The sequence below is a fragment of the Bacillus sp. NMCC4 genome, assembly GCF_002998555.1.
Lineage (GTDB): Bacteria > Bacillota > Bacilli > Bacillales > Bacillaceae > Bacillus.
In genome coordinates, this window is record NZ_PVRA01000005.1 from 173,015 (window position 1) to 288,357 (window position 115,343).

Sequence of the window (115,343 nt, forward strand, 5' to 3'; positions counted from 1 at the left end):
TAGCAGCTGGCCTTCATAGCTCATATGCTGAATTTGACAGCCTCCGCACTGCTTGTAGATAGGACATGGCGCATCTTGCCTGTGCTGACTTTCCTTTGTCAGCTCCATGAGTCGTCCAAAAGCAAATCCTTTTTTGACACGTGTGACTTTGATTTTCCCTTGTTCGTCAGGAAGGGCATTCGGTACAAAGACAGGGAACCCTTCAATTTTCGCTACACCTGCACCTTCGTGCGTTAAGTCTTCGAAGGTTACATTGTAGTATTCATTCTTTTCAACAGGCGGTTTCATTTTCACCAATTTTATCACCTCATTTGCAAAGAAAAACTTGGCGCCATAAGGAACCAAGTTCAATCTCTACCCTATTTTTTCAGCTGTTGCTTTTGGCACTATAAATTCTATATGACGATACAGGTTTTCAAATTCACCTGGCAGCATGCCGCCGAATTCGCCATCTAAATTTAATTGCATTTTATCTTTTACATCTACCTTCACGCGATTCGCTTTTGCGTAGATGACATTGTTATCATGAATATGCTCGCCTCGCAGTGCAAGGCTGACTACTCGAATGGCTTCTGCTAAATTGACCTTCTTTAAAATAATCAGGTCAAACATTCCATCATCTAAAATGGAATCTGGCGCTAGCTTTTCAAAGCCGCCTACTGAATTTGTGAGTGAAACAAGAAACAGCATGATTTCTCCATGAAACAATTTGCCGTCATATTCAATTTCGACTTCTGTCGGGCGGATAGAAGGAAGCATCTCCATGCCTTTTAAATAATAAGCAAGCTGTCCAAGCATTGTCTTCAGCTTACTAGGCACTTCATAAGTGAGCTCTGTTAACCGGCCGCCGCCTGCAATATTAATAAAATAATGGCCGTTGACTTTACCGATATCAAGCGGCTTCGCTACACCATCAATAATGGCATCTGTCGCTTTTAAAACACCTTCTCGTGGAATGCCAAGTGCTCTTGCGAAGTCATTTGTTGTTCCAACTGGAATGATTCCTAGTTTTGGTCTTTTTTCAAGCGGTGCTAGTCCGTTGACGACTTCATTGATCGTGCCGTCTCCACCTGCTGCTACAATTAAATCAAAGTCTCTCTGTGCAGCTTTTTCAGCTGCTTGTGTCGCATCTCCTGCACATGTGGTTGCATGACAAGATGTTTCATAGCCAGCTTGTTCAAATTTTTGCAAAACCTGCGGCAAATTCTTCTTGAAGAGTTCACGCCCAGATGTCGGATTGTATATAATTCGAGCACGTTTCATTCATCATCATCCTATATTCATTATGCAATCTATTTTCACCACTAACAACCTTTAATTATACTATGAGATTTGAAAATGGCAACAGAACAACCAGCTAATATGAGAAATCTCCTGTCACATTTCACTCAACAAGAAAGCATTCTGATAAGATAAAAGAAAACGCTCTAAAGGATGGTATGCGATGAAAAAGCCTGTCTATTTTAATCATGATGGCGGTGTTGATGACCTCGTCTCGTTATTTCTTCTCCTTCAAATGGAACATCTGAAAGTGATCGGGACGTCTGTGATTCCTGCTGATTGTTATTTAGAGCCTGCTCTCAGTGCGTCTCAAAAAATCATTGATCGATTTAGCCCCTATGAAATTGAAATCGCTGCTTCAAATTCTAGAGGCGTCAATCCTTTTCCGAAAGAGTGGCGCATGCATGCTTTTTATGTAGATGCCTTACCTATTCTAAACGAGAAAGGCATTGTAGATACAAAAGTGTCCAAGCTTCCAGCACACCTTCATTTAATCGAAACCGTTAAAAAGGCAGCAGAACCTGTCACGCTGCTCTTTACAGGTCCGCTCACAGACCTTGCTCGCGCCTTAGAAGAAGATCCTTCAATCTCTAATAAAATTGAAAAATTGGTGTGGATGGGCGGTACGTTTCTTGAAAAAGGCAATGTTGAGGAACCCGAGCATGATGGGACAGCAGAATGGAATGCATTTTGGGATCCTTATGCTGTCAGCACTGTCTTCAAGGAACGCTTTCCTATTGAAATGGTCGCACTTGAAAGCACGAATCAAGTTCCGCTTACACTTGATGTGCGTCAGCGCTGGGCTTCCCTTCGTTCTCACATTGGAATTGATTTTATTGGTCAGTGCTACGCCTTTTGTCCACCGCTCATTCATCATGAAACGAATTCGACCTATTACCTATGGGACGTGCTGACAACGATGACACTTGCTTCTTCATCATTTACCCGTTCAAAGGAAGTGGGCGCGATCGTTTATACCGAGACGCCAAAGCAAGGACGTACAGAAGAACATCCAGATGGAAAGTCAATACAAGTGATTGACCATGTCGATCGTGATGCCTTTTTCCAAGCATTTGAAGAGCTCATGAGAAAAGCTGTTTGTCAGATTTCAACATAAAAAATCCCCGCCAATGAGCGGGGATTCCAGATTATTGACAAAGGGCTAAAATGATCTTTATTCTAGTCCTTTGTCTTTTTTCAGCGTGATAGAAAACCTTTGAAGTCTAGGAAGGACGAGCACCGGAGCACAGGACTGACAAGGAATGAGGGTTTGTCTACACGCTGAAAGCCCCGCCAATGAGCGGGGCTCCCTCTTATTCTTCTTCAGCGTACTTTTTCTTACGTCTGAACTTGCTTAAAATTTCATACACGATTGGGACGATGACCAATGTGAGAAGTGTAGAACTTGTTAAACCGCCGATCACGGTCACGCCAAGTCCTTTTGATACGATCTGGCTTCCGCCTTCAAATCCTAATGCGAGTGGCAGCAGTGCACCGATCGTCGCAAGTGCAGTCATTAAGATTGGACGTAATCTTATTGTACCTGCTTCAAGTAAAGCTTCTCTTGTTGAAAGACCTTCTTTTTCTTTATGAATGACGCGGTCAATCAGCACAATGGCATTTGTCACAACGATCCCGATCAGCATGAGCAATCCAATCATGGCGTTTAAGCTGATGGTTTCTTTTGCTAAAAACAATCCAACGAGTGCGCCAATAATCGTAAATGGAAGGGAGAACAGAATCGCAAATGGTGCAAGACCTCCGCCAAATGTGATGACGAGAACGAGGTACACAATGGCAATCGCTGCAAGCATTGCAAGTCCAAGCTGTGTAAAGGATTCCTCAATATCCGCACTTACGCCGCCTGTGTCAATCGTTACGCCAGACTTCACATCAAGCTTGTCGACTTTCTTCTGAACATCCTGTGTCACACTTGAGACGTTGTCTGTTGTCATGTCACCAGACACTTCTGCGTAGATTTTTCCATCACGTTTTGTCACCGTATTTGCTGTCGTACCATCTTTTACTTTTACGACATCACCAATCCGGACTTCTTGTCCTGTTGGTGTTGTGATCTTTTTATTTTCCAAATCTTTTTTGCTCTTATATTCGTCTTTTTCGGTTTGAAGCTTCACATCAAGTTCTTTGCCGTCCTCTGTGACTTTCGTCAGTGTTGTTTCACTATTTTGAGGAGCAATCGCTTGAGCGATTTGTGAAGCAGTTAGACCCAGCTTCGCCAGTTTTTCTTGATCTGCATTAAACGTATATTCATCGTATTTCTCAGATAAGCTTGTGCTGACATTTTTTAAGTTTTTCTCATCTTTTAAGATGTTCTCGACATCTTTTACTGTGCCTTCAATATCGCTTACTTTGTCACCGTAGACATAGTACGTTACTGTATTGCTTGCGCCAGCAGATGAGAAGTCTTGTGATTTCCATTCCCCTTTAGACGTTTTGTCTTGCAGGGCTTTGACCACTTTATCTTTTTCTTTATCAAAGTTTGGCGTGTCTTCATCATATTGTACGAAGAATAACGCACCGTTCGAGTTGCCGCCTACACTTGCTGTAAGCGCATTTGAAGAACCTAGTGAATATTGAACAGTATTGACATGGTCACGTTTGATCAAGTATTCTTCTGCTTTTTTCGTTTCATCGATTGCTTGTTCTCTCGTTTGTCCAGGTTCAGGTGTATATGTTACCATCGCCGTCTTATCTGCTTGCTGTGGTAAGAAGCTGACACCGACAAGTGGTGCTAAGAATAAGCTTCCGACGAGCATAAGAATGGCAATTCCTGATGTGATCCATTTATGGTTCAGTGTCCAATTGAGTACACGTCTATAACCGCCAGCAAGCTTGCTTGGTTTATGCTCTTTTACTTTTTTCGCTGTGCCGTACAGGTCCTTTTTAAATAGACTGTGTGCCATCATTGGAACAATCGTAATGGCGACAAGCAGTGAAGCAAGTAAAGCAAACACAATCGTTAGGGCAAATGGGATGAATAGTTCACCAATCATTCCACCTACTAATGCTAACGGTAAGAATACCGCAATGGTCACAATTGTCGAAGACATGATCGGGATAAACATTTCTTTTGTGGCTTCTCTGACGAGTGCTTTGCCTTTTAACGGTTCATCCTTTAACGCCATTCGTCGATAGATATTTTCTATGACCACAATCGAGTCATCGACCACACGTCCAATGGCGACGGTCATGGCACCAAGTGTCATGATATTTAATGTAATATCAAGCTGATTTAATAATAAAACAGCAATCAACAGAGATAACGGAATGGAGATGACCGAAATTAATGTTGATTTGATATCTCGAAGGAACAACATAATGATAATGATCGCAAAGATTGCTCCGATGATTGCCTTGTTTAGCATTGTGCTGACAGACTCTTTAATCGGCTCTGCTTGATCATATGTCGTGCTTACTTTGATTCCTTTGTTGTCTTTTTTGAATTTCTCAAGCTCTTTTGTCACTTCTTCTGCCACACTCACGGTATTGGCATCAGAGCCTTTGACAATTTGCAGACCGATGCTGTCTTTTCCATTCGTTCTAGAGATCGATTCTGCATCTTTTACTACTTTAATATCCGCAATTTTAGAAAGCTTGATTGTCGGCAGCTCTACAGATTGACCGCTTGCTGCTCCTCCACCAGTTTGCTGCTGAGCTGCTGCTTGCTGCTGACTAGCATTTCCAGCCTGCTGCTCTGCACCTTGCGCACCTGGGTTTTCAGAGCCGCTGGAAGGTGCCCCAGCTCCAGCGCTTCCCGCACCGCCGCTTGCACTTGGTGTGACAGGGATTCGCATGTTTTTCAAATCTTTGACGCTTAAAATATTGCCGTCCACGACAACTGATTTTTGTTTGTTGCCAAATGTGTATAGACCTAATGGTACGTTGACATCAGAGCCTTTGATCATGTTTTGGACGGTTTCTTCATCTAAACCGTATTCTTTCAATTTCTTTTGTTTAAAAGAAAATTCTACTTCTTTGATTTGCTGTCCTGAAGCTTCGACAGAAGAGACACCGTTTAATCCTTCAAGAGAAGGAACAAGGTCGTTTTCTACTTTCTGTGTAAGGTCTTCTAGTGATTCTTTATCACCAGAGACGCTGAGTGCTAAGATTGGAATCGCGTTGATGCTAAAGCGTGCAATTTTTGGTTTTTCTGCATTTTCCGGAAAATTGATATTGCTAATCGCATCTTCAATTTCCTTCTTTGCTTCATCCATGTCTTTGTTATAGTCGTACTCGACTTGAATAGATGAGGCATTTTCAAATGAATTGGATGTGACCACATTGACTCCGTTGAGGTTTTGAATAGACTTCTCAATTGGGTCGGTCACCTTATCTGATACTTCGTCCGGCGTTGCGCCAGGATACGTTGTAGAAACCGTAATGACTGGAGTGTTGATATTCGGGATTGATTCTTGTTTCATATTCAATCCGGCATATAGACCAGCAACTGTTACGATAATCGTCATGAGCCATACAGCGAACTTATTCTTTAATACAAAATTGATGATCGAATTCATTATGTCCTCCATTTTCCTTTATGTATTGACTGACTGGTCATTCTATATCATAATAAACGGTGATATACAATGCCGTCAACCATTTCACTTGCGTTTGACGTAACATTCTAAAGCTGAAGGGGCCTTATTTCATGAACGAAAAAAAAGAAAAAATCATTAAAGCAAGCATCCAGTTGTTTGCGAAAAAGGGTTTTTCTTCTACGACCATTCAGGAAATTGCAGATGAGTGCGGAATATCAAAAGGCGCATTTTATTTACATTTCAAATCAAAAGAACAGCTTTTCAATCGAGCCTTTGAATATTATATCGACACTTCTATGCAAAGTATTGAAACGATTCGAAAAGAGAATCAGCATCTCGCGCCGAGAAAGATCTTCCAGAAACAAATCGCTGAACAGTTTCAGCATTTTGCTGAGAACAAGGATTTTATCATTTTGATCCTCAGCGAGAACATTATTCCAGAAAACCAGCAAATTAAAAAGTATTCAAAAACAGTGAAAAAGCAAATGAATGATGAAATTCAAATTTCCATCTTGACCACTTATGGACAGGAGATCGAACCATATATAACTGACCTGTCAGTCATGATTCAAGGAATCATTCAATCGTATGTGCAGGTCCTGCTTTTACAAGATCAGATGCAATTATCATTTGATGAGCTTTCTTCCTTTATACTCGAACGATTCGATGATTTGGTCCAAGGCTTGCTTCGTTCTCAGACGAAACCGATCCTGAAGCAGACCATTTGGGACGATGAAGCGCCGAGTGCTGCTTCCCTTCAAGAGGAGCTTCGTTTGTTAAAGCTTGAGCATCTGCTTTCTGATGATACCCTTGTATCCATTGAAGTCATTGAAGAAGAACTGGTGAAAGCTGAGCCTCGTAAGCCAGTCATTCAAGGGATGCTGACGAATTTAGAAAAGTGTGAGGACCCTGCTGTCTTAAAAGTAGTGGAACAATTGAAGCTGTTTCTTCAATAATATTACGTGCTGTTTTTCCGGTTAATTCACCTTTATCCCCCTTCGAATGTGCACTTTCGCTTATACTTCATTATAAGAAAAGAATCTCCGAATTGATATACGGCGGTGGTCTGAATCTATGATAAGACCCTGTCCTTTCAAGCAAAAAAACCGCCTCTTCTCATGAGGCGGTCAGGCTGTCGAGAAAATCTCGACAGCTTTATTTTTCCCTTAAACTTTCCATCTCCTCATTTTATAATAGAGAAAAACCCACTTAAGGAAGGTGTTTTTCTCATGTTCCACACTAGAAATTCTTCTCAGCACGAAGCCGAATTTGTATTGCTAGATCAACTGGTCGAAGAGGATCACCTGCTTCGTAAAATTGATCAGTACATTGATTTTTCATTTATCATAGACAAAGTAAAACCATATTATAGTGAGAATAAAGGTCGTCCTTCTCTCGATCCACTCATTTTGTTCAAAATGATGTTTATCGGATACCTATATGGTATCCGGTCTGAAAGACAACTTGAAAAAGAAATTTACTATAACATGGCGTATCGATGGTTTTTAGGTTTGAACATCAATGACCCCGTTCCCCATCACTCGACCATTAGTTGGAATCGTCGTACTCGATTTAAAGATACAACGATTTTTCAAGATATTTTTGATGAGATTGTGCTTCAAGCCATCAATCACGATATGGTTGGAGGGCGCGTCCTTTTTACTGATTCAACCCATCTTAAAGCGAATGCAAATAAACATAAATATACGAGAAAAACGATCGAACAAGATACTCAGAACTATATGAAAGAATTAGATGAAGCCGTCCAAGAAGATCGAGAGGTACACGGAAAAAAGCCTTTAAAGGAAAAAGAGGAGGTGAAAACGGAAAAAAACATTCGTCAAAGTACGACTGATCCTGAAAGTGGCTATCTTTATCGTGAAAACAAGCCTGAAGGTTTTTTCTACCTAGACCACCGTACAACAGATATGAAGTACAATATCATCACTGATGCTCATGTCACTCCTGGAAATGTCCATGATTCTGTTCCATATCTTGATCGATTGGATCACCAAATCGTACGATTTGGTTTTCAAGTAGAAGCTGTTGCCCTTGATTCTGGTTATTTAACAACGCCAATCTGTAAAGGTTTATCTGATCGACAAATTTTTGGTGTCATTGCCCATAGACGCTTTCATCCAACAAGAGGATTATTTGAGAAGTGGAAATTTCAGTATGATTCTGAACCTGATCATTACATATGCCCAAATGGTGAGAAGCTATTATATACAACAACTGATCGAAAAGGTTATAGGTTCTACAAATCAGAGCCTAAAAAATGCGTATCGTGTCCTTTCCTTGAGAGCTGTACAAGATCGAAAAATCATCAAAAAGTGATCTCAAGACATGTATGGGAGGAACACAAAGAAAAGATCAGACAACATCGTCTGTCTGCCTCTGGAAAAGAGCTATATAAAAAAAGAAAAGAAAAAATAGAGCGAAGCTTTGCAGATTCAAAACAACTGCATGGGCTTCGCTACTGCCGGTTGAGGGGAAAACAAAATGTGAGTGAGCAAGTTCTCCTCACAGCTGCGTGCCAGAACATGAAGAAGATTGCCACACACCTAGCGAAGCTAGGCTAGGTGTGTGGGAGGCCTTTTTCATTAAATTTCATTCATCATACAGACGCTGAAAATAAAAAAGATTATAGAAAAACATGAGTTTCTCTACAATCTGACCGCCTCTTCTCATGAGGCGGTTTTTGCTATTTAGCGTTTTTTGATTTCTTCTAGGAGAATCTTGTTGACCATCGGCGGGTTTGCTTGTCCCTTCGATGCTTTCATGATTTGTCCGACTAAGAAGCCAATCGCGCGGTCTTTTCCATTTTTAAAGTCTTCGATGGATTGCGGGTTGTTATCAAGTGCTTCTGTGACAAGTTTGAGCAGTGCACCTTCGTCAGAAATTTGGACAAGTCCTTTTTCTTTGACGATTGTTTCTGCGTCTCCTCCATTTTCAATGAGCTCTTTGAATACCTTTTTGGCAATCTTAGAGGAAATCGTTCCTTTTTCAATGAGTTGGATCATTCCAGCCAGCCCTTGCGGCGTTAGCTTTGTATCTTCCAGCTCTTTTTGAGCAGAGTTTAAGTAGGCAGATACTTCACCCATCAGCCAGTTTGAAGCTTGCTTCGCTTCTGCACCTTCTGAAATGGTTGCTTCAAAGAAATCAGACATTTCTTTTGTCAGCGTCAGCACCATGGCATCATATGCAGGAAGTCCAAGCTCATCGATGTAGCGTTTGCGGCGCTCGTCTGGAAGCTCTGGAATGGATGCTCTTACGCGTTCTTTCCACTCGTCATCAATGTACAGCTCCACCAAATCTGGTTCTGGGAAGTAGCGGTAATCATCTGAGCCCTCTTTGACACGCATAAGGATCGTCTTTTTAGACGCTTCGTCATAGCGGCGAGTTTCCTGTTCGATCAAGCCGCCAGATAGCAATACTTGCTCTTGGCGTTTCTCTTCGAATTCAAGACCTTTTTGTACGAAAGCAAACGAGTTCAAGTTCTTGAGCTCTGTTTTCGTTCCAAACTCTTCACGGCCGATCGGACGAAGTGAAATATTGGCATCACAGCGAAGTGAGCCTTCTTCCATCTTACAGTCAGAAACGCCTGTATATTGAATAATGGATTTTAGTTTTTCTAAGTACGCATACGCTTCTTCTGGTGTCCGAATGTCTGGCTCAGATACGATTTCAACAAGCGGTGTGCCTTGTCGGTTGAAATCGACTAGTGAATATCCGTCGCCTGTGTGCGTCAGTTTACCTGCATCCTCTTCCAAATGGAGACGCGTAATACCGATTCGTTTTGTTTTGCCTTCTACTTCAATTTCAATCCAGCCGTTTTCACCGATTGGTTTATCAAATTGAGAAATTTGATACGCCTTTGGGTTATCAGGATAGAAGTAGTTTTTACGGTCAAATTTTGTATCTGTTGCGATCTCACAGTTCAGCGCCATGGCCGCTTTCATCGCAAAGTTTACCGCTTCTTTGTTCAATACAGGCAGTACGCCAGGATATCCAAGGTCGATGACACTTGTTTGCGTGTTGGCAGCTGCACCAAAAGGTGTCGGCGAGCTGGAGAAAATTTTCGATTGTGTTTTTAGCTCAACGTGGACTTCAAGTCCAATTACCGTTTCAAAGTTCATTCTGATTCACCCCTTACAGTTCAGGTTTTGCTTTATGATGATCTGTTGCTTGCTCGAAAGCGTGAGCCACGCGGTAAACCGTTCCTTCATCAAAGTGCTTGCCAATGATTTGCAGTCCTAACGGAAGACCATTTGCAAATCCACAAGGCACACTGATTCCTGGAACGCCTGCAAGGTTCACAGGGATCGTTAAAATATCGTTCGCGTACATAGTCAGTGGATCGCTTGTCTTTTCTCCAATGTTAAATGCAGGAGTTGGCGTTGTTGGCCCTACAATGACATCATACTTTTCAAAAACATCTTCGAAGTCTTTTTTGATCAATGTACGGACTTTTTGCGCCTTCTTATAGTATGCATCATAATATCCTGAGCTAAGAGCGAATGTCCCAAGCATGATGCGGCGTTTCACTTCGTTACCAAAGCCTTCAGAACGTGTATTTTTATATAAATCAATCAGGTTGTCTGCATTATCTGTACGGTAGCCATAGCGGATGCCGTCAAAGCGCGCAAGGTTCGCGGATGCTTCTGAAGAAGACAGTAAGTAGTAAGTCGCAAGCGCATATTTAGAATGCGGCAGAGACACTTCTTCCCATGTTGCACCAAGTCCTTCTAATACTTTTAACGCTTTGAGAACAGACTCTTTTGCTTCCTCGCCAACACCTTCTCCAAGGTATTCTTTTGGCACTGCAATTTTCATGCCTTTGATGTCTCCAGTTAATGAAGAAAGAAAATCTGGGACGTCGACATTTGCGCTCGTTGCGTCCATTTGATCGACGCCAGCAATCGCTTGAAGTACGTATGCGTTGTCCTCTACGTTACGCGTAATCGGCCCAATTTGATCTAATGAAGAAGCAAATGCAATTAAACCGTATCTAGATACACGGCCATATGTCGGCTTCAGTCCCACAACTCCGCAGAATGATGCCGGCTGGCGAATCGAACCGCCTGTATCTGATCCAAGTGAGAATGGTACTTCACCTGCTGCAACAGAAGCTGCTGAGCCACCACTTGATCCACCTGGAACAGTGTTTAAATTCCACGGGTTTTTCGTTGCTTTGTAGCCTGAGTTCTCTGTAGAAGATCCCATCGCAAATTCGTCCATATTTAATTTACCGATTGTGACTGCTTCCGCATCTCTCAGACGATTGACAACCGTTGCATCATAAATAGGGTCAAAGTTTTGCAGTATTTTACTAGATGCTGTTGTACGTAAATCCTTTGTGACGATGTTATCTTTCACACCGATTGGCATACCGAACAATAGACCAAGCTCGTCCTTTTCACCAACTGCCTCGTCCAATTCCTTTGCATACGCACGAGCTTTCTCTTCGTCCAGTGCAAGGAATGCTTGTACTTTCCCGTCTACTTCATTGATTCGTTTATAAGACTCGTCCACTAAATCAGAAACAGACAATTCCTTTTTATGTAAAAGCTCTTTTAATTCAGAAATTTTGTGATCAAACAATGACATGTCTCAGGCCTCCTTTAGTCCAAAATTGATGGCACACGAATATAGCCGTCTTTATGATCAGGCGCGTTTTTGATGACTGCCTCAATGGAAAGACCTTTATTCGGAACATCTTCTCTCATGACGTTTTTCATTTTTAATACGTGTGTTGTTGGTTCAACGTTTTCCGTATCTACCTCGTTTAACTGCTCTGCAAATGAAATGATGCTATCAAGCTGTTCAGTAAACATTTCAGCTTCTTCTTCTGTGATTGCAAGCCGTGCCAAATGCGCCACGTGCTTTACTTCTTCTATTGAAATTCTAGACATGCAGGTTCACCTCCAAAAATGATACGTGTTCGTGGTCATGATCATAAGTCATATACACTTTATCATATCAAATTTTACTGTTCTAAAGCAACTTTACGCAGGCGCGGCAAGAGGCCTTTTCTCTCGAAGCATCATTGTCATCCAACTGATAAAGAAAATATTCATACAGATCACCTTTTATTTTCAGAAAATTTTTACTTTTACTCACCTTTGTAAGCGCATACAAACTGATTCTCATCATCGATCTGTCTATTTTTTCTTCAAAATGTGGAGGTTTAAGAAGGTTGATCACTTGGGAATACTCTGTTAGGTTAAGTAACCATAGCAGTGAGCAGGGCATTCAATCAAAAAACCAGCCCTGACACTTCTGTATATTTTGATTGAGGTGATGTCAAATTAATACGAAAAAGGTGAGAACACAAAATGAGTATTGAAGTTACAATTTCCTTATCTATTTATTTTATCGGGATGCTTGCCATCGGTTGGTATGCATTCAGGAAAACACATGATTTAAATGATTATATGCTTGGTGGACGCGGACTTGGTCCATTTGTTACAGCTCTTTCAGCAGGTGCTGCGGATATGAGCGGCTGGATGCTGATGGGTGTACCAGGTGAAATGTATAAAACAGGTTTATCGACAACCTGGCTTGCGATTGGTCTCATCGTCGGTGCTTACTTGAACTATCTCATTCTTGCACCTCGTTTACGTTCTTATACAGAGATTGCTGATGATGCCATTACGATTCCTGATTTCTTTGATAAACGATTCAAAGGATCATCTTCTTTATTAAAAGCTGTATCAGCCGTCATCATTTTAATTTTCTTTACACTGTATACATCGTCTGGGATGGTATCAGGCGGACGTTTATTTGAGTCAGCATTCGGTGCACACTACATGTTTGGACTGATTTTGACGTCAAGTATTGTTATTTTGTATACATTGTTTGGTGGATTCCTGGCAGTGAGCTTAACGGACTTTGTCCAAGGAGCTATCATGTTTTTAGCATTAGTGCTCGTGCCGATCGTTGCCTTTACACAATTAGGTGGACCTGTTGCCACATTCCAAGATATTCAACAGATTGACCCTAAATTGCTTGATATTTTTAGAGGAACGAGCGTCATTGGCATTATATCCTTCCTCGCTTGGGGACTAGGTTACTTTGGACAACCGCATATTATCGTGCGCTTTATGGCGATTACGTCCGTCAAAGACTTAAAACCAGCACGCCGCATCGGAATGAGCTGGATGATTATTTCAGTAATTGGTTCACTATCTGTCGGTTTAGTTGGTGTTGCCTATGTTCATGAAACGGGTATGAACCTTGCTGACCCAGAAACCATCTTTATCGTCTTTTCTAAAGTGTTGTTCCATCCATATATCACTGGATTTTTACTTTCTGCCATTTTAGCGGCGATTATGAGTTCAATTTCGTCTCAGCTGCTTGTCACAGCAAGTGCGATGACAGAGGATTTATACAGAACGTTCTTTAGAAAAAAAGCATCTGATAAAGAGCTCGTGATGATTGGCCGTATGTCTGTACTAGTTGTCGCTGTGATTGCCCTTTGTCTTTCACTTAACCCAAGTGATACCATTCTTGATCTTGTCGGTTATGCGTGGGCTGGATTTGGTTCTTCATTCGGTCCAGTCATCTTACTTTGCCTATACTGGAAGCGAATGAATCATCATGGTGCCCTAGTTGGGATGATTGTTGGTGCGGTTGTGGTTCTCACATGGATCACGACAGGCCTTAACCATGCAACCGGTATTTATGAAATGATTCCTGGCTTTACGTTAAGTGGTTTAGCTGCCATTATTGTGAGCTTAATGACCAGTAAGCCGACAAAAGCATCAAAACAGCTGTTTACTAAAATGGAAAATCATCTTGAAGAAGAAACAAAATAAAGAACATGAAGGGTCATCTGCCTTATGCGGATGACTCTCTTTTTAAAAATAAAAAGCTTTTCTTTCTTCCGATTCTGAATAAAATAAGAGTTGTGCAGCCATATGGGCTGTGAGAAGATCATATACATGATGTGAAACGTACATGAAGTGAAGGAGCGATACGCATGTTTTGGACAATTGAATGGGATACGGTCTTAAAATTAGCCGTGGCCACCTTAATCGGTTTGATTATCGGGCTTGAACGAGAGCTGAAGAAAAAGCCCCTCGGCTTAAAAACGTGTATTGTCATTGCTGTCAGCTCCTGCGTATTAACCATCATCAGCATTGATGCAGCCTACAATTTCCCTCGAGTCTCTAAGCTTCAAATGGACCCACTCAGGTTACCGGCGCAAATTATATCTGGTGTTGGTTTTATTGGAGCAGGTGTGATTCTGCGAAAAAGCAATGATGTCATCTCAGGTCTCACGACTTCTGCGATGATCTGGGGAGCAGCAGGACTTGGGGTTGCAACAGGTGCAGGATTTTATAAAGAAGCCTTCCTCAGTCTTTTCTTTATTCTGATCAGTGTCGAATTTCTACCATGGCTCTTCCAGCGGATCGGGCCGATTCGCTTACAGGAAAAAGAAATCCGCATCAGAATGTCTCTTTCTGATCGAAACCGCATGACGGATATTTTAAAAGAAATGAAAGCCCTCAATATTCGCATTCATTCTGTTCGAATTGATGATTTAACAGAAAAGAACTACCCGATTATGGAAGTACGCGTACGCGTGCATAAAGATCGCTATACAACCGATGTGTACTTTGATATTAAAGATCTAGAAGGCGTCGTTGGCGTGAAGTGTGATAAGGTATAAAAGGTGGTGAGATAAAAGTCTCATCGCCTTTTTTTATGGGAAAAGGGTTGAACCATCGCCTTCATTCAAATAAAATACAAATTATGAAATAAATGATAAAAGGAGATTTTTCATGGGTTCTATGGATCGTAAAAATCGTATTTTTCTTATGAGTGGGATTCTAGCGGTACTCGTATTAGCTGTTCTATTAACCTCACATGATGTCACTCCCGTATCAACAAATGCGGCAGACAAGAAACAAACGAAAACACCAAAAAATATTATTTTTATCGTTGGCGATGGAATGGGGATGCCCGTGATCAAAGCCTACCGCACATTCAAGCAGGAAAAGCTTGGTTCTACAAAAGCACAAACCGTCTGGGACCCGTATTTAGTCGGGATGCAGACCACACATCCAGATGATCCTCGAGATAATATTACCGACTCAGCAGCCGCAGCCACGGCCATGGCGACTGGGAAAAAGACATACAATGATGCCATCGCCGTCAACCAAGAAAAAGAACCTCTTAGAAGTGTCGTTGAAGCAGCAAAGGAAGCACAAATGAAAACAGCCTTTGTTGTCTCATCTGACATCACCGATGCAACACCTGCCGCTTTTGGCACACATAACGTCTCCCGAAAAAACAAAGAACAAATTGCAGACCACTTTTTTGATGAGAAAATAGGCGGAGAGCACAAAGTTGATATCCTTCTAGGTGGCGGAATGCAATATTTTGATCGAAAAGACCGTAATCTTGTGCAAGAATTTAAGAAGAGCGGGTATTCCATTCTACGATCAAAAGATGATTTAACCTCTCAATCATCTTCGAAAATGCTCGGCTTATTCCAGGAGGACGAGCTGGATCGAGCCATTGATCGCCCAAAGCATGTGCCTACTTTAAAAGACATGACGCAGGCAGCATTAACCCAATTAAATCAAGACAACCTGCATGGATTTTTCATGCTGCTTGAAGGCAGTACCATTGATTCTGCTGGACATGAAAATGATGTGGTCGGCGCAATGAGTGAGATGGAGGATTTTGAGAAAGCAGTTCATGCGGCTCTTCAATTCGCTAAAAAGGATCAAGAAACCCTCGTCGTCATCACAGCAGATCATGCGACTGGAGGATTTTCCTTTGGCGCAGATGGTATGACAAGTGAGACCGGCTATAAATGGGACCCAGCACCCATTCTAGCTGCTAAGAAAACGCCTGTGTATATGGCAAAGAAAATCGCAGGAGGTCAATCTGTACGTGATGTCCTTCACACCAATATTGATTTCGCGCTCACAAAAGAGGAAATCTCACAGGTAGAGAAAGCGGCACAATCAGGGAAGGCCAGTACGATCCAACTCAGCATTCAACATATCTTTGATCAGCGTTCTTTCTCAGGCTGGACAACCTTTGCCCATACAGGTGAGGATGTCCCTGTCTATGCATATGGACCTGGTAAAGCAGCATTTCAAGGCTGGATCGATAATACAAAGCAAGGAAAGAACCTGTTTCATATCATTGAATCACCGTCCACCTATCGCCCATAAAAAACAATCCCCGCCTCATCACATAGGCGGGGATTTTCATTTTTAAGATTGACTTAGCTTTGTAAAGTCAAACGTCGTAATCGGTGCTGCTTGCTCAATGTCGGAGCGGAAGCCAGCGAGCATGGCCTTCTCTTCATCTCCGATGGTAGCCAAATCAAATGCTTGATGTAGCAAGCCATAGATCAGCACGTGACGTAAGCGAAGGAAGTCAGGAATGTAGGCAAGCCACTCATCCCCAAGCTCATTCTCTTCACGATAGCCTTTAAGGAATTGCTTCATAAAGTTTCCTGCAAAAGCAGCTTTGTCTTCGTATGGAATCACTGGGTACCACAACACATTGTATAGCAAAATGCTAATGTCATTCATAAACCAGTTGTACCCAATATCATCGAAATCAAAGGTCGTAATTTTCCCTTGATCCCAGTGGAAGTTTCCGTGATGAAGATCCGCATGAACCAATCCGTACGTATCCTGATTTTTCGGAAGCTTTGCCAGCTTTTCCATCAACCGATCCGCTTGTTCAAACACAAGAGTCTGATCGGCTGGGACATACTTACGCAGTTTAAGCTGCTCCTCTTCATCCCACTCTTGTCTTTTATAACGTGGGTCTGACAGCTGATAGCTTTTTGTCAGTTTATGCATGCGCCCTGTGTACTGTCCAAGGGCATAAAATAATTCATCGTTCCAGTCTGCCTCTTCCACTTTATGGCCTGATGCTTTTTCATAGACTCGAAGCAAAAATGAACCGCCTTGCCCATCGTCTACTTGCTCGATATCACGGCCATTTAATGAAGCAATTGGTTTCGCAACCGAAAGTCCGCCCTTCGCTAAGTGATGGAGCCATTCCATTTCACCTAAAATATAATCAGGTGATCTGCGGATGGTATGGGTAATTTTTAAAATGAAAGACTCTCCGTCTTTTTTAAGTTCATACACATAGTTTTCTGCATCTGCGATAAAGTGGATGTCACTTCGCTGGACCCCGTATAAATGAGTGGCCTCATCTAAAATTTTTGATTCTTCATATATGGCTTTTACATCTTTATGCATGCTGATTCTCCCTCTTCATATATTTTGCTAATTCTCGAATGGTGTGTTTTTCAGCAAAATTCAAATCATCAACATACCAACCCTTCTTTTCAATCTCTACTTCCATTTTGACAGCAAGTAAAGAATTTCCTCCTAAATCGAAAAAGTCGTTGTCAATTCCTACTTTTTCCACATGAAGAATGTCACACCAAATATCAAAAAGCAATGCCTCACGTTCATTGGTTGGCTGTGCGTAAAGTCCATGATCTTGTGTCAGTTCCGTCTTTAATAATGCACGAAGACCTTCTTGATCATGTACCTTAAGGGCTTTTACATAACCGCTGTGCAGCGTTTGATCTGGTTGAACCGTTTCCCATGTATAACCTTTAGAAGCTGAATGACTTGCTGCCTCCACCCTTCGATCCTCTATTTCTTCAGTCGAGTGCTGACGAGGTGACAGGTGGTCGACGATCTGAATGTGATTGCTCAGTGAATCAATTTCTTCCACTTGTATACGATATGTTTGCTGCTCCTCAACCTCCTGCATCTGGTGCTCTTTCATAAATGACTTGAACAGCTCATTACGTCCAGTCGATGCAAACGTAAATTCAATGGAAGAAAGCTGGTGCAGACGGCTGTATTCAGCAAGCCATGTCAGACATTTTTGCTCAATCCCTTTCCCTAGAGCACGGCAGCTTAGCATCCATGCATCAATTTTCAAGGTGCCGTCTGCATGATGAGCCAAGATAGCCCCTACAATCCCTTCATGACTGAAGCGATCCGCTGCTTCAATGACCCAGCCCTGGACATGCTCATTTTCCATCCGCTCTCTCAGCTGCTGTTCATCAAAGCGCTGCTCATTTAAGCGGAATTGGTTAATACGGCTGCTCATTTGCGCCACGCGGGCAAGGTGCTCTTCTCCCCACTCTGTTACACTCATGTTCAAATTCAAATCTTGTAAAAATTGCTTCATTGACGGCGATTCTGCTTTCTCTTTTTGACGAGCCTTTTCAGCCTTGTAGCTCGTTGTTCGCCCTCTATCTTCATCTGTGACATCATAGCGGTCGAATGCCCAAGCATGCTGGGCGAATAATGGAATCGCTTTTTCATTGGCAGGTAACAGCAGCGTCATCACTTCAGGCAGCTCTTCATTCATACGCAAGCACTGAGCTGGATCATCGTCTAAGAAAATAAACTGAGATAATGAAAGGTTCAGAGAATCTGCCATCTCTTTTAGATGTGCCGGTTTACTTTCCCAATTGATCCGCCAGTCGACGATATCGTCTTTTTGCAAGATCATATCTGGGTGGTTTTCAAACACGCGCCACACATCTTCTTCATTGTTCCTGCTGCTCAAGACAAGCAGGAGCCCCTCTTGCTGCTTTTGTTTTAAAAAGCGCTGAAGCATTTGATGTTCTGGCGTAATGTCGATGCCTTCCACACCGTCTTCTGAAACGACACCTCTCCAAAGCGTATGATCACAGTCAATGGCCGCTACCTTAAATGGTGCACCTTGCCATGCAATGATCTCTCGCGCGACTTTTGTACCGATGGCTCCACAAAAGACTTCAGTGAATGGGAGGTGTGCTGCTTGCTCTCCTTTTTCATCAAAGATGTCATCCATCTGATATTGCTGTGCAAGCTGACGACAGTCGATCAACTGAACACCGCCTATCTCAGATAACTGAGCAATCCACTCTTGTTCCACGTCTTGCAGGGTGTCTTTAAGAGCAGCACTTATCGGCAGAATCCCAACAAAATATAGGTTATGTTTCGTTTTTGATTTCAGAACGTTTGCAAGTTCTTCAGCATGCTCTGAAGCCAGTTTTTTCTTTTCTTCCAGTGAGAGATGAGCGGGACCAGTGATATCCTCTAAACGAATGAGCAGAAGATTCGCACCGTTTTTCTTCTGTGAAATAAGGCTGCGCTCATTTAGTAATTCCTGATATACCTGCCCATACGGTGCAAATTGAACATCAAGCTGCACATCAAACTGCTTGGTCCAGTACTGAATATAAGGTGCGACTGGATCTGCTGTAAATGTCGAGCTGACTGTCAGTACGAGCGGTGCTTTTTCCTCTGCGCGCTCCCTTTTCTCTTTTGCTGCTTGTTCTTCTTCCTGTGAAAGAACAGCGAAATCCTTGAGCAGTTGATCAGGTGTTTGAACAGCCTGTTCGACCAAGTGCTGGAAGTGGTTGACGAAAGCTTGCATCGTCTCATGTTTAAACAGAGCCAGATTGTATTGAAGCACGCACTTTAACTCGCCCGTTACCTCTCTGACAACATCCATTTTCATATCGAGTTTGGAAATTCCCTTTGCAAACTCATGTGTTTCAAATGTCAGTCCATCGGCTTCAATTTTAATATTCGGATCGTACTCATTATGATAAATGAGCATCGTATCAAAGAATGGATTGCGATGCGGTCTTGTTTTTGGATTCAGATGCTCAACCATTTGGTCAAATGGGTACTCTTGATGGTCATACGCATCAAGCAGCACTTGCTTTGTCTGAGCCAATTGCTCTGTAAAGGTTGCTTCTTGTACCATGTCTAGTTTAATTGGCAGGAAGTTCGTAAACATGCCAATTGTATGCTCGATATCTGCATGACGTCGTCCAGCCACAAGTGAACCGACAATCAATTCCTCCTGATCCGCATAACGTGAGAGCAGCAGCCCATAGAGTTGGAACAAGATGACGTTATTTGTCAGTTGATACCGTTCAGCGAGCTGTTCAATTTTCTCAACGATGTGCGGTTCAATATTAAATTTAATCGCTCTTCCTAAGAAGGATTGTTCCTTCCGTTCAAAATCATATGGCATTGTCAAAGTTGGCACATTTGAGCCAATTTGCTGCTTCCAATAATCCTGCTGCTTTTGAAACATCTCGCTACGGAAATATTTGTCTTGCCATTCTGCATAATCTTTATATTGAACGGTCAGTTCCGGCAAGGTTTCCCCTCGATAGAGCTCAGTAAATTCTTTAATAAAGATGTTCATGCTCGCTCCATCCGCCACAATATTATGCATATCGACTAATAAGAGATGATCATGTGCTGCGATTTTCACAAAACGCACACGGATCAATGGTGCAGCCTTTAAGTCAAATGGACGAATGAATTCATCGATTTGTGCTTCTAATCCTTCTTCATCAGCCTCTGTCATTTCAACAGCAAAGTGGAAATCATCATGGACCCGCTGAACCGGTTCTCCATCTTTTAATTCAAAGGTCGTTCGCAATGTTTCATGACGATCAATTAATTGCTTGAAGGTCTGCTCAAAGCGCTCGACGTCAATTTCACCTTTACATCTTAGTGCCATCGGCATGTTATATGAGGTCACTTGACCAATACGCTGATGAATGAGGAATGTCCGTCTTTGAGCAGCAGATAATGGATACGTGTCTTTCTTTTCCACTGGTTCAATCTTGAAATATTGATGCTTCTCTGCCTTTTCGATGAATGCTTGGAGCTTTTCAATCGTCGGATTGTTGAACATGTCTGTGAGCGTAAGTTCTACACCAAACTCTTTGTGAATTTGAGAAATCAGACCGGTCGCATTTAACGAATGTCCGCCAAGCTCAAAGAAGTGGTCGTCTCTTTCCACCTTTTCAATTCCTAAAATGTCTTTCCACATCCGCTGTAACGTTGCCTCAATATCATTCGCTGCGGCGGAATGGACTTGATTGTTTTTTTCTATTCCCTGTGCCTTGTTTTCCTTCGGCACCACCATTTGCACACCTGAGGATGAAGATAATGCGGATGTATCTACCTTTTCAATCCAATATCTTTGTCGTTCAAAAGGATAGGTCGGCAAGGATACTTTTTGATTTGATGTCTGATTTCGCCATTTTGTCCAGTCAACCGGCACCCCTTGAAGCCAGATGTCACCAAGCCTGCCCAGCAGGTAGCGGTCGTCTGCTGCCTCTTCTTTCGGGTGACGCATCAATGGAATCGGCTGCTGATGGTGTTCCTTTGAGGCTTGGCGAATAAAGGCACTTAACGTATTCCCCGGCCCGACTTCAACGAAAATAGGATCAAGCTCCGTTAATAATGTCTCCGCTCCATCACGGAAACGGACCGCTTGCCGCAAGTGATCAGCCCAATATGCCGGGTCTTGCACTGTTTCATGGTCAATCCACGTACCTGTGACGTTAGAAATATACGGGATAGACGGTGCATTCAATTGATACTCAGCTACCTTTTCTTTGAATGATGGCAGGATGTCATCCATCATTTTAGAATGGAAGGCATGAGAGGTGTGAAGCTTTCTACACCCATGTCCAGCAGCCTCCAGCTTCTCAGCAAGTGCATCAATGGCTGCGGTCTCCCCTGACACTACACATAACTCAGGACCATTTACTGCTGCAAGTGAAAGATCATCTGTTAAATATGGCAGCACGTTCTGTACACTCAAAGGAACGCTCAGCATAGAGCCTTTTGAAAGCTTGCTAATGAGCTGTCCGCGATAAGACACAAGATCTACGGCATCTTCAACAGATAGTAAACCAGATACGGCAGCAGCTGTGTATTCTCCAATACTGTGGCCGATCAGTGCCTGCGGTTTGACGCCAAAATGAATCAGCAATTTAGCCAAAGCGTATTCCACACTAAACAGAAGCGGCTGCGTATATTCTGTTTGGTTGATCAGCTGAGGATCATCACTTGCTTCTGTTGAGAATAAAATGCTGAATGGGTCAACTGAGATATGCTGTTTGAATTGATTCAAGCATTGATCCAGCGCTTCCTTAAAGACTGGATATTTGTCATAAAGCTGACGCCCCATGTCTACATACTGAGATCCTTGACCTGGGAAAAGAAAGACGACTGGCCGGCTCGATGTTTGGGAGCTTGCCGTCTTGACCACCTCTTTTGACCTTTGATTCAGCGCCTGTAACATGTCAGCCGTGTTACTTCCAAGAATGACACGTTTATGCGGGAAATGATGGCGCCCTGTTTGCAGCGTATAGGCAACGTCACTTAGACGAACATGCTGCTGATGCTGAAGTAAATAGTCCGCAAGGCGATCGGTCATTTTCTCAAGAGCTGCTGGTGTTTTGGCAGATAATAAAAGGAGTTCACTATCCTCAGGGCTATCTGCGGCGACACGTGTAGCAGGTGCTTCTTCTAAAATGACATGAGCATTTGTTCCACCAATCCCAAATGAGCTTACACCTGCACGGCGAGGAGATTCATGCTTGCTCCATGGCGTCAAGTCTGTGTTTACAACGAAAGGCGAATTGGCAAATTCAATTTTTTCATTCGGCGTTTCAAAATGAATCGTCGGCGGAATCACTTGATGCTTTAAGCTTAAAACGGTTTTAATAAAGCCGGCGACACCTGACGCATCATTCAAATGACCAACATTTGATTTGACAGAACCAATGCGGCAAAAGCCTTTTTTATCTGTATCAAACGCTTGCTTGAGCGCTTCAATTTCGATCGGATCTCCGAGGGTTGTTCCGGTTCCATGTGCTTCAATGTACGAAATGGTTTCAGGTTCCACCTCAGCCATTCGAAGTGCTGTTTTAATCGCTGATACTTGACCTTTCGTACTCGGCGCTGTATATCCTACTTTTCTATTTCCGTCATTATTAATAGATGATCCTTTAATGACAGCATAAATGTGATCGCCGTCTTCAATGGCATCCTCTAAATTTTTTAAAATAACGGCTCCTGCACCATCACCAAAAACGGTTCCATCGGCCTTGTTATCAAAGACGCGGCAATGTCCGTCAGATGAATGGATCATGCCTTCTTGATAAAGATAGCCCGATTTTTGCGGCAGGCGAATGGACACGCCGCCTGCAACAGCCATATGACAGTCGCCGCTTAATAAAGCCTGAACGGCTAAATGAATCGACACCATTGAGGTCGAGCAGGCGGTTTGCACCACCATACTCGGTCCCTTCAGATTTAATTTATATGAAATCATCGTCGCTAAATAATCACGCATATTCAGAACGGCAGCTTCCAGTGTTTTCGAATCCTCACCTTGAGCCGCCCCTTGAAGTGCTCTCATGACCCATTCTGTATTGATTCCTGCACCTGTATAAAGACCAATTTGCCCTTTATATTCAAACGGATCGTACCCAGCGTCTTCAAGCGCCGTCCACACACATTCATGAAACAGTCTGAACTGCGGATCCATCATAGCCGCTTCCTTTGGTGTATAGTCAAAGAAATCCGCATCAAATAAATCAACATCATCTAGCATCCCTTTTGCTTTAACAAAACGGGGGTTTTTCAATAAGGCTTCATCTGTACCTTCACGCCGTAATTCTTCCTCTGTAAAAAAAGAGATGGTTTCTTTTCCCTTTTTCAGATTCTCCCAGTACTCTTCTACATTTTTGGCCCCTGGAAAACGACCTGCAAGACCGATAACAGCAATTTCTGCGCCATGATAGTGATTCGTTGTATCATTCATTCTCGATTCCGCCTCTCAATCTTTTATTCCGTTGCTGTTTAAAACGAGCTCTTCGATCACCTGAAGTGACGACGGCTAGTTCTTCTTCCATCGCTTCTTCCTGCGAGTCCTCAGAAGGCTGGATATATTTCGCAAGCTCAGCAACAGATGGGTACGTAAACAAGGTCACAACCGCTTCATTTGTTTGAAGTGCTTGATTTAACCGATTGGTGACTTGAACAATATCCAGCGAGCTTGCGCCGAGATCAAAGAAATTGTCGTGAATGCCCACTTGTTCCATGCCCATAAAATCCTGCCAAACTTGACAGATCGCTTTTTCAGTTTCATTTCGAGGAGCCACATATGGATTGCCCAGCTCTGGTCTTTCGTGCTTAGACACCTCATATGAATCCTCATTCGCTGCTGCCTTCGGCTCTAGTGACAGCCATTGATCCATTCGTTCTTCAAGATTTCCTGTGGACACGAGCATGTGTCGATTCTGCCGGTTAGACAGAACATACTGGAACAGCTCAGCACCCTCTTCTGGTAATATCGCAAGCTCATTTATCGATTCACCAATTGTGGATTCTAGCTCACCCCAGAAATTCCACGCATCCCAGTTCACACACATCCACGGGGTTTGACTATGTTGATTAAGTCTAGCTGCAAATGCATCCATATATAAGTTAGCCGCTGAGTAAGCGGAGAATCCTAAGCCCCCAAGCAATGCACTAATGGAAGAAAAGAGAAGACAAAAATCTGCTTGTTCTTGTTCCAGCAGCTGCTCTAGCACATCGAGCCCTTTCACCTTTGATTGGAATTGATCCTCTCCCTGCGCCAGTGTAGAAGGGATATCTTTGATTGCACGGAAGGATGTACTTCCTGGTAATCCTGCCGCATGGAATACACCATGAACGCCGCCATGCTTTTTGCGAATGGCATCAAATACACGTTTCATCTGATCCAGATCTCCTGCATTCGCCTGCACCGCTTCTACTGTTGCACCTAATCGTTCGAGCTCAAGCACCTTCTCAATTCTCGTACGCTGCGCTTCATCGGCATTTACTTGGTGAACGTATGACGCCCATTCATCTCTCGGCGGCAATGCCGTTCTTCCAGTTAAATAAAGATGTACATTTCCTTCCTTCGCCAGCATCTTTGATAGAACAAATCCGATGCCGCCTAAACCTCCTGTGATCAGATACACACCATTTGGCCTGATCATCTTCGGAAGTCCATCTTCTTTTTGCAGCGGCAAACGTTTGTAGCTCTGCACCCAGCGTTGACGATTGCGATACGCCACAAGCTGGTCCTTTCCAGGCTGCATGATTTCCTGCACAATAAGATCGACAAGTACTTGTTCCTTCCAAGACATGACTTCTGGCACATCTTCCACATCGATATTCCAGCATTTGATATGATGGTATTCCTGTGAAATCACTTTACACGGTCCAAGCATTGCACTTTTCTCTGCACATATCGTCTCATTGCCTGTGACTGGCTGAATTCCGCTAGTGATCGTAAACAGACGGCATTCTCGAATATTTTTTTGGGCAGCAATCGCTTGAGATAAGAAAATTAAGCTGTAATAGCCTTTTTCAATGTGCGCCTGAAAAGCGGATTGACGATTCGAGTTGTCATCTTCTTTCGCAGCTTCCCATAAATGCAGAATCCGATGGATATTGACACCTCTATTAGACAATGAATCTAGCATGTTACGGTAGTGCTGGCCTTCTGCCGGATTGATCGTAAACGACTGATCTTGCTCTTGATAAGCTTCACCCTTTGTGACAGAAATGACCTTGATACCTTGTTGCTTAAATGAATGGGTAAACAGTTCATGAAAAGCATCCTGTTCCCTGAAAATGAGCCACGTTTGTTCTTCTGTTTCTTTTTCGAAAACAGGTTTTAGCGGCTGCTGCTCCCATGAAGGCAGGTAGAACCATTCTTCCATCTCTTTCTTCTTCGTTTCCTTAGGAGCGGATAGCTGCGGAGAAACCGGCTTTCCTGCTTCAATCCAATATCGTTTCCGTTCGAATGGATAGGTCGGCAGCGATACGAGCTGACGTTCCTCTTGAGTTGGATGTTGCTGCGCTTTGACCTCGAAGCCGCCTGCCCATAGCTCTCCTATTCTTTTTAAGAAATATGCATGGTCATCAGCTTGTTCTCTTGCATGCCTCACCATATTCAGAACATCATGATGAGACTCTTTGTTATCATGACGTTTCGCTAATGCCGTCAAGCTGTTTCCAGGTCCAACTTCAATGAGCGCTCGTACTTCATCGGTTAACAGCTGAGATAGACCTTCATGAAAACGAACGGTTCCACGCAGGTGGTTCGTCCAATAAGATGCTGTCATCACCTCTTCACTTGTCGCCCAAGTGCCTGTCACATTCGATATAAACGGAATCGTCGGCTCATGCAATTCTACTTTCTCTACGAATTGTTGAAACGCCTCAAGCATCGGCTCCATCATATAGGAATGAAAGGCATGAGAAGTATGGAGCTGTCTTGTGACAATTCCTTTGTCTTGCAGTTTCTTTTCAAATGCGGCGATATGCTCTTCTCTTCCAGAAACGACACAAAGGTCTTTTGCATTGACAGCAGCAACAGAAAGCGATTCATCAATCATCGAAGTCAGCTCTGCCTCGGGTAATTGCACACTAAGCATGGCGCCTTTTTCCATGTCTTGCATCAATCTTCCTCTTGCCATCACGAGTGTTAATGCAGACTCCAGAGAAAAGACCCCTGACAAGCAAGCGGCAACGTATTCGCCGATACTGTGTCCAATCATTGATTCTGGCTCAACACCGCTATGCTGAAGCAATTTGGCTAATGCATACTCAAATATAAAGAGAAGCGGCTGAGCATTTGACGTTTTTGTGATGTCTTCGTTCGTTTCATTCTTGGAAAAAACAATGCCCTTTAAATCAACTTGCTCCGTTTCCATTACATATTTAAAGCATCTATCTACTTCCCATTTGAACACTGGCTCTGCATCGTATAATCCGCGCATCATACCAGTATACTGAGCGCCTTGACCCGAAAACATAAAGGTCGCTTTACGCCATTTTTTGCTTCGGAACACACTCGTTTCAAGCTGTTTCTGCTGCATCCATTCATCAGCAGACGCGAGCACGATGGCTTTTCGGTATGGAAATTGCTTTCTGCCATACCGCAATGTATAAGCAATATCTTCAAGCGGAACTTGAGGGTGCTGGATCACATACTCCTTTAATTGCTCTGTCATTTTCGCTAAAGCAGTATCCGTTTTTGCTGATAAGACGAGCAGCTGCTTTTGGTTAGAAGCTGGTTTTTGCTTCGCCTGTATGCCCTCTTCTATGATCATATGGGCGTTCGTTCCACCGATACCGAAAGAGCTAACCCCCGCTCTTCTCGGGCCATCTGCTTCCTTCCAATACAACGCCTTTTGATTCACATAAAACGGTGTATCTTTGAAAGGGATCTCCTGATTGGGTGATTCATAATGAATGGTTGGCGGGATCGTTTTATGCTGGAGGGCCAAAATGGCTTTAAACAGACCTGCAATCCCTGCCGCACTATTTAAGTGGCCGACATTACTTTTCACAGAACCGATCGGAATCGTCAGCGGATCTGTCCCTTTGAACACTTGACTAAGGGCAGATACCTCAATTGGATCTCCCATTTTTGTCCCCGTACCATGTGCTTCTACATAACCAATGGATGCGGGATCGATACCTGATTTTTCATACGTTTCTTTTAAAACCTCTGCCTGTCCTTCCACACTCGGAGCGGTAAAACCAGCTTTTCGGCTGCCATCATTGTTCACACCAACCCCTTTGATGACCGCATGAATCGGGTTGCCGTCTCTCATCGCATCTTCATAACGTTTTAGCAGAACAATCCCCGCTCCATCTCCGAAAATGGTTCCGCTCGCCTCTTGGTCAAACGGACGGCAATGTCCATCTTTTGATTGAATCATCCCATCTTGATAGATGTAGCCGATATTTTCTGGAGAACTGACCGTCACACCGCCAGCCAGTGCTGCATCACATTCTTGATTTAATAATGCTTGACAGGCCATGCCAATGTTGACAAGTGAGGTCGAACAAGCTGTCTGCATGGTCACGCTAGGCCCGTGTAAATTCAATTTATAAGAAAGCTGCGTACTAAAGAATTCACGATCATTTAACAGCATTGCGCTGAATTGCTCGGTTGCTTCCATTTGATGTGCAAAGCGCGTCAGCCACTCATGATTTGGACTCGTTCCTGTATAAACACCAATTTTCCCTGCCATTCGATCAGGGTCACAGCCAGCATCCTCCAGCGCTTCCCAAGCACATTCATGCAAGAGCCTGAACTGCGGATCCATGAGCTCTGCCTCTCTAGCAGAATAGTTGAAGAAGTCTGCATCAAAGCCTTCGATCTCTTGTAAACGGCCTTTTGCTCCAATGAAATTCGGATGCTGATAAACAGACGCATCCAGCCCTGCTTTCTTGAGTTCTTCTTCTGTGAAAAAGTGAATCATTTCCTCGCCTTTCACAAGACGCTGCCAAAAGTCTTCTAGCGACGAAGCCCCTGGGAATCTTCCTGCCATTCCGACAATCGCAATATCCGTATGCTCCTGGGACGTGTTCTTTATTGGGAGAGAAGCAGATGTTTGATCACGTTCCATCTGTTCTTCAAACAAATATTCAGCAAGGCTTGCCACTGTAGCAAACCGATACAATTGAACAGTGTCAATTTGTTGATCCATTCGCTCAGATATTTTCGCTGCAAGCTGAGATATATCAAGTGATGTCGCACCAAATTCAAAAAATGGCGATTCATCATCCATTTGATCAAATCCAAAATGAGTTTGAACAATGTCGTGAATATCTTTTTGTAAAGAAGCGAGCGAAGTAAAAACACGCTTTACATCCTGCGGCTTTTGTGGCTCAATGGCTGCCATCGTATTTGTTTGTGCAGAAAAATCGGTTTTATGAAATGGATACCCAGGTAGCGGAATGCGCTGCCTGTTCTTCTCCTCTGTTAAAGGAAAGGATAAGCCGACCCCCATTTCCCAAAGAACACCGGCGATTTGAAGAATGTCTCCATCAAGTGGTTCAGTTGATTTTTCTGCTCCCTTTTCAACCACAATGCTTTGTTTTATTGAAAGATCAATGATCAAGGCTGTTGATTCTTGCTCAATCAAAGGCGATTTTACAGGCTGATCCATATCAAGAAAACGCTTTGCAGACGATGGGTGGAAAGTGGTTAGTTCCTCCCCGGTTTGCTGCATGTAAACAGGCTGTTGGAGTGTTCTCTGAGGCAGGGAAACCAGCCTTTGATTAACCGTCTCGGTGTCATGAAGGTCGTACACAATTGATGCTGCGTCTCTTAGCTCAAGCCCGCCTGCTGCATATAAAGCTGTCCAGACTCCGCTGCCTTCTCCAATCCAACCATCTGGTTCAATTCCGAGTGACCTTAGCTCGTTGACAAAAGCCGATGTCATGATCAGCATAGCCACTTCTGATTGTCTGCTTTGTTTGGAATGGAACAGCTCGTCTTTTTTGATAGGTACCGCAGATTGGACGAGGCTCATTAATCGATCCACTTCTGTTTTGAAAGAATGATCTTTCTCATACAGCTTGATGTAATCACGTAAACCTGACTCATGATACCCCGTCAGCCTCATGCTGATCCGTTTATAAAGAAGACTTTCTCTCCCTGCTGTATCTTGCACTTGCAGTTGCTCTAATAATTCATCCCGCGACGAACAGACAAACGTTTTTCGATATTTGAAGGCTTTTCTTCCACTTTGTAAGGTGTAAGCTGCTTGGCCAAGTGAGAGTTCATGATGTGAGGAGACATATTCCTTCAAGTTTTTTGTCATGTTCTTCATATCATGCGTTGATCTAGCTGAAAGCACAATTAATTCTTTGGACGAGGCCGTGCCGTTTGCTTTTCTCGGCTTCGCCTCTTCTAAGATGACATGGGCATTTGCTCCCCCTATACCAAAAGCGCTGACTCCAGCTCTCCTTGGCAAATGAGACGTCTTCCACTCCTCTTTGTCTGTCCCAACATAAAATGGCGTTTGATCAAACGGAATACGGTGATTCGGCTTGTCAAAGTGCGGCATCGGGGCAAATTGACGATGATGCAGCATCATGACTGTTTTGATAAAACCAGCCACGCCGCTTGCGGCATCTAAATGCCCAATATTGGCTTTGACTGATCCAATCCGGCAAAAGCCTTGTTGATCTGTTTGAAAAGCACGGGTAAGCGCCTCAATCTCAATCGGATCTCCAACAGGCGTACCCGTTCCATGTGCTTCGATATAAGAAATCGTCTCTGGTTCTGTCTCAGCCATTTCTAACGCAGATTCAATGACACTTGCCTGTCCACTCACACTTGGGGCTGTATAGCCGACTTTATTGCTTCCATCATTGTTCGTTGCAGATCCTTTTACGACGGCATAAATAAAATCTCCGTCTTCTATCGCATCTTTCAATCGTTTTAGCGCAACCACGCCTGCACCTTCACCAAAAATGGTTCCTTTTGCTTTTTCATCAAACGGACGGCAATGGCCATCAGGAGAGTAAATCATTCCTTCTTGGTATTGATAGCCTGTGATTTGCGGCTGATGGAGTGTGACACCTCCTGCTAACGCAAGGTCACATTCACCGCCAATTAATCCTTGGCAGGCCATATGGATAGCAACTAGCGACGTGGAGCAAGCCGTTTGTACCGATACGCTTGGACCTTTTAGATTTAATTTATAAGCAATCCGAGAAGCAAAGGACGGGTCATTGAGATGCATGATTTGAAATACATCTTCGTTCTTTTCAAGTGACGACATATGCTGCCCCATCCACGATAGATTGCTAGATGCCCCGGCATAAAGACCAATTAATCCTTCGTATTGCTCAGGCTCATAGCCTGCGTCCTCTAGCGCATGCCATGTGCATTCATGCATCAATCGAATTTGCGGGTCCATAATGGATGCCTCTCGCGGAGAGTAGCCAAAAAAGTCTGCATCAAATGATGATGCATTTTGTAAAAATGGTTTTGCCTTCACATAATCAGAACGCTTTAGCAGCGTCTCATCTACACCCGCTGCCTTTAATTCTTCATCAGTGAAAAACGTAACGGATTCTTTCCCTTGCGATACATTTTCCCAAAACGTTTGCACATTCGGTGCTCCGGGAAACGTACCTGCTAATCCTACGACTGCAATTTCAAGTCCAGATTCGGTCCATTGCTCTTGATCAGACATACGCTGCATTTCTCCCATCTATTTTCGTTTTAATCTCTGTTTACGGCGGTTTTTCCCATCTGCCATCGCCTGTTTACGGAGATTAGATGATTCAGTGACAGCTTGCTTTTCTTCCTTTACCCCATGTATCTTTTTCAGTTCGGCAGCCAATGACGCGATGGTCGGGTGGCTATACATCATGACTACCGGAACCTCTATACCATAAATTGATTTGATATGACCGCTCATCTGCAGCAAATCAAGGGATGTCGCACCCATTTCAAAGAAGTTCTCATTCACATCCGGTTCATGATGAAAAAAGGAGCTGAGTACATCACTCAATGATGCTTCTAGACGATCATCTATGACCTGCGATATTTCTTGAGACGGCTCTTCTTCCTGCTGCATAGGTGTTAAGCGATGTTTCATTCTCTCACCCATGTCTCGAACGGAAACAAGAATTTGCGGATAATCTAGACGCAGCACTTCCTGAAAGGCCTTGATTCCTTCTTCTGGTAAAATTCCCGGCTGCTCCTCGAGCGTCATCATGTCATTGACTTTGGCCGCTAATGCTGAGTCGTGTGCCATACCGACTTTTTCCCATCGATCCCAGTTTAAAGAAATCACTGGCTTTCCTTCCTGCCTCTTCGCATGAGCAAAGCTGTCCATAAAAGCATTGGAAGCCGCATAAGCCACTTGTCCAGCCGCTCCAAGAAAGGACACTAGGGATGAACAAAGTAAAAAGAAGTCGAGCGTTTCATCCTTGAGTGCTTCATCCAGCACATAGGTCCCGTTGATTTTTGCCTGACACATGCGAATTTCATCGTCTGCTGTTCTTGCTTGGATGATCTTCCCATCTGCCTCTCCTGCCGCATGAATGACACCATGTAAATCACCAAATGACGTATGAGCCAGCTGGACCGCTTTCTGCACAGCATCTTGATCTGACACATCACCGTGTACAACTTGTACATCAGCTCCTAACTCTTCAAGAGTCATCAGCTTTTTCACGGTCTCAGCTTCTTTCCCATCTGCATCACGCAGCTCATGCCATGCAGAGCGTTTACGTATTTGTAATCGGCTCATGAACACAAGTTTCGCTTGATACGTTTCTGCTAAATGTTTAGCTAATGTGAAGCCAATGCCCCCCATACCGCCGGTCATGAGGTAAACGCCATGAGTCCTGAAAGGCTGCTTGGACGATTCCTCTTTGTTTAAAGGGGTGCTTGAAGCCTTTCGAATCCACCTGCTGTTCACGCGATACGCCACGACCGCATCTTGATCGTGCATTGCAACCTCGTATGAAAGAAATAGCGGCCAGTCCGCCTTTGTTTCCTGACATAAATCAATGTGCTGACACGCAATATGCTGATATTCTTGAGGAATGGTCAGAGCCAGCCCAGTACATGTTGCTTGAAGAGGATTGACCTTCTCCATCCCGATTACATCATGCGCTTGGTTTGTCACAAGATGAAGAAGGATGGCTGTGTTATGATACTGGCTGATCAGCCTGACGAGATCGAGCACAGATAAGTAGTTTGGCTGATCACCTGTATCTTCTGTTAGTTCATCATGCATCCAGATGATCTCTTCCGGTATAAATTCAGATTGCTGCAGTTCAGCCATCACCCACTCTAAATGTGACAGCATATGAACGTCAGCCTTCATCAACTGGTCATTTTCTTTGATCGTATGATCACTTTGACAGACGCTGACAACCTCTGCATGCCGTTCTTTCAAATAAGCGCCAATATGACCATTTTTCTCAAAAACCAAGATACGCTTCCCTTGATGATGCTGCTCTTTTAGTACAGGTGCAGAGCGTTCCCATACCGGAATGTAAAACCAGTCTTGAAAATCAGCTGAGAGTTTCTCCCCCTTTTCTGATGGCGCTAAAGCGGTCATCAGCTGATCCGCTTTAAACTGCGGAGAGGGGAATATTTGATGCTCGAATGGATATGTTGGCATTGACACTCGATATGGGGCCTTTTCTTTTCTGACAGCGCTCCAATTCGGTTCCACTCCAAAACTCCACAGCTTCCCTATAGCCTTTTTCATATATTCATCATCAGCAGCTTGTTCTTTTGGATGTCTCACCAATGAAACAGCCGCTGCTTTGTTCACATCATAGTCATCATGTCGTCTCACAAATTGAGTTAACGTATGACCTGGCCCCACTTCAATGAAAACCACTTCTCCAAGTCCAAGTAACGTCTCTACTCCTTGACTAAATAAAACAGGCTGCCTGATATGAGATGCCCAGTAATCAGGTGATGCGGCTTGTTCATTTGTTAACCAGCTCCCTGTCACATTCGAAAGGATCGGAATCTCGCCCTGCTGGTAGGTGATCTCCGAGAGAACGTTCTTAAACTGTTCGGACGCTTCAGCCATCATACTCGTATGAAAGGCGTGAGAGGTTTTCAGCTTTTGGACAGAAGCTCCTCTTTTTTCAGCTTGTTCGAGATAAATCTGTAACCGTTCTGAAGGACCGGAAACAACGGATAATTGTGAGCTATTCACTGCAGAAAGCTCGACACCTTCTGGAAGATCATGTTTAATCTCTTCGGCAGGGAGTGACACACCGGCCATTTCACCTGGAGGCATTTTTTGCATCAAACTGCCTCTTTTTAAAACGATCCGGATGGCATCTTCAAGGTTGATCATACCGGCCACGCAGGCAGCTGTGATTTCTCCAATACTATGACCAATGAAATAATGCGGACGTATGCCTAGTCCCATCAGCTTCGATGCGAGCGCATACTCAAAACTAAACAAGATGATTTGTGTATATGATGTTTGCTGCATGAGTTGTTCTGCTTCTATGAACTCTTCTTCGGTTGTTGGATATAACACGTTCTCGATCTCAACACCTGATAACGATAAAATGATGGCAAAACATTTCTGAAGCGTTTGTTTAAATTCAGGGTCTTTCTCATATAAATCCTTGCCCATATTCACATACTGAGCACCTTGACCAGAAAACATCCAAACGATCGCAGGCTGTTGAAAGGCCTTTTGCGGCTGGCCGGCTGACTGGAATGTGCGGCCCGGACCTGCAAGAAAAGCTTGTCGATAAGGAAAATGCTTTCGTCCCTCTTGCAGGGTAAATGCAGCATCGGATAGTGTGACATGCTTATGTTCTTTTAAATAAGATGTCATTTGTTCAGCAGACTTTTGAACCGCCTGCTTCGATCTTGCCGAAATCACCATTAGCTCATGATCTCTTTCTACTGACGGTTTGTCGGCGGCGGGTGCCTCTTCCATGATCAGATGTACATTCGTTCCGCCGACTCCAAATGAACTGACCCCGGCACGCAGCGGCTGCTCTGATTTCGTCCATGGTACAGGTGTTGTATTTACATAAAATGGGCTTGATTCAAAATCAATTTTCGGATTCGGTTTTTTATAATGAAGGCTAGGCGGCAGCATCTGATGGTACAGACTAAGCGTTGTCTTGATAAAACCTGCAATCCCTGCGGCTGAGTCAAGATGACCAATATTGGTTTTCACAGACCCAATCGCACAAAACTGTTTTTTATCCGTTTGAAAAGCTTGCTTTAGTGACTCAATTTCAACTGGATCTCCAAGAGTCGTACCTGTGCCATGTGCTTCAATATAAGATATACTCTCAGCTTCTACACGACTGATGTTGAGTGCCTTTTTAATGACTTCGCTTTGTCCTTCTATACTTGGTGCTGTGTACCCAACCTTCCGCCCGCCGTCATTGTTATAGGCTGAACCTTTAATCACGCCATAGATATGGTCCTTATCCTTTAGAGCCTGCTTTAATGATTTGAGCACAACAACACCGCAGCCCTCGCCGCCAACGGTTCCTTCTGCCTGTTCATCAAAAGCCCGGCAGTGCCCATCTGGCGACATGATCATGCCCTCTTGATACATGTATCCTTTTTTGTGAGGGGTCGTAATGGTGACGCCGCCTGCGAGTGCCATTTTACATTCTCCGGTAATCAGGGCGCGCGCCGCCATATGAATGGCAGTCAAAGAGGAGGAACAAGCTGTATCAACAGCTACGCTCGGTCCCTTCAAATTCAATTTGTAGGATACCTTTGTGTTCATGAAATCTTTATCTGTTAACTGAACAGCCGCAAATTGTTCAGATGAGTGATTCGTTCTCATCAGCATGGAAGCAGCTTGCCAATATAAATTAGCAGAAGCAGCTCCAAATAAACCAATCGGTTCCTGATAGGTTTCAGGGTTATAGCCTGCATCTTCAAGGGATTCCCATGCCACCTCATGAAACATGCGGATTTGCGGGTCCATTACTTCTGCTTCACGCTGTGAATAACCAAAGAAATCTGCATCAAAGTGATCATGCTGATCGACTGCTCCTTTAGCACGTACATATTGCTCATGGTCTAATGCTTCTTTCTCAACCCCTGCCTCAAGCAGCTCTTCCTTCGAAAAGAACGTAATGGACTCTCTTCCATTTGCAAGGTTGTCCCAAAAGTGATGAATATTCTTTGCTCCCGGAAAACGGCAGGCCATCCCAACCACTGCAACCTCTAATCCTGTGAACTTACTCATCTATCATCCCGCCTAACAGTTGAGCGGCACTTTCTAAGTCATCCGCTTCATTTTCTCCATCATTTTCGATCTGTTTCTCTTGCCCTGAGACTTTGTTTCTCAATTGAGCGGCTATTTGCGAAACAGTTGTATATTGGAACAGCTCCATCACTGTCAGCTCCTGCTGAAATTCCTCTTTCACTTTATTGGACAGCTCAACGATATTAAAAGAGTTCCCGCCTAAATCGAAAAACGGTTCATCTATACGAATCTGCGCAGCAGGGACTTGTAAAATAGATGCGAAAATGCGAACAAGCTTCTGCTCTGTTTCATTATGTGCTTGAATGGTCAACGGCTCTTGATTGCCTGCCACTTGATCTTCTGGATTCGGCAGTGCTTGGATATCCAATTTCCCTGATAGATTCAAAGGAAATTGTTCTATTTGAATGACATGCCTCGGCACCATATAACCTGGTAACCTTTCACTTAAAGACTGACGAAGCGCACGCTGATCTATCGCTTGTTTTGCCATCATATATGCGCAAATGTATTGGTCCTGATCCTTCGTTTCCTTAGGAATGACAATGACATCTTGAATCAGTCCTTGCATATGCGGGTCATCAAGAATGGCTCTGCGGATCTCCTCGAGCTCAATTCGATATCCTCTGATTTTCACTTGGCCATCGTTTCTTTTAGCAAATTCTATCAACCCATCAAACCGCCATCTTGCAAGGTCTCCCGTACCGTATAACATCCCGCTGCTCAGCTCTGGTTTTTTGATAAATTTCTCCTTGCTCAGATCAGGGTGATTGATGTACCCACGACCTACACCATCGCCTGCTATATATAGTTCGCCAAAGACGCCAATCGGAACTGGCTCCCCTTGCGCGTCACATATGAAAATATGCTCATTCGGCATCGGCTGCCCAATAGGAATGACCTGCTCGTCCCAGTCATGGGGAATCAAAAAGGATGATGACTGAACCGTACATTCAGTCGGCCCATACGCATTAATCATGATCGGTTTTTCACCTGATACATGCTGTAAAAATTGATCCATCAGCTCTTTTGTGAACACCTCTCCGCCCACCAGCAGCATGTTCAGAGCAGGCAGGTCTTGTTTCGATTGCGCTGCTGCCTTGTTCATCAGCTTTAAGTGAGAAGGGGTCACATCTGACAGCTGAATGTGGTTTTCTTGGTAAAACGACCATAACGCATGCCCATCCATACGGACTTCATCTTTGGCAATATGCAGCGTATGCCCGAGGAGCAATGCCGGGAACAATGTTTGAACAGACGCATCAAAAATGTGTGAAGCCAGCATCCCTACTTGCAAAGGATCAGGGAGCAGATCAAAAAAGCGCGTTTTCATTCCATATACCAAATTAATGACATGACGATGTTCAATAACGACCCCTTTTGGATGCCCTGTCGTTCCTGATGTATACAGGACATACGCCATATCCGAAGGCGAAATAGACCAAGTCAGATTCTCTTTTATTGGCGATTCTTGAAGCATGTCTTGAATAACATGAACCTCGACATCCAACCCTTCATGTCCGTCTGCATCCGAGACAATAGCTGCAGCGCCGCTGTTTTTGAGCATATACCGAATTCTTTCGATCGGCAGATGGACATCAATCGGTAAATAAGCATAGCCAGCCTTTAAGATGCCAAGAATGGCAATGACCAGTTCAGCAGACCGGTTCATTCTGAGACCAACTGGAGTCTCACGTGTCATCTCACTTTGAGACAGTCTAAGCGCAATGCGATCCGATAAATCATCAACCTCTTCATATGTATAGGAGGTTGTGCCAAACATAACGGCCGTTCGTGCTGGATGCAATTGGACTTGTTCTTGAAATAACGACACAATATCACGATCCACTGGATAAGCGAGCGACTCTCCTTGAAACGAATCAAACAGCTGACTTTTCTCCATATCAGATAAAAATGAGTGTGTGCTCATCGCTTGTTCAGGAGTTTTGAGACATTGCTCTGTGAGTGTCATGAAATGTCTGGAGAACTGCTCCATCATTTGATCGTCATAAATGGAAGCATCCCAGTGAACTTCAGCATGAAGGTGATCTTGTTCTTTCTTCCAAACAATGAGCACATCTGCATGCAGCTGCTCTCGGTCAGCATGCCCATGCAATGTCTCAAACGCACATGCCAGATTGACACGCCTCTTGTCTTCTCCTACTGAATGCCAAAGCTCATCCATTAAAATATGAACAGGATAGTTTTGATGACGCACTGCCTCCTGAAACGATTGTTTCACTGCCTCTAGCCCTGCGCTAAAGCTCATATGAGGCTCAATCTCTGCCTTAAGCGGCAGCATATGATTAATGGCTGATTGATTGGCAGACTGTTCCATTGTAGGAACAGTCACCATCAACTCAGTTTTTCCGCTATAACGTTGAAGCAAGCCAAAAGCAGCTGTGGTCAGCACGATAAACAGGCGCAAATCAGAATCTCCACATAATTGCTTTAACGAATGGTTCATAGCCACAGGGAAGGACGAATGAAGCGATCGGTTCATTGCAGCAGAATGGGCTTGTGAAACCGTATGAGGGATCCGGCCATCCAGTTGTACACCTGATAAGACAGATGTCCAGTAGACTCTTTCTAACGCCCTTTCCTTCGCCGCTGCTTTCAGTTGAAAATCATCATGTTCAATCACTCTTCCATTCACCTCTTTACTTATATTTTTAAGTCATCTAATTCGAAAAGAGATACGTCGTCTAATTGCTTGAATGAAGAAGTCAGTTCGATCTCTTCTATTCTCATCGCATCTGCTGAAACAGCCCGCATGATGTCTTTCAGCAAGCCTGCAATCCGCTGAATGGTTTCCTCACTGAATAGCTCAGTATTATATTCAATCGTTGAAGAAAGACCGTCTTCCTGCTCATACGCAATCCAGAGTAAATCAAAGCGCGACGTTCCTGTCTCATACGGATAATCACTAAAGGTTAAACCGCCTACCTTCAGTTCTGGCTGATTCATATTTTGCAAAGCGAACACAGCATCAAACAATAGATTCCGGCTGACACTCCGGCTTAACTGGAGGTCTTGAACCATTTGTTCATATTGATATTCTTGATGTCCGAAATCGCCGATGACATGTGCCTTCACATCCTGAAGGAATTGCTGGTACGTCAGCTCTGCTTTAGGATATAAACGAAGTGGCAGCATATTGACAAAGATACCGATGACTTGCTGCAGCTCCTCTTGTTTTCTGCCTGCTACCGGAACCCCGACCGTGATATCTGATTGTCCGCTTAATTTATGAAGCAAAATCTGATACACACTTAACAGACCCATAAACAGAGTGGCGTCTTCTTTTAAAATCATTTGCTTAAACGCGTTCAGCTCCGCTTCTTCTATACGGAATGTATAATGTCCGCCGCGGAATTGTCTCACCTCTGGCCGATCGAAATCTGTTGGCAGATCAAGTAGCGGGGCACCCTCTAACCGGTTTTTCCAGTAATCACTCGATTCTTTCAGTGCTTCAGACGCAAGCATGTCATTTTGCCATTCTGAAAAATCTTTATATTGCAGAGCGAGAGGCTCAAGCGTCCTGCCGTCATATAACTGCATAAAGTCGTTGACCAAAATATCTTGAGAAAGACCGTCTGAGATAATGTGGTGCATGTCCAGCATGAGCACGAATTCCTCTTCTGCCAGCTTCATCACACCGACTCTCATCAATGGAGCCTCACTTAACGTAAAGGCAGTCAAAAATTGTTCAATCACTTGTTTTTGATCTTCCTCAGATCCTTGTGTCGATCCCTTTGTGAGGTCAAACAATGTGACTGCAAATGGTACCTCTTCTTCAATCTTTTGATAAGGGACGCCATTCTCTAGTACAAACGCTGTCCGCAAACTTTCGTGTCTCTTAATGAGCTGCTGAAATGCCCATTCCAACCTGCTGATATCGAGTTTTCCTTTGATTCGTCCCGCTTTAAACTCGTTGTATCCTGTGCTGTTTACATCCATTTGCTGCATGAGATACAACCGTTTTTGCGCAGACGACAGAGGATAATGCTCCTTCACTTCGGCTTTTTCAATCGCATGATAAGCAGCAGTATCTGCTTGGTCGATATATGCTGCCATTAATCGTATCGTAGGTATTTGGAAAAATTGTGGCAGTGTCAGCTCTACACTAAATGCACGATGAATGATGCCAATGAAGGTAATCGCCTTAAGAGAATCTCCACCCATTTCAAAGAAATGATCATCTATGCCAATTTCATCAATCTTAAAGAATGCTTGCCAATGTTGACTTAATTCCTTCTCCAGCTCTGTTTCAGGTGCCGCATAATTCGTTGAAAGCGCTGGCCGAGAATACAAGTTTCCATCTTGTACATGCTCTTCGCCGCTCTCTTCCTCACGGGATAAACGGTCTACATATCTGTGAATACGATCATGTAAAGATGTTGTCGAAATAACCATTTGTTCCACTTGATCCAGTGAAAGCAATCGTTCAAAGATCATTCTTCCTTCTTTTTCTGTAATTAACGTTTCGGTGACATCATCTCCGATTGGAAGATCGAGCTGCTTCCCCTGCTCGAATTCCCAGCCGTCAAAGCTAATGACAGACCACTGTGTTTCTGAACGCAGATTGCGTTCATACACGTACGCATCGATGAAATGATTCACAGCTGTATAGGCTGTAAAACCGAGTCCGCCCAAGATCGGTGACAAAGATGACAGTACAAAACAGAAATCAAGGGATCGATCACCTAAGGCGGCATCAAGATGAAGCACACCATTCATCTTCGCTTCAAAATGCGGCTCTGAAAATGTGACATCTGTTTGCTCCATCACCTGGAAAGATTGGTCGCCTGTCACTCCAGCTGCATAGATCACACCGTCGATCTGTCCATATGACGCATCCACTGTGTTGATCAATTGCTGGATATCTTCCTTGTGACGAACGTCTACTTTCTGAATGAGAACGTCTGCGCCTGTCTCTTCCAGTGCCATTACCTTTTGTATTTTTTTCTTTGTTGGATCCTGATCATCATGCGTAGACAGCCATTCTTGCCACTTGCTTCTATCAGGGAGTCCAGACCTGCTCGTTAAGATTAAGGTTCCCTTCGTTTGCTCAGCCAAAGTCTGGGCGATATTCAATCCAATAAACCCAAGTCCGCCAATTAAAATGTATACACCATCTTTTTTAGCCAAATGAGCATGTCCTGTTTCGGGAACTGAACCTTTCGCATACTTTTTCACATATCGCTTATTTCGTCGATAGACCGTGAGAAGCTGTCCATACGCTCGATCTAGCTCATCGCTTATTTGCTTCAGCAATCGCTTTTCTTGAACCCCATTTTCCACCGGGCGATCAATATCAAGAATGCGGTAACGGAAGTTCGGTGTTTCTTGTGATATAACCATGGCAGGTCCTAGATGGATCGCTTTTTCAGGATAAAGTACAGGTTCACCGCCAACGGCATATGTCAATGAGGAAAGAACGGTAATCGATACCTTTTGGTCCAAAACATATTTTTTCAATGCCTGGCCGATATAAAGCAAGGAGTAATAAGCATCTTGCTGCGTTTGCTTCACCCATTCTTCTTCCGTGTGAGATGGCTGTCGTTCTGAAAGCCCCCATAGATGACAAACTTCTGACACGTTCATTTCGTCATCTGCCAGATTTGATATGAGCCTTTCATAATCAGATGGCTCATGTGACCGAATGGTATAGCTTTTTTCGTCATGCTTCGTAAATTCATTTCCTTTACGAACCACTACGAACTCGTTCCGTTTCGTCAGGAGCTCAGCCGCAATCTTCTCTCCGAAAGCAGATGGCTCTGCAAACAAAAGCAAGGCTCCGCCAGATGTATCTTCTGATGGCATGCAAGGTAAAAGATCCGCTTCCCAATGAGGGGTATAGAACCATTCATCCATTTGCTGCTTTCGTCCAGACTGCTTTGGTTTTTCTTGTTTCACACGATCTGCTGCATCATACCAATAGGAGGTTTGATCAAACGCATACGTTGGCAGCGGCATTTTCCGCGGCTGACGGTTTAGATGGAACCTGTCCCAATCAATAGATAATCCGTTTGTCCATAGACGTCCGATCTGCCCAAGTAAAAATTCAGTATCCGTCACATCTTGTTTTGCATGTCTTAACACATGACATACATGCTGATTCAGGCCGTTCAATGACCTGTTGACCATCACGCTTAAATCTTGTCCTGGTCCAATCTCAATTAATTGAATATTGTCCTCTTGTAAAATATTTGTGATGCCTTCAGCAAAGCGAACTGTATCGGTCATATGCCTTTTCCAATAAGACATATCTTTCGCACTCGTATCTGTCATCCAATCTCCTGACAAATTCGAAATAAATGGAATACGAAGTGTTTTGGCTTTCATATGCTTTAATTTTTCTCCGAATTGCTCCGCTGCCTCCTTCATGACATGTGAGTGGGCAGCAATGGTTCCACCTAACCGCATACACATCAATCTGTTGCTTTTCAGCTCTTGTTCAAATTCACTTATCGCCTCTTCTAGACCTGACACGATACATGATGAATCATTGACAACCGCGAGAGAAATATTTTTTGGAAGCATCGGTTTTAGCTCTGCCTCAGGTAATGGAACACTCATCATGACGCCAGCTGGTGACGATTGCATCGCATTCGCACGATAGGCGACCATGGACATTGCGTCCTTTAAGCTGAATAGCCCTGATATAGCGGCCGCCGTTAATTCGCCAAAGCTATAGCCGATCATTGCATCAGGACGAATGCCCCATTCAATGAAGAGCATGGATAAGGCATATTCAATGGCAAAAATGGCCGGCTGTGCATATTGAGTACTTGCTAATTTTTCACGCGCCTTTTCTGTTTCAGCCGCTAATGGGTAAAGAATACGGGCAAGACTTCGCCCCGTTGCTTCTTCATATGCTTGAAAACAAGCATCCATTTGCTTCTTAAAGTAAGGCTCTTCCCGGTACAAATCTAATCCCATATTGAGATATTGATTGCCTTGTCCAGAAAACATAAAAATAATCTTTTGTTGCTCCACATGCGAATGCATGAGCTTTCCAATGCCCTTGCCTTGCTTTTCTGTTAATACTCGCAAAGCATCTTCTCTGCTTGCCGCAACAAATGCCTGACGGAAACCAAAGAACTGTCTTCCTGTTTGCAGAGTATAAGCTGCGTCTGCCAAATTGATAGAAGGCGTGTTTTCTATTTGGTTTACGAGTTTGTCTTTCATTCGTTCCAAGCTCGTTTTGCTCTTTGCTGAAAGAACAAGCAGCTCAGCAGAACGAGGCATTTGCTGACGATCTCTTTGTGGTGCTTCTTCTAATATGACATGTGCATTGGTTCCACCCATTCCAAATGAGCTCACCCCAGCCCGCCGCAAATGTGAAGCTGGCTGCTTCCAGTCAGTCAGCTCAGTGTTTACAAAGAAAGGGCTATGCTCAAATGCAATGTTTTCATTGGCTTTTTTGAAGTGAAGACTAGGTACAAATGTGTGATGCTGAAGCGAAAGCACAGCTTTGATCAAGCCAGCTGCTCCTGCCGCTGCATCCAAATGTCCAATATTGGTTTTGACAGACCCAATACGGCAAAATTGTTTTTTCTCTGTGTCGAAAGCCTTTGTGAGCGCCTCTATTTCAATCGGATCACCAAGTGATGTTCCAGTTCCATGTGTTTCTACATATTCAATCGTATCTGGTGAAACATCTGCTTGATGTAAGGCATCCTGAATGACACGTGTCTGTCCTTCAACGCTTGGAGCATTGAAACCAACCTTTTGATCACCATCATTGTTAATAGCAGAGCCCTTAATGACCGCATAAATATGGTCACCATCTTCTATGGCTTCACTCAGTGCTTTTAAAGCAACAAGACCAACACCATCTCCGCCAACCGTTCCATCTGCTTGATCATCAAAGGCGCGGCAATGGCCATCGCTTGATTTCACCATGTTCTGCTGATAAACGTAGCCTGATTTCACTGGGTGCAGGATCGACACACCTCCCGCAAGTGCTACATCTGAATCACCATTTGCAATGGATTGACAGGCCAAATGCAAAGCGACCAAAGAAGTCGAACAAGCGGTTTGCAGCGTGAGCGCCGGTCCTTTCAAATTCAATTTATGGGCAATTCTTGTACTTACGGTGTACGTATCATTGAGTGAACCCACTTCAAACAGCTCTGACATACTGCTATCAAGGGAAGCTGCAAAACGCTGAATCCATTGAAAATTCGATGTGGACCCAGTAAACAACCCAACTTTACCCGTATAATCTTCCTGCACATACCCCGCATCTTCCAGCGCCTTATATGCGTACTCATGCAGGAGGCGTATTTGAGGATCCATCATTTCTGCCTGACCTGGCGAATAGCCGAAGAAGGATGCGTCAAATAAATCAGGTCCATCAATTACACCTTTTGCCCTCACATAATCGGATCGTTCGAAGGTCTGACGGTCAATACCAGCTTCAAGCAGTTCTTCATCGGAAAAGAAGGAAATTGATTCTTCTCCATTCTTCAAATTTCGCCAAAATGCCTCAACATTTTTCGCACCAGGGAATTTACCAGCCATTCCAATAATGGCAATCGGCTCATTGGCTTTTCTTGTCTTTTGTTTCACAGGCTGCGTGCCTGCCGCTACCTGCTCTGAATCGCCGCTTAAATATGCGGCAAGCTCTCTAATCGTTGGACGGCGGAACATTTCGACCATTGGAATGCTTTGATTCAATTGCTTAGCGAGCTGTTGATTGACGTGGATTAAGTTGAGTGAATGCCCGCCAATGTCAAAGAATTTGTCATGAACACTTACCTCATCTAAGCCGAGGACTTTTTTCCAGATGTCTTGAATGACTTTCTCAGTATCAGAAAGATGGGCAGCGCCCGCCTGCTTATTCGTTTGCTGCGCCTGTTTCAAAGCAGGTAATGCCCGTTTATCTAGTTTGCCATTGGCAGTCAGGGGCATATCATCCAATTGAACAAAGTGAGTTGGGATCATATAATCCGGCAGCTGATCAGCCAACGCTTGTTTCATTGCAGCTTGATCAAGTCTGGCTGTCGTGACAACATATGCGGCCAAACATGGTGTACCAGAAGCATCTGGCTTTACAACAACAGCTGCTGCTTTCATACCTGGCTGTTCATTCAGCCAAAATTCAATTTCACCTGTTTCAATACGATAGCCTCTCAGCTTCACTTGATCATCATTTCGACCTAAAAATTGAATGAGCCCATTAGGCAGAATGCGGGCTGCATCACCTGTTTTATAAATTTTTTCACCTGGCTGGAAAGGGTGATCGACAAACCTTTCTTCGGTGAGTTCCGGTCGATTCAAATACCCTTTTGCGACACCTTTCCCGCCAATATATAATTCACCGACGGTTCCTTCCGGCATGAGATTCATATGTCTGTCAAAAAGAAGAATATCTGTATGCTGTGCAGGCTTTCCAATCGGTACATACACGTCTTGATCAAAATCCTGGTCATATCGATGAATCATGCAGCCAACCACCGTTTCAGTTGGTCCATATTCATTCACAATTTCAATTGGCTGCGGGAAGGACTGCTGAATGGATTTCGCTAGAGATGTTTCCAGCTGTTCTCCGCCTAAAATGAAACATTTCATTTGGCTGTCTGGGAAAGACAAATGCTTAATAAACTGTAAATGAGATGGTGTCAGTTTCATCACATGTACGCGATTATCTTTTATGATGTCTTCGACAAGCAGCTGCCGGTTTTCATGGTGGTAAATCATGATGGTATTTCCTGAAATGAGCGGCGTGAAAATAGAAGTAACCGTCAGGTCAAAGGACAGTGAAGTATACAAAGCAAAATGCCTTGTTTCTCCTCGAACATATACTTGCTTCGCCCAATCAATGTAGTTGGCTAAGCCAAGATGATGAATGAGTACACCTTTAGGTCTTCCGGTCGTACCTGATGTATAAATGCAGTAGGCTGTTTGGTCTGAGGTGATGGCTTCTGCCAAGTTGTCTGATGGTCCGGTGTATAGATCCGGCTGTGTGATATCAATTTTTTCTCCATGATAGGCATAGGTGAGCCCTTTAATTGGATGAGTTAAGAGCCATTCTACTCCGCTGTCTTCTAATAGATATTCTATTCGTTCCTGCGGGTATTCAGGATCAATCGGCACGTATGCACCGCCAGCTTTTAAGATCGCTAAGCATGCTATCACCATTTCAATGGAATGCTCTGCTAAAATGCCGACACGCTGCTCCTGTTTGACTCCTTTGTTTTGTAAATAATGTGCGAGCTGGTTCACTCTCTTATTGAGTTGTTCATATGTAACCGTCGTATCGCCAAACTCAACTGCGGCTGCCGCTGGCGTTCGTTCCACTTGTGCTTCAAAAAGGTCAATCACCGTTGGTTCATTGCTAGATGTTGCCCCGCCATACTGCCGGAAGACCGCTAATTGCTTTTCTTTCTCTTCTTCTGATAGCAGCTGTAGCTGAGCAGCAGATTTGTGCGGATGAGCACAGGCATCAGACAGGAGATGAAGAAAATGCTGACACCACTTTTCGATTTGTTCAGCTGAAAAGCTGACGGGGTTATACACCAATGAAAAGTGCAGCTGATCATCAAACGCCTGGACACTAAGCGTGAGATCGAATTCTGTCTGCTCAGTCATCTCAAATCCACGAATACGAATAGGCTGATCGTTTTTCGTGAGCATTTGATCTAGTGGATAGTTTTCAATGACGACGATTGAATCAAATAACGATTGCTCTGCCGTCATTCCTGCATATTTCTTTAAATCAGATAGCGGTGTATGTTCATATTCATTTCTTACAGCTATCTCACGACTCACTTCCTGCATCTGTTCAAGAATCGGCCGCTCTTGTTCGAATGAGACCCGCAGCGGCAATGTATTAATGAACAGCCCTGTCATCTTTTCAATATGTGGAACATCCGCATTTCTCCCTGATACTGTTGTCCCAAAGACAATATCATCTTGGTTGGCATACTTAGATAGCAAAACTCCCCACAGCGTATACATCACAGATGCGAGCGTCACGTCATATTGATTCGTGAATTTGCTCAGGCTCTCCGCAATGGAAGTATCCACTTGATGTTCATATTGATGAAAAACTTCTGAATTTTCATATGCGCCGCTTGACTTCGGAAGCAGTTCTGCATAACTCCAGCCATTGAAAACATTTTTCCAATAGGCGGCTTGTGCTTCTGTCTGTTGAAGGCTTTTCTGCTGCCATTTGACAAATGATTGGTAGGACGGTCTTTGTTCAAGAAGAGGTTTGTCCCCATTCGATAAGCGCTCATATGCACTCATCCAATCGCTTAATACAATCCCAAGGCTCCATCCGTCCAATAAAATGTGATGGAAGCTAATGAGAACCCAGCTGACTTCATCATTCACTTCACATAACGTCAGGCGAAATGGGACTTCCTGCAGATCAAAGCGTTCTTCTCGGTTCTGTGCCGTCACCTCCTCTTTCAGCACATGAAGAGGCTCCTTAGCTTGTGTCAAATCACGATATCGAATGTCTGGCTGGTGCTGCTTCAGCACAATTTGTACTGGTCTTGCGAGTTCCTGCCATCTGAACAATGTTCTAAGCATTTCATGCTGTTTGGTGACATTCGTCCATGATTGTTCAAAAATGTCTCGATCTATCGGTCCGTCTATTTCGATCAGCAGTTGTTCAAAATAAGCCGTTCCGTTCGGTTCCATTAAATGATGAAACAGCAGTCCCTCTTGGATCGTAGTGATACCTAACATATTTTCAATGTTCTGTTTATCCAGCTTCTGCGGCTGTAAAGCCATGGGATCATCTCCTTTCTCTCTAAGAATGTTTCACGAAATAATGGCGTAAACCATAGTTAGCAATAACCTGCTGCTGAATTTGCGAAGTTCCTTCAATAATTTCAAGCACCTTCGCTTCACGATATAGTCTTGAAGCTGAGTTTTCCCGGCTAAATCCACTTCCGCCATGGATTTGGACATTTGTATTTGTAATGTCAACGGCGATTTTAGAGGTGAAATATTTTGCAATGGATGTTTCTGTGATCGCATCAGGGTGATTCGCTTCTCTCATTTCTCCAGCCTTTAGGCATAAGGCTCTCGCTGCATGGAGTTGGGTAACCGCATCTCCGATCATGCCTTTGATCATTTGATGCTTGTACAATTTTTCATTAAACTGTGTTCTTTTACGTGAATACGTGACAAGAGAATCAACGGCTTCTTGTGCGATGGCAAGCCCTGCCCAAGCGACACTGTATCTTCCATGATCTAATGCGAGTGACACCACGTGGTTAAATCCACCCCCAACAGGTCCTAAGACACAGTCTTCATGCACCTGGACATGATCTAGAGTGATTTCCGCTAAATATGATGCTCGATTGGCCATCATTCCTGTAATTCTCTCAATCTCTACACCCGGCTGATCTCGATCGACAAGGAATGCCGTGACTTGTTCACCGTCTCTTGCAATCACAATAAAGAAATCTGCAATCGCTCCAAAGGAAATCCACTTTTTCTTCCCATTTAATACATAGGATTGTCCTTCTTTTTGATAGCTTGTTTCAACATGATTGGCATCTGAACCAATATTCGGCTCTGACAAAGCAAAGGCACCGATTTTTTCTCCTTTAGCTAATTCAACAAGCCAGCCTTGTTTTTGGTCTTCTGTTCCATAACGAAGAATGGCTTCTCCTACAAGTGAATTCACTGTCAATAATGTCCGTACATTACAGCAAGCTTTTCCCACTTGTTCCGTGAACTGTCCATATGCTATTGGATCAAGCCCCAGCCCTTGATAGGAAGACGGGATACCTGCTGCCAAGTAGCCTCTTTTCGCCATATCTCGAATGAGCGACTCTGGTAAATGTTCCGTCTCATCGAATTCATTGGCAAACGGACGGATATGTTCATTGCAATACTGTCGTATTTCTTCAATGGCATCGATCGTTTGTTCAGCTGTTTTCATGAAGAGCGGCCCCCTGTTGTTTTCTCTCAATTAAGGCGACAATGCGATTGACCGTACTAAAATGAGCAATGTCGAGGTCTTCGTTATCTAATTGGAAGTGAAAATCATGTTCGATATAGTTCACTAGTTTCATCGCAAATAGAGAATTGACAAAGCCTTGTTCAAAAATATGATCATCACTTCCAAGCTCAATTTCCTCATCAAATACCACTAGGTTTTGCTCGATATAGGCTCTTACTTGTTCGTGTAGGTTCATGATTTAATCTCCTCGCTTTTCGCTTTTTTATTGTTTGGCTGGATCTTTCTGATTTAATTCAATATTGACATCTACGTATTCTGGGAAAGGCTGAATCATGCTTAAATCATTTTCAAACAAGATATAGCCATCCTCCCCCTTCTCGATTTCTTTGAAATTCGCAAACTTGTATGTGATATACATCATGCGGTTTCGGTCGGTTTGTTTAAAGTCAGCCACAAGCCGCTTTCCTCGCTTTTTCGCTTCTTGCAAAATCGTTGTGAGTAAAATGGTCCCGACACCACGAGACATGACGCGGCAAGACATAAGCAGCAGTTTGACATGCCAGGTGTCGCCTGTTTCTTCTATTAATGAGAGTCCAATTTTTCCATAGGAACCGAATTTATCTTCAAGTTCACAGACAAGCAGCAAGTGAGAATCTGATTGACGGAAGAAATCAAGTTCTTCATAATCATAGGTTTTCCCGCTCGCATTTAATTGATTGGTACGGACGGTCAGTTCTTCAGCTCGCTGGAGGTCTTGTTCTCCTGCTTCTGAAATCACGAATTTCATATGTAAAGACGCCAAGAATTTCTCAGGCGGCCCTTCATATTTCTCTTCTTCCTGCTGCCTTTGGTCCGCTTCTAAATACATTCTTCTGCGTCGTCTGGCATCTTCTGTGATAAAGACTGGACGCAGCCGATCATCAGTGAGTAATGACATATAATCCACTGCATCCCAGCACGTAATCTCTGGATGAACAGCCTTCACTTCCTCTCGTTCAAATGGCTGATCATCAATAAAGAGAATGGTATCTTTATGAATATTTAGGCGCTCGCTGATTCTCTCTAAAGAACTAGATTTGGCATTCCAATGAATCTCTGGATAGAGAAAGAAATGCTCGATCCCAAAGGCGGAGAGCTTTTCCCTCACGGCTGCTTCATCATTCCGGCTTGCAATAGAAAGAAGGATACCGCGCTCATCTAATTCTGTTAGCACTTCCTTCATCGAAGGCTTTAACATCACTTCATCTGATTCAAGTAAAATTCCATCCCATAATGTATGATCTAAATCCCAGACAACACACTTGATTTGCTTAGCCATTTGTTTTTCTCCTCTCACATGTCATATTGGAAAAAGCCTTTACCTGATTTTTTGCCGTACTCGCCTGCGTCGACCATTTTGACAAGTAGAGGACATGGACGGAACTTCGGATCTTTGTAGCTCTCGTATAAAACAAGCAATGAATTCAAAATCGTATCAAGTCCAATTAAGTCCCCTGTCGCAAGTGGTCCCATTTTATGGCCGAAACCTCCGCGGAAAATTTTATCGACATCCGCTGGCGTGGCGACTTGATCTTGCACCGCCCAAATCGCTTCGTTGATTGTCAGCATAAGCACACGGTTGGAAACAAATCCCGGAAAATCATGCACCACAACAGGTGTTTTATCAAACGATTTCAAGAAACCTTTTGCGGTTTCAACTGTGTCATCAGAAGTTGCTTTTCCTCTAATCACTTCAACCAACGCTTTAAGAGGAACAGGGTTCATAAAGTGCGCCCCAATGACCTTCTCAGGGTGATGCATAAGGGACCCTACCTTTGTAATCGAAATACAGCTCGTGTTTACAAAATAGATGGTTTCTTTCGCACAAATATCTCGCAGCTCTTCATAAATGGGTTTTTTAATCTCCCAATCTTCCGTCACATTTTCAATGACGATATGCGCGTCATGTAAGCCTTCAAGTGAAGTTGACAGCTGGATTTGAGACAATACATCTTCTAAAGACAATGAGATTTTCTTCTTTCTCACAAATTGAACCAGTTGATAGGTCTTCTTGATTTTTTCCAGCGCTTCATTTAGTTTTTCTTCTGTGACATCAACTAATGTGACTTGATAGCCATTTGCTGAAAGGTCTAATGCCATATCAGCCCCCATCACACCTGCTCCAATCACACCTACGTGCTTCGTGTTCATTTCTCCAACACTCCAATTCGCTTTAAAATGACATTGATTTTTTCTACGACTTCATTTGTTAATGAATGAATAAAAAAGTGATCTCCATCGAATTCAAAAAACGCACAATCTTCGCTTGTATATTGATCCCAATCGTCTAAATCGAACAGCACAGAAGGCAAATCACGTGTACCATAAAAAATAGAAATTGGACAAGCAGCTGGAACGACTTCATCACACAGATAGGTCTCCAAAAGCTGAAAGTCTGCTCTTAAAATCGGCAGAAAGAAATCAAGCACTGCATGGTTATCGGCAAGTTCCTCAGGAACGCCTCCCATCGCAATGATCGCCTCTTTTAGTTTGGAATCTGACAGTTGATGATAGACTTTCTTTTCTGGAATATGTGGTGGAAAGCGCCCAGAATAAAAGACATGGACAGGCTCTTTGTTTAACCTTGTTTTCATTCTTTTTTGTAATTCATACGCAAGGACGGCTCCCATGCTATGACCGAAAATGGCATAGGGCTCTCCTTCTTTTAAAGAGGAGGACGCTTGTACATAAAGATCATCTGCGACCTGCTGTAAATCGGTTAGAACAGGCTCTGTCATTCTTGTCCCGTGCCCAGGGAGTTCAAGGGCATGAATTTCTATCGACTGGTCTATATAAGATTTCCACGTACTGAATACGGTACTTGCCCCACCTGCGTACGGTAAGCAAAATAACTTCACGACACGCCACACTCCCTTTTGCATTTGATTGCCAACGCTTCCAGCCAGTCTTTTTCATCAACGATGATTTGTTCTAAAGAAGCTTTGATATTGGCTTGGTACCTACTAGACATCTCACCTGAAAAAAGGAGTTTTGCTGCCTGATGCCTCGCTTTCTCCCATTCTGATACAATACGTTCCATCCATTCCACCAGCTCAGGTAGATCGCCTTTGATGAGATTCAGCCGATACAGCTCCACTTTCTTCGTATTGATGATCTGATTGAAAGACGCCACGAGCTTCTCGATATCATCCAATTGCGGATACTGCTCATAAAATGTTTCAAGAGCTGTGATTCCTTTTTCGATTACGTCTATCTGACCATGCATATTTCTCAGGAAATAAGTCGTTTTTTGATCAAATAATTCAGTCGAGAGCTTGTCCGGTTCAAAGTAGAAGGACGCATAAGAATGAAATTGATCATTCGGCTGAAAATGATCATGAAAGGTGTCATACCCTTTCTGTACATCTTTAAATGACAGCACTTGATGCTCATAAGACAAATTATCTAAATGCCGATTCTCTAATACTTGAAAGGTTTGCTGATTTTCATCGAAACCCGTAATTAAAATTGAATGACGGCTATGGGTTGTCAAATACTCTTTTCTGCCTCTCTGAACGTAAGGGTCTACCCACACAATGACGGGGCGGTCCCGCATCACATCTTGTTTGACCTTTTCAATGAGATTGACACAATACGTCATTTTTTCAACTTGAATGCCTTGTAAATTCATAATCTTTTCTGGATCGTGTGCCGACATCCAGTCAATCTGCAGGAAGCCGTCCTCTGAAAGCCCATAGGCAAATTGATCATTTAATAAGTATGGAGCGACTTCTTGATCATGCAGCTTCACAATTGGAAAAAAGCAATTGAAGAAACAGCTTCGATAAAACAAATCATTATAAGGATGAATGCCCGAAATCTGTTTGACGGTCATCTTTTTTTCCTCTCTTTCCAGCAGTAGATGTCACCATAAATCCTTTGATGAAACCAATCGTACAAAACCAAATGAAAAACAAATAATAAGAAATCGCTAATTCAATGAGAGAGGAAGGTCCCCATACAAAAGTCATTTTCCAAGGCAGCCCATTAAAGGCTAGTTGCGAAAGAATCATTGGCAGGAGCAATATCCCAATTAGCAGCAGCACCCAGCCGATGCTTTTCAGCCAGACGCCAAGTGACATGTCCCTGCGAACTAAAGCGCCGTTTCTTACACGCTTCCTCCACTTGATAAAACGAACGATAGACACCATTTGCAGCAAAATAAAAAGACATGTCCCTGCTAAACTCAATTGATCAATGAGCTGAAATGGATCTATTGATGACTCTGCTTCTTCATTTGTACCCGCGATCGTATTGGCAATAAGACGTGCCGTTTGCTCGGTGTAGCTGCTATTCATATTTGCTAACACTCCGATAGCAATATCTTCTTTTGGCTGGATCAGAAAAAATGATGAATAGTTTGGGTTAGAGCCTGCATGAAAAAGCGAGTCCACCTGCCCATGCGCCTTTTCTATATACCAGCCGGCATTGTAATAGACATGCTTCCCTTCTTCTGGGACATTCACAGTTAAATGATCATGATTTTTTACAAAACGAGACCAAGTTGAATCGGTCAATTGATATTGCAGCCAAGTCCCCACATCCTGACTATTCATCACAATATAGCCTGCAGGGGTGTTGCCTCGATATTCTGGTGCTTCATAAGCATGCGGAGCAAGGAATTGCAGTTTAAATCCTTCTGAGACAACACCGGACTTCATGCGTTTTAGCCCAGCCTCCGTTTGGTCAAGATGATGCCTTTTAAACAGCTCTTTCATATAAGCCTCATACGACGTTCCTGTTACATTTTCAATGATGAGACCAAGGACATCATAGTTGATGGTGGCATATTCAAAGGAGCTGCCTGGCTTACGATTAAGCTCGATTGATTTCAGCTGATCAACTGTTTTTTTCAATGCATCCTTTGCATGATCAGGCTGGATAAGCGCAATGGTTTGAAAGGGAATGCCGCTTGTGTGATGCATTAATTGCTCCACCGTCAAACGCTGAGGCTTTCCATGGTATGTTGGAAAAAAACCTGGAATATAGCTGCTCACTGGATCTTTTATATGAAGTTTTCCTTGCTTCTCTAACTCCACAATAGCAAGGGCGGTAAACGCCTTTGATGTAGAACCAATTTCAAAGAAAGTACTGGCTGTCACTTGCTCCTTTTTCTTTCGATCCGCATAACCAAAACCTTTTTGGTACACCACTTCGTCCTTTTTCACAACCACAACGGACATGCCTGGAATGCGTCCAAGCTCCATCTGTTCCTCTATCACTTGATCAATGGCTTTAGATGAAATCACTGCTTTTGCATGTATTCCCCCAGCAAAGCTGCTTATCCATAAGATCGCTAATAAAAATGAAAGATAGATAACATACTGATTTTTCCTCATGTAAATAATGAATCCATTTCTTCAAGAGACATATCCACTGTTTCAAAATCAGACGGTGTAAATTCGATTCCTTCTTTCTCTAAGCAATGCTGTACAAGACGCTCAATTTGCTGCTCTACCGCTTGCAATAGCTGCGTCATGTCTGTTTCACGCAGCTGTTTTTCGCTGAAAGAAAGATGGAAGATCAGCTGACCGCCTTTGATGGTAGCGACCATATCGATGACGGTTGTTAATGGATTATCCAATGACGAATCAATCCCCGATGTAAAGTAAGTCATCTCATAATCAGATGATTGTTTAAGCACCTGATCAATTTCACCTAGATAGTTAAAGCGTAATTGCGGCGCTGAATGATCAGGAAGCTGCCTATTGATGAGTGAGAGCAATCCATAGTCTGCACCTTTATTTGGCACTTCACGTATCGTTTCTTTGACAGCCCGTATGTGATCTGAGAGAGATTCAGACACATGAACATTCACAGGGTACATGGTGGTGAACCAGCCGAACGTTCTAGATACATCAATATCTTCCTCCACAGCATCCCTGCCATGACCTTCTAATTCCAAAGAAATCCTCTTTTGATTCGTTTGCTGATAACAGGCTTGCGTCAAGGCTGAAATTAACAGTTCGTGAGGCTGCGTTTGATACGCTTTATTCGCTTGATTGATCAATTGATCCGTGAGCTCCACTGATAATGCCTTGGTTAATTTGACTTCGTCTCTGACATATCCCTCATTTGAAGAAACTGGATACAGAGGCTGAATATCCTGCACCGCTTTTTGCCAATAGCTGAGCGACTCTTTTACCTCCTCTGATACTGCATACTCGTTCACCCGCTCTGTAAATGTTTGATAGGAATGGGTTTTAGGCGGAAGCACTTCAGCTGTGACCTTCTCTGCATGCAATAATTGAATCAAGTCCTCCACAAGAATTTGCCATGACATACCATCAGCTAAAAGATGATGGGCGGCAAAAATGAGATGTGATTGAAAAGCAGTTTGACAAAGCGCTGCCTGAATCAATGGTCCTTGATAAAGATGAGTTCTTTGCTTGACCTGACACCCTACTTCTTGTAGCGCTTCTTCCACATTCTCTTCTGACAATGCCGTAAAATCGTGGATCATCAGCGGAATACCCTGAATGTCTTCATCATAATGAAGCGTGTTTGTTGCCTCATGTACTTTTAACCTTAGTCCGTCGTGATGAATGACGAGCTCTTTGAAAGCATCCTGCACGATTTTTTCATCCATCTTTTTCTTTGAATGAACAATGATGGATTGATGCCAAAAATGTTCATCTTTTAATCGCTGGGACCAGAACCATTCGATAATTGGGATCGATTTCACATCGCCCGCAGCCTGCTCTTGTGAAATATGTAAGACAGGTTCCTGCTGAACGACTTGTGCCATTTCTCTAAAAATGGGATACGTAAAAAGATCTTTGGTTTTTAAATAGAGTCCTTTGTCTTTTAACTTCGCAATAAATTGAATCGCCTTAATGGAGTCACCGCCAAGCTGATAAAAATGATCAGCCGGTTCGATCGTTTCATGCCCTAAGATGTCTTTTGCTGTATCTACTATGATCTCTTCAATGTCCGCTGTTTCCTTGGACCATTCAACGGCTGTTTCCACTTGAGACAACAATGGATCAGGCAGTGCTGTCCGATTGATTTTCCCATTTTGAGTAAGCGGAAGCTCATCTAGTAAAACAAAATAGGCAGGTACCATATAAGCTGGAAGCTGATCTGATAATTTCTTTCTAAGTAAAAAGGACGTCAGCTCTTTTTCTTTCAATTCAATATAAGCAGCCAGCTGTTTTTCTCCAGATTCATCGGTTAGATCAATGACAGCTGCTTTATCAACTTCTTCAAGTGCCATAAGTGCAAGTTCAATTTCTCCCAGCTCAATCCGGTAGCCTCGCAGCTTGATTTGATGATCAATCCTGCCAATGTAATCAATCTTTCCATCATTTGCTCGTTTGGCTATATCACCTGTTCGATACATGCGGCGATCGTTTACAAACGGATTGGGCAGAAAGCGCGATTCTTGCAAATCAGGTCTTTGCCAATACCCTCTGCCAACACCCGCACCTGAAATATAGATTTCTCCTACTGTCCCAGGAAGCACGGCTTGCTGATTCTCATCTAAAAGGTAAATCTCTGTATTTGGCATTGGCACACCAATTGACACCGATGTCCCCCCATCATCTTGATGGAATTGATGAATCATACAGCCGACGGTTGCTTCAGTTGGTCCATATTCATTAAAGATGGATATCCTTCCATCACTTGCCTCTGTGATTCTTTTGGCCAAAGCGGTCGATAATTGTTCCCCGCCCACAATCATCCGTTTCACAACTGATTGAGAAAGTGCAGCATCTGTTAACAGTGCCATATGAGCTGGTGTCAGCTTGATGACTTTTGCTTTTTGATCAAACAAAATATGTTCTAATAAAAAGCCTGGCTGATCCTCTTGACGATAGATCACCACTGTACTGCCAATGACCAATGGCGTATAAATGGATGTCACAGTTAAATCAAATGCAATGGATGAATACAAGGCAAAATGATCATCTGGTGAATCAGTATAATGTGTTTTGGCAGACATAATATAGTTTACTAAGCTTCTGTGCTCAATCATGACTCCCTTTGGCTGTCCTGTAGAGCCAGACGTATAAATCATATATGCGACGTCTTCAGCATCCCCAATGAATGGATGTTCCGCATCATACTGAGCCAACTGATCCCACACGTTGTAGATATTGTACGTACCGCCATTAAAATGGTATGCAGATGCGTGATCTGTGAAAAACAGTTTTGCCTGGCTGTCATCCAAAATAAACTGAATGCGTTCCTGCGGATACTCAGGATCAATCGGAACATATGCACCTCCAGCCTTTAAAATCCCCAGCAGCAGCACAATAAGTTCTGGTGAATGATTCATACATACTGCAACTAAGTCATGTCTCTGTAAGCCATGTGTTTGTAGAAAATGCGCCATTTGATTGGTTTTTCTCTCAAGTTCACCGTATGTCATGATATGAGATCCGTCCTGAAGCGCGATTCGATCAGGAGAAGACTTTGACATGTCTGTGATCAATTCATGGATTTTTTGTTTCTGTGGAAATAGTACGCCCGTGTCGTTCCATTGATATAGCTCTCGATGTTCCTCATCTTCTGTCATGAGAAGTACGTCTTTTAACAGCTGCTTTGGCTGAGCGAGTATGGTTTCGACAAAGAGAAGCATTCTTTCGTGTAGAAAGTCGATGTCTTCATTGCTGTAATCTGAGATCTTGTAGTCATATTGAAGTTCGATTTGCCCTTTTTCATCCCATTCTTTCACAGCAACTTGTAAGCCATATGGCTGGAAGCCATTGTAAAGCTCTATGTATTCAACTTTGTATCCTTCCATCTCCTGCACCATATTTGTGCTGTAGGAGTTGATATAGATTTGAAAAAGCTGATCATATCCTGCTTTGGCAAGCTCTAAATCTTTGACAAGTGCATCATAGGGATAACGCTGATGCAGAAAGTAAGCCTTATAGCTTTTTTGAACGTCTGTCAGACTTTCTAACAAAGATAGATGAGGATCGATCTTCATTCGATATGGCATTGTACTGACGGTCATACCGGACGTGGCTTTTTCCTTTTGTCCGGAACGATTGAGAACTGGCGTCCCAATAATAAAATCTTTTTGCTGGTATCTTTTATGCAAGTAAACGAAGAGTCCTAAAGTAAATAAAGAGTTGATTGAACAATGATGGGTATCTATAAATTCATAGATTCGTTCTGAGAGTTGTCGATCAAAGTAATGGCTGTGCCGATGGCCTTTGATTTGGTCAGTTCCCTGTACCAAATAACTATCAGACACATCAGATAATGTTTCTTTCCAAAATTGCTGATCTTTTTTAAATCTTGGGGAGTTCATATATTTTGATTCTTTATCAATAAATACAGAATGATTGTCTGCTTCTTGTTCGATAGAGGAGCTTTGGGTAAGAGCAGTGTAAAGCTGGCTAATTTTATCGATGATTACTTTCATCGACCATCCATCTGCTACTGTATGATGGCATTTGATGAAATAACCGGATTGTTGTTCACCGACTTTTAATACAGCAAATTCGGCGAGAGGGGTTTCTGTTAATTGAAATGGTGTTTTGAAGGCTTTTTCGGCCCATTCTAGCATGTCTTCATGTGTGGAAAACTCATAGGCAGGAATTGGATTATCGGCGTTTGGATCAACGTATTGAAGCGTCTCACCATCTTTCTCTACTAGCTTGAGACGAAGAGATTCTGTCATCATGATACAAGATGCAATGGCCTGCTTCAGTTTATCAAGCTGCAACGGCCCATTGACGAAAATGATACCGCCAATATGATTGATCGGTGTTTCTGGATAAAATGTTTCCATGTTCATCACGCGCCGCTGCGGATGTGTTAATGGCCAATATACTAAACTACTAGTCAATTACGCCACCTCTACTTTTCATATAGTTAACATTTCTACGAACATATTAAATCATATAACGGTATTTTTGTAAATAATTGAGATAAAATGTCTAAATTTGTTCATTTTTTAATCTAGACGCTAGGAAAGCCGACACAGTAAACAGAGCAACGTTTATAAAAAAGACGACTCTTGCCCCAAAGAGATCGGTCATGGTGCTCATAACAAGGATGGACATTCCGTATATAAAAGTTGATAGTGTATGTTGAGCTGACAGTATTTTGGGCAATTCAATTTCACTCAGTGTATCTTGTACATAGGTACGAATAGAAATGCTGCGAAGCTGAAAAGCTGGCCCTAATAAAAAGACAAACAACAAACTCATCCATGCTGAATGATTCAATCCTAAGCAAAGGGTTAGCACAGCTACGATCACCGAACTGTAAAAAATGTGATCAAACAAACGCTGTTCCACATGCTTTGCGAACCGCAGCACGAGCAGGCCGCCTAGAATGGTTCCGCCAAAATAGCTTGCGTTAATAAAGCCCCACCATGTTTCAGGCTGGTGTAAGACTTCTGTGACATACACAAGGATAATGGCTCCAGTCCAGATACTTCTACCGCTCATGGATAGCATTTCTAAAACCGTTAATGTTCGAATAGTTGGCTTTTCATACATGAGCTTCCACCCTGAAAAGACCCTTGTAGTAAATGATTCAGACTGTTGCTCTTGTTTAGCTGCAGCCCCAGTATCAATCATAAAGAGCATAGATATGAGCGACAAACTGTATAAAACAAGTGTCGTCAATAGGAGAAACTGCGGTCCAAGAATGCCAATAAACAGCCCTCCTAAAAGCCAGCCTAGTAAAAGAACAATTTGATCAGAAGTTAAGATATAACTATTGGCTTTTAGTAAAAAGTTCTTTTCTACTAAACGCGGGATCATCGAATTTCGAACAGGAATGGTTCCTCCATCTATCAAAGACAGGAAAAATACAATGATAAAAAAGAAAGGAATAGTAAAAGTTGATAGTTGTAGAATATAAATGAAAATCAAGCAACCGAAGAAAGCAATTTGACACATTTGCAAATAGATAATGAGTCTTTTCAGCTTAAATTGATACATAAAGAAAGGAATGAGTACCGCTCCAAGGGCTTGTCCAACAAACTGCGAAACAGCCACCATTGAAGCAATCAGTGTAGAATTTGTTAATTGATATGTCAGGATGGTCAGAACGAGGACATATAACGAATCCCCAAAATTAGCTAGGGATTGTCCCCCTAATAAAAAGTAAAATGATTTGTTTTTCATATTGATCTCCATTTTCTCTTCATTATCACCCATAATAATACATTATTTTCTACACTTCTACTTTTTATAACAATATTTTCATAACTTGATACATTTTACCTAATTTAAAAAACCGCCAAAAGGCGGTTTTTATTTAGTCATATATATGAACAGTTGGTTCTTTGTCTTCAGCATTTTTCGTGATCAGGGCTTCTTGTTGATCAGAAGATGTGATGTTAATTTCGATATTGGTACTCTTATAGTAATCCATGACTTCACCTGTTAAATATTGCGTGAAGGCTACAACTTCCGTTTTTCCGTAGAACTGCATTGGAATTTCGACTTTCATTTTTTGCAGGTTGCCGTTTTTGTAAAAGCCTTTTCCTACGACACCAGTATAATTCGGGAAGTAGTCTTCGACTTTTGTTTTGAAGCGGTCAAATCGCTCGGAATCATCTTTGTAGTTGCCTTTCGCATTATCTGAAGGGAAGAAGACATTCTCCTCTTTGATCGTATCCCAATTACCGATATCAGCTGAGCCTGCTTTCACATCCGTTTTGGCGATAAAGTTTCCTGGAACGATAGATGATTTTGGTGCTTGCTTATAAAGGGCAATCATGACAGGCACTTTTTGCAGCCCATCCATTTGACGAATTCGTTTGATCACTTGTTCAGCAATTTTTTCGCCTTCCGACAATAGTTTCTTTGAATTTTTCGATGAATCGATCGTCACCTCTTGCTGCGGATCACCGATATTTTCACGGTAATAATAAACAGAGTTCAGTGCAAGACCAATGACAACTCCGCCAAGCTGTAAGCTGTTTTTATCTTTTCGAATTAAGTAATTATGTTCTAGCATCGAAGCTAAGTAAATTGGACTATTTTCATTTTTAGACTTTGTTGAACCTGAGCTTGGAAGAGCTGGGTTTAAGCCGAGATTCTTAAAGTCTTTATCTTCTTTTTCTGCCTTTTTCAGATCACTGCCTGTTTTTTTGCGCGCCAGCCAGTTGAGAACGGTGTCCTCATCTAAATGCTGTCCTTCTTGGAAAAGATAGTCGTTTGTATTAAATGATTCTGTTGCAAGGCGCATAAGTCCTGTTTCAAATTCATCGATGTCCAGGCGTGTGTTGAGACGCTCTGCTGTTAATCCTCGCGCAGCCCCTTGTTTAAACGGCAGCACCATTTTGTAATAGGAGTCAGAGATATTGTACATCGGGATGATGGCTGTTTCCTTCGTTTCATCCGTTTTTTGTGTGACCTCTTCTTCTTCCTTTCCCCCAAAAGGTGCACACGCTGACAATACCAGTGTGAGCATTGTCAGCAGCAATAACAACTTTTTCAATAGAAAACACTCCTCTTATTTCTTTAGCTCCTCGAGCATTTTAGCTTCGTCCCAAATTTCAATATTGAGTTCTTCTGCCTTTGTCAGCTTACTTCCCGCTGCTTCTCCGGCAATGACTAAATCTGTTTTTTTACTCACACTACCTGCCAGTTTGCCGCCTAATGCTTCGATCGCTGCTTTTGCATCGTTTCGGGCCATTTCTTCTAATTTCCCTGTCAGCACAATGGTTTTGCCTGCAAAATAGGAATCACTTTCTTCTGCCTTCACCGGCTTTGGCCCTGTGTAGGTCATATTGACCCCTAGCTCTTTTAGTTCATTTAGCAGGTTGAGTATTTCTTCTTTCTCAAAGTACGTGACGACGGCATCAGCCATTTTTTCACCGATTTCGTCGACTTCGAGTAATTGTTCTTTCGTCGCTTGCTTTAATTGATCGATGTCGCCGAAATGCATCGACAAGGTCTTTGCCGCTTTAGAGCCAATAAATCGAATACCGAGTCCAAATAGTAAACGCTCTAGAGAGTTTTCTTTCGATTGCTCAATCGAACGCAGTAAATTGTCGACAGATTTTTCGCCCATTCGCTCAAGCTGAATGAGCTCTTCTTTCGTTAATCGGTAAAGATCGGACACACGAGAGACAAGCTGTTCTTGGAAAAGCTGTGTAATGACCCGCTCGCCAAGCCCATCAATGTTCATTGCATTACGGGAAACAAAGTGAATGAGTCCCTCACGTATTTGAGCAGGGCATTCTGGATTGATGCAACGCAAAGCCACTTCGCCTTCAATTCTCACCAGCTCACTATGACACTCTGGGCATTCAGTCGGCATGTGAAACGGCTTTTCTTCTCCTGTACGCTGATCGATCAGTACGCCTGCGACTTCCGGAATAATATCGCCCGCTTTTTTCACAATCACTTGATCAAAAAGGCGAATATCCTTTTCTTTGATCAAATCTTCATTATGAAGAGAAGCACGCTGCACTGTCGTCCCTGCTACTTTGACAGGTTCAAGAATCGCCGTTGGTGTGATGACGCCTGTACGCCCTACACTTAGTTCAATATCAAGCAGCTTTGTCACGACCTCTTCAGCCGGAAACTTGTACGCAACCGCCCAGCGGGGACTTTTTGCTGTAAAGCCGAGCTCTTCCTGCTGAGCTAACGAATCGACTTTGATGACAATTCCATCGATTTCATATGAAAAATCGGCACGCTTCGTTTTCAATGTTTCAATGAGGTCGATCACTTCTTCAATCGTGTGGCACATCCGTCTTTCTTTGTTCGTTTTAAAGCCAAGTTCGTCGAGAAGATCAAGTCCCTCGCTTTGCGATTCAACACCGATTTCATCAAGCTCCGCTATACTGTAGACGAAGATATCAAGGTTTCGTTTCGCCGCAATTTTCGTATCAAGCTGACGAAGCGAGCCTGCAGCCGCATTACGCGGGTTCGCAAACGGCTCTTCTTCGTTTTGTAATCTTTTTTCATTTAATGCTTCAAAAGAAGGTTTTGGCATAAATGCCTCGCCTCTCACTTCAATCGACAGAGGACGTTTGATTTTGAGCGGGATGGAACGAATGGTTTTGAGGTTTTCAGTAATATCCTCACCCGTTGTCCCATCTCCACGCGTGGCACCTCGGACAAACACACCGTTTTCATAACGGAGAGAAACAGCGAGTCCGTCAATTTTCAGCTCGACATTGTATGCGACATCGTCACCAACTGCTTGACGAACCCGTCGGTCAAAATCAAGAAGGTCCTGTTCATTAAACGCATTCCCGAGGCTGAGCATCGGTGTGCCGTGACGCACTTTTTGGAAGGCGTCTAACACAGCGCCTCCTACTCTTTGTGAAGGGGAGTCCGCTGCTTTTAAATCAGGGTGCTCTTCCTCTAAAGAGATCAGCTCACGCATCCGCGCATCATATTCAGCGTCAGGAACACTTGGACGATCAAGTGTATGATATTCGTAGTTGTATTGGTTCAAAATCTGGTGCAGTTCCTCGATCCGGCGTTTCGCTGCTTCTTTATCCATCTGCTTCTTCCTTTCAATTCATCCGTTTTATAAGTGCTATCGGTTTATTGCTTCTCAATTGGCGCAAATGCTGCGAGAAGACGCTTAATGCCTGTAGGGCTTGGGAAGGCAATATCAAGCTCTGTGCTGTCTCCACTGCCTTTTACACTCACAACCGTTCCAACGCCCCATTTTTTATGAGCCGCTTTATCACCCACAGCCCAGCCAATACTTCCGCCGCCTGTGTTTTGAATGGTTTGAGTTTGCGGACGTGAGACAGGTCCCCGTCTTTGCGGTCTTTCTCTTGTTTGGCCAAACGGTGTTTTCGTTTCTTTCTTCTCATTTAGGTTGTCCAATAAATCGGCTGGTATTTCTCGAATGAATCTTGATTCAAGGTTCATGTTTGTCCGGCCGAAGAGTGTTCTCATCTTGGCACTTGATAAATAGAGCTCTTCTTCCGCCCGTGTGATGCCTACATAGGCAAGGCGGCGCTCTTCTTCCATCTCTGCATCTTCCATTAATGAACGGCTGTGCGGGAAAACACCTTCCTCCATGCCCATTAAGAAAACAACAGGGAATTCTAGACCTTTTGCAGCATGAAGAGTCATTAAGATGACGGCATCCTGATCTTCTTCCTCATTCTCATCCAGCTTATCAATGTCTGCGACGAGGGCGAGATCTGTCAGGAAAGTCACGAGAGACTTGTCTTCATTTTGTTCTTCAAAGTTCTTAGTCACGGAGAGAAACTCGTCAATATTTTCTAGACGGCTTTGTGCTTCAATCGTTTTTTCAACCTTCAGTGCTTCACGATAGCCTGTTTTCTCTAGGATTTCTTCTGTTAATTCTGTGACAGATAAATAATCCTGCATGTTCGTCATTTGATCAATGAGCTGTTTGAACTCATCAAGCGCATTGGCTGCCCTTGCACTGAGTCCAATGAAATCTACCTGACCAAGCGCTTCAAACATAGACAGGTCATTCATCTCCGCATATGCTGCGATTTTATCAACAGATGTTGCACCGATTCCACGCTTTGGTACGTTGACAATACGTGCAAAGCTAATGTCGTCATCTGGGTTAGCTACTAGGCGTAAGTAAGCCAAAATGTCCTTGATCTCTTTTCTGTCATAGAACTTCGTGCCGCCGACAATGTTGTATTGAATGTTTGACTTCAATAATGTTTCCTCTATGACACGAGACTGGGCATTGGTTCGATAAAGAATCGCAAAATCGGATAATTTACGCTTACCGCTCTGATGAAGCTGATGAATCTTTCCAGCGACAAATTGACCTTCACCGAATTCATTATCTGCACGGTAATAGGCTATCTTCGCTCCTTCATCATTTTCTGTCCAAAGATTTTTCGGCTTACGGTTCGCATTGTTTTGGATGACTGTATTTGCGGCATGCAGAATACGTTTAGTCGATCTGTAATTTTGCTCAAGCAGAATCACTTCACTGGACGGATAATCTTTTTCAAAGGAGAGAATGTTTGTAATATCCGCTCCGCGCCAGCGGTAAATGGACTGATCCGAGTCACCCACCACACATATATTTTGAAAACGCTGAGCGAGCAGTTTCACAAGCATGTACTGTGCTCTGTTCGTATCCTGATACTCATCGACATGAATGTATTGGAATTTCCGCTGATAGTGTTCTAATACTTCAGGGATGCGCTCAAACAGACGAATCGTCATCATAATTAAATCATCAAAATCGAGTGATTGGTTTTTGAGTAACCGTTTTTGATAATCTGTGTAGACGTCGCTGACCACTTGATCATAGAAATCACCAGCTGTTTTGGCGTATTCCTCTGCGTCTATGAGTTCGTTTTTTGCACTGCTGATTGAACCTAAAATGCTGCGTGGATCAAACTTTTTAGGATCGATATTTCGTTCTTTTAGAATATTTTTTATGACTGAAAGCTGATCAGATGTGTCTAATATAGAGAAGTTGCGATTCACACCAATACGGTCAATATCGCGTCGTAAAATGCGCACACACATGCTGTGGAACGTAGAGATCCAAATGTCATCCGCACCAGGCCCTAAAATGGCTTGGACACGCTCACGCATTTCACGTGCTGCCTTATTTGTAAACGTAATCGCTAAAATGTTCCACGGAGCCACATGCTTTTCGGCCATTAAGTAGGCAATTCGATGTGTGAGCACCCGTGTCTTTCCGCTTCCTGCTCCTGCCATCAATAATAAAGGTCCATCTGTTGCTTTGACCGCTTCTTTCTGCGCGTCATTCAGCCCTTCTAATAGATGATTCGATATTTCATTCATTCCATTCACCGCCAATTCGAACTTATGTTCTATTTTAACCCGTTTCGTCTTGTTTGACTATGATGACTTTTTGACTGCGCCCACTGTCTTTAATGCTTCTTTGAAATTGTCATAAATGACGTTTCCTACAACAACCACGTCCGCATGCTGCGCAAAATCTTCTGCCTGCTTTGCGTTTTCAATGCCCCCGCCATAAAAAAGGACCGTTTCATGAAGCACTGCTTTTGTTTCTTTCACAAGCTCTATATCTCCAAGCGTTCCGCTGTATTCTAGATAAAAAATGGGCAGCTTCATCAAATGCTCTGCCACTCTTGCATATGCCCTTACGTCATCGATGTCCAGCGCTGTATTTGCCTCTGTGAGCTTGGCCGCTTTACACTCTTCATTTAAAATAACATAGCCTTCAGGCACGATCTCTTCCATTGACATCAAATCACCGAATTCCTTCATCGCGTCCTTATGAAGCCCAACAATCCAATCAGGATGAGAGCTGTTTAAGACGGTCGGGATGAAATACAGATCGAAGCCCGGCACAATCATCTCATGTGTTGAGATTTCGAGCACACATGGCACAAGAAATCGGCGGACCTTTGACATCAATTGGAGCACATTGTCCTCTGTCACATTGTCACTGCCGCCAATTAATATGGCATCCGTACCAGATTCACAAATCGCCTCCAGCTGTTCATCGGATATTTCTTTATTTGGATCGAGTTTAAAGACATGCTTCCACTCGGTAACATCATACATGAAAAACGTTCCTCCATTCGTTTCATTCCATTTAAATATTATAACAAAATCAGTGACCGCAAAAAATGGGTAACCTCCTTCAGCTAAAAGTTTCATTCTTTTGAAAATGGACGATTTTAACTCTAAATGAGGCTAATGGAGACTATGTGAAAAGATCCACTTCAAGAGGACTGAGGGAGATAAATATATTAATACTGAACTGAAATGCGAGCTGCTTCGTCTCATCACATGATATTATACAATAAAGGAACATTTTACTATCTAATAAGCAGGTGAATGATTTGAAAAGAACCATCACATATGATCAAACGATCGACATCGGATACATTGATCTCATCCCGCCTAGAATCGGGACAATCAAAGAAACCATTGAATTAGACGTAAATGAATGTGTGAATGCAGATATTGATAAAGAGGGCCGAGTGGCTGGTCTGGAGTTATTTGCAGAAGAAGCAGAGGTTCTGAAGCATGCACCCGTTTATGAGGACGAGCTTTCGTTACGTTTTACGGATCAGGAAGTTCTCTCAACCTATCATTTATCGGGCATTGAATTTCAATTCTCGACGCCTGATCACAAAGGGCTGATCGGTTTTACGATTGTCGATCCTCTTCGATATAACATCAAAAGAAAGACAAGAAAAAACCGTTTTGAATGGTCAAAACGGTTTTTCCAAACTATTGTCTCACTTCATTGAAATAATGGACGGATGTCATGGCCCCTTCATCGACCATCTTGTTGTCTTGAATATCTAATGGATCAGGGTGTCCGGCTTTTTCAGGAATCTTTTCATCTGAGCGGAACATGCTTGCCCATTTTTTGAGATGCTGTTTATTTTTTACCGCTAATAACACAGCACCACCAACCCCTAATCCTGCAAGTACATACGCATTTGGACGCTTATTCATGTATGTTCCCTCCCCTTATGATCTTATTTGTAAGTTACCCCGCCTTTTTATTTCTAAACGTCACAATCTGTTGAAGTGGTTTCTCTTTCAATGAAAAGTGGAATAACAACAGCAATGATAGAGAAAAGAGGGGATCTTCGTGACAACAACTTTCATTGTCATTGGCGCACTATTAGTGATTTGTTTCATCTTACCAATCATTTTATTCATCTGGATTTGGATGCGAGATGAAAAACAGGAAGAGCATTCTGTCCTGCGAAATTATCCGGTCATTGGAAAGCTGCGGTTTATTTTTGAAAAAATAGGACCTGAGCTGCGCCAATATCTTTTTCTGAATGATCGGGAGGAGCTTCCTTTCTCAAGAAGAGAATATGAGCAAGCTGTCATGTCTGGGAAGTACAAAAGCCGGACGATGGGCTTTGGATCAAAACGTGATTTTGACAAGCCTGGTTACTACATTCGCAACGTCCTATTTCCAAAGCAGCGAGATGAATTACGCATCGATCAATCTGAAAAAATCCATACAAAAGTGTATCAGATTGATCAAGACAATTTACTGCGAAGAAGTGAACATACCAAAGAGGTCGAAGCAAAACCTTACTATCTCCATCAAGACGATGTACAAGTGATTGGCGAACACACATGTCAAAAGCCTTTCCGTGTAAAAGGCCTGATTGGACAGTCTGCCATGAGCTACGGATCTTTAGGCGACAGGGCCATTACAGCACTATCCTCTGGATTAAAAATGGCTGGCGGTACGTGGATGAACACAGGTGAAGGCGGGCTTTCCCCATATCACCTCAAAGGCGGAGCCGATATCATTTGCCAGATTGGGCCCGGTCTATTTGGCGTGAGAACAGAGGATGGTGCTTTCTCCTTTGAAGAATTTAAGAAAAAAAGTGAGCACGAGGAAGTCAAAGCCTTTGAGCTGAAGCTGGCACAAGGAGCAAAAACACGCGGCGGTCATATTGACGGCGAAAAGGTCACCGAAGAAATTGCGAATATCCGTAAATTGCCGCCCCATCAATCCATTGACAGCCCAAACCGATTTGAGATGTTCCACTCCATTCCTGATATGTTTGATTTCATTGAACAGCTGCGAAGTATAGGCGGAAAGCCTGTTGGCATCAAGCTTGTTGTCGGACATAAAGAAAACATTGAAGAGCTTGCAGCGTATATGAAAAAAAGCGGAAAGCATCCTGATTTCATTACAGTGGATGGCGGAGAAGGCGGCACTGGTGCATCCTTTCATGAATTGGCAGATTCCGCAGGGCTGCCCATTTTCACGGCGCTCCCAATGGTTCATCAAATATTGAAAGAATACGGTGTCAGAGATCAGGTAAAACTCTTTGCTTCCGGCAAACTTCTCTCACCTGATAAAATTGCGATTGCCCTTTCCATGGGTGCTGACTTTGTAAATATCGCACGGGGACTCATGTTTTCAGTCGGATGCATTCGCGCACAAGTGTGCCACACGAATAAATGCCCAGTCGGGGTCGCCACAACGGATCCAAAGCTGCAAAAGGGTTTATCAATTGAAGAAAAGAAATACCGAGTCTGCAATTATATCCTTTCTCTAAGAGAAGGTTTGTTTAACTTATCCGCAGCCGCTGGAATTGAATCTCCCATTCATTTTAATGAAAAACATATTATCTACAGACAAGAAAATGGCCAGACAAGTGAAGTGCCGATGTTTTCAGGGACACAGCCATCTGTCTAGTTTGAGAAAAGGTGCGTTTTCGCACCTTTTTTTCGTTGACATTTTGGCTCAATCGCGTATAAAGAACTTAGACAAATGATAGGAGATGGAGGATGCGTGAGGTTATAGGCGAGCTAAAATAAAAAACAGGACCGCTTGATTCAGCCAGTCCTTGCTTGTCTTTTCAGCGCTCTCCATAAAAAAACTGTAAACAACTCCATTCTTGTTGAAAAGGATTGTTTACAGTGAAAGCTGTTTTATTTAGTTTCGTCATTTGCCTGCTGTTCTGCTACGCGGTCAAGTGCCATCGTATAGGCATCATTTCCGTAGTTCAAGCAGCGTTTGACACGTGAGATGGTTGCAGTGCTCGCACCTGTTTCCGTCTCAATTTTATGATACGTGTTCCCCTCGCGAAGCATACGCGCTACTTCAAGACGCTGTGATAAAGATTGGATTTCATTGATGGTACACAAATCATCAAAGAATCGATAGCATTCTTCCAGGTCTTTAAGGGATAAGATGGAGTTGAATAACTGATCTAAGCTTTTGCCCCTTAATTTATCAATTTGCATCTTTATACATCTTCTCCTTTACTATTGGCACACCGCTTCGCACGACATTCTATGAAGAAAAGCGGTATCTTTCCTGACTAATTTTTTTCAACCTCAGCAATGAGCTTTGAACGAATCATGACAGGTTTGGTTCTACGCTGGAAATGCCGTCAGTTCTTTCGTAAGCCGAAGCTTCTTTATCGTATACAAATTCGACAAGTTCTGTCATTTTCCTTGTACGACAATCTGACAAACTTGTTTGCTTTCGATATCAGAATCACTTCTGCTTGATTAGGTATGCCCTAAAATACAGGTTGTGCGGAAAGCTCGGCGAGACCACAAACATGCGCCCCGCCTCGCTCAATTATTCAAAATATGTTGGTCGGCCAGCGTAACCGACAGATTCATTTTTCAATTAGGGCATTTCACTCGTCATGTCAAAGCCCTCTGCTTCAACAACTCCACATAAGCATTTTCACTTACATGGCAGCGAAGAGATCCATTGCTCACTTCTGCCCTATAACAGCTGTCAGAAATGTGGCAAAGATGATACAGCTCCACTCTGTTATATTTTAACGCATTATAGACGGAAAGAGTACAGTTTTTTTCATGACATCAAATATTCCTCTTGGTGTCACTCGAATATACGGCAAATGTGTACTTTGGAAAAAGACAAGTGTATCAATTGGGCAATCAAATGGATAGCCTCGCTCAATGAGCAGCTCGCGTAATGTTTGTATCTGCTGAAGAACAGTCTCAAACGGTTCAGCCGATGCACAGCCTGATAATTGCAGCGGGATTTCGTGCAAAATTTTCCCGTTCTCTGTGAGGACGATCCCCCCGCCGATTTCTTTCATTCTCTTATGTGCCAGCATCATGTCCTCTTTATTTTTCCCAATCACTAAAATGTCACCCGTGAGCGAAAATGAGCTGACAAAGCCTTGCACTTTGTTTGCGAAACCTTTGAGCATCGTATTCACACGCCACTCGCCTTTTCGGTCAATCAAGCTAAAGAAACTTTGATCATGGTCACAGGACAGCTGGTTCACCGAGTTATCAATTTCCACTGTATAAGGCTCCATGATGACAGCATTTCTCATTTTGACACCTAGCGGCATGGAAAATTGCAAATCACTCATCGTCAGATCATAGCATAAATCTAATGGAACAAGCCCGCCATTTTTCCATTTAGTTTCTTGAAATTGATGCTGGTTCTCGCCATCCAATTTGAGAATAACCCCTTTAGATATCACCGTTTCAGGATTTGGGTTCATCGGATCATCTAAAATATTCAAAGAAGCCAGCCGGCCGGGACCGACAACACCTAATAGGTCATCAATTTGATAGTATTTTGCAATGTTAAATGTCGCCATATTATACGCATCAATGATAGGCACGCCTTCTTCAAGGGCAATTGAAATCAAACGATTAATCATACCTTCCTCATAAAAATGAGGCGCAGCTCCGTCTGTTGTATAGAAAAAGTGATCATAGTGTCTAAAATCACGCTCGTGCAGTTCTCTTAAAATGTTCACTAAATCTGGGCGGATGGAAGAATGACGAAGTGAGACATGGTAGCCAAGGGACAAGCGTTTTAGCACATCGTCCGCATTCATCGCTTCATGATCGCTGTCCGCGCCAAACAGCTTCATTTTTGTTAGCGTTTTCTCGGAAGCTCCGGGGAAATGCCCTTCAATTCGTTTTCTCTGCTTCTTCGTTTCTTGCATGCAATATAAAATGAGATCATCACCGTCCATCAATCTTGGCCAGCTTGTTAATTCGCCGCCTTGAAGGACATCAGGATGATCAATCCATTCCTTGCGATAGTTGATAGGAAGCATCTCATCTTCATATCTGACTTCAGTCTGAAGATCGTATCTAGACCACCAGAAATACTGAAATGGCTGCTGTTTTAATTCACACAGAGTGGAAAGCGCTTTCTTTTCATTGCTCTGCAAAAGAAGAAATAAGTTATCGCTGACCATCGTTGTTGTGCCAAATTGAGACACATATTCTGCAAGTGATTGGGGATTATAAATATGGAACGGATGCGCGTGAGGCTCTATATACCCAGGCACAATGTATTTCCCTTCACAATCAATCACACGTTTAGCTGATTTATTTTGAGGAAGCTCTGCTCCGACATAAACAATTCGATCATCATGTATCCAAATATTTGCCTTCACCCATTGTTTCAAAAATGGGTTTAGCACGAGTCCATTCATTAAAAGGAGTGTTGGAACTATTTTTGAGTCGACTACATCGATTTGTGTGCGGATGTCATTGTTTCTCCAATTAAAAGTACGTTCGGACATTCACATACTCTCCTTCATTTGTATTAGCACTATCGTAACATAACGAACCACGTTACGCATTAATGAAACGTTACAATTTCTTGAAATCACACTTAAAATATTTAAAAAAGGAGATTCACCTTCAATGAAACCTAATCTCGGCTTAATGGAAGCGCTCATTCGAATTGCCTGCGGAATGACAATATGTACTGTGGCTGGTTCTTTATATGCTAGAAAACCATGGAGTAAAATGCTGCTTTTCAGCATCATGTGCGGCGGGGTGAAACTGGCATCTGGCATTCTTCGTTTTTGTCCAGTGACGTATATGTGTGAGCAGCAGGACACACATAAAGAGAAGGCTGAGTGAGACAGCCTTCTTTTTTTGTAATTATTTTCCGCCTCTTTCATCACTCCGCTGCTTCACACCATTCCACCATCGTACCTGCGATAATTTCTGCTGCTTCAATCACATGCTCAATGTCGATAGATTCATTCGGAAAATGGGCAAGCTCCGTTGTTCCAGGTCCAAACACGATGATCGGAATACCTGCCGCCTGTGACAGTAATCCGCCGTCTGTTCCCCAAGGAGCGGCTTCGATCTTTGGCGGCTCCTTCTTGACTGCTTCATATTGTTCCTTCAATAGACATAAAAGTGGATGATCCGTATCGATTGAGCCTGGAAGCCATCTTGCCCCAAACCATTCGACCTCGACAGGATGATCTTTGAACCATTCATCCTTTTCCCCAAGTCCCGTCATCCAATTTTCTAATTCCTTCTCTGCCTGCTCAACCGTCTCACCTGGCATCACTCCAAGTCTGCCCTCCATTGTGACCAGATCTGCTACAGAGGACGGCCAATCACCGCCTTGAATTTTCCCCATGTTGATGGGGATCGGAATTGGGATATGCTGAAATAACGGCTCGGTGATGCGCTGATTTCGTTCTTCTTCAAGTGCCGCTATATGCGTAAGAACGATCATACTCTTTTCAATAGCGGAAACACCGTGATATCTTGTTCCGCCATGAGCTGCCCTTCCTTTAATATACAGTCTGAACCACTTAGATCCCTGCTGAATCGGAAAGATTTTCATATGACTTGGTTCTGGAATGATGGCCGCATCTGCTGTATACCCTCTCAGTATGGCTGCAAGGGTGCCTGCACCGCCGCTTTCTTCTTCGACGACACTATGAAACACAACATCTCCTTTCAGCGGAATCTGAAGCGCATGCAGTGCCTCTAGTGCGAAGAGTAAAGAAACATTTCCGCCTTTCATATCTGTTGCCCCGCGTCCATAAAGTCTCCCGTTTATGATATGCCCGCTGTAGGGCGGATATGTCCATTGTTTCGTATCTCCTGCTGGAACAACATCCACGTGCCCATTTAATAAAATGGATTTGCCGCCGCCTTTCCCCTTCAATCGTCCGGCGACATTGGGACTTCCTTTAAAGGAACGCCTCGGGGAATAGAAATACGGATGTTCCAGCAGGTCTTCTCCGCCAATGTCCCATACATCTACATCAAAACCAATTGCGGAAAGCTTATTTGCTACAATTTGCTGCACATCTTGTTCATTCCCTTGGGTGCTTTCACATTGCACCATTTGCTGAAGAAGCGCAATCGCTTCATCTTGGTGCTCTCTCATCCAGCTTCTGATCCGTGTAATTGGCTGCAAGTCAGTCATCCTTTCTACACAACAGATTTGACATCAGGCGCTAAAATTAATGGGGCCTCTGTCGCCCTTATGACATCTTCCGGCTGAAACGGCGGCATGACTTCACGTAAAATGAGCAGCTGTGATTTGACCTCAATGACTGCCATATCCGTAATAATCAGATCCACACAAGACTTAGCGGTTAAGGGCAGTGTACAGGCAGATTTCACCTTTGACTCACCGTGTTTATCAAGGTGGCTCATCACCACCACAACCTTTTTCGCCTTTTGCGCAAGCTCAATCGCTCCGCCCATCCCCGGTACTCGTTTGCCCGGCACAATCCAATTCGCAAGATCACCCTGACTGCTTACTTCAAGTGCACCTAAAATGGTCATATCCAGCATGCCTTTTCGAATGATGCCAAAAGCTGTCGTGCTGTCCATGTATGAACCGCCTTTTGTTAATGTAATGGGAAAACCGCCTGCATTGCACAAATTCGGATTTTCTTCTCCTTGTGCTGGTGAGGCTCCTGCCCCCATAATGCCGTTTTCTGCATGCAGCCACACCCTGTAATGCGCTGGGATGTATTCAGCTGCAAGTGTCGGGATGCCGATCCCTAGATTGACGATCATACCATCTTCAATTTCCTGCGCCGCGCGTTTGGCTATGCGGTGTCTTAAATCGATGTCTCCCATGCCCATGTCCAGTTCACTCCTTTTGATTGCACGATCTGGTTCACAAATACCCCTGGTGTCACGATTTCTTCTGGATGAAGACTGCCCACAGGCACAATCTCTTCCACTTCCGCAATGGTCCAGTCTCCTGCCATCGCCACAATCGGGTTTGTATTCCGTGCACTTTTATCAAAAATCAGATTTCCTGCTTCGTCTGCTTTGAGGGCATTCACAATGGCAATATCCGCTGTTAGCGCAGGCTCAAGGATATATGTGTTCCCGTTTAGCGGAACGAGCTGCTTCTCATCGAGATTGAGGCTATCCATGCCGACATCTGTCACAATGCCTGCCAAGCCCATCCCGCCTGCTCGAATTTTTTCTGCTAGAATGCCTTGCGGGTAAAAATGAACGTCTAGTGTACCTGCCTGCATTTTCTGTCCGGCTTTTGGATTTGAGCCAATATGAGAAGCAATGATCTTCTTGACTCTTCCTTCTGTGATCAGCCGGCCAACACCTATTTGCGGGAAGCCTGCATCGTTTCCGATCAATGTCAGATCTTTAATATTGGCTTCTAGGATGGCGTCGATCAATGATGGCGGGGACCCTACGCCGCCAAACCCGCCAAACATGATGGTCATGCCGTCCCTAAAATGCGTGATCACTTCATCAACATTCGCTGTTTTGTTCATCATCTTTCCTCCCTACATCGCAGATGGGAAAAACCCTCGGTTGATGACTTCTTGTTCGACCTGCGTGATTGTCTGCTCAAATAATTGAATGAGTTCATCCATCTCCTGCTGCGTGATGGAAAGCGGCGGTGCAATCATGACCGCTGCACCTCCCACTCCATCCTCACCAGCGCTTGCTGGGTAAACGAGCAAGCCATTTTGCTTGGCCGTCTCAACGACTAAATGCGTCATTTGAGCATGGGCAGGAAATGGTGTTTTCGATAAGCGGTCTGCGACAAACTCAATGCCAATGAGCAGTCCCTTTCCTCTCACATCTCCTATGATGAAATGGTTTGTTTGCAAATCCTTTAAAGCATTCATTAAATATCGGCCAGACAGATCCGCTCGTTCAGGAAGCTGATGTTTTTTCATATATCGTATGACGGCTAGTGAGACGGCTGCTGAAAGCGGATTGCCGCTATAGGTGTGACCTGCCATCACAGAACCTGAACCGCTCAGAATCGGTGCGATAACATGATCTGCTGAGACGGCTGCCGCAATCGGTGAATAGCCGGCACTCATGCCTTTGCCGAGAACCATAATATCTGGTACGACGCCCCAATGTTCCATCGCAAACATTTTCCCAGTTCGTCCAAAGCCTGTCATGACTTCGTCTGCAATCATTAAAATATCGTTTTCCTCACAGACACGCTTCATCGCTTCAAAATATCCGTCTGGCGGTACAAGCGCCGCTCCCGATGCTCCAACAATCGGCTCTGCAATAAAAGCGGCAATCCTCTCTTTTCCTATACGCTGAATGACGGTTTTAAATTCCTGGACATACCATTCGACCTGCTTGACCTCTTCCTTTGGCAGCCATGAACGATAGCTATATGGCGGAGACAGCACCGGGTGCTTTTCGAGCAATGGTTCAAAGCGCTCTCTCCTTGCAATATGTCCTGACATCGACAGCGCACCGAGTGTGATGCCGTGATAACTCATCCATCTTGAGATAATGTGATTTTTCTCAGCCTTCCCCTGCTCCTGCCAATGCTGAATAGCAATTTTCATAGCAGTTTCCGTTGCCTCTGATCCGCTTCCGACAAAAAAAGACCAGTTCAGGTTACCTGGGCAAAGCGTACTCAATTCATAGGCAAGTTCTTCTGCTGGTTCATTTGTGAATTGCGATCTGTACGTAAAGCTCACTTTTTCCGCTTGCTCTGTCATGGCATCAATGATCTCACGTATGCCATGTCCAATACTTGCCGTGACAGCCCCCGAAGAGCCGTCTAAATATTTTTTCCCGTCCCGATCATATAAATAAATCCCCTCTCCTTTCACAGCCACAGGATAATGCTGATTCAACATCGGTTTGATTAAGTAATCCCGGGTCTCCACTTTGCCATTCCTCCCTCTCTTGTCAGCAGCTGCATCTTTCTTTTTTCATGAATCGCAAGAAAATTTTGTATACTTGTTATAAGATTAGCTTAATCAAGAGGGCAGTCATCCTCCATTCGCCACATGCCCGAATTTCACACGCATTTTTTATACATCGTGTATAAGAGTGTTCAAAAGGAGGTCATGAGTCTATGGCGATTCTCGTCAAAGATGCACTCTCGCTCGATATCATGAAGGGAACAAAGCTACTTGCTGGAGAAAATGGACTGGACCGCCTCATACAGTGGGTGACCATCGTGGAAATTATCGAGGACACCTCGAGGCTTTCCGAAGGGGAATTACTCGTCACAACAGGCTTTGGACTTGCAGACAATCAAGAAAGACGCGCCCGGCTTGAGGAATTGATTCAATCTCACAGGCTTTCAGCCATTGCCATTTATAAAGGCGTATACTTAACGGAAATTCCAACATCACTCATTCAAGCGGCGAAAAATAGCGGCATTCCGCTCATCGAAATTCCGCCGCACATCAATTTCTCGGACATTACAAAAGCCGTCTTAGAACAAATCGTGAGCAGTCAGCTTCATCAGCTTAAATATTCATCGGCGATTCATCAAAGACTGACCCAATTAAATGTAAGGAATAAAAATGTGACGCAAATTACAGAGGAACTGGCACATCTCACTGCAGCGAATATTGTCGTTCTCGATGTCTTTTTACATCAAACAGCGGCTCATCTCATCAAAGATGAAGTGACGTACTCTCCTGCTTTTGGCTTTCTGACAGATCATGAACCAATTGAAACCATGCCCCTTCTCAAGCAGGCAGAGGAAAAAGGGCGGCTCGTCTATGACACGTGCGGAGCATTTGTCCTCGCCGCATGTCCGGTGATTGCGATGGGGGATATTTTCGGGTTTATTGTGTCTTTAAAGAAAAAGGAAGCGTGGCATCATCTAGATGCGATTGCCATCGAGCATGCCGGGGCAGTGTATGCGATTGAATGGCTGAAGCAAAAGGCCATTCAAGATACAGAAAACCAAATGCAGGGACATTTGTTAGATGATATTTTGCAGCAGCAATATACAGAAGAAAGCTACGTGGTCGAACAAGCAACAAAGCTGCAATATGATATGAGCGATGAGCAGGTGGTCATCTACTTTCAATTTCAGCATCAGCACACACAGCTCGATCATCAAATGATGCAGCGCCTCTCTCAATTACTCACGTCGATATTTGAACGCAGACATATTCCCTTTTTACTAAAGGCAAGGCTCGATTCCATTTTTGTCCTGACACCCGCAGGAAAAAAAGCGTTTCAAGAAGCGGAGTGGTATCGCGCAGCAGAGGAGTGCCGGAGCACTTGGTCGTATTTTTTTCCCGTCCATCCGATTGTCATTGGCATCGGGAGAGCCTATGACCAGATCAGTCTCTTTGCAAAAAGCGCGAAGGAAGCGCAGTATGCAGCAAGGCTTCTTCCGCTTTTAAAAACAGACGAAAGCATCATTCATTATCAAAAACTCGGCTTATATGGCATGCTTCTTGAAATGAATGAAGCAGGTATGAATTTGCATGATTTTTACGTGGAGCTGTTAAGTCCTTTGCTTTATACGAAAAAACAAGGGGCTGACCTGATCCATACACTCGAAGTGTATTTGGCACACAATGAAAATATTCAAAAATCTGCGGGAGAATTGTTTATTCATAGACATACATTAAGCTACCGGCTGAAACAAATTGAAACAAGAACAGGCTGCAGCCTCAAATCCACTGATGATCGGATGAAGCTGCAGCTCAGTATCATGGCGTACCGTCTATCTGGTCTGCTAGATCAGATGAGAACCATTTCATGATTCATTCGGCGTTTTGACCCATAGATTCATATCTTCAATTTTGTCAAAAATATAGCAGTTGTTTTGGAAGCGCCCGGTATACGTATACCCGAGCTGATAAAACACTTGATTCATCCCATAGGACAGTGCACGTGCAAGAGAATAAAAGACATAGATATGCATCGACTGGAGTTCTTTTTCAAGTGCTAGAATCAAATGATGCATGAATCCTAGTTTTCTGTATGATGGAAGGGTCGCACAATCTGTTAATTCCGCATGGCCATATAACGCATTGATTTCAGCGGATGCTGCACTCACAATGTGTCCGTCATGTTCAACAACATAAAAGACAGTCCCTTCCGCCATTACCTTTTGGATATAATCTGGCTCGTTCATTGGCGTAGGATACGTTTCAAAGACCGTATCATAGAGCTTTGCCAGCTTGTGAATATCCTTCGGATCGGCTTTCCTCATCACATACTCATCCTGCCACGTGCCTTGGTCTTTTTTCATCTCCTTCGCTTGAATGGATGCGACGATCTTATCTTCCTCCAGCCAATACGAACTGTTCATTCGATCCTCAGTGAGAAAAAGCGACATGCCGTACGCATCACTTCCGAGGAAATAATGAGAAAACACCCCTTCAAGCCGAAAGCCTTTTTCTAAAAAAAGAGGTACATGCTCACGTCTTACTTTCACAATGACCTTAGAAACCTTGCAGTCTGAGGCCTCCTGAAGAACTGATTGAATGACATCTCGCACCCTGCCGCTATAATCATCTAAACGGATTCGCTCATTAAATGAATCAATACAGATCAAGGCAGAAAAACGCTCGTTTGCAAGTTTCTTCAATTGCACCATATACTCATTCCTCTCTTATGAATCAGTTAATAAAGAACTTCCAAATGGATGAGACAATCGCCATACTCACCAATATAGACATGCTCATATACATCATGGCTGATCTCTTTTTGACTTTGTTTTGCTTTCTTGCTTCATTCATGATGAGATTTGAGAACACGACAAATAAAATAAGTAATACGATTGCAAATAGAATGATTCCTTGAATGACCATACTGCCTCCTCATCAACTCGTGATCCCATACTACTTCTTCATATTCGATCGGCATCCCTTCTCATGAACAAAAAACACCTTTCCATCTCATCAGATAGAAAGGTGTTTTAATTAAACGGATTTCCCCGCAGCCTTCAGTGCACGGGCGCCAATGTCACGGCGGTAAAATAGACCTGGTTGAGTGATTTCTTCAACCGCTTCATACACTCTTGATCTTGCCGCTTCAAATGTATCGTCAAATGCGGTTACATTAACTACACGGCCGCCATTTGTGACAAATTGATCGTTTTCTTTTTTTGTTCCTGCGTGGAAGGTCACGACATCAGACACACTCGTTTGCAAAGCACCAATCGGTGTGCCTTTTGCGTAGTCCTCTGGGTATCCCTCTGATGCTAGGACTACACTGACAGCCGCAGTGTCTTTCCACTGTAAGTCCACATCTTTTCCGTCCAGAATGTCGAGGAAGACTTGAACTAGATCTGATTCAAGACGAGGGAGAACCACCTGCGTTTCAGGATCGCCAAAGCGTGCATTGAATTCAATGACCTTTGAGCCTTCTGGTGTCAGCATTAAGCCTGCATATAAAATGCCTGTAAACGGACGCTCTTCCTGCACCATTGCGCGAGCCGCCGGTTTGACGACATCTTCCACCGCTTTTTGGACGACTTCTTCTGAAATTTGCGGAACTGGCGAATAAGCCCCCATCCCGCCGGTATTCGGTCCTTTGTCATCTTCAAATGCCCGTTTGTGATCCTGCGCGATCACCATTGGGTACACCTTTTCTCCATTGACAAAGGCCATCAGTGAAAATTCCTCGCCTGTTAAAAATTCCTCGATGACGACAGATGCACTTGCATCGCCAAACTTTTCATCTTCCAAAAAGTCGTGCAGACAGTTGATCGCCTCTTCAAGTGTCATAGCGACTGTCACGCCTTTTCCTGCTGCAAGACCGTCTGCTTTAATGACAATCGGCGCACCCTTTTCTTCCACATAAGCCTTCGCTTCTTCAAACGATGTGAAGGTAGCGTAAGCGGCGGTCGGGATATCATAGTTTTTCATTAAGTCTTTTGCAAATTCCTTTGAGCCCTCAATCACCGCAGCTTTTGCATTTGGTCCAAATACCTTTAGACCTGCCTCTTCAAATGCATCCACCACACCTGCAATTAAAGGAACCTCTGGACCGACAATTGTTAAGCCGATTTCATTATCTTTTGCAAAACGAATTAATGCCTCATGATTACCTTCATCGATTGGTACAAGCTTCGCAGCATCTGTCATTCCATCATTGCCGGGTGCGACAAATACTTGGCTGACAAGTTCACTTTGCTTCACTTTCCATGCGATGGTATGCTCTCTTCCGCCTCTGCCGATAATTAATACGTTCACACTGTCATCCCCTTAATGTTTGAAATGTCTAACGCCAGTGAAGACCATGGCGATGCCGTATTCATCTGCCTTTTGAATCGATTCTTCATCACGAATGGAACCGCCTGGTTGAATGATCGCTGTGACGCCTGCCTTCGCAGCAGCTTCCACTGTATCGCCCATTGGGAAGAATGCATCAGAGCCTAGTGCGCTTCCTTTCGCTTTTTCACCTGCTTGTTCAATCGCAATGTTCGCTGAGCCCACACGGTTCATCTGACCAGCGCCGATACCTGCTGTCATTTGATCCTTCGCGAGGACAATGGCATTTGATTTCACATGCTTGACGACTTTCCATGCAAGCTTTAAATCTTTCCATTCGTCTTCTGTTGGTTCTCTTTTCGTTGGAATAGAGATGGTTGCTTCCTCTAAGCCGTACGTGTCAATATCCTGCACGAGCAGTCCGCCATGGACACTTGTCAGCTGCTTTTCTTTTTTCTCAAGATTCGCTTCTACATCTAGTGTTAATAGACGAAGATTCTTTTTCGCTGTTAACACGTCAAGTGCTTCTTGGCTAAAAGATGGGGCGATGACGATTTCTAAGAAAATCGTATGCAGCACGTCAGCCGTTTGTTTGTCTACTTCACGGTTAAGCGCCACAATGCCGCCAAAAATAGAGGTTTCATCTGCTTTGAATGCACGGTCAAAGGCTTCAGCAATCGTTTCTCCTGTACCAACGCCGCACGGATTCATATGTTTTACAGCCACAGCCGCTGGCTCCGTAAATTCACGTACGATTTGAAGAGCTGCATCTGCATCTTTGATATTGTTATAAGAAAGTTCTTTTCCATGTAATTGCGTTGCAGTAGCCAAAGAGCCTTTGCTTGGAAGAGCATTTTCATAGAAAGTCGCCGCTTGGTGCGGGTTTTCTCCATAACGAAGGGATTGTTTTTTCTCAAACGTGACGGTGAACTGCTCTGGCTCCGTTTCGCCAACATAGTTCGTTAAATAATCCGCAATGAGGGCATCGTAAGCAGCTGTATGACGGAATACCTTCGCCGCAAGCTCACGTTTTTTCTCAAGTGACACGCCGCCTTCTTTGATTTGCTGAACGACTGTACCATAATCACGAGGATCGACAATCACTGTGACGTCTTGGTGGTTTTTCGATGCCGCACGAAGCATTCCCGGTCCGCCAATATCAATGTTTTCAATTGCTTCTTCATACGTTACATCGTCTTTTGAGATCGTCTCTTTGAAAGGATAGAGATTCACGACAACAAGATCAATCGGCTGAATGCCATGCTTTTCAATCTGTGCCATATGCTCATCGTTTTCTCTCACTGCCAATAATCCACCATGAATGTTTGGGTGAAGTGTTTTGAGTCGTCCGTCCATGATTTCAGGGAATCCAGTGACTTCAGAAATCCCAATGACATCAATGCCATTCTCTTGAAGAAGCTTATGTGTACCTCCAGTTGAAATCACTTCAACACCAAGTTCTGTTAATTCTTTCACAAAAGGTACTAGATTCGTTTTATCGGAAACACTGATTAATGCGCGTTTGATCGTCATGCCTTCGTCACCTCATTAAGATAATTCTAAAAGTGATTTGATCACTTTTGGATATAGTGTGTGTTCTAGTTCATGCATTCTTTTTTCAATCGATGCAAGCTCTTCGCCTTGTTCAATATAAATCGCGGCTTGATCAATAATCGGACCTGTATCCATCCCTTCATCGACAAAATGGACAGTGATGCCTGCCACTTTGACACCTGCTTGATAGGCTTGTCCGATGGCATCAAGACCTGGGAAGGCTGGGAGCAAAGATGGGTGAATATTCACGATTTTCCCTCTATACGCTTCAAGTAATGTCGGACCGATCAGTCTCATATACCCAGCAAGGAAAACCCATTCTACTTCATGAAGCCTAAGCTGTTCGATGATCGTTTGTTCAAAAGCGGCTTTATTCGGAAAAGCCTTCGGGGTAAAAGCAAAGGAGGCAATGCCCTCTTTCTCAGCACGCTCCAGCACCTTCGCACCCGGTTTATCACAAATCACAATGGCGGCCTCTGCCTGCCACTGTTCTTCTTTTAACGTATCTATAATGGCTTGAAAGTTTGTCCCGCTTCCAGAGGCGAAGATCGCAAACTTCTTCATGAGAGGCTTCCACCGCCGAATGTGACACCTTCTCCTTTTTGAACACGACCGATGAGAAATGCTTTCTCTCCATCTTGTTCAAGTTCACTAATCACATCCACAAGATCGTCCTCTTTTACAGCTAAGACAAAGCCAATGCCCATATTAAACACGTTGAACATCTCTTCTGCCTTCAACTGACCCTTTTCTTGAATAAAGGAGAAAATGGGTGGTACTGGCCATGAGCCGTTATCAATCTCAACGCCAAGACCTTCAGGCAGCATACGTGGTAAATTCTCGATAAAGCCACCGCCTGTCACATGTGCCATGCCGTCAACTTTGCCGGCTTTCACTTGTTTGAGAACGGGCTTCACATAAATTTTTGTCGGTTCAAGAAGCTCTTCTCCAAGCGGTCTTGTAAAAGATTCATACGTTTGGTGCAGATCAAGACCAGCGTCTTCCAGCAAAACTTTACGAACGAGAGAGTAGCCATTGCTATGAATTCCGCTTGAGCTCAGTCCAATGAGCAAATGTCCCTCTTTGATGCTGTCTCCTGTCACGATTTCATTCTTTTCAACGACACCTACCGAAAAACCAGCAATATCATATTCTTCTTCTGTGTAAAGACCCGGCATTTCGGCTGTCTCACCGCCGACAAGTGCTGAACCAGACTGCTCACAGCCGTCAGCCACCCCTTTGACAATGGATTCAATTTTTAGCGGATCTGCTTTTCCAACGGCTAAGTAATCTAAGAAAAAGAGCGGTTCTGCCCCTTGTGCAAGCACATCGTTGACACACATGGCCACGGCATCGACGCCGATCGTATCGTGTTTATCCATTAAAAAGGCAAGCTTTAATTTCGTTCCGACACCATCTGTTCCTGAAACAAGAACGGGCTTTTTGTATGGCAGCTCAGATAGATCAAACATACCGCCAAATCCACCTAGAGCGCCCATGACACCTGCTCGTTTTGTACGTTCAACGTGTGTTTTCATTCGTTTGACGGCTTCGTACCCTGCTTCGATGTCGACACCGGCGTTTTTATATGCTTCTGACATCCCATTCACTCCTTTTAGCTGCTGCTTTCCATGTATTTTCGGCAGAATGAAAGAGCAGCATATCAACTCATCTTGACTGCTGCTCCTTTATTCGATTATTTCGTCAGGACCGTTTCCTTCACATGCGGAAGAACCGTATCTTCATAAATTTCAGTCGGGTATTTCCCAGTAAAGCATGCTAAACACTGACCGCGCTGCGGATCATCATACTTCCTGCCAATCCCGTCCATTAAACCGTCTACAGATAAAAATGCAATGGAGTCTGCACCGATTTCCTGTCTAATTTCTTCCACTGAATGAGAAGAAGCAATCAGCTCTTCGTGTGTGGATGTATCAATTCCATAAAAACATGGGTGTGCGATTGGCGGTGAACTAATGCGTACATGGACTTCCGTCGCACCCGCTTCTCTTAGCATCGTGACAATTCTGCGGCTCGTTGTACCGCGTACGATGGAATCATCCACCATCACGACACGCTTTCCTTCGACAACCCCGCGTACAGCAGACAGCTTCATCCGTACGCCCTGCTCACGCAATGCTTGAGACGGCTGGATAAACGTCCGGCCAACATAACGGTTTTTAATCAAACCGAGCTCATACGGAATACCTGTTGCTTCGGCATATCCAATCGCTGCAGAAATACTGGAATCTGGTACACCTGTCACAACATCTGCTTCGACATGCGCTTCTTCGGCAAGCTTTTTGCCTAGATTCTTTCTCGCACTATGCACATTGATGCCGTTGATATTGCTGTCAGGTCTAGAGAAATAAATATATTCCATGCTGCACATGCTGCGGTTAATGTTCATCGAGAAGCGCTCAGATTTCAAGCCTTCATCATTAATGATCAGCATTTCGCCAGGCTCCACATCACGTAAATACGTGGCACCGACAACATCAAATGCACATGTTTCAGAAGCGACAACATAAGCATCCCCAAGCATACCAAGTGAAAGTGGGCGTAAGCCGTTCGGATCAAGGGCCACGATCATTTCTGTTTCCGTCATAATTAAGAAAGCATATGCTCCCTTAAGCATAGACAACGCATTTTTGATCTGTTCCTTCAATTCCATATGCCCGCTGCGCTTAATTAAATGAGCCAGCACTTCGGTATCAGAAGAGGTCTGGAAAATGCTCCCTTGGTTCTCTAGCTGCTGCTTTAACTGCGTTGCATTCACTAAGTTTCCATTATGAGCAAGGGCAAGACTGCCGTTGTTTTGCGAGCGGAAGAAGAGGGGCTGCACATTTTCAAAGCCGCCTCCGCCTGCTGTCGCATACCGAACGTGTCCGATCGCCCCTTTTCCTTTCAAATCCTTTAGCTCACCGTTTTGAAAGACTTCCGTAATCAGTCCAAGGCCTTTGTGTGACGTCAGGTTCTCACCATCTGTTGCAATGATTCCCGCACCTTCTTGTCCTCGGTGCTGAAGGCTATGCAATCCGTAATATGTGATTTGCGGGGCTTCTTCGTGTCCCCAAACCCCAAAGACACCACACTCTTCATTTAAGCCTCTGATTTCAGCAAGCATGGGATCGCTCCTTTCCATGCACGTTCAAGCTCGTTGACCGCTGCATGAATCCATTGTTGTCCTTCTTGATTTTTGACAGTAAATATACCATCATTTGTAACCGTTCCGACTTCTTTCGCATCTTTGACCGCCGCAGCAAACGCTTCGCGGTGCTCTGGTCTGACTGTGACAACAAAGCGTGACTGTGTTTCACTGAATAAGGAAGCTTCGCTGTTTAAATCGATTTGGATATCAGCGCCAAGACCGTCTGTTCCAAATGTACTTTCAGCAAGTGCTACACCAAGTCCGCCTTCAGATACATCGTGTGCTGATTGAACGAGACCGTTTTGAATCGCGGCTAGAAGGGCTTCTTGACGCGTGAGCTCTACATCCAAATCAATGTCTGGTGCTTTTCCGTAAATACGGCCTTCTGTCATCTTTTGAAGCTCGCTGCCTGCGAATTCTTCCTTCGTCTCACCAATGACGAAAATCACATCGTCAGCCTGCTGGAACGATTGAGTCGTAATATGAGCAGTATCTTCAACCAAACCAACCATCCCAATGACTGGTGTTGGGTAAATCGCTGTTCCATTTGATTCGTTATATAAAGAGACGTTCCCACCGATAACCGGTGTGCTTAGCGTGCGGCATGCTTCGCTAATACCGTCAGCTGACTTTTCTATTTGCCAGAAAATTTCTGGTTTCTCCGGGTTACCGAAGTTCAGGTTATCTGTCACTGCTAGCGGACGCGCGCCTGAGCAGATAATGTTACGTGCTGCTTCAGCGACGGCGATTTTCCCGCCAACCTCTGGATCAAGGTAGAGATAACGTGCGTTACAATCTGTTGTCATCGCTAGGGCTTTTTTCGTTCCGCGGATTCTTAGTACGCCCGCATCAGAGCCTGGTGCAACAACCGTATTTGTCCGAACCATGTAGTCGTATTGATCATAAACCCATTCTTTACTTGCAATTGTTGGCTGCTGAAGGAGCTGCTTTAACGTTTCGGCTGCATCTGTGATGGCTGGAGCTTCAACTTTTGTTTCTAAAAACTCACGATAGTATGCAGGCTCACTTGATGGCTTGTGATAAACCGGCGCTTCTTCTGCAAGAGCGTCAACAGGAAGCTCACATACGACTTCACCTTGATGGAGTAAACGAAGCATTTTATCGTCTGTCACATGACCGACTGATACCGCTTCAAGATCGTATTTTTCGAAAATATCAATGATTTCTTGTTCGCGGCCTTTTTCAATGACCAGCAGCATTCTTTCCTGCGATTCAGACAGCATCATTTCGTATGCCGACATACCTGTTTCACGCTGCGGAATGAGATCTAGATTCATCTCGATTCCAGAACCTGCTTTACTCGCCATTTCCGCGCTTGAGCTTGTTAAGCCAGCCGCTCCCATATCTTGAATACCAACGAGCGCATCGTTTTTGATGACTTCAAGGCACGCTTCAAGCAGCAGCTTTTCCATGAACGGATCGCCGACTTGAACCGCTGAACGTTTTTCTTCTGATTCATCAGAAAATTCTTCAGACGCAAATGTTGCACCGTGAATACCGTCACGTCCCGTTTTAGCACCAACGTACATCACCGTGTTGCCGACACCTTTGGCCTGCCCTTTTTTGATGTCCTCATGGTTGATTAATCCAACACACATCGCATTTACGAGCGGATTGCCTTCATAGCTTTGATCAAAATGAACCTCTCCGCCGACTGTTGGAATTCCGATACAGTTTCCATAGCCTGCGATCCCTGCCACTACTTCTTCAAACAAGTACTTCACGCGCGGTGAAGTCAGTTCACCAAAACGAAGAGAGTTTAATACAGCAATTGGACGCGCACCCATGGAGAATACATCACGGATAATTCCGCCGACACCTGTAGCTGCTCCTTGATACGGTTCAATTGCAGATGGATGGTTATGTGATTCGATTTTAAATACAACCGCTTGGTTGTCTCCAATATCAACGATTCCAGCGCCTTCCCCAGGACCTTGAAGAACATGCTCTCCTTTTGTCGGGAATTTGCTTAAAACAGGCTTTGAGTTTTTATAACTGCAATGCTCTGACCACATGACAGAAAAAATACCCGTTTCTGTGTAGTTTGGCAGCCTGCCAATAATGGATTCAATTAAAGCGAATTCTTCATCACTCAATCCCATTTGCTGATACAATTTCTCTTCTTTAATTTGCTTGTGACTTGGTTCAAGCAGTAGTGACATGAGTGTCCCTCCAATTTTTCACGATAGATTGAAACAATTTAAGTCCGTCTGCGCTGCCTAGTAATGAATCAACCGCGCGCTCAGGGTGCGGCATCATGCCGAGTACATTGCCCTCTTCATTCGTTATACCTGCAATTCGATTGACACTGCCGTTAATATCGTCTCCGTAAGTGAAAGCGATTTGGCCATTTTGAATGAGCTTCGCTAAAGTGTCTTCATCACAGTAGAAGTTGCCTTCACCGTGCGCTACAGGAATTGTAATGGATTCGCCTTTTTGATAGCCGCTAGTAAATTGCGTTTCGTTGTTCTCTACAATGAGTTCAACTGGACGACAGATAAATTTCAAGTCTTTATTTCGTCTCATCGCACCTGGAAGAATGCCAAGCTCCTGAAGAATTTGGAACCCGTTACAAACACCAAGAACAGGCTTTCCTTCCGCAGCTGCTTTTTTCACCGCCGGCATGATGTTTGAGAAGCGAGCAATCGCACCACATCTTAAGTAATCCCCATAAGAGAAACCGCCTGGTACGAGTACACCGTCAAATCCGTCTAGACTCGTTTCGTCGTGCCATACATATTCAACTTGTTCGCCTAACTCATCTTGAATCGCATGGTACATATCGATATCACAGTTAGAGCCAGGCAAGACGATCACTGCAAACTTCACTGTGCGACAACCTCCTCCACCTCATAGCGGTAATCTTCAATCACCGTGTTGGCCAGTAATTTTTCACACATTTCTTTGACGACTGTGTCTAAATCACGATCTGATTTTTCAATGACAAGCTCCATGTATTTCCCGATACGGACATCCTTTACTTCCTGATAAGACATGCTGTGCAAGGCGTGCTGCACGGCACTTCCTTGTGGATCAAGAACGCTCTCTTTTAAGCTGACAAAAATTTTCACTTTATACATGTTTATGGCCTCCAAGTCTTTTGAAAATTTCTTCGTATGCATTCGTTAAGCCGCCCAGGTTTCGTCTGAACACGTCTTTATCAAGCTTTTCGTTTGTATCTTTGTCCCAAAGCCTGCACGTATCAGGTGAAATCTCATCAGCTAGCAAAATACGATTCTCGTGATCTATTCCGAATTCAAGCTTGAAATCAATTAAATTTACATGGCAGTCTGAGAAGATTTGCTTTAACTCTTCATTCACTTGTCTTGTGATCTGTTTCATTTCCTCGACCTGTTCTGGTGTCGCTGCATGTAAAATGTGAATATGATCTTCTGTAATGAGCGGATCGCCGAGTGCATCATCCTTGTAGTAAAACTCGATCAATGGTGTATCCAGTTTTGTTCCCTCTGGAATGCCAAGGCGCTTTGACATACTGCCTGCCACCACATTTCGTACTACTACTTCAAGCGGAACAATCTGCACCTTTTGAATGAGCTGTTCTGTGTCAGAGAGTCGTTTCACAAAGTGATTGTTGATCCCTTTCTCATGCAGCATTTGAAAGATTAAGCTCGAAATTTCGTTATTCAGTCTGCCTTTGCCTTCAATTTCAGCTTTCTTTTCGCCGTTAAATGCTGTCGCTGAGTCTTTATATTCGACATATAAAATATGCTCGTCATCGGTCCGATAGATTTTTTTCGCTTTGCCTTCGTAGAGAAGTTCTTGTTTCACAGTCATTCAGGTTGGCCTCCTAATTTGAATGTTGGCAATTTTCAGGATTGGGTGCCTGACGAGCAGGCGGCCCATTTCTTACGCAAGACCTAGACGTTCGAAAATCATATCGACATTTTTCAAGTGATAGTTGTAATCGAAGCAGTCAGCGATTTGTTCAGGTGTTAAGCGTGATGTGATTTTTTCCTCCGCTTCTACTAATGAACGGAATGGCACTTGCTTTTCCCACGCTTCCATTGCCTTTGGCTGAACCGTATCATATGCCTCTTCACGTGCCATGCCTGTATCGATTAATGCAAGAAGAACGCGCTGTGAGTAAATCAAGCCAAGTGTGCGGTCCATGTTGCGTTTCATGTTCTCAGGGAAGACCGTCAAGTTCTTTACGATGTTTGAGAAACGGTTCAGCATATAGTTCAGTGCAATCGTTGCATCTGGTAAAATGATGCGCTCAGCAGAGGAATGAGAAATATCACGCTCATGCCAAAGCGGTACATTTTCATAAGCTGTCAGCATATATCCACGGATGACGCGGGCAATTCCCGTCATATTTTCAGAGCCGATTGGGTTCCGTTTATGCGGCATCGCTGATGATCCTTTTTGTCCTTTTGCGAAGAACTCTTCTACTTCACGTGTTTCACTCTTTTGAAGTCCACGAATTTCAACAGCAAATTTCTCAATGCTTGTTGCGACGAGTGCAAGAGTAGCCATGTAATCTGCATGACGATCACGCTGCAAGGTTTGGGTTGAAATTGGTGCAGCTTTGATGCCAAGCTTCTCACATACATATTGCTCAACAAACGGGTCGATGTTCGCATATGTGCCAACAGCACCAGAAATTTTGCCGTATTCGATGCCAGCTTTTGCTTGTTTAAAACGTTCTAGGTTACGCTTCATTTCTTCGTACCAAAGACCAAGCTTCAGGCCAAATGTTGTCGGTTCAGCGTGTACACCGTGTGTACGGCCCATCATGACGGTATATTTGTGCTCTTTTGCTTTTTCTTTTAGGATGTCAACAAATCTCTCAATGTCCTTGAGCAAGATATCGTTCGCCTGTTTTAATAGATATGAAAGCGCCGTATCCACTACGTCTGTAGATGTTAACCCGTAATGAACCCACTTTCTTTCTTCTCCTAGAGATTCAGATACAGCACGCGTAAAGGCTACCACGTCATGGCGCGTGTCTTGTTCAATCTCTAGAATACGATCAATATCAAAGCTTGCATTTTTGCGCATGGTCACAACGTCTTCTTTCGGAATAACACCAAGCTCTGCCCAAGCTTCACAAGCGAGAATTTCTACTTCAAGCCATGCATTAAATTTGTTTTCCTCTGTCCAGATTGCTGACATTTCTGGTCGTGCGTAACGTTCGATCATTTCCCGTTTCCTCCATCTCTTTCAGTCCATATCTTTGTGATGTTTGTCATCCATTCATCATCAAGCTGTTTCATAAATGTCATATGCCCCATTTTGCGGCCGGCTTTTACTTCATGCTTTCCATATAGATAAAGCTTCGCTTCTTTGAGAAGCTCAGGATGCTCTGTTGGGATGTCCACTTCATCGCCTAATAAGTTCACCATCATGCCCTCTGAGAAAAGGGCTGTACCGCCAAGCGGCAAACCACATATCGCGCGAACGTGCTGTTCAAACTGACTCGTCTCACATAAATCGAGCGTATAATGACCAGAATTATGCGGGCGAGGCGCCAGTTCATTGACGAGCAGCTCTCCCTCGTTTGTCAGGAACAGTTCTACAGCAAGTGTACCGACTAGCCCCAGCTTTTCAGCCAGTGTCGTTGCCAGCTCTTTTGCCTTCTCCTGAATACGTTCCTCTACCCTTGCAGGCACAATGCTTTGGAACAAAATGTTATGCTTATGAATGTTCTCAGCGACTGGGAATACCGCAATCTCCCCATGAATAGAACGAGTGACGATCACCGAGAGCTCCATTTGAAATGGGACCCAGCTTTCTAAAATACAAGTTCCATGTGTGAGCAATTCAGATGCTTCGTGAAGCTGTCCTTTTTCCTTGATCACATACTGCCCTTTTCCGTCGTAGCCGCCTCTGCACGTTTTCAGAACGGCTGGCAAACCAAGCACGGCCACTGCGTCTTCCAGCTCTTTTTCATCATGAATGATGCGATAAGGCGCGACTTCACAGCCTGCGTCTACAATCCCTTTTTTCTCCGTTTCACGATTTTGAGTTAAAAGAAGAAGTTCACTTCCTTGCGGTAAATTGGCTTCTTCCTTCAATTGATTAAGTGCATCATAATCAATATTTTCAAATTCATATGTCACGACATCGCTGATTTCTGCCAGCTGTCGAATCGCTTCGAGGTCACTATATGCAGCTGTGATTTCTGTATCAGCAACCTGTCCACAAGGAGATTGTGCGACTGGATCTAACACAGCTGCCCGGTATCCCATTTGCTTTGCGCTGACGGCCATATATCTGCCAAGCTGTCCTCCGCCGATAATACCGATGGTTGCGTTTGGAAAAATGGTCTGCTTAGCCAAGCTGATCACTGCTTTCTAGTACAGTCTGTTTTGTTTGCTCTCTTCTTTCTTCAAGGCGAGCAGCGATTGTTTCATCAAATGCTGAAATCATTTGCGCGGCAAGAAGCCCTGCATTTGTTGCACCGGCTTTGCCAATCGCCACTGTAGCAACCGGTACACCGCCTGGCATTTGAACGATGGATAATAAGGAATCCAGCCCATTTAGTGCTTTTGATTGTACGGGCACACCAATGACCGGCAGTGTCGTTTTCGCTGCGACCATCCCCGGTAAATGTGCTGCGCCTCCAGCACCGGCAATGATGACTTTTAGTCCTTTACCTCTTGCTTCTGTCGCATATTCAAACATCAAGTCAGGTGTCCGATGTGCGGATACCACCTGTTTTTCATACGGAATGTCTAATTCCTCTAAGATATCGCACGCATTTTTCATTGTTTCCCAATCAGATGTACTTCCCATGATGACACCTACAAGCGGCTTCATTTTGTCCCCACCTTTAAGCTGATATTCGATTTTGTATCGTTTGACACGCTTCCCAAACCTAAGCAGCTTGTCAAACGCCGAACAAAAAGGCCCGATTTGCATTGCATTGTTAGGAAGCAACACAAACCGGGCCATGGTAAGCGCTGTTCGCTTTTGAAACGCCATGTCAGTTTTGTTCACTATCCTGCATAGTCCAGTCATTTACGGTAACTGGGTAGAAACTTATGGGCCATATTCCCAAGATTATATGAGGCTCGTGTTTTGATTTCATGTTTATCTTAACAACGGATGTTCATGATGTCAACGGATTTATCGAACAATCTATGAAGTCGTCGTTTTAATGTTCGGATTTAGACTATTTTTCCTTCAAATACGATTTTTTTCCCAATCGGAATGATCTGAATCGACCCATTTTCCTTCTTTTCCTGAAAAATCGGCTCCTCCATTCGTCGGACAGGCGAGTAGCCTTCCGCTGCCATCTGGGACAACACTTGATCGATCGACATGTTGTCTTCCACATAGAATTTCTTCTTCTTTGGTTTTGCGGTCATTCTTTAATTCTCCTTTTCTTCACAGCCTTCACCCAGAAGCCGCCGTGAATCGATTTGGGCTCATACGAAATGATAAACGCCTTTGAATCCAGCGTTTTAATCGTTTCATATAATTGCAGTTCATATTTTCTCGGTGTTAAAATTTGCAATGCTGTCCGGTCTCCTTCAAGACCGCCTGCTACCCAGCTGGTGACACCATATCCTTTTTCTCTCAATTGTCTTGGGAGATCGACATCCAATTCTTTTGTGATCACGTTAACAGTTGTGTAGCCAAGTGCCAGCTTCTCTTCAATTTTCATCCCGACAATGATTCCCATCCCATAACCTAGCGCATACGCAATGACATTTTGTATCTGATCTAAGTTATCAAGTACGATACTTAACCCAATGACATAAATAAGCATTTCAATCGTACCAGCAAAAGCAGCTGCGTACCGTCTGCCTTTCATTGTTAAAATCAAACGCATAGTGGAAAAAGAAACATAGACAATATTAATCACTAAAATGATCAAAACCATGGTGAACGCATTGGATAAAAGTTGTTGAAGCACGATTCGAACCCCCTGCACTAAAAATCAAATAAAGCACCCCATATTCTACTAGAGAACATACCTTGATACAATCAAATTTGCGCGAGAAAAACACATATATCTTTCGACAACAAAGGTGGTCTTTGTTACCAAGAGTTTACCCGTTTTTTCCTCTTCTCAACATGAAAACCTCCTTTTTCAAAAAAGGAGGCTTTCAGTGTGTTTATCCAAATCGAACAGGAACAAGTGATGGAATCAAATACTCTCCGACAATGCTCCAGAGTAGTGCAATGATGACAAGCTCCACCAATAAAAAGATCCAGCCCGCATACATCAAATCTCCACGTTCGGCATCATGCTCCGATTGAATCGAGCGAAAGAGCACGACCGCAATCAACTGAAGGCCGACAAACATCATCACGGATAATATGACGGTCACATATGGAATATTCAGCATGGCAAATACAAGCCAAAGGATGGATAAAACTAAAACCGGCACAAGCGCAGCGCCAAACTTCATGATCACTTCTTTCAGTGATATGTTTCCTTTTAGCATGTACTTTCCGAGCAGCCAGACGGTAAGCACCATCAATGTCAACACAATGAATGTAAAGACCGCTACCTTCAAAAAGGCGTCGCCAAAAGAATAATGAATGCCAAAGCCTAATAAGCGGGTCTTTGACGCCTTTAATTGAACATAGTTGCCTAAAGCAAAAAACACGCTGAATAACACAATCGAAATCCAGGCGTACTTCATCCGTAATGTTTCCGCTTGATTGATGGCCCGGCTCGGTGATTTTAACATCTCAAGTCCATATGAGCCATAGCGCTTAAACGCGCCTCCTACACCTTGCAGCATACGCTGAATGGCAGAACGCTCATCAGCCGCTGCTGCTTTTGCTTTCGAGGTTCTTCCACGTTTTGCGGCACTTCTGCTGAGGCGGGATTGCCTCGTTTCTTGATCTATTGATGGCTCTTCATTTTTTAAGTCTGATGTACTTTGCTCTTGATCTTTTTCTAACATTCATATCAACTCCTATCCAGCACAATCCAAACAGGCTCATACGAATGTCCTGTTCCGATGACTCCTATTAAAGTAGCGGAGTCTCTCTGTTCAGTCAAGATTCCTTGACGTTCATACGAATAGACGGATAAAGGGCAGCAGAGGTTTTAAAATGGTAAGAAAATTAGACAAAACAAAAAAACAGCAGCTTCCATGAGCTGCTGCTTCAGCGTGTAGACAAACCCTCGCATTCTTTGTCAGTCCTGCGCGTTGGTGCTCACGAATGTCAAATTCGCTCCGCGTCAGTGCTCGTCCTTCCTAGACTGCAAAGGTTTTCTATCACACTGAAAAAAGAAGACAAAGGGTTAAAATAAAGATCATTTTAACCCTTTGTCAACAATTAATGATTTAAGAAAGCAAAGTAAAGAATAAAGATCACAAACAATCCGTACATAATCGGATGTACTTCTTTGGCTTTCCCTTTAAAGATCATCGTAATCGGGTAGAAAATAAAGCCAACCGCAATCCCTGTTGCAATACTGTATGTGAGTGGCATCATAATCATCGTTAAGAAGGCTGGTACGGCAATTTCAAAACGATCCCAGGCAATCTTCGCTAGCGGAGCGACCATCAGTGCACCGACAATGATTAAAGCAGGTGCTGTCACATTCGATGTAACGACGGATAATAGCGGCGAGAAGAACATCGCAAGCAAGAAGAAAATACCTGTTACGACAGCTGCAAATCCAGAACGCGCACCAGCAGCTACACCTGAGCTGGATTCAACATAAGATGTCGTTGTGGATGTTCCAAGGACAGAACCTACAACGATTGAAGATGAATCCGCCAGAAGTGCTCTTCCTGCACGCGGCAGCTCATTATTTTTCATTAAACCAGCTTGGGTTGCAACAGCCACAAGCGTTCCTGCTGTATCAAAGAACCCAACGAATAAGAACGTTAAAATCACGACAAGCATTTGAATCGAGAAGATTTCTGGCAAATGAATCAAGGCTTGTCCAAAGGTTGGAGATAAGCTTGGAATACTTCCCACAATTTGCGTCGGTACTGGTACAAGACCAACGATCATTCCTGCAATAGCTGTCACAAGCATCCCGATGAAGACACCTGCATTCACTCGAAGAACCATTAAAATGACGGTCACAACGATACCAAACACCGTTAATAAGACAGGACCACTGTGAATGTTTCCAATCGAAACGAGCGTATTATCATTATTGGCGATAATGCCAGAGCCTTGCAGACCGACAAACGTAATGAACAAACCAATACCCGCACCAACCGCCAGCTTCAGCTCAGCCGGAATGGCATTGATGATTTTTTCACGGAAACCTGTTAAAGAAAGGGCAACAAAGATCAATCCTGAAACAAACACACCAGAAAGTGCTGCTTCCCATGTGATGCCCATGCCAAGAACAACCGAGAAGGCGAAGAAGGCATTCAAACCCATACCTGGTGCAATTGCAATCGGATACCTGGCAATCAACCCCATCAGAATACACCCTGCGGCAGAGGCTAACGCCGTCGCTGTAAAGACAGCGCCCTGATCAATTCGTAATTTATCTGGAAAATCCGGTACAGACACTAAAGCAAGTGTGATCGGATTGACAAACAAAATGTAAGCCATCGACAAAAATGTGGTTAAACCACCGATGATTTCTCTGCGGTAATTCGTTCCTAACTCATCAAACTGAAAAAACTGTTTCAAAGCCAACTGACTCCCTTCATGTCCTTTTGCTTTAGTCTGTCCCATTCACAAGTCAAATAAAAAACGCCCCAACAGTTTTGGGACGCTTGACTACAAGTGTGAATTCAGACCGTGACATAAAACAAGAACAATGCATGATTTATATCAAACGAGTGTGAATTGACGTAGTCAAGCCATTTACGGTAGCTTGGTAGAAACTTGCGGGCCATATCCCCGCGATTATACGACTTCTATCTATTTGATTTCTGTGTCTATTGTACCAACTTCATTTTTAAAACACAATACAAAAAGCGAACAATTTTCAAAGAAATGTCCGCTTCATTCGTCTTATTACACGAATTTGGAAAATCACATCTAGTTCTTTATACACCCTTCTCCAAATCCTTCTCTTTTGCAAAAACCGCTGCGGCTACATGGAAAAACTCTTTCACAGCTGGTGAAGCTTGGGAGAGAGACGGACAGGCGAGCGCAACCTCGCGGTGATGAGAGACATTCAACTTTCGAATGTGCACAAGCTGCTGCGTTTTTAAAAACAGCTCAGGACCTATCGTGACACCAAGCCCTTCTCCGACCATACGAGCAATGGTCGTACAATCGTGTACTTCAAATAAAGTAGCTGGCTTCAATTGAGCCTCAGAAAATATATCCTCTACATGTGATTGATACATGCCAGTCGGCATAATAAATGGTTCATCCGCCAAATCTGTTATGTCTACAATGGGCTGCTGGTGGAATCGATGATTTGGATGATAGGCGACCACCATCTCATCTTTGATCAGCGGCAACAAGTCAAAGGCTTCATCCGCATAGCCTTTCACAACAAATCCAACATCAATGATGCCAGAGTCCAGCCACTCCAATATTTCTTCATACGTCCCCTCATAAAATTTAAATTCGATTTTCGGATGCTTTTTCTGATAGCTCACAAGCAGCTTAGGCAATAAACAAGCTGATGCACTGGCAAATGTTCCGATACGAATCAAGCCCGTTTCGATATTTTTCGTTAACGCAATCTCCTGCTGGATCTTCTCCACCCTATTTAACACTTCTCTAATATGCGGGAGAAGCGTTTGACCGATATCTGTCAGCATGATGCCCTTTTTTCGATCACGAATGAATAAAGACACATCCCACTCCGTTTCTAAACTTGCCACCGCATGACTGACCGCGGACTGCGTCATATTTAATGCTTCAGCTGCTGCGGTAAAACTGCCAAGCTCGACCACTTTTGCAATAATATCAAAGCGAACAAAGCTCATGAGTATTCACTCATCTCCTTCATGAAAAACATCAATTTTACTTATGTTAGCACGGAATTTAAACTAAATACAACGTATCAAATTGAAGGAAGGGTTCAAAAATGAAAAACACATCACATCAGCTATTGATTATTCTTTTAGCTGTCGGTTCATTCGTCACAGGCACGTCAGAATTCGTCGTATCAGGCATTCTAGATATTATTTCTGTTGATCTAAATATCTCCATTCCTGCTGCCGGGCAGCTTATTACCGTTTACTCTCTCTTTTATGCAGTAGGTGCTCTCTTTTTAGTGATGGCAACATCGAAATTGAACCGAAAAAAGGTTCTGTTATCGGCGATTTTTGTGTTTATTTTAGGCAATGTGGTCGCCTTTTTTAGCCATCACTTTGTGCTGCTCCTGCTATCCCGAATTATCATGGCGATGAGTGGCGGCTTATATATTGTCGTCGCCACGAATTATGCAGCGCAGATCGCCCCTCCAGAAAAAAAGGGAAGCGCGATGGCAACGGTCATTACTGGTTTTACCATTTCACTCGTACTTGGTGTCCCTATTGGCACATTTTTATCAGGTCATGTGGATTGGCACTATATTTTTCTCATCATTGCACTAGGTACTGCTTGTCCCTTGGTCCTGCTTTATCAATTACTGCCACGTATGGAGGGACATTCACATCTGCCATTGAAGCAGCAATTACACCTCCTTCAAGACCGGAGGGTGATCAGCGGCTTAGCCACGACCGTCTTTTGGATCTTAGGCTACACGATGGTCTTTGCTTATATCTCTCCTTTATTACGACAGACCGCCGGCTTTTCACTTGAAATGACAAGTATTGCCTTGCTCGTCTTAGGCATTTCTGCTTTTATTGGCTCACGCTTTGGCGGCTTCGCCGTCGATCAATGGGGACCAAACCGAACCATCTCGATCAGCATCATGATCCAGATGTTGTCTTTATTTACACTCTTCTTTACGCAATTCTCCGCTATCTGGGTCTTGATTACACTCGCCATTTGGGGCATTGCTACATGGACAACAACACCAGCGAAGCAATTTTATCTGATCTCCCTTAAACCCCAAGCATCAGAAACCGTGCTGAGCTTTAATACAGCGATTATGAATATTGGCATGATGCTCGGATCGTCAATCGGCGGTGTGATGATTCAATATACAAATGTCACGAACTTAAGCTGGATTGGCGGTTTAGCCAGTTTTGTTGCATTCATGTTGATTCGGTACTCGTTCCATCGTAATCGGCTGGTCCAAAAGCAGACAAAAAGCGAACATGTATAACCATGTTCGCTCTTTTATTTATTGACTAGCTTTTGATGTTTCTTTTTTGACTGGAATGGTTACCTTTATCGCTTTCTGTGGCGCCAACATATTCAGTTCTGACAAATCAAGGTAAAGCCCATATTCTTTAAAAGAAAAATGGTTTAATGATAAAGTCTCTAGATTCTTATCATCAAATTCAAAGGTGGATTGCATGGAAGCTGTCTTTAAATTCGTCACCTTCGCATGGTTCCCCTTCAAGTAATATCCGCTTTCATAGTCTGCTTGTGGATCGGGCCATGATTTCATCTTTTCAACATCGCCTAATCCAATGAATTCACCTATATTCTCCATCAAATCCTGATCTAATTCTTTTTGATCTACTCCAGTAAATTGATAATCAACGATCACAGAACGGTCTTTTTGCTCTATTTTATTGATTTTGATTCCGATGCCATGATGCTTTGTTTTGAACTGAACAGGCAGCTTTGTCTGGAGAGGAATGATTTTGCTGTCTTCTCGTTCGTTTCTCACATCTGTGTAAAATGTCAATTCAGTCGCCTTTGAATTGATCGGCTGATTTAAAATCGTCAAATGATCTTTTCTAGTTTTGTCAGGAGTGAGTTGTTTTTTTCTTAAAACGGTTCCAATCTCAAGCTGATACTCATTTCCTAAATTATCCTTCATTCCATCTATACTGACTCTATCATCTTTGGCAAAACCATTATAATCAATGGCATATTGAATAGCAGAGCCTTTCACTCCATTTTCTACCTTTACATTCCTTATTTGATAACGCCCATCTAAAATAGACACGTCTTTTTGTCCCGATAATAAAGTGGTTTTTTGCTTGACCACAGGTAACTTGAAGCGCCAATTCCCTACAATATCCCCTATCTTCGAAATGACAAGTGGCACTTGCTGACCTTGTTTGATCGTTTGTCCATTTGTATAGACTTCCGTCTGTCCAACATAGCGGCCATCTTTTAATTTTTCAATTCTGTTTTATCATAATTCAGTTGGAAGTTTCCATCGATTTTTTCTGCATTCACTCTGAACGATACAAATTCTTCTTTTGTATGGAAATTCTCCACCGTAAACGTATAAACAAGCCGCCCGGCATCATAGTATACACTGTTTACTTTCACAGTAACCCCTCTTGATTCAGCCCCCTCATTAACATGCTTCACCATATCACTCTGAAAAAGAGACATTCCTATTTTATCGTGAAACATCATATAAAACTGCCCAATAATCGGGACACGTGCCATTGCTGTATTAAGAGAAGGAAAAAGGAAGCCTGATGAAAAGTAAAGGACGATAAGTACGATGACAGAGTAGATTGGCGTTCTCCAATTCCATTTGAACCAACGTCTTTTCTTTTCCGCTTTCACATCTCCAATGGCTTGACGAATCGCTGAGGTTACTTCAACCATTGGTACTTCAATCTCATCATAGAGCTTTTTCATTTCTTTTCGTTCCATCGACACTCTCCTCCTTTTCCAACGTTTGCTTTAATAACTTTCTTGCGCGATACAAATGAGTTTTGACCGTTCCTTCAGGCATACCCATCTGCTGAGAAATCATTGAAATCGAATAATCTTGAAAATAAAATAGCTGAATCACAATCTGGTATTGCTCGTCTAACACATCAAGTGCATGTTTTAAATCTAGCTTGTCTTCCAAAAAATCATGACGCTCAACGCTTTCGTGCTGCTGCTCAAACGGAACAACATCTTGCTGCTTTTTCTTCATAGCAAAAATCGTATGAATCAAAATCAGAGTCAGCCAGCTAGAAAAATAAGCTGGTTCTTTCAAGCCAGATAGATGCTTAAACGCTTTAAATACCGTCTCCTGAACAGCATCTAACGAATCCTCTTTATTTCTTGTGTAGAGAAAAGCCGTTTTATATAAACGCTCTTGATACATCAGCATTAATTTCTCAAATGCCGGAACATTCCCTTTTTGTGCTTTTTTAATTAGACGCACTTGCTTCATCTCACTCAACCTCCTACACCTGTTAGAGCAAGCTTTCTCTCAAACGGTTTCAACAAACGAAAATTTCTTTTACTTAGCATATGTCGGATAAAAATAGAGAAAGTGAAGAATAGGTCGCAAAGATCGTATTGAACTTTTGATATAATGGAAGAAATATCTACAAAAAGGAGGATATTGATTGTTTCGATTCGAAGAACCCTCGTGTGCTGGCTGTCAGAAAAAGATAGAAGGAAACGAAGAAGTGTACGTCAAGCTGGTCTATCCTAAGAGAAGAGGTATGACAGAAGTGAAGGCTTGGCTGAGAAATGAAGGGGTTTTTTATTGTAAGGCATGTACAGAACAAAAGACATCGCATGGAGGATAATCAAATGAGCAAAATCACCTTTCCGCAAACATTTCCAACAATACATACCGAAAGATTGATCTTAAAAAAAGCAACGATCGAAGACGCTGAGGATATGCATATCTATTTATCCAATGAAACAGTGTGCCGATACATGGGCATTGATGCACATGAAACCATCGAGGACACAAAAGGAGAAATCAAGTGGTATGACAATATCTTCAAAGAACAAACAGGCATCCGCTGGGGCATTTCTCTAAAAGACAATCCAGCCATCATCGGCAGCTGCGGATTTCTCAATCTAGAAAAACAGCACTGCCGCACCGAAATTGGCTATGAATTACATCACGATCATTGGAGAAAAGGCATCATGAAGGAAGCGATTGCTGCGGTGTTACGATATGGATTTCAGGAGATGAACCTGAACCGGATTGAAGCCATCATTGATCCAGCTAATAAGTCTTCTGTTCAATTGTTGGAGAACTTTGATTTTGTAAGAGAGGGTTTATTGAGGGAGTATGATCTTGGTCAGAATGGGTTTGATGATGTGTATATGTATTCGATTTTGAAGAGAGATTACGATTACATATAGAAAAACCGAAAATATTACTAAATTAAAAAAATAATTATGAAAAAACAGCCCACAAGAAAACTTCTTAAAAAATTATTCTCGAACGGTCTATGTTTTTTTCATTAATCGAAAAAGCTTTTAGTTTTAGAATGATAAAAGTAACCACACAAACCAACGGACATAAAACTACTCTTAGCGTATTCACTTTGACCCTTATTAAATAACCCCTCATAGTAGGTCAAAAATCTTCAACTTTCGGATAATCAACTTATAAATATAGAGGATACCCAATAAATTAAGTATCCTCTATTTTATCATACTAAAGAAAGTTCTCTAGGAATTGAACTTGGAAGTATCAAATCTCGAGTAATTCCTGAAACCTTCCTTAAACTATTAAACATGGTTGCAAATCCTTTTATAAACTCATCAATTTCTTTTTGGTTACTACTATCTTTTAACCAATACTTATAAACTTCTAATAAAAAAAATTCATGTTCTATAAATAGTTTTTTATACTTTTCTCTTCTAACTCCAGATGTTGACTGTCCTTCTCTACGCATTTTTGCTATATCGGATTCTATTTGCTCTCTTTTATTTACAATTCTTTCTAATACATATTGTTTTTGTATGGCCTTTTGTATAATTGCTGGTTGCATCCAAAATTTATTATATTTATCTTGATACACAAGCTTCTCTAAATAGTTGAATATCAATTCTTCTGGGTTTGAACCACCTGGTAAAGTAATAATTTTTTTAGACCACTTTTTTGATTGATCCCCATCTAGAATACAAAATGCATTTACTAAATTATTTATTAGATATGAATCATTAAACATATTCCGCAAATTCTCAGCACCAATATTCATTTCAACAAAATGTAAAAAGGAATCTGCACGTTCAAATTTGGCTCCTTCTTCTCCTAGAGTTTTAATGTAATCTAAAGTATATCTAATTAATAATCTAGCTTCATAATCTTCACTAAATATGGCTATTTTTTTTGTGAAATCATCCTGATACCTTCGTTGTTTAAGGAAATTTCTAATTAAATCTATATCCAACTTTTCACCTGTAGGATTCTCTAACTTTTCAACCCTTGTCAGATTATCTATCAAATACACTACAGACTGGTTTTGTTCAAGTGCTACTTCTAATAAATCTATACTGTGTGTAGTTGCAACAACTTGAATTTTATAATTTAAAGAATAATCAGCTAGTAATTTATATAACTTCTCTTGATAAAAAGGGTGTAACGTAGCATCCAATTCATCTATTAATAATATACTCTCTATTTCATTAGTTGTTTCAACCAAACATTCAAAATAAAACCTTAGAGAAACTAAAGCTGTTATAATTATATATAAGTTATCTTCTCCAGAAGATATTGTATTTGAATCAATCCCTTCAACTTCTGTAGTAAATTCAGGTCTAATCTTTTGTTCACCTATCGAAGTGAATTTTTCTGAAGTATCAATTTTAATATTCGTAAAATCTTTATATATATTATTTATTATATCTATATAATTATTTGGCAGATTTTTATTTATAGCTTTAAATAGTGGCCTTGAACTATTACTATCAATTAAATCTCTTAGCATCTCTTTCTGTTCTATTGTTAAGGATTCTTCTAACTCTTTAGGAAACTCAGGTTCATTATGATGTTCTAATTCTCCAAATGTAATTAAACGGCTCAATCCAAGATATATTATTGGCAGCTCAGGTAATCTTTCTCCAGAACCACTAGCATAGTTAGGCTTAATAGCATATCTATAACTTTCACTTCCTTGCCCAGATATATGTTTACGAAAATTTAAGATTGAATCATCAAAGTACTCAACCTCCAAAATATTCCCATTAACATTTCTAGCTGGATCATTATGAGTCTTATCACCTTTAGTTAAATTTTCAATTTTAGGATTAAATTTATTGTTCAATTGCTGTATAATTTTTAAACAATTCTTTATTTCTGTTGTTTTATTTGATTGCACTACCTTTTTATAACTATTACTTATTAAATATAGTAAGGAAGATTTACAAGTACCATTTCCACCAGAAATTAAATTTACTTCATTACTCAAATTCATATCAAAATTGATTAATTTTCTATATTTTTTAACACTCATTTTTTTTACCATCGCAATTATTCCTTCACTTTCTAAATAAGCCTTTTAAATACATTTTAAACTCATTTTCATCTCTGGCCAAGTCTTTATTTCTGTGTTAGTATGTTATAGAACTTTATATAATAATAATATAATTATGGGGGTTATAATGAACTTTAAAGATTTAAAAGCTGTCATTACCTCTCATTTAGAAAATGAATACTCTAAATTTGATGTACACTATACTAATACAAACAATTCATTTACAATCGATAAATATGTTAAAAGAATAATTAGAGCCTATGATAAACAACCTGATCAAAACTTAGACGACATTATTTTGGAAGTTTTAAATTTAAATGAATACAATATTTATAAAGATTTCTACGGAATCAAAAACAACCTGTCTCCTTTAAGATATCCTGGTGCAAAGAGTAAAGTCTTAAGTAAATTTGTGAAATATTTTAAAACTCCTCATATTGAATATAGAGAGCCTTTTGTAGGGGGTGGATCAATTTTCTTAGGCAAACATATTGTAGATAAAAATATTTTGAATGATAAAGATTACAATGTATATGCATTTTTAACTACGATAAAGGACTATCCTGATTTATTATGTGAAAAAATTCTTAATACACAACCGACTATAGAACTTTGGCTTGAGAAGCGATTTAACTCTACTCAATCTACTAGTGACTTGGATATTGCTTTTGATTTTCTTTTCTTTAACCGAACAAATTATTCAGGTATATATTCTGCTAACCCTTTGGGTGGAATAGAACAAAAATCTAAATATACAATAGATTGTAGATGGAATGCTGAAAGATTATGTAGCAAAATAAAAAAAATGAGTGAAAGACTTAAATCGGTCTCTATTACAAACTTAGATTTTGAAGAGATAATTAAACTTCCAGGGGAAAATGTTTTATTAGTAATTGATCCTCCTTATTATAAAAAAGGAAATAGTTTATACACTAGTAAGATGACTCATGAAGACCATCTAAGATTAGCAGAAACTCTAAAGAATACAACTCATAAATATCTTTTAACTATTGATGATTCTTATGAAACAAGAAAAATATATACATATGAGAATACTTTTATAAATCAGGAATCATGGAAATATACAGTTCACTCAAAGAAAAACGATAATATTGGTAAAGAACTTTTTATCTCAAATTTCCCTATTAATTAATAAAGTATCAAAGCTGGTATCACTAAATAAGCTCGGAGAAATTCTTTAAAATAAGAGCTCCGCGCTTTTTCTATTTATTACCCACACTGAATTTTAGCAGAAGTTCTTACTCGTAATATTATATACCCCACGGTTAATGCTTCACTTCACTCACAATACGAGTTGAAATTTTTTCAAGCAAGTCCCAAGGGCCAGTCACTCGTCATATCATCAATAGGTTTAACAGCACGGAAGCCAATTTGTAGCCATATGTTCTTGTGGCACCCATAAATTCCCCTGCTTAGCAGAAGTCTGTAAAAAAAGTATAGTATTACCAGCTGTCGATCTCAAGGCCGAAGCTGGCAATTTCTTCGCGTAGAATCGCATCAGATTCCTCGGACGATTTCTTGTTTTTCTTCAGAAATTTCCCCCAGTACACGGATACCCAGTCCTGAACCTAGGGCTAGAAGGTCCATTCTAAAATTGCAACATAGCACAAAAAGTCAAGTTTCCTAAAGAACATTTCCGCTATACTAAACTCGTAAGGCAAGGAGGTGCTCGGTTGTCCTATCAAGAACATGAGAAAACGATTCAAAAAACATTAAATTATATTGAACAGCATCTGAAAGATGAATTACCGCTTCAAACTCTAGCGAAACACGCTGGTTATTCTAGGTTTCACTTTCACCGTATGTTCAAAAAAGTGATTAAGAAGTCAGTTGTTGATTATATTAGGGAACGTCGAATGACCCAAGCGGCGAAGGATTTAATTCATACGGACCAAAGGGCGATTGACATCGCATTGCAGTATCGTTTTAGTTCACAGGAATCCTTCACTAGAGCCTTTAAGAAGATATATGACATGTCACCCGCACGTTATCGGAAATTATTAAGGAATGTGATTGATGAGGAGGAAACAATTATGGCTGATAATCAGAACACACCTACTGGCTGGATTATGACAGGGGACACCCCATCTGACTATGATACAGGTTTGGATAACAGAATTGTACACAATGGTACTTACTCCGCTTATCTGAAATCAAAGGATGAAAAAGCTCGTGGTTTCGCGACATTGATGCAGCAAATTAAGTCTGAGCGTTACAGAGGGGAACGTCTTCAATTTTCTGCTTTTGTCAAAAGCGAAGATGTGAAAGGCTCAGCTGGTTTATGGATGAGGATTGACCACTCTTCAGGTGAAGTTCTTGCATTTGACAATATGATGAACCGTCCTATCACAGGAACAAATGGATGGAATCATTTTAGTGTAGTACTAGATGTTCCAGTAAAAAGTGAAGTCATTGCGTTTGGCATTTTACTACAAGGTCCAGGTCAAATTTGGATGGACGAACTTAGTTTTAAAATTGTAGATGAAAGTGTGCCAGTGACAGAACAAAATACTGTAGATAATTTAGAGGATGAACCAGTGAATTTAAATTTTGAAGGCTAGCAGAAAGAAGAATTCATGATTTTAACTGCTGTAAGGAGGAGGTTGATTGCCATGAAAAAGATTGGTGCAATTTTATTGTTCGCTGTTAATTCACTCACCTATATTTTGGGCCTTGGATTTTTATTTGGTGAATATGACGGGGATACCACATTAAATCAAAAGTAGTTCATTAGAATGTGAAAAAGACTTTTATATCAAAGGATTGCTCATAATGAAAAAACCCTACCAAAATTTTCTGGTAGGGTTTTTTGGTAGGGAACTGTATGTTCAAAAGGTTAATCCCTTATAAATCACGTTCCCAGTTCAAATGAAGTTATCCGTCCTACTCCCATTTTATCGTGGCAGGCGGCTTACTCGTAATATCATACACCACGCGATTAATATGCTTCACATCATTGACGATACGAGTTGATATCTTTTCAAGCACGTACGTCCCAAGGGATTCTTGCCCAAGTCACTCATCATACCATCAATAGATGTAACGGCACGGATGCCGATTGTGTATCGTATCCTATGACACTACTTTATGTAAAAGATCATACCTTGCCATTAATTAATCAAGCATATACCTTTTCTGAATGAATCAATCCTGTATTTTAAGAAAAAGAGAATCAAATAAAAATATGGGTCACAGTAAAATATTTAGATGAGACAACCAAAGCGACACAATTCTCACAGTATGATTTGACTTTAGAGAAAGATAGGAACTGGATGATTGTAGAATAAATACAAGATTGTTTATTTTTAATCCCTCATAAGAACAAAATGACAAAAATAGAATGGTTAAGGGCTCAAAGAAAATAAAATTGAGAATGAAGATAAGACACCCATAGGACAAAAAAAATCAATTGAAAAAGATACCCCTATCACTATCTCTTTTTTGTAGACTTGGTATAATAGAAAAAATCAGAAAAATTAGAATGCGATGATAAGGAATAGTACTTGCCGAAATGTTTTCAGAAAGTTGCTGGTTGATGAGAAGCAATAACAAAAAGGTAGGGAACTCACCTTAGAGTAGCCTTAGTGAAATGAAAAGTATTGATGTAGTTAAGGTCGGCACCCCACCGTTATATGGGAAGGATATAAGATATAACAATCTGTATCCGAATAAGGGCATGATAATGTATGGTTATCATGAAACAGGGGTGGTACCGCGTAAGAAGAAGTCTTTCGTCTCCAAGTTCAATCTTGGAGATGATAGGCTTTTTTTATATTCCAATTACAGGAGGAATCGATGATGTTTAACCACAAAAAATACGAAAAGAAATACTTTTTGCCACCGAACCTTACTTATGATTGGGTAAAGAAAGAAACATTAGAAAGTGCTCCGATATGGTGCAGTGTGGATTTACGGGATGGAAATCAAGCATTACCTATTCCTATGAACTTAGAAGAAAAATTGGAAATGTTTCAGTTACTAGTAGAGATAGGTTTTAAAGAAATTGAAATCGCATTTCCAGCTGCTTCTGATACGGAGTTTAGACTATTACGGACACTGATTGATCATAATATGATTCCAGACGATGTAACGATTATGGTTATCACGCAAGCGAGAGAGCATATTATCCGTCGAACCTTCGAGGCAATTAAGGGGGTACCGAAAGCTATTGTTCATTTATATAATTCGACTTCAGAAGCGCAGCGCAGACAAGTATTTAAGAAATCAAAAGATGAAATTAAACAAATTGCAATTGATGGAGCTATTTTAGTAAAAGAACTGGCCGAAAAAACAGAAAGCGATATTTATTTTCAATATAGTCCTGAAAGCTTTCCAGGAACAGAAGTTGATTATGCATTAGATATTTGTAAGAGTGTTTTAGATATTTGGAAACCGACACCAAATCATAAAGCGATCATCAATATTCCGACAACAGTTGAATATTCAATGCCTCATATCTTTGCAAGTCAGATTGAGTATATACACAAAAATCTGTCTTACCGAGACAGTGTGACATTATCTGTTCATCCTCATAATGACCGTGGCTCTGGGGTGAGTGATGCAGAATTTGGCGTGCTAGCTGGCGCAGAAAGAGTCGAAGGTACATTATTTGGTATCGGTGAACGTACAGGGAACGTAGACTTGATTACCTTGGCGATGAATATGTACTCACAAGGTTATGATCCAAAATTGAATTTCAATCACCTAGAAGCTATTCGTAAAAAATATGAAAAACTAACCAAAATTACTGTTCATGAGAGACAGCCATATTCTGGCGAAATGGTATTCACCGCATTCTCTGGGTCACATCAAGATGCTATATCTAAAGGTATGAAATATAGAAAGGAAAATCATGTTGATAAATGGGACGTTCCGTATATCCCAGTAGATCCAGTTGACTTGGGGAGGAATTATCAAACGGATGTGATTCGAATCAATAGCCAGTCTGGAAAAGGCGGCATAGGCTATATACTAGAAACAAATTATGGCATTCAACTTCCTTATAAAATGAATGAAGCCATGGGATATGAAGCGAAGAAAGTATCTGATCAGACAAATAGGGAATTGTCTGTCGAAGAAATATATCATATTTTTGAAAAGCAGTATGTTGATTTTCACCCTCATTTCCAGCTGCTTGATTATCAATTCAATAAAGGAGAGAAGCAGGAAGTCACCTTAACTCTGCTGAGAGATGATCAACAAATTGAAATACAAGGAACTGGGACTGGAAGTTTAGATGCTATCAGTAATGCGTTAAAAGCATATTTTCATCTCGAGTATGTTTTGGAAGTCTATGAACAGAATTCTTTGGGCAAGGATTCTCAAGCAAAAGCCTGTGCACAGATTGGAATTTCATATCAAGGAAAAATGCATTGGGGTGCTGGAATTGATAAAGATATTATAGAAGCAACAGTGAAGGCCCTGGTGGTTGCAGTAAATAGACTAGAGGTTTGGATGTAGATGGAAAAAGATAAACTTGAAAAACATGAAGCGATGCAATATTTAAGAGAATATAACGAGCAAGAAATCTTTTATCAACAATACCAACAGAAAAAGCATGACAATCAATCGTTGCAATTATTTTTGAAGGATTATGATAAAAACAATTTCATGCATAAGCAAATATATATAGAAGAATTTTTGCTAAAAGGGCAGAATGAATTTGAAAAAGAGGATACCATGTGGTTAGGTCAGGAGAATGATATCGAAGTGAGAAAGTATAGCCGTTTTATGCCTCAATTGTCGGCTATCCATGATTTCTTTGAGATGATCTATGTTCTGGAAAATGAAATGTATGTAGAAGTGGAAGATAAAAAAATGGCTTTACAATCAGGAGATATTGCCTTTATTCCACCGTACACAACACACAAGCCAATTGTAATGGAGAATACAATCGCAATCCAAATCATGATCCGTAAAAGTACTTTTCAAAAAGTGTTTTTTAAAATGTTAAAAGGAAATAATGTCATTTCAGAGTTCTTTTTGAATGCATTGTATATAAAAGAAAATAAAAATATTCTTATTTTCCATAGTCGCTTGGATAAAAATTTGCTAGACTGCTCTCTTCAACTATTTACAGAAAATTACAATCGGTTTCCTGGATACCAGTTGATTATGAATAATTTGTTTGAGATATTATTATGTCTCTTATTAAGATTCAAACCAAGTCATATAAACGTAAATCAGGTCAAACAATATAGTGATATACGTATTATTCAAATGCTCCAATATATTCAGCAATGTTGTGAGCATATAACAATTCAGGAGATGGCAGAGGAATTTAACCTTTCACAATCTTATCTGTCTAAATATATAGCTCATAAGCTTGGCAAATCATTTAGTGAGATTCGACAAGAAATAAGATTGGAAAAAGCCTGCGAAATGATCACTGGTAGCCATTTACAAATAGATGATATTGCGGCAGCCGTTGGTTATCAGAATGTAGAGCATTTCATTCGTTTATTTAAGAGAAAGTATCACCTAACACCACATCAATATCGTTTAAATAATAGATAATGATAATCATGACTCTATTGTATTAGCACTTGGAGAGACTGTACTTGTTACTTTGAAAAAGAAAAGATTGCTTTAGAATGAGCAGAATGAATGACGCTTATCTTAAAAGTACAATTTTAAAATCGAGAAAATGTAAAATCAATACTAATAAAAAGGAGAAATCATCATGTCAATCAAAAAAGTAAAAGATTATTTTAAACAATATGATATGGATACTCGAATTCAAGAATTTTCAGTATCTAGTGCAACCGTAGACTTGGCTGCTTCTGCATTGGGCTGCGAACCTGAAAGAATCGCAAAAACACTCTCCTTTCTAGTAAATGGACAAGCTATTTTAGTTGTTACCTCTGGCGATGCAAAAGTTGATAACAAAAAATTCAAGGAATATTTTAAAACAAAAGCTAAAATGCTTTCTCCTAATGAGGTCGTTGACTTGGTCGGCCATGAAATTGGCGGAGTATGTCCTTTTGCTATAAAGAATGGCGTTTCTGTTTATTTAGATATGTCACTAAAACGTTTTGAGACAGTCTATCCAGCCTGCGGGAGCAGTAACAGTGCTATTGAACTAACAATAAAACAATTAGAAAAATACTCCGGTTATTCACAATGGATTGATGTGTGTAAGGGATGGAATGATGAATGAACACATTAAAATGGAAGGAAAAAGTGCAGTTAAAAATAAAAAAGAGCTAAAAACCCTTGATACACAAAGGTTTCTAGCTCTATTATAACTATTCCCACTCAATCGTAGCAGGCGGCTTACTCGTAATATCATACACCACACGGTTAATATGCTTCACTTCATTCACGATACGAGTTGAGATCTTTTCAAGCACGTCCCAAGGGATTCTTGCCCAATCACTCGTCATACCATCAATAGATGTAACAGCACGGATGCCGATTGTGTAGTCATATGTTCTTGCGTCACCCATGACACCTACGCTGCGGATGTCTGGGAGAACCGTGAAGTATTGCCAGATATCGCGCTCAAGACCGAAGTTGGCAATTTCTTCGCGTAGAATCGCATCCGATTCACGGACGATTTCTAGTTTTTCTTCAGAAATTTCACCTAGTACACGGATACCTAGTCCTGGACCTGGGAATGGCTGTCTCCAGACGATGTCGTCAGGAATGCCTAGCTCTGAACCTAGGGCACGGACTTCATCCTTGAATAGCGTATTCAAAGGCTCAATCAATTCGAACTGCATGTCTTCTGGAAGACCGCCTACGTTGTGGTGAGATTTGATTGTTTGTGCCGTTGCTGTTCCGCTCTCAATGATATCTGTGTAAAGCGTTCCTTGTGCTAAGTAGTCGATTCCTTTTAGCTTGTCCGATTCATCATCGAATACATAGATGAATTCGTTACCGATGATTTTACGTTTTTGCTCAGGATCAGATACACCTTTTAGCTTATTTAAGAAACGATCTTTCGCATCTACTTTAATCACGTTCATGTTGAAACCTTCGCTAAATGTCTTCATAACCCCTTCTGCTTCGCCTTTGCGAAGAAGACCGTGGTCAACGAAAATACATGTCAGCTGATCGCCGATGGCTTTGTGGATCAATACCGCCACAACAGATGAATCCACACCGCCGCTTAATGCGCACAATACTTGTTTGTCGCCTACTGTTTCACGGATTTTCTGCATTTCGATTTCAATGAAGTTCTCCATTGACCATTTGCCATCGCAGTCACACACGCCAAAGACAAAGTTTTTCAATAGGTCATTTCCGTACTCAGAGTGACGAACCTCTGGGTGGAACTGAACACCATAGAAATTCTTCTCAGCTAAGCTCATCGCTGAGTTTGGACAATGTGCACTTGTTGCATCAACTGTAAAGCCTTCTGGTACTTCAACAACGAGGTCACCATGGCTCATCCAAACGACTTGATCAGTCGGAAGATCTTTGAATAAAGCAGGCGTTCCATTAATGTGGATATCTGCTTTTCCATATTCACGCTGGCTTGCCGCTTCTACTTTCCCGCCTAAATAGTGAGTCATGAGCTGCATGCCGTAGCAAATGCCTAGAACCGGAATGTCTAGATCAAAAATCTTTTCATCACAGCGGAAAGATCCTTCATCATAAACACTGTTTGGTCCGCCAGAAAGAATAATTCCTTTAGGCGCCATTTCTTTAATTTCTTCAGCAGTTAAAGTGTGCGGATGAAGCTCACTGTACACACCAAATTCACGAATACGGCGTGTGATCAACTGATTGTACTGACTGCCGAAATCTAGAACCAAAATCATTTCATTTACTAAATTTGTCATGGTGTCACCTCTATGTCCAATATAGTTTTTTATAAACGCACAGAAAAAATGAGAGGAGAAAACCTGCTCTCAGTGTGAATCACGCTTTTGAAGCGCCCAGACTCACATCCGAACGCTTCAATTTCATGTATTTTAGAAGGTTTTAATATTCACCTATTCTAACAACAGGAAGGTACGGGGTCAAGACTATCTCCTGTTTATTAAATTTTCCCATAACTTTGCCGATTGCCGCCAAAGCACCGACGCATCCTCTCGTCGATAGAGTGCCCGCTCATAGAACTGCGTCAGCTCTGACATGCGATGATCTCCATGCTTGTCATCGATCAATGAAGCGAATTCTCTTAGCGTCATGCCAGGTTTTTTCTCAATTCCCCTGCGCTTCAGCTGCTTTAATAGAGCAGCATACGCATAGAAGAATGCTTCCTCCTCTGGCAGACGTTTCACCTTTCTCACAATAAAGAATGGCAGCCATCTTGCTCTGAATCGATAAAGTAGCCAGCTCATCAACCCTAGAAGGACCATAGATCCTGCCGCAAATCCCAAGATCGAACCAACATGCACCATACTTGGCTTTGCTTGTGCTGTTTGTTTCTTTGGTTCTGCCGGCTGCTCTGTCTCCTGCTGCTGCGGCTGTTCTGCCGGCTGATCTTCGCGTGCATCAGAGCTAGGCTGATCTTCTTTCTTTTGATCATCCGTTTGATCGCTTGAAACGGCTTCATTCGTAAATGTCTCTGGGTTCGTAAATCCTTTTGTCGGTTCGAAGGTGACCCAGCCTCTGTTTGGAAAATAAACCTCTACCCATGAATGCGCATTGTTATTGGTCACTTCATACACATTGTTTCCATCCATCTGTGTTTCATATAACTGACCTGACGTATACCCTTTCACCCATCTCGCCGGAATCCCGATCGAACGAAGCATCACAATCATAGAGGATGAAAAGTTATCACAGTAGCCGACCATCGTATCAAATAAAAATTGGTCTACATAATCTTCATTACGACCAGGCACAGCGACATTTTGCGTTTCATATGAAAACTTCGCAGATCCTAAATAATCCTCGATCGCTTTGGCTTTATCATACATATTATCCTTCGTTTCCGTTAAGCTGTTTGCCAGCGTCTTCACACGCTCTGGCAATGAGGAAGGAAGCTGCAAGTATTCACGGCCAACCTCCTGATTTACCTGCTTCTTTGTTGGCACTTTAATCCTCTGCAAATCCTCAAGGATAAATGTAGGAGATAAGAAGGTGACTTGGTAGTTCCCTAAATTTTTCGGCGGATTTTGACTGGATGGGACAATTTTTTCCGTTTTCCCCATCATTTGCAGCGGAATATTTTCCATTGGCATCAGTGTGATCGTCCCAATTGGATAGACGGCATGATTAAATCGATAGTCAGATTCCATATCGACTCTCGTTTCGTGCACCTCTGTTTTTACACGCTCGGTAAACCAACGATTTGGCACATCATCGTCCTTTAGCCGAGTAGGCTTTGTATCATTTGAGGCATCCTCCCAGCCCTTTCCTGTGTAGATGCTTTTTGTTTCGACACGAAAGTAAGACGGCTCCTTTCCGCTCCATTTAAAGACCGGTGTGCGGTCCTCACTAAACGGTCCGCCAAGCGCCGAATCATCTGCACTATATCCCACCTTATTCTGCCCGGCTGCGTTATCTTGATTCGTCACCGCCTTAAAAAACGGGACAGGATCAGGCCATTTCGGATCAGACTTTGGCAAAGAAGCGCCGAGTGCCGCTGATAGAAGAACGAGCGCCAACATGGGCAAAAACCATTTTAGACGCGCCTTCTGTGACACCCGGATGCCTTCAGCCGAACGCAGTCGATCGAAATACAGCAACCCAAGCAAACAAAAACCAAACACCATAATGCGAACGATCGCAAAGGCAGCATCATATGGCGTAAACGTATCCAGAATCGTGACATACACAATCGTCATGAGTAAAAAGAAAAAGATACGCTGCTGATAGACCACCCAATAATGAAGCAAGTAGACAAGCAGCCACAGCAAAATATAAAACAATAATGTGCGGAAGGAGGGGTACATGTCACTCCACATGCCTGTGCTCATGAAGGTGATATTATCTTTGATATCAGCAAATAATGCAGCCGGATAGCTTGGCTCTGCTTGATAAAAGATCAAATATAAGGCGAGCAAGATCATGCCAGTACAAATAGGAAACGTCACATACCACTTCAAACGAAAGAATGTAAACAAACACGTAAGCCCTATAAAAATGATGAAATAAGACGTATGACTCGTCTCTGTAAAATCTTGAAGCGGACGAAGCCACTCCCAAAGCAGCAGAAATGCTACAGCATAATAGATGAACAACTCAAAACGGCTTTGCCGCTGATGCGTATGCAGCATAAATGTTTGTCACCTCACAGTTCTTTCGTGCAGCCGGTCTTCAAATAAAAGGGTCGTGCGTATTCCAGATGCCTTGAGCCGGTCTACAAGCTGTTTTTCTTTTGTCGTGAATCGATCTAAAGCTCTCTTCACTAAAAGAACAGTGATGTTCTTTCTGTTTCGATTTCCAAGCAGGCTCGCAGCAAGCTCTTCTTGCAGCTGACCCGTGACGACATATTTTCCAGAGTGCTGGTACTCACTCGCTGCTAACGCCTTATATTCTTGTGCGCGAGAAGGTTGATGCTGCACCCTTGTTAAATAATAGAGCATGTCCTGTAAATGAAGTTCTCCTTGATCCACTCGAAAGGCATGCTGATCTCCTAGAGGTACAAAACCTGAAGGCACCCCTTTTTTCACTGCCGTTTGGAGAACAGAAGCTGTAATAGACACGACGGTCTCAAAAACCGCTTCATCTGTAAAATCAGCAAACACGACAAGATCCTTTGTTTGATTCTGTTCAAATTCCTTCGTCATCAGCTGATCCCTTCTAGCCGTCGTCTTCCAGTCCACCCAAGCAAAACGGTCTCCTTGCTGGTATTCCCGCACGCCTGTTGTCACATGGGTCGGTTCATTGAACCACGAGTGAACCGCTTTGCCTCCATTTTCATTCGCTGACTCAGCTGACTCCACCTGAAGATCCAGCATTTTCGGATAGACAAGCAGCTTTTTTTCTAACAGAATGATCACTTCTTTCTCCACAAAACCAAACATATCACCCGTTTTGATTCGAACCGCTGCCAAATGATGTTCCCCGCGCATGACATCGTTCAATTGATAGGAAAAACGCCACGTTTTTCGAAACCAAGGAAACAGCATTTGCTTCATTTCAATTTGTTCCTGTAAATGAAAGGTGTCCGGCGGATCATCCTCAATCAAGACGTAAACGTATGGAAATGGATTTGTCCGCTTGATTTCAAGGTCAACGGACAGCACGTCTCCCGCCTTCAAGCGGGTTTGCTGTAATGTCCTTTTGGCTGTCGCTCGCAGCGGAATGAGCGCAAACAGCAAAGCATACAAAGTATATGGTAAAAATGCATAAAAAAGGAACCAACTCACAAACCCCCCCTGAAACATGGCATAACAAAAGACTGCCGCAGTGAGGATGATGAGCATCATTACCCGTAACCATAATGAAACAGCGAAACGATGACGTGACTTCATTGAGTCATCGACTTTTGAACTGGCACGCCAATTTGCTCAAGCATTTGTCGCAGCAGTGTCTCCGCCTTCTTCCCTTCATACGTCGCTTCTGATGTCAAAATCATTCGATGCGGCAATGTATATGGCGCCAAATACTGTACATCATCAGGAATCACATAATCTCGCTGATTCAACAGTGCATACGCCTGAGCCGCTTTCATGAGGGCGATCGATC

Annotated in this window: 75 protein-coding genes, 3 pseudogenes, 2 riboswitches and 1 other annotated feature (2 of these 81 running past the window's edge); of the genes and pseudogenes, 18 read left to right on the forward strand and 60 right to left on the reverse strand. The window is 42.6% G+C overall.

Going from position 1 to position 115,343, the window contains the following annotated elements:
* Both rlmD and C6Y02_RS12510 read right to left on the reverse strand, forming a co-directional pair.
* A protein-coding gene (gene rlmD / locus C6Y02_RS12505; RefSeq protein ID WP_189318261.1) for a 23S rRNA (uracil(1939)-C(5))-methyltransferase RlmD crosses the window boundary here: on the reverse strand, positions 1 to 294 show its beginning. Its footprint begins 1,092 nt before the window's first position; 294 of the gene's 1,386 nt are visible here — the first part of the coding sequence; it begins with the start codon at positions 292 to 294; its stop codon lies beyond the left edge, outside the window.
* A gap of 60 nt (positions 295 to 354) precedes the next feature.
* Positions 355 to 1,263 (reverse strand): diacylglycerol kinase, encoded by a 909-nt coding sequence (locus tag C6Y02_RS12510; protein WP_034664632.1) that lies wholly within the window; start codon positions 1,261 to 1,263, stop codon positions 355 to 357.
* A gap of 181 nt (positions 1,264 to 1,444) precedes the next feature.
* Between C6Y02_RS12510 and C6Y02_RS12515 the strand changes: the two genes are divergently transcribed.
* Positions 1,445 to 2,398, forward strand: a complete 954-nt coding sequence (locus C6Y02_RS12515; RefSeq protein WP_106031374.1) for a nucleoside hydrolase — start codon at positions 1,445 to 1,447, stop codon at positions 2,396 to 2,398.
* A 196-nt stretch (positions 2,399 to 2,594) separates the two neighbouring features.
* Here C6Y02_RS12515 and C6Y02_RS12520 read toward each other — a convergent pair whose 3' ends face one another.
* Positions 2,595 to 5,819, reverse strand: coding sequence for an efflux RND transporter permease subunit (locus C6Y02_RS12520; protein ID WP_106031375.1), 3,225 nt, complete (start codon positions 5,817 to 5,819; stop codon positions 2,595 to 2,597).
* Between the two features lie 131 nt (positions 5,820 to 5,950).
* On the opposite strand from C6Y02_RS12520, the gene C6Y02_RS12525 reads away from it, so the two are divergent.
* Both C6Y02_RS12525 and C6Y02_RS12530 read left to right on the forward strand, forming a co-directional pair.
* Positions 5,951 to 6,796, forward strand: a complete 846-nt coding sequence (locus tag C6Y02_RS12525) for a TetR/AcrR family transcriptional regulator (RefSeq protein ID WP_095286009.1) — start codon at positions 5,951 to 5,953, stop codon at positions 6,794 to 6,796.
* A 273-nt stretch (positions 6,797 to 7,069) separates the two neighbouring features.
* Positions 7,070 to 8,422 carry an IS1182 family transposase gene (locus C6Y02_RS12530; protein WP_106031376.1) on the forward strand — a complete coding sequence of 451 codons (1,353 nt, stop codon included), beginning with the start codon at positions 7,070 to 7,072 and terminating at the stop codon, positions 8,420 to 8,422.
* A 126-nt stretch (positions 8,423 to 8,548) separates the two neighbouring features.
* Here the strand turns inward: C6Y02_RS12530 and gatB are convergent, their stop codons facing one another.
* From gatB to gatC, 3 genes are read right to left on the reverse strand one after another with little or no spacing between them, the layout of a single operon-like run.
* A complete protein-coding gene (gatB, locus tag C6Y02_RS12535; protein WP_034664646.1) occupies positions 8,549 to 9,979 on the reverse strand; it encodes an Asp-tRNA(Asn)/Glu-tRNA(Gln) amidotransferase subunit GatB in 1,431 nt (476 codons plus the stop codon).
* A gap of 13 nt (positions 9,980 to 9,992) precedes the next feature.
* Entirely contained in the window at positions 9,993 to 11,450 is a 1,458-nt protein-coding gene (gatA, locus tag C6Y02_RS12540; protein ID WP_034664650.1) for an Asp-tRNA(Asn)/Glu-tRNA(Gln) amidotransferase subunit GatA, read from the reverse strand.
* A gap of 14 nt (positions 11,451 to 11,464) precedes the next feature.
* Positions 11,465 to 11,755 (reverse strand): Asp-tRNA(Asn)/Glu-tRNA(Gln) amidotransferase subunit GatC, encoded by a 291-nt coding sequence (gene gatC / locus C6Y02_RS12545; protein ID WP_003213898.1) that lies wholly within the window; start codon positions 11,753 to 11,755, stop codon positions 11,465 to 11,467.
* Between the two features lie 423 nt (positions 11,756 to 12,178).
* Here gatC and putP point away from each other — a divergent pair, with 423 nt between their 5' ends.
* The 3 genes from putP (at position 12,179) to C6Y02_RS12565 (ending at position 16,036) form a co-directional block, all read left to right on the forward strand.
* Positions 12,179 to 13,660: a sodium/proline symporter PutP gene (gene putP / locus C6Y02_RS12555; RefSeq protein ID WP_106031378.1), complete on the forward strand. Its 1,482-nt coding sequence runs from the start codon at positions 12,179 to 12,181 to the stop codon at positions 13,658 to 13,660.
* A 164-nt stretch (positions 13,661 to 13,824) separates the two neighbouring features.
* Entirely contained in the window at positions 13,825 to 14,517 is a 693-nt protein-coding gene (locus C6Y02_RS12560) for an MgtC/SapB family protein (RefSeq protein ID WP_106031379.1), read from the forward strand.
* 112 nt (positions 14,518 to 14,629) lie between these two features.
* Positions 14,630 to 16,036: an alkaline phosphatase gene (locus C6Y02_RS12565; protein ID WP_106031380.1), complete on the forward strand. Its 1,407-nt coding sequence runs from the start codon at positions 14,630 to 14,632 to the stop codon at positions 16,034 to 16,036.
* 42 nt (positions 16,037 to 16,078) lie between these two features.
* Here C6Y02_RS12565 and C6Y02_RS12570 read toward each other — a convergent pair whose 3' ends face one another.
* The 19 genes from C6Y02_RS12570 to pcrB all read right to left on the reverse strand — a co-directional run bounded on the left by C6Y02_RS12570 (position 16,079) and on the right by pcrB (position 65,682).
* Positions 16,079 to 17,086: a phosphotransferase enzyme family protein gene (locus C6Y02_RS12570; RefSeq protein ID WP_106031381.1), complete on the reverse strand. Its 1,008-nt coding sequence runs from the start codon at positions 17,084 to 17,086 to the stop codon at positions 16,079 to 16,081.
* The gene (locus tag C6Y02_RS12575; protein ID WP_106031382.1) at positions 17,079 to 23,489 is read right to left on the reverse strand and encodes a type I polyketide synthase; all 6,411 of its coding nucleotides are present in this window, start codon (positions 23,487 to 23,489) and stop codon (positions 17,079 to 17,081) included. Before C6Y02_RS12575 ends, C6Y02_RS12570 begins: the two co-directional genes overlap by 8 nt.
* On the reverse strand, positions 23,482 to 30,708 hold the full coding sequence (locus C6Y02_RS12580; RefSeq protein ID WP_223256559.1) for a type I polyketide synthase: 7,227 nt from the start codon (positions 30,706 to 30,708) through the stop codon (positions 23,482 to 23,484). Before C6Y02_RS12580 ends, C6Y02_RS12575 begins: the two co-directional genes overlap by 8 nt.
* 18 nt (positions 30,709 to 30,726) lie before the next feature.
* Positions 30,727 to 35,232, reverse strand: a complete 4,506-nt coding sequence (locus C6Y02_RS12585) for a type I polyketide synthase (protein ID WP_106031384.1) — start codon at positions 35,230 to 35,232, stop codon at positions 30,727 to 30,729.
* Positions 35,225 to 37,894 carry a non-ribosomal peptide synthetase gene (locus tag C6Y02_RS12590; protein WP_106031385.1) on the reverse strand — a complete coding sequence of 890 codons (2,670 nt, stop codon included), beginning with the start codon at positions 37,892 to 37,894 and terminating at the stop codon, positions 35,225 to 35,227. Before C6Y02_RS12590 ends, C6Y02_RS12585 begins: the two co-directional genes overlap by 8 nt.
* A gap of 20 nt (positions 37,895 to 37,914) precedes the next feature.
* Positions 37,915 to 47,004 carry a hybrid non-ribosomal peptide synthetase/type I polyketide synthase gene (locus C6Y02_RS12595; RefSeq protein ID WP_106031386.1) on the reverse strand — a complete coding sequence of 3,030 codons (9,090 nt, stop codon included), beginning with the start codon at positions 47,002 to 47,004 and terminating at the stop codon, positions 37,915 to 37,917.
* A gap of 19 nt (positions 47,005 to 47,023) precedes the next feature.
* Entirely contained in the window at positions 47,024 to 48,166 is a 1,143-nt protein-coding gene (locus C6Y02_RS12600; RefSeq protein ID WP_060595704.1) for an acyl-CoA dehydrogenase family protein, read from the reverse strand.
* The gene (locus C6Y02_RS12605; RefSeq protein ID WP_106031387.1) at positions 48,153 to 48,422 is read right to left on the reverse strand and encodes an acyl carrier protein; all 270 of its coding nucleotides are present in this window, start codon (positions 48,420 to 48,422) and stop codon (positions 48,153 to 48,155) included. The genes C6Y02_RS12600 and C6Y02_RS12605 overlap by 14 nt, the downstream gene beginning before the upstream one ends.
* A 27-nt stretch (positions 48,423 to 48,449) precedes the next feature.
* Positions 48,450 to 49,505, reverse strand: coding sequence for an HAD-IIIC family phosphatase (locus C6Y02_RS12610; RefSeq protein ID WP_034664698.1), 1,056 nt, complete (start codon positions 49,503 to 49,505; stop codon positions 48,450 to 48,452).
* A gap of 14 nt (positions 49,506 to 49,519) precedes the next feature.
* Positions 49,520 to 50,377: a 3-hydroxyacyl-CoA dehydrogenase family protein gene (locus C6Y02_RS12615; protein WP_066031209.1), complete on the reverse strand. Its 858-nt coding sequence runs from the start codon at positions 50,375 to 50,377 to the stop codon at positions 49,520 to 49,522.
* On the reverse strand, positions 50,374 to 51,084 hold the full coding sequence (locus tag C6Y02_RS12620) for a thioesterase II family protein (RefSeq protein WP_034664703.1): 711 nt from the start codon (positions 51,082 to 51,084) through the stop codon (positions 50,374 to 50,376). The genes C6Y02_RS12615 and C6Y02_RS12620 overlap by 4 nt, the downstream gene beginning before the upstream one ends.
* Positions 51,081 to 52,061 (reverse strand): C39 family peptidase, encoded by a 981-nt coding sequence (locus C6Y02_RS12625; RefSeq protein ID WP_106031388.1) that lies wholly within the window; start codon positions 52,059 to 52,061, stop codon positions 51,081 to 51,083. Before C6Y02_RS12625 ends, C6Y02_RS12620 begins: the two co-directional genes overlap by 4 nt.
* Complete coding sequence (locus C6Y02_RS12630) at positions 52,024 to 53,565, reverse strand: serine hydrolase domain-containing protein (protein WP_106031389.1); 1,542 nt, start codon at positions 53,563 to 53,565, stop codon at positions 52,024 to 52,026. The genes C6Y02_RS12625 and C6Y02_RS12630 overlap by 38 nt, the downstream gene beginning before the upstream one ends.
* Positions 53,562 to 58,031, reverse strand: a complete 4,470-nt coding sequence (locus C6Y02_RS12635) for a non-ribosomal peptide synthetase (RefSeq protein WP_106031390.1) — start codon at positions 58,029 to 58,031, stop codon at positions 53,562 to 53,564. Before C6Y02_RS12635 ends, C6Y02_RS12630 begins: the two co-directional genes overlap by 4 nt.
* Before the next feature lie 91 nt (positions 58,032 to 58,122).
* Positions 58,123 to 59,322, reverse strand: a complete 1,200-nt coding sequence (locus C6Y02_RS12640) for an MFS transporter (RefSeq protein WP_223251101.1) — start codon at positions 59,320 to 59,322, stop codon at positions 58,123 to 58,125.
* 133 nt (positions 59,323 to 59,455) lie between these two features.
* Complete coding sequence (locus C6Y02_RS12645) at positions 59,456 to 60,643, reverse strand: CamS family sex pheromone protein (protein ID WP_034664713.1); 1,188 nt, start codon at positions 60,641 to 60,643, stop codon at positions 59,456 to 59,458.
* Between the two features lie 15 nt (positions 60,644 to 60,658).
* On the reverse strand, positions 60,659 to 62,665 hold the full coding sequence (gene ligA / locus C6Y02_RS12650; RefSeq protein WP_106031392.1) for an NAD-dependent DNA ligase LigA: 2,007 nt from the start codon (positions 62,663 to 62,665) through the stop codon (positions 60,659 to 60,661).
* A 44-nt stretch (positions 62,666 to 62,709) separates the two neighbouring features.
* On the reverse strand, positions 62,710 to 64,932 hold the full coding sequence (pcrA, locus tag C6Y02_RS12655; RefSeq protein WP_106031393.1) for a DNA helicase PcrA: 2,223 nt from the start codon (positions 64,930 to 64,932) through the stop codon (positions 62,710 to 62,712).
* A 57-nt stretch (positions 64,933 to 64,989) separates the two neighbouring features.
* Positions 64,990 to 65,682, reverse strand: a complete 693-nt coding sequence (pcrB, locus tag C6Y02_RS12660) for a heptaprenylglyceryl phosphate synthase (RefSeq protein ID WP_106031438.1) — start codon at positions 65,680 to 65,682, stop codon at positions 64,990 to 64,992.
* 272 nt (positions 65,683 to 65,954) lie between these two features.
* Here pcrB and C6Y02_RS12665 point away from each other — a divergent pair, with 272 nt between their 5' ends.
* On the forward strand, positions 65,955 to 66,377 hold the full coding sequence (locus tag C6Y02_RS12665) for a DUF2283 domain-containing protein (protein ID WP_223256561.1): 423 nt from the start codon (positions 65,955 to 65,957) through the stop codon (positions 66,375 to 66,377).
* Here the strand turns inward: C6Y02_RS12665 and C6Y02_RS12670 are convergent.
* A complete protein-coding gene (locus C6Y02_RS12670; protein WP_003214314.1) occupies positions 66,358 to 66,588 on the reverse strand; it encodes a hypothetical protein in 231 nt (76 codons plus the stop codon). The two genes, C6Y02_RS12665 and C6Y02_RS12670, sit on opposite strands and share 20 nt — an antisense overlap.
* Before the next feature lie 139 nt (positions 66,589 to 66,727).
* Between C6Y02_RS12670 and C6Y02_RS12675 the strand changes: the two genes are divergently transcribed.
* Positions 66,728 to 68,308 carry an FMN-binding glutamate synthase family protein gene (locus tag C6Y02_RS12675; protein ID WP_066031215.1) on the forward strand — a complete coding sequence of 527 codons (1,581 nt, stop codon included), beginning with the start codon at positions 66,728 to 66,730 and terminating at the stop codon, positions 68,306 to 68,308.
* 236 nt (positions 68,309 to 68,544) lie between these two features.
* Here C6Y02_RS12675 and C6Y02_RS12680 read toward each other — a convergent pair whose 3' ends face one another.
* Both C6Y02_RS12680 and C6Y02_RS12685 read right to left on the reverse strand, forming a co-directional pair.
* Complete coding sequence (locus C6Y02_RS12680) at positions 68,545 to 68,859, reverse strand: YerC/YecD family TrpR-related protein (protein ID WP_003214053.1); 315 nt, start codon at positions 68,857 to 68,859, stop codon at positions 68,545 to 68,547.
* A gap of 551 nt (positions 68,860 to 69,410) precedes the next feature.
* The gene (locus C6Y02_RS12685) at positions 69,411 to 71,153 is read right to left on the reverse strand and encodes an adenine deaminase C-terminal domain-containing protein (RefSeq protein WP_066031216.1); all 1,743 of its coding nucleotides are present in this window, start codon (positions 71,151 to 71,153) and stop codon (positions 69,411 to 69,413) included.
* A 124-nt stretch (positions 71,154 to 71,277) separates the two neighbouring features.
* Between C6Y02_RS12685 and C6Y02_RS12690 the strand changes: the two genes are divergently transcribed.
* The gene (locus C6Y02_RS12690) at positions 71,278 to 71,499 is read left to right on the forward strand and encodes a YgaP family membrane protein (RefSeq protein WP_106031395.1); all 222 of its coding nucleotides are present in this window, start codon (positions 71,278 to 71,280) and stop codon (positions 71,497 to 71,499) included.
* A 40-nt stretch (positions 71,500 to 71,539) separates the two neighbouring features.
* Here the strand turns inward: C6Y02_RS12690 and C6Y02_RS12695 are convergent, their stop codons facing one another.
* Genes C6Y02_RS12695 through C6Y02_RS12710 form a run of 4 tightly spaced genes read right to left on the reverse strand, consistent with a single transcriptional unit; the run spans position 71,540 to position 75,524 of the window.
* Positions 71,540 to 72,805 (reverse strand): peptidase, encoded by a 1,266-nt coding sequence (locus tag C6Y02_RS12695; protein ID WP_060595693.1) that lies wholly within the window; start codon positions 72,803 to 72,805, stop codon positions 71,540 to 71,542.
* A gap of 14 nt (positions 72,806 to 72,819) precedes the next feature.
* Positions 72,820 to 73,485 (reverse strand): 3-oxoacid CoA-transferase subunit B, encoded by a 666-nt coding sequence (locus C6Y02_RS12700; RefSeq protein WP_106031396.1) that lies wholly within the window; start codon positions 73,483 to 73,485, stop codon positions 72,820 to 72,822.
* Positions 73,461 to 74,147, reverse strand: coding sequence for a CoA transferase subunit A (locus tag C6Y02_RS12705; protein ID WP_106031397.1), 687 nt, complete (start codon positions 74,145 to 74,147; stop codon positions 73,461 to 73,463). The genes C6Y02_RS12700 and C6Y02_RS12705 overlap by 25 nt, the downstream gene beginning before the upstream one ends.
* Positions 74,148 to 74,159: 12 nt before the next feature.
* Positions 74,160 to 75,524, reverse strand: a complete 1,365-nt coding sequence (locus tag C6Y02_RS12710) for an aspartate aminotransferase family protein (RefSeq protein ID WP_066031219.1) — start codon at positions 75,522 to 75,524, stop codon at positions 74,160 to 74,162.
* 191 nt (positions 75,525 to 75,715) lie between these two features.
* Between C6Y02_RS12710 and C6Y02_RS12715 the strand changes: the two genes are divergently transcribed.
* Positions 75,716 to 77,374 carry a PucR family transcriptional regulator gene (locus tag C6Y02_RS12715; protein ID WP_106031398.1) on the forward strand — a complete coding sequence of 553 codons (1,659 nt, stop codon included), beginning with the start codon at positions 75,716 to 75,718 and terminating at the stop codon, positions 77,372 to 77,374.
* On the opposite strand, the gene ablB is transcribed toward C6Y02_RS12715, so the two are convergent.
* The 19 genes from ablB to C6Y02_RS12815 form a co-directional block, all read right to left on the reverse strand.
* The gene (gene ablB, locus C6Y02_RS12720) at positions 77,369 to 78,214 is read right to left on the reverse strand and encodes a putative beta-lysine N-acetyltransferase (protein WP_106031399.1); all 846 of its coding nucleotides are present in this window, start codon (positions 78,212 to 78,214) and stop codon (positions 77,369 to 77,371) included. The genes C6Y02_RS12715 and ablB overlap by 6 nt on opposite strands.
* Before the next feature lie 22 nt (positions 78,215 to 78,236).
* Positions 78,237 to 78,428, reverse strand: a complete 192-nt coding sequence (locus C6Y02_RS12725) for a hypothetical protein (protein WP_066031222.1) — start codon at positions 78,426 to 78,428, stop codon at positions 78,237 to 78,239.
* 111 nt (positions 78,429 to 78,539) lie between these two features.
* Positions 78,540 to 79,814: a phosphoribosylamine--glycine ligase gene (gene purD, locus C6Y02_RS12730; RefSeq protein ID WP_106031400.1), complete on the reverse strand. Its 1,275-nt coding sequence runs from the start codon at positions 79,812 to 79,814 to the stop codon at positions 78,540 to 78,542.
* Between the two features lie 12 nt (positions 79,815 to 79,826).
* Positions 79,827 to 81,365 carry a bifunctional phosphoribosylaminoimidazolecarboxamide formyltransferase/IMP cyclohydrolase gene (purH, locus tag C6Y02_RS12735; protein WP_106031401.1) on the reverse strand — a complete coding sequence of 513 codons (1,539 nt, stop codon included), beginning with the start codon at positions 81,363 to 81,365 and terminating at the stop codon, positions 79,827 to 79,829.
* A gap of 15 nt (positions 81,366 to 81,380) precedes the next feature.
* Positions 81,381 to 81,950: a phosphoribosylglycinamide formyltransferase gene (purN, locus tag C6Y02_RS12740; protein ID WP_060595684.1), complete on the reverse strand. Its 570-nt coding sequence runs from the start codon at positions 81,948 to 81,950 to the stop codon at positions 81,381 to 81,383.
* A complete protein-coding gene (gene purM / locus C6Y02_RS12745) occupies positions 81,947 to 82,987 on the reverse strand; it encodes a phosphoribosylformylglycinamidine cyclo-ligase (protein WP_106031402.1) in 1,041 nt (346 codons plus the stop codon). The genes purN and purM overlap by 4 nt, the downstream gene beginning before the upstream one ends.
* 95 nt (positions 82,988 to 83,082) lie before the next feature.
* Complete coding sequence (gene purF / locus C6Y02_RS12750; protein WP_058015529.1) at positions 83,083 to 84,513, reverse strand: amidophosphoribosyltransferase; 1,431 nt, start codon at positions 84,511 to 84,513, stop codon at positions 83,083 to 83,085.
* Positions 84,489 to 86,720, reverse strand: coding sequence for a phosphoribosylformylglycinamidine synthase subunit PurL (gene purL / locus C6Y02_RS12755; protein ID WP_106031403.1), 2,232 nt, complete (start codon positions 86,718 to 86,720; stop codon positions 84,489 to 84,491). Before purL ends, purF begins: the two co-directional genes overlap by 25 nt.
* A complete protein-coding gene (purQ, locus tag C6Y02_RS12760; RefSeq protein WP_060595681.1) occupies positions 86,704 to 87,387 on the reverse strand; it encodes a phosphoribosylformylglycinamidine synthase subunit PurQ in 684 nt (227 codons plus the stop codon). The genes purL and purQ overlap by 17 nt, the downstream gene beginning before the upstream one ends.
* On the reverse strand, positions 87,384 to 87,638 hold the full coding sequence (gene purS / locus C6Y02_RS12765; protein ID WP_003214349.1) for a phosphoribosylformylglycinamidine synthase subunit PurS: 255 nt from the start codon (positions 87,636 to 87,638) through the stop codon (positions 87,384 to 87,386). The genes purQ and purS overlap by 4 nt, the downstream gene beginning before the upstream one ends.
* On the reverse strand, positions 87,631 to 88,353 hold the full coding sequence (gene purC, locus C6Y02_RS12770) for a phosphoribosylaminoimidazolesuccinocarboxamide synthase (RefSeq protein ID WP_106031404.1): 723 nt from the start codon (positions 88,351 to 88,353) through the stop codon (positions 87,631 to 87,633). The genes purS and purC overlap by 8 nt, the downstream gene beginning before the upstream one ends.
* A 72-nt stretch (positions 88,354 to 88,425) precedes the next feature.
* Positions 88,426 to 89,721 carry an adenylosuccinate lyase gene (purB, locus tag C6Y02_RS12775; RefSeq protein ID WP_034664786.1) on the reverse strand — a complete coding sequence of 432 codons (1,296 nt, stop codon included), beginning with the start codon at positions 89,719 to 89,721 and terminating at the stop codon, positions 88,426 to 88,428.
* Positions 89,718 to 90,860: a 5-(carboxyamino)imidazole ribonucleotide synthase gene (gene purK, locus C6Y02_RS12780; protein ID WP_106031405.1), complete on the reverse strand. Its 1,143-nt coding sequence runs from the start codon at positions 90,858 to 90,860 to the stop codon at positions 89,718 to 89,720. Before purK ends, purB begins: the two co-directional genes overlap by 4 nt.
* Entirely contained in the window at positions 90,853 to 91,341 is a 489-nt protein-coding gene (purE, locus tag C6Y02_RS12785; RefSeq protein WP_050945777.1) for a 5-(carboxyamino)imidazole ribonucleotide mutase, read from the reverse strand. Before purE ends, purK begins: the two co-directional genes overlap by 8 nt.
* A 169-nt stretch (positions 91,342 to 91,510) precedes the next feature.
* Positions 91,511 to 91,612, reverse strand: a riboswitch (purine riboswitch).
* Between the two features lie 79 nt (positions 91,613 to 91,691).
* A complete protein-coding gene (locus tag C6Y02_RS12790; RefSeq protein WP_060595676.1) occupies positions 91,692 to 91,892 on the reverse strand; it encodes an NETI motif-containing protein in 201 nt (66 codons plus the stop codon).
* On the reverse strand, positions 91,889 to 92,443 hold the full coding sequence (locus C6Y02_RS12795; RefSeq protein ID WP_024424505.1) for a DUF2179 domain-containing protein: 555 nt from the start codon (positions 92,441 to 92,443) through the stop codon (positions 91,889 to 91,891). Before C6Y02_RS12795 ends, C6Y02_RS12790 begins: the two co-directional genes overlap by 4 nt.
* Positions 92,444 to 92,645: 202 nt before the next feature.
* Positions 92,646 to 93,446, reverse strand: coding sequence for a hypothetical protein (locus tag C6Y02_RS12800; RefSeq protein ID WP_106031406.1), 801 nt, complete (start codon positions 93,444 to 93,446; stop codon positions 92,646 to 92,648).
* A 379-nt stretch (positions 93,447 to 93,825) separates the two neighbouring features.
* Positions 93,826 to 95,151, reverse strand: coding sequence for an NCS2 family permease (locus C6Y02_RS12810; protein ID WP_106031407.1), 1,326 nt, complete (start codon positions 95,149 to 95,151; stop codon positions 93,826 to 93,828).
* A 145-nt stretch (positions 95,152 to 95,296) separates the two neighbouring features.
* A riboswitch (purine riboswitch) is annotated at positions 95,297 to 95,398 on the reverse strand.
* A 115-nt stretch (positions 95,399 to 95,513) separates the two neighbouring features.
* Positions 95,514 to 96,410, reverse strand: a complete 897-nt coding sequence (locus tag C6Y02_RS12815; protein ID WP_106031408.1) for a LysR family transcriptional regulator — start codon at positions 96,408 to 96,410, stop codon at positions 95,514 to 95,516.
* Positions 96,411 to 96,511: 101 nt separating this feature from the next.
* Between C6Y02_RS12815 and C6Y02_RS12820 the strand changes: the two genes are divergently transcribed.
* The gene (locus tag C6Y02_RS12820; protein WP_106031409.1) at positions 96,512 to 97,699 is read left to right on the forward strand and encodes an MFS transporter; all 1,188 of its coding nucleotides are present in this window, start codon (positions 96,512 to 96,514) and stop codon (positions 97,697 to 97,699) included.
* Positions 97,700 to 97,717: 18 nt separating this feature from the next.
* Here the strand turns inward: C6Y02_RS12820 and C6Y02_RS19735 are convergent.
* A pseudogene (locus tag C6Y02_RS19735) lies at positions 97,718 to 99,162 on the reverse strand (DUF4179 domain-containing protein).
* The gene (locus C6Y02_RS12830; RefSeq protein WP_106031410.1) at positions 99,131 to 99,676 is read right to left on the reverse strand and encodes a sigma-70 family RNA polymerase sigma factor; all 546 of its coding nucleotides are present in this window, start codon (positions 99,674 to 99,676) and stop codon (positions 99,131 to 99,133) included. Before C6Y02_RS12830 ends, C6Y02_RS19735 begins: the two are co-directional and overlap by 32 nt.
* A gap of 178 nt (positions 99,677 to 99,854) precedes the next feature.
* On the opposite strand from C6Y02_RS12830, the gene C6Y02_RS12835 reads away from it, so the two are divergent.
* Positions 99,855 to 100,040, forward strand: coding sequence for a Fe3+ hydroxamate ABC transporter substrate-binding protein (locus tag C6Y02_RS12835; protein WP_106031411.1), 186 nt, complete (start codon positions 99,855 to 99,857; stop codon positions 100,038 to 100,040).
* A gap of 4 nt (positions 100,041 to 100,044) precedes the next feature.
* On the forward strand, positions 100,045 to 100,611 hold the full coding sequence (locus C6Y02_RS12840) for a GNAT family N-acetyltransferase (protein ID WP_106031412.1): 567 nt from the start codon (positions 100,045 to 100,047) through the stop codon (positions 100,609 to 100,611).
* A gap of 293 nt (positions 100,612 to 100,904) precedes the next feature.
* Here C6Y02_RS12840 and C6Y02_RS12845 read toward each other — a convergent pair whose 3' ends face one another.
* Complete coding sequence (locus C6Y02_RS12845; protein ID WP_106031413.1) at positions 100,905 to 102,722, reverse strand: AAA family ATPase; 1,818 nt, start codon at positions 102,720 to 102,722, stop codon at positions 100,905 to 100,907.
* A 136-nt stretch (positions 102,723 to 102,858) separates the two neighbouring features.
* On the opposite strand from C6Y02_RS12845, the gene C6Y02_RS12850 reads away from it, so the two are divergent.
* Entirely contained in the window at positions 102,859 to 103,884 is a 1,026-nt protein-coding gene (locus tag C6Y02_RS12850; RefSeq protein WP_106031414.1) for a DNA adenine methylase, read from the forward strand.
* A 93-nt stretch (positions 103,885 to 103,977) separates the two neighbouring features.
* On the opposite strand, the pseudogene C6Y02_RS12855 reads toward C6Y02_RS12850, so the two are convergent.
* Positions 103,978 to 104,321: pseudogene (locus tag C6Y02_RS12855) on the reverse strand (GMP synthase (glutamine-hydrolyzing)); the annotation flags it as partial.
* Positions 104,322 to 104,425: 104 nt separating this feature from the next.
* Here C6Y02_RS12855 and C6Y02_RS12860 point away from each other — a divergent pair.
* Positions 104,426 to 105,313, forward strand: a complete 888-nt coding sequence (locus C6Y02_RS12860) for a helix-turn-helix domain-containing protein (protein ID WP_106031415.1) — start codon at positions 104,426 to 104,428, stop codon at positions 105,311 to 105,313.
* A gap of 322 nt (positions 105,314 to 105,635) precedes the next feature.
* Here C6Y02_RS12860 and C6Y02_RS12865 read toward each other — a convergent pair.
* Positions 105,636 to 105,817: pseudogene (locus C6Y02_RS12865) on the reverse strand (GMP synthase (glutamine-hydrolyzing)); the annotation flags it as partial.
* 412 nt (positions 105,818 to 106,229) lie between these two features.
* Positions 106,230 to 106,494, forward strand: a binding site (T-box leader).
* A gap of 56 nt (positions 106,495 to 106,550) precedes the next feature.
* Between C6Y02_RS12865 and C6Y02_RS12880 the strand changes: the two are divergent.
* The 3 genes from C6Y02_RS12880 (at position 106,551) to C6Y02_RS12890 (ending at position 109,911) form a co-directional block, all read left to right on the forward strand.
* On the forward strand, positions 106,551 to 108,212 hold the full coding sequence (locus tag C6Y02_RS12880; protein WP_060595669.1) for a 2-isopropylmalate synthase: 1,662 nt from the start codon (positions 106,551 to 106,553) through the stop codon (positions 108,210 to 108,212).
* Entirely contained in the window at positions 108,213 to 109,268 is a 1,056-nt protein-coding gene (locus tag C6Y02_RS12885) for a helix-turn-helix domain-containing protein (RefSeq protein ID WP_106031417.1), read from the forward strand.
* Between the two features lie 166 nt (positions 109,269 to 109,434).
* Positions 109,435 to 109,911: a YbaK/EbsC family protein gene (locus C6Y02_RS12890; protein ID WP_106031418.1), complete on the forward strand. Its 477-nt coding sequence runs from the start codon at positions 109,435 to 109,437 to the stop codon at positions 109,909 to 109,911.
* A gap of 88 nt (positions 109,912 to 109,999) precedes the next feature.
* Here C6Y02_RS12890 and guaA read toward each other — a convergent pair whose 3' ends face one another.
* The 4 genes from guaA to C6Y02_RS12910 form a co-directional block, all read right to left on the reverse strand.
* Positions 110,000 to 111,541: a glutamine-hydrolyzing GMP synthase gene (gene guaA / locus C6Y02_RS12895; protein WP_060595666.1), complete on the reverse strand. Its 1,542-nt coding sequence runs from the start codon at positions 111,539 to 111,541 to the stop codon at positions 110,000 to 110,002.
* 186 nt (positions 111,542 to 111,727) lie between these two features.
* The gene (locus C6Y02_RS12900; protein ID WP_106031419.1) at positions 111,728 to 113,929 is read right to left on the reverse strand and encodes a DUF4129 domain-containing transglutaminase family protein; all 2,202 of its coding nucleotides are present in this window, start codon (positions 113,927 to 113,929) and stop codon (positions 111,728 to 111,730) included.
* 9 nt (positions 113,930 to 113,938) lie between these two features.
* The gene (locus tag C6Y02_RS12905; RefSeq protein ID WP_106031420.1) at positions 113,939 to 115,129 is read right to left on the reverse strand and encodes a DUF58 domain-containing protein; all 1,191 of its coding nucleotides are present in this window, start codon (positions 115,127 to 115,129) and stop codon (positions 113,939 to 113,941) included.
* Positions 115,126 to 115,343: the 3' end of an AAA family ATPase gene (locus C6Y02_RS12910; RefSeq protein WP_106031421.1), read on the reverse strand. The gene runs 745 nt beyond the window's last position; 218 of the gene's 963 nt are visible here — the last part of the coding sequence; the start codon falls outside the window, past its right edge — the gene reads right to left on this strand; it ends in the stop codon at positions 115,126 to 115,128. The genes C6Y02_RS12905 and C6Y02_RS12910 overlap by 4 nt, the downstream gene beginning before the upstream one ends.

What these genes read in the sequence shown, in the direction of transcription:
- gatA (WP_034664650.1), bottom strand. Translation starts at nt 11,450, where the DNA reads ATGTCATTGTTTGATCACAAAATTTCTGAATTAAAAGAGCTTTTACAT.
- C6Y02_RS12585 (WP_106031384.1), bottom strand. Translation starts at nt 35,232, where the DNA reads ATGAGTAAGTTCACAGGATTAGAGGTTGCAGTGGTTGGGATGGCCTGC.
- C6Y02_RS12600 (WP_060595704.1), bottom strand. Translation starts at nt 48,166, where the DNA reads ATGAAAACAGCTGAACAAACGATCGATGCCATTGAAGAAATACGACAG.
- C6Y02_RS12685 (WP_066031216.1), bottom strand. Translation starts at nt 71,153, where the DNA reads ATGTCCGAACGTACTTTTAATTGGAGAAACAATGACATCCGCACACAA.
- C6Y02_RS12690 (WP_106031395.1), top strand. Translation starts at nt 71,278, where the DNA reads ATGAAACCTAATCTCGGCTTAATGGAAGCGCTCATTCGAATTGCCTGC.
- C6Y02_RS12820 (WP_106031409.1), top strand. Translation starts at nt 96,512, where the DNA reads ATGAAAAACACATCACATCAGCTATTGATTATTCTTTTAGCTGTCGGT.
- C6Y02_RS12840 (WP_106031412.1), top strand. Translation starts at nt 100,045, where the DNA reads ATGAGCAAAATCACCTTTCCGCAAACATTTCCAACAATACATACCGAA.
- ablB (WP_106031399.1), bottom strand. Translation starts at nt 78,214, where the DNA reads ATGGTGCAATTGAAGAAACTTGCAAACGAGCGTTTTTCTGCCTTGATC.
- purE (WP_050945777.1), bottom strand. Translation starts at nt 91,341, where the DNA reads ATGAAGCCGCTTGTAGGTGTCATCATGGGAAGTACATCTGATTGGGAA.
- C6Y02_RS12890 (WP_106031418.1), top strand. Translation starts at nt 109,435, where the DNA reads ATGTCAATCAAAAAAGTAAAAGATTATTTTAAACAATATGATATGGAT.
- C6Y02_RS12515 (WP_106031374.1), top strand. Translation starts at nt 1,445, where the DNA reads ATGAAAAAGCCTGTCTATTTTAATCATGATGGCGGTGTTGATGACCTC.
- C6Y02_RS12880 (WP_060595669.1), top strand. Translation starts at nt 106,551, where the DNA reads ATGTTTAACCACAAAAAATACGAAAAGAAATACTTTTTGCCACCGAAC.
- C6Y02_RS12715 (WP_106031398.1), top strand. Translation starts at nt 75,716, where the DNA reads ATGGCGATTCTCGTCAAAGATGCACTCTCGCTCGATATCATGAAGGGA.
- pcrB (WP_106031438.1), bottom strand. Translation starts at nt 65,682, where the DNA reads ATGTATGATGTTACCGAGTGGAAGCATGTCTTTAAACTCGATCCAAAT.
- C6Y02_RS12670 (WP_003214314.1), bottom strand. Translation starts at nt 66,588, where the DNA reads ATGAATAAGCGTCCAAATGCGTATGTACTTGCAGGATTAGGGGTTGGT.
- purS (WP_003214349.1), bottom strand. Translation starts at nt 87,638, where the DNA reads ATGTATAAAGTGAAAATTTTTGTCAGCTTAAAAGAGAGCGTTCTTGAT.
- purC (WP_106031404.1), bottom strand. Translation starts at nt 88,353, where the DNA reads ATGACTGTGAAACAAGAACTTCTCTACGAAGGCAAAGCGAAAAAAATC.
- purF (WP_058015529.1), bottom strand. Translation starts at nt 84,513, where the DNA reads ATGCTTGCTGAAATCAGAGGCTTAAATGAAGAGTGTGGTGTCTTTGGG.
- C6Y02_RS12530 (WP_106031376.1), top strand. Translation starts at nt 7,070, where the DNA reads ATGTTCCACACTAGAAATTCTTCTCAGCACGAAGCCGAATTTGTATTG.
- C6Y02_RS12580 (WP_223256559.1), bottom strand. Translation starts at nt 30,708, where the DNA reads ATGTCTGATCAAGAGCAATGGACCGAATCTGGACTTGAAATTGCAGTC.
- C6Y02_RS12705 (WP_106031397.1), bottom strand. Translation starts at nt 74,147, where the DNA reads ATGAACAAAACAGCGAATGTTGATGAAGTGATCACGCATTTTAGGGAC.
- C6Y02_RS12900 (WP_106031419.1), bottom strand. Translation starts at nt 113,929, where the DNA reads ATGCTGCATACGCATCAGCGGCAAAGCCGTTTTGAGTTGTTCATCTAT.
- C6Y02_RS12700 (WP_106031396.1), bottom strand. Translation starts at nt 73,485, where the DNA reads ATGGGCATGGGAGACATCGATTTAAGACACCGCATAGCCAAACGCGCG.
- C6Y02_RS12565 (WP_106031380.1), top strand. Translation starts at nt 14,630, where the DNA reads ATGGGTTCTATGGATCGTAAAAATCGTATTTTTCTTATGAGTGGGATT.
- C6Y02_RS12510 (WP_034664632.1), bottom strand. Translation starts at nt 1,263, where the DNA reads ATGAAACGTGCTCGAATTATATACAATCCGACATCTGGGCGTGAACTC.
- C6Y02_RS12885 (WP_106031417.1), top strand. Translation starts at nt 108,213, where the DNA reads ATGGAAAAAGATAAACTTGAAAAACATGAAGCGATGCAATATTTAAGA.
- C6Y02_RS12800 (WP_106031406.1), bottom strand. Translation starts at nt 93,446, where the DNA reads ATGTTAGAAAAAGATCAAGAGCAAAGTACATCAGACTTAAAAAATGAA.
- C6Y02_RS12630 (WP_106031389.1), bottom strand. Translation starts at nt 53,565, where the DNA reads ATGAGGAAAAATCAGTATGTTATCTATCTTTCATTTTTATTAGCGATC.
- C6Y02_RS12850 (WP_106031414.1), top strand. Translation starts at nt 102,859, where the DNA reads ATGAACTTTAAAGATTTAAAAGCTGTCATTACCTCTCATTTAGAAAAT.
- ligA (WP_106031392.1), bottom strand. Translation starts at nt 62,665, where the DNA reads ATGGATAAAGAAGCAGCGAAACGCCGGATCGAGGAACTGCACCAGATT.
- putP (WP_106031378.1), top strand. Translation starts at nt 12,179, where the DNA reads ATGAGTATTGAAGTTACAATTTCCTTATCTATTTATTTTATCGGGATG.
- guaA (WP_060595666.1), bottom strand. Translation starts at nt 111,541, where the DNA reads ATGACAAATTTAGTAAATGAAATGATTTTGGTTCTAGATTTCGGCAGT.
- gatB (WP_034664646.1), bottom strand. Translation starts at nt 9,979, where the DNA reads ATGAACTTTGAAACGGTAATTGGACTTGAAGTCCACGTTGAGCTAAAA.
- purH (WP_106031401.1), bottom strand. Translation starts at nt 81,365, where the DNA reads ATGACGATCAAACGCGCATTAATCAGTGTTTCCGATAAAACGAATCTA.
- C6Y02_RS12815 (WP_106031408.1), bottom strand. Translation starts at nt 96,410, where the DNA reads ATGAGCTTTGTTCGCTTTGATATTATTGCAAAAGTGGTCGAGCTTGGC.
- purM (WP_106031402.1), bottom strand. Translation starts at nt 82,987, where the DNA reads ATGTCAGAAGCATATAAAAACGCCGGTGTCGACATCGAAGCAGGGTAC.
- C6Y02_RS12605 (WP_106031387.1), bottom strand. Translation starts at nt 48,422, where the DNA reads ATGAACCTACACGAACAAGTAAGAGCCTATATCGAGCAAAACCTAGTG.
- C6Y02_RS12520 (WP_106031375.1), bottom strand. Translation starts at nt 5,819, where the DNA reads ATGAATTCGATCATCAATTTTGTATTAAAGAATAAGTTCGCTGTATGG.
- C6Y02_RS12640 (WP_223251101.1), bottom strand. Translation starts at nt 59,322, where the DNA reads ATGAAAAACAAATCATTTTACTTTTTATTAGGGGGACAATCCCTAGCT.
- C6Y02_RS12570 (WP_106031381.1), bottom strand. Translation starts at nt 17,086, where the DNA reads ATGCATAAAGATGTAAAAGCCATATATGAAGAATCAAAAATTTTAGAT.
- C6Y02_RS12610 (WP_034664698.1), bottom strand. Translation starts at nt 49,505, where the DNA reads ATGGCTAAGCAAATCAAGTGTGTTGTCTGGGATTTAGATCATACATTA.
- C6Y02_RS12615 (WP_066031209.1), bottom strand. Translation starts at nt 50,377, where the DNA reads ATGAACACGAAGCACGTAGGTGTGATTGGAGCAGGTGTGATGGGGGCT.
- purN (WP_060595684.1), bottom strand. Translation starts at nt 81,950, where the DNA reads ATGAAGAAGTTTGCGATCTTCGCCTCTGGAAGCGGGACAAACTTTCAA.
- C6Y02_RS12845 (WP_106031413.1), bottom strand. Translation starts at nt 102,722, where the DNA reads ATGGTAAAAAAAATGAGTGTTAAAAAATATAGAAAATTAATCAATTTT.
- C6Y02_RS12680 (WP_003214053.1), bottom strand. Translation starts at nt 68,859, where the DNA reads ATGCAAATTGATAAATTAAGGGGCAAAAGCTTAGATCAGTTATTCAAC.
- pcrA (WP_106031393.1), bottom strand. Translation starts at nt 64,932, where the DNA reads ATGAATGAAATATCGAATCATCTATTAGAAGGGCTGAATGACGCGCAG.
- gatC (WP_003213898.1), bottom strand. Translation starts at nt 11,755, where the DNA reads ATGTCTAGAATTTCAATAGAAGAAGTAAAGCACGTGGCGCATTTGGCA.
- C6Y02_RS12525 (WP_095286009.1), top strand. Translation starts at nt 5,951, where the DNA reads ATGAACGAAAAAAAAGAAAAAATCATTAAAGCAAGCATCCAGTTGTTT.
- C6Y02_RS12595 (WP_106031386.1), bottom strand. Translation starts at nt 47,004, where the DNA reads ATGGCTTTACAGCCGCAGAAGCTGGATAAACAGAACATTGAAAATATG.
- C6Y02_RS12830 (WP_106031410.1), bottom strand. Translation starts at nt 99,676, where the DNA reads ATGAAGCAAGTGCGTCTAATTAAAAAAGCACAAAAAGGGAATGTTCCG.
- C6Y02_RS12625 (WP_106031388.1), bottom strand. Translation starts at nt 52,061, where the DNA reads ATGACCGTCAAACAGATTTCGGGCATTCATCCTTATAATGATTTGTTT.
- C6Y02_RS12725 (WP_066031222.1), bottom strand. Translation starts at nt 78,428, where the DNA reads ATGGTCATTCAAGGAATCATTCTATTTGCAATCGTATTACTTATTTTA.
- purB (WP_034664786.1), bottom strand. Translation starts at nt 89,721, where the DNA reads ATGATCGAACGTTACGCACGACCAGAAATGTCAGCAATCTGGACAGAG.
- C6Y02_RS12575 (WP_106031382.1), bottom strand. Translation starts at nt 23,489, where the DNA reads ATGAATGATACAACGAATCACTATCATGGCGCAGAAATTGCTGTTATC.
- C6Y02_RS12560 (WP_106031379.1), top strand. Translation starts at nt 13,825, where the DNA reads ATGTTTTGGACAATTGAATGGGATACGGTCTTAAAATTAGCCGTGGCC.
- C6Y02_RS12790 (WP_060595676.1), bottom strand. Translation starts at nt 91,892, where the DNA reads ATGACCGCAAAACCAAAGAAGAAGAAATTCTATGTGGAAGACAACATG.
- C6Y02_RS12905 (WP_106031420.1), bottom strand. Translation starts at nt 115,129, where the DNA reads ATGAAGTCACGTCATCGTTTCGCTGTTTCATTATGGTTACGGGTAATG.
- purL (WP_106031403.1), bottom strand. Translation starts at nt 86,720, where the DNA reads ATGTCACTACTGCTTGAACCAAGTCACAAGCAAATTAAAGAAGAGAAA.